This window comes from Variovorax paradoxus (genome assembly GCF_029919115.1).
Lineage (GTDB): Bacteria > Pseudomonadota > Gammaproteobacteria > Burkholderiales > Burkholderiaceae_C > Variovorax > Variovorax paradoxus_O.
This window is the reverse complement of sequence record NZ_CP123990.1, coordinates 3,849,035-3,957,020: the sequence shown is the minus strand read 5'-3', so window position 1 is coordinate 3,957,020 and position 107,986 is coordinate 3,849,035. Positions and strand designations below refer to the sequence as shown.

Genomic DNA, 107,986 nt, shown 5'->3' with positions numbered 1-107,986 from the left:
TTCGATGGCAACGCAGCCGTGTTGCTCAACGCCAAGCTGGAGCCGATCGGCACCCGCATCTTCGGACCGGTGACGCGCGAGCTGCGCACCGAAAAGTTCATGAAGATCGTGTCGCTGGCCCCCGAAGTTCTGTAAGGACAACAACGCCATGAACAAGATTCGCAAAGGCGACCAGGTCATCGTGTTGGCCGGGCGCGACAAAGGCAAGCGCGGCGTCGTCTCGCTGCGCAAGGACGATTCGCACCTCGTCGTCGAGGGCGTGAACATCGTCAAGAAGCACGCCAAGCCGAACCCCCTCAAGGGTACGACCGGCGGCATCGTCGAGAAGACCATGCCCATCCACCAATCCAACGTGGCGATCTTCAATGCCGCGACCGGCAAGGCCGATCGCGTGGGCATCAAGATCACCCAGGGTGCTGACGGCAAGCGCGTGGCTGTTCGCGTCTTCAAGTCCAGCGGCGACGAAATCAAGTTCGCCTAAGAGGTACTCACATGGCACGTCTCCAACAACACTATCGCGAAAAGATCGCGAAAGACCTGACGGAAAAGTTCGGCTACAAGTCGCCGATGCAGGTCCCCCGCCTCACCAAGATCACCCTGAACATGGGTGTGGGTGAAGCTGTCGCCGACAAGAAGGTTCTCGACAACGCTGTTGCCGACCTCACCAAGATCGCCGGCCAGAAGCCCGTGGTCACCAAGTCGAAGAAGGCTATCGCCGGTTTCAAGATCCGCGAAAACCAACCTATCGGCTGCATGGTCACGCTGCGTGGCGTGCAGATGTATGAGTTCCTGGACCGTTTCGTGACCATCGCGCTGCCGCGTGTTCGCGACTTCCGCGGCATCTCCGGCCGTGCGTTCGACGGCCGTGGCAACTACAACATCGGCGTCAAGGAACAGATCATTTTCCCCGAGATCGAATACGACAAGGTCGATGCCCTGCGCGGTCTCAATATCAGCATCACGACGACGGCCAAGACCGACGAAGAAGCCAAGGCGCTTCTCGCTGGTTTCCGTTTCCCGTTCAAGAACTGAGGTGATCTGTGGCTAAAGCATCTTTGATCCAGCGCGAACTCAAGCGCGACAAGCTGGTCGCCAAGTACGCTGCGAAGCACGCGGAACTGAAGGCAATTTCCAACGACGTGAAGAAGAGCGACGAAGAGCGCGCTGCTGCCCGCCTGGGCCTGCAAAAGCTCCCGCGCAACGCGAACCCCACGCGTCAGCGCAACCGCTGCGAAATCACCGGTCGCCCCCGTGGCACCTTCCGTCAATTCGGTCTGGCCCGCGCCAAGATCCGCGAACTGGCTTTCAATGGCGACATCCCCGGTGTCACCAAGGCCAGCTGGTAAGCCAGGCAGGAGCAAACAACATGAGCATGAGTGATCCCATTGCCGACCTGCTGACGCGTATCCGTAACGCGCAGATGGTGGCGAAGCCCACTGTGTCGGTCCCGTCTTCCAAGGTGAAGATCGCGATCTCGCAGGTCCTGAAGGACGAGGGCTATATCGACGGTTTCCAGGTCAAGACCGAAGACGGCAAGTCCGAACTCGTCATTACCCTGAAGTACTACGCTGGCCGTCCGGTCATCGAGCGCATCGAGCGCGTGAGCCGCCCCGGCCTGCGCGTCTACAAGGCCAGTGCTTCCATTCCGCAAGTCCAGAACGGCCTCGGTGTTGCGATCGTCACCACCCCCAAGGGCGTGATGACCGACCGCAAGGCGCGCGCTACCGGTGTCGGTGGCGAAGTGCTGTGCTACGTCGCCTAACCGAGACATCGAGGAGTAACTGAAATGTCCCGAGTAGGAAAAATGCCGATCACCATCCCCGCAGGCGTGGATGTGTCGATCAAGGAAGACCAGATCAGCGTCAAGGGTACGGGCGGCACGCTCAACCTCGCACGCAACGCACTGGTCAAGATCGTCAGCAATGACGGCAAGCTGAACTTCGAGCCCGCCAACGAATCGCGTGAAGCGAACGCAATGAGCGGCACGATCCGTCAGCTGGTGAACAACATGGTGGTTGGCGTGACCAAGGGCTTCGAGAAGAAGCTCAACCTGGTCGGCGTCGGCTACAAGGCCGCAGCGTCCAACAACAAGTTGAACCTGCAAGTCGGTTATTCGCACCCGGTCAACATCGACATGCCGCAAGGCATCACGGTGGCCACCGCGACCCCGACCGAAATCGTGATCAAGGGTGCTGACCGTCAGCGCGTTGGTCAAATCGCCGCTGAGATCCGCGCTGTTCGTCCGCCTGAGCCTTACAAGGGCAAGGGCATCCGTTATTCGGACGAGAAGATCGTGATCAAAGAGACCAAGAAGAAGTAAGGGGCAGCAAAATGATGTTGACCAAAAAAGCACAGCGTCTTCGCCGCTCGCGCCAGACCCGCATCCGCATCGCGACGCAGGGCGTGGCCCGTCTGACGGTGAATCGCACCAACCTGCACATCTATGCCACCGTCATCTCCGACGACGGCACCAAGGTGATTGCCACCGCATCGACGGCCGAAGCCGAAGTGCGCACGGCACTCGGCGGCTCGGGCAAGGGTGGCAATGCCGCCGCTGCAACGGCCATCGGCAAGCGCATCGCTGAAAAGGCGAAGGCTGCCGGCGTCGAGAAGGTCGCCTTCGACCGCGCAGGTTTTGCGTACCACGGCCGCGTCAAGGCGCTGGCCGAGGCGGCCCGCGAAGCCGGTCTGCAGTTCTAACCGGACACGAGATTCAAAATGGCAAAGATTCAAGCAAGAACGCAGAACGAAGGCCCTGAAGACGGTTTGCGCGAGAAGATGATCGCGATCAACCGCGTCACCAAGGTGGTGAAGGGTGGTCGTATCCTCGGTTTCGCAGCACTCACCGTCGTGGGCGACGGCGAAGGCCGCGTCGGCATGGGCAAGGGCAAGTCGAAGGAAGTGCCTGCTGCCGTACAAAAGGCGATGGAAGAAGCCCGTCGCAACCTGGCCAAGATCTCGATCAAGAACGGCACGCTGCATCACCGCGTGACGGGTCATCACGGCGCCGCTTCGGTCGTCATGATCCCCGCACCGAAGGGTACCGGCATCATCGCCGGCGGCCCGATGCGCGCCGTGTTCGAAGTCATGGGCATCACCGACATCGTGGCCAAGAGCCATGGTTCATCGAACCCCTACAACATGGTTCGCGCCACGCTCGACGGGTTGAAGAACTCGACGACCGCGTCCGAAGTGGCTGCCAAGCGCGGCCTGACCGTCGAAGAAATCTTCGCCTGAGCGCAAGCTCTCGCAAGGCTGAAGGAAGCATTCAAATGACGACGCAACAACAAACCCTCAAGGTGCAATTGGTCAAGAGCCCGATTGGCACCAAGGAATCGCATCGCGCGACCGTGCGTGGCCTCGGCCTGCGCAAGCTCAACAGCGTGAGCGAGCTGCAAGACACCCCCGCGGTGCGCGGCATGATCAACAAGATCAGTTATCTGGTCAAAGTTCTGTAAGAGAGACTGATATGGAACTCAATGGCATCAAGCCGGCAGCCGGCGCCAAGCACGCCAAGCGCCGTGTTGGCCGCGGTATCGGCTCCGGTATCGGCAAGACCGCAGGTCGCGGTCACAAGGGTCAGAAGTCGCGCGCAGGCGGTTTCCACAAGGTCGGCTTCGAAGGCGGTCAAATGCCGCTGCAGCGTCGCCTGCCGAAGCGTGGCTTCAAGTCGCACCTGCTGAAGTTCAACGCCGAAGTCACGCTGACTGCCCTCGAGCAGCTCGGCCTGGCCGAAGTGGACATCCTGGCGCTCAAGCAAGCCGGCCTCGTGGGCCAGCTCGCCAAGGTCGTCAAGATCGTCAAGACCGGTGAACTCACCAAGGCCGTCAAGCTGACGGGCGTGGGCGCAACCGCTGGTGCCAAGGCTGCGATCGAAGCAGCCGGCGGCAGCATCGCCTGATCACACTGGACTGAAAGAAGTTCTTCGTGGCAACTAACGCGGCAACGATCGCAAAAACAGGCAAGTTCGGCGACCTCCGCCGCCGGCTCGTCTTTTTGCTGCTCGCGCTCGTGGTCTATCGGATCGGCGCGCACATTCCTGTGCCGGGCATCAACCCGGACCAGCTGGCTGCGTTGTTCCAGGGCCAGCAGGGCGGCATTCTGAGCCTGTTCAACATGTTCTCGGGCGGGGCGCTGTCGCGCTTCACCGTGTTCGCGTTGGGGATCATGCCGTACATCTCGGCGTCGATCATCATGCAGTTGATGACCTACGTGGTTCCTACCTTCGAGCAATTGAAGAAGGAAGGCGAGGCTGGCCGTCGCAAGATCACGCAGTACACGCGCTATGGCGCACTCGGTCTGGCCTTGTTCCAGTCGTTCAGCATCGCAGTGGCGCTCGAGTCGTCTGCCGGCCTGGTCAACTCCCCCGGTTTCGGCTTCCGCCTGACCGCGATGGTGAGCCTGACGGCCGGTTCGATGTTCCTGATGTGGCTTGGCGAGCAGATCACCGAGCGTGGCCTGGGCAACGGCATCTCGATCCTGATCTTTGCAGGTATCGCGGCCGGTCTGCCAAGCGCCATCGGCGGTCTCGCTTCGCTGGTGACCACCGGTGCAATGAACCCGATCGTTGCGCTCTTCATCATCGCGATCGTGGTGCTGGTCACCTACTTCGTGGTGTTCGTCGAACGCGGCCAGCGCAAGATCCTCGTGAACTATGCGCGGCGCCAGGTTGGCAACAAGGTCTATGGCGGCCAGTCGTCGCACCTGCCCTTGAAGCTGAACATGGCCGGTGTGATTCCGCCGATCTTCGCCTCGTCGATCATCCTGCTGCCCGCAACGGTGGTTGGCTGGTTCAGCACCGGTGAAGGCGGTTTCCGCTGGATCAAGGACATTGCCAGCGCACTGCGCCCGGGCGAGCCGATCTACGTGCTGCTGTACGCTGCCGCGATCGTTTTCTTCTGCTTCTTCTACACGGCACTCGTGTTCAACAGCAAGGAAACGGCCGACAACCTGAAGAAGAGTGGTGCTTTCATTCCTGGCATTCGCCCGGGTGACCAGACCGCTCGCTATATCGACAAGATTCTGGTTCGCCTGACGTTGGCCGGCGCGGTGTATATCACCTTCGTCTGCCTGCTGCCCGAGTTCCTGATCCTGAAGTACAACGTACCGTTCTACTTCGGTGGTACCTCCCTGCTGATCATCGTGGTCGTCACGATGGACTTCATGGCCCAGGTGCAAAACTACATGATGTCCCAGCAGTACGAATCGCTGCTGAAGAAGGCCAACTTCAAGACATCGTAGGGCCGTGAGTTTCAGTATTGAGAATATTGGGTGTGGGCGGTGTACCGCCACGTTAAACAGTTTTAGGAGAATGAAATGAGAGTTTCGGCTTCGGTCAAAACCATCTGCCGTAATTGCAAGGTCATCCGCCGTAAAGGTGTGGTGCGTGTGATTTGCACCGACCCGCGCCACAAGCAGCGCCAGGGTTGATTGAAGAGTATTAGAGGACGCACATGGCACGTATTGCTGGCATCAACATTCCGCCGCACAAGCACGCTGAAATCGGCCTGACCGCCATCTTCGGCATCGGTCGCACGCGCGCCCGTCAAATCTGCGAAGCGAGCGGCATCGAATATTCGAAGAAGATCAAGGACCTGACTGACGCCGATCTCGAAAAGATCCGCGACCAGATTGCCTTGTTCACCATCGAAGGCGATCTGCGTCGCGAGACGACGATGAACATCAAGCGTTTGATGGACATCGGCTGCTATCGCGGCTTCCGTCACCGTCGCGGCCTGCCGATGCGCGGCCAGCGCACGCGCACCAATGCCCGCACCCGCAAGGGTCCGCGCAAGGCTGCGCAGTCCCTGAAGAAATAAGGATAGACCAGCATGGCTAAAGCACCTGCAAACAACGCCGCACAGCGCGTTCGCAAGAAGGTTCGCAAGAACGTTGCGGACGGCATCGCCCACGTGCATGCCTCGTTCAACAACACCATCATCACGATCACCGATCGCCAGGGCAACGCCCTGTCGTGGGCTTCGTCGGGTGGCCAGGGCTTCAAGGGCTCGCGCAAGTCGACGCCGTTCGCTGCGCAGGTTGCTTCCGAAGTTGCCGGCCGTGCTGCTGTCGAGCAAGGTATCAAGAACCTCGACGTCGAGATCAAGGGCCCCGGCCCCGGTCGCGAATCGTCGGTGCGCGCACTGGCTGCGCTCGGCATCCGGATCAATTCCATTGCCGACGTGACGCCCGTTCCGCACAACGGCTGCCGTCCCCAGAAGCGTCGCCGCATCTGATCGTCAGTCCGCAAGGCGCAGCCGGCTCTTGAGCGGCTGCGCATTTGTTTTTTAACTAAGCCCACCGCCATCCGCGTTTTCGCCGATGGCTCCCGCAGGCAACTGCGGCAGATGACACAAAGGAAACCACGTGGCACGCTACCTCGGCCCCAAGGCCAAACTTTCCCGCCGCGAAGGCACCGACCTGTTTCTGAAGAGCGCCCGCCGCTCCATTCAAGACAAGGCCAAGTTCGACTCCAAGCCCGGCCAGCACGGCCGCACTTCGGGTCAGCGCACGTCGGACTACGGTCTGCAACTGCGTGAAAAGCAGAAGGTCAAGCGCATGTACGGCGTGCTCGAAAAGCAATTCCGCCGTTACTTCGAGGAAGCCGACCGTCGCCGTGGCAACACCGGCGCCAACCTGCTGTTCATTCTCGAATCGCGCCTAGACAACGTGGTCTACCGCATGGGCTTCGGCTCGACGCGCGCTGAAGCACGCCAGCTCGTGTCGCACAAGGCGATCACGGTGAACGGCCAGTCGGTCAACATTCCGTCGTACCTGGTGAAGACCGGCGACGTGATCGCTGTGCGCGACAAGTCGAAGAAGCAGACCCGCATTGCCGAAGCGCTCCAACTCGCCCAACAAGTCGGTATTCCGGCCTGGGTCGAAGTGAATGCCGACAAGGCCGAAGGTACCTTCAAGAAGGTGCCCGATCGCGACGAATTCGCAGCCGACATCAACGAATCGCTGATCGTCGAACTGTACTCGCGCTAAACAGACGATAACGGGCCGCTCTTCGCGGCCCGAATTTGATTTTTTTGTTCCCATCGGGAGGCACTTCCGATGGGTGCTTCACCAGCCTTACCGGTGTAACGAGCCGGGGGTATTGAGAGGAAGTCTGCATGCAAACCACCCTGCTGAAACCCAAGACCATTCAGGTCGAGCAACTTGCCGCCAACAAGGCCAAGGTTACGCTCGAGCCTTTCGAGCGCGGCTACGGCCACACGCTCGGCAACGCGCTGCGTCGCGTTCTGCTGTCGTCGATGGTCGGTTATTCGGCCACTGAAGTCACGATCGCCGGCGTTCTGCATGAGTACTCGTCGATCGACGGCGTGCAGGAAGATGTCGTCAACATCCTGCTGAATCTCAAGGGCGTGGTGTTCAAGCTCCACAACCGCGACGAAGTCACGCTGAGCCTGCGCAAGGACGGCGAAGGCGCGGTGCTCGCGTCTGACATCCAGACCCCGCACGACGTCGAGATCATCAACCCCGACCACGTGATCGCGCACCTGTCGCAAGGCGGCAAGCTCGACATGCAGATCAAGGTTGAAAAGGGCCGCGGCTACGTGCCCGGCACGATGCGCCGCTACGCCGACGAGCCGACCAAGTCGATTGGCCGTATTGTTCTGGACGCTTCGTTCTCGCCCGTCAAGCGCGTGAGCTACACCGTCGAAAGCGCTCGTGTCGAACAGCGTACCGACCTGGACAAGCTGCTGGTCGAAATCGAAACCAACGGCGCGATCACCGCTGAAGACGCGGTTCGCGCCTCGGCTAAAATCCTGGTCGAGCAACTGGCTGTGTTCGCACAACTCGAAGGCGGCGAACTGGCTGCATTCGATGCGCCGGCACCGCGCAGCGCTCAGCAATTCGATCCGATCCTGCTGCGCCCTGTCGACGAGCTCGAACTCACCGTGCGTTCGGCCAACTGCCTGAAGGCCGAAAACATCTACTACATCGGTGACCTGATCCAGCGCACCGAGAACGAGCTGCTCAAGACCCCGAACCTGGGTCGCAAGTCGCTCAACGAAATCAAGGAAGTGCTTGCCTCCCGCGGCCTGACCTTGGGTATGAAGCTTGAAAGCTGGCCGCCGGCCGGCCTCGACAAGCGTTGATTTTTTGAATTGAGCCCATGAGGGCTCGTGCCCGGGCAGTACCTGATACGGCTGCCTGTTTAATAAAGTAAAGGAAAAGCACCATGCGTCACGGACACGGACTCCGCAAACTCAACCGCACCAGCTCGCACCGCCTTGCGATGCTGCAGAACATGATGAATTCGCTCATCGAGCACGAAGTCATCAAGACCACGGTCCCCAAGGCCAAGGAACTGCGCCGCGTCATCGAACCGATGATCACGCTCGCCAAGAAGCCCACGCTCGCCAACAAGCGCCTGGCTTTCGACCGCCTGCGCAGCCGCGACAGCGTCGTCAAGCTCTTCGGCGAACTCGGCCCGCGCTTCGCAGCGCGTCCGGGCGGCTACACCCGCATCCTGAAGATGGGTTTCCGCGTTGGCGACAATGCACCCATGGCTCTGGTCGAACTGGTCGACCGTCCTGAAATTAAAGAAGAAGCCGCCGAGCAAGGCGCTGCTGAATAAGGTATAATTCCATCTTGCCGCGCGATGGAGCAGCCTGGTAGCTCGTTGGGCTCATAACCCAAAGGTCGCAAGTTCAAATCTTGCTCGCGCAACCAATTTAAAAGGCCCTTTGAATTTCAAAGGGCCTTTTTTCTTTGGTCGATGGGTCCAGATAAAAAGCCCTCTTCGTGAGGGCTTTTTTGCTCTGCCGGTCAGTCGGGAATGACCGCCGTCACCTCGATCTCGACCTTGGCGCGGTGCTCGACCAGCGCCGCCACCTGCACGCAGGTCATGGCCGGAAAGTTGCGCCCCATTGCCTCGCGGTACACGGGGCCGAGCTCGGCCAGCCGCCGGCTGTATTCGTCGCGGTCCGTCACGTACCAGGTCATTCGCACCATGTGCTCGGGGCCGGCGCCGGCTTCGCGCAGCACTTCGGCGATATTGCGCAGCGCCAGGCCACATTGGTCGATGAAGTCGTCCGACTCGAACTGCTGCTGTGCATTCCAGCCGATCTGTCCGCCGACGAACACCATGGTGCCGCGTGCGGCCACGCCATTCGCATAGCCCTTGGGGGGCAACCAGCCCGGTGGCTGCAAGAGTTTGTTCATCATGTTGTGCTGTTGAGTTGTCTCAGTTTGAATCGCTGAAGCTTGCCGGTCTCGGTGCGCGGAAGCACCGTCACGAATTCGATCTCCCGCGGGTATTTGAACGGCGCGATGCTGGCCTTCACGTGGTCCTGCAGCGCCTTGACGAGTGCGTCGCCGCCTTCATGGCCGGGCTTCAGCACGCAGAAGGCCTTCACGATCATGCCGCGGTCCGGGTCGGGCTTGCCGATCACGCCGCACTCGGCCACGGCCGGGTGCCTGAGCAGCGCATCTTCCACCTCGGGCCCGCCGACGTTGTAGCCGGCCGTGATGATCATGTCGTCGGCGCGCGCCTGGTAGAAGAAGTAGCCGTCGTCGTCCTGCACGAACGAATCGCCGGGGTAATTCCAGCCGTTCTTCACGTAGTCTGCCTGGCGAGGATCCTCCAGGTAGCGGCAACCGACCGGCCCCTGCAGCGCCAGCTTGCCGACCGTACCGCGCGGTACTTCGTTGCCCTGGTCGTCCACCACCTTTGCCGTGAAACCCGGCACCACCTTGCCGACCGCACCGCGGCGCACCTGGTCGCCCGCGGCGGAAATGTAGATGTGGAACACCTCGGTGCCGCCGATGCCGTCGAGCATCTCGATGCCGGTGGCTTCCTTCCAGAGTTGTCGCGTCGCGTCGGGCAATGCCTCGCCGGCGCTCACGCAGATGCGCAGGCTCGGCGCGCCGTGCTGGCGAACAAAGGGTGCCATCTGTCGGTAGAACGTGGGTGCGGTGTAGCAGATGGTCGCGCCGACCTCATTGATGAGCTTCACGAGCCCTTCGGGCGTGAACGGCGCATCGGCAAAGTACACCGAGGCGCCGGCCCACATCGGGAACACCAGCAACCCGCCGAGCCCGAAAGTAAAGGCCAGCGGCGGCGAGCCGATCACGATGTCGTCGCTTCGAGCCTGCAGCACGTGGCGCGGCCATGTCTCGCACATCGCAAGCACATCGCGGTGCGTGGTGACCGGTGCCTTGGGCTTGCCCGTGGTGCCCGATGTGAATGCGAGCAATGCGATGTCGTCCGACGCCGTCGGGCACGCCGTGAACACGCCGCTTTTGGCCGCCGCGCGTGCCGACAGCGAATCGGGCGCATCGGGCTTGTTGAAGGCAATCACCGATGCAAGCACCGGATGCTCGCGCTGCGCCATCGAGAGCTCGTCGAGCAGGCGGCCGTCGCACAGCGCCGCCACCGGTTGCGCTTTCTCGATGATGTCGCCCAACTCCTTGGCGCGCAGCAGCGGCATGGTGGCCACCGCAATCAAGCCGGCCTTGACCACTGCGAGCCACGCCAATGCCATGGCCACCGAATTGCCGCCGCGAAGCAGCACACGGTTGCCCGGCACGAGCGCCAGATCTTCGGTGAGCACCTGCGCGATGCGGTTGACCTCGACGGCCGCCTGTGAGTAGGTCAGCGTGCCTGTCGGCGAACGCAGCATCGGCTTGTCGCCGAACCCCTTGGCGGGCGCCTTGTCCAGAAGCTCCTCGACCAGGTTCAGCTGGTCGGGCAGCTGCAACTCCGGAAGATCGTAGCGAAAGACCGGCAACTGCTCGGCGGGCGGCAGGCGGTCGTGAACGAAGCGGTCGACTTGGGCAGACACGGTATTTATCCCCGCAGAACGGATTTGCCAATGATCAGTTGTTGAACCTCCGTCGCGCCTTCATAGATGCGCAGCGAGCGGATGTCGCGGTAGAGGCTTTCAATCTTCGTGCCAACCTTCACGCCGAGGCCGCCGTGCATCTGCAGCGCCATGTCGATCACGCGGCTTGCGTTCTCGGTGGCGCACATCTTGGCCATGGCCGCGGCAGCGGACACATCGCCCACCGCGGCTGCACCGCGGTGCTCGGCGTCGTCGCGCATCCACGCGGCGCGGTAGGTGAGCAACGCCGCGCTGTCGATCAATGCGGCCATCTCGCCCAGCTTGGCCTGAGTGAGCTGGAAGTCGGCGAGCGTCTGGCCGAACATGCGCCGGGTCTTTGCATGAGCGATCGCCTCCGCGAGTGCGCGGCGTCCCATGCCGAGTGCCGCTGCTGCCACCGACGCGCGAAAGATGTCGAGCGTGCGCATCGCGAGCTTGAAGCCACCGTTGAGCTCACCCAGCTGCGCCGTGCGCGGCACAACGCAGTTGTCGAAGCGCAAAGTGGCCAGCGGGTGCGGCGCCATCACGTCGATGTGCTCGGAGGTATCGAGCCCGGGTGTCTTCGCATCGACGATGAACACCGTGATGCCGCGCGTACCGCCCGTGGGGTCGGTCTTTGCGAACACGCAATAGAAGTCGGCGATGCCGCCATTGCTGATCCAGGTCTTTGCGCCGTTCAGCCGCCAGCCTTCGGCCGTGGGTTCGGCGCGCATCGCCATCGCGGCCACGTCCGATCCCGCATCGGGTTCGCTCAGCGCAAAGGCCGCGATCTTCTCGCCCTTGCCCACGGCCGTGAGGTACTGCGACTGCTGCTCGGGCGTACCCGCAAGCGTGATCGCGCCGCTGCCCAGCCCCTGCATCGCAAACGCGAAGTCGGCCAGCGGCGAGTGGTAGCCCAGTGTTTCGCGCAGCAGCACGAGCGCGCGCGAATCGAGACGCTCGAGCGCGCCACCCGCGCTGCCGGGCACCGCATAGCGCAGCCATCCGCCGCCGCCAAGGCGCCGCACCCACTCGCGGCAGGCCGCGCGGTCGTCGCGCTCATCGATCTCTTGCGCTACGCACCATGGCAGCAGGTCGCGCGCGAGCGAGCGATGGGCTTCGTCGAAGAAGGGCAGCGCGAGGTGCGCCGTGGAAGGTGGTGCGGGGATCTTCGTCATCATGGCTCAGTCCCCACCGAACACCGGCTTGCGCTTGGCGGCGAAGGCTTCGTAGGCACGCTTGAAGTCTTCGGTCTGCATGCAGATCGCCTGCGCCTGCGCTTCAGCCTCGATGGCCTGGTCGATGGTCATCGACCATTCCTGCGAAAGCATTGTCTTGGTCATGCCGTGCGCAAAGCTCGGGCCTTCGGCCAGTTCGCGCGCCACTTTGGTGGCAGCCTCGAGCAGCGCATCGCTTTCGTGCAGCGCGTTGAAGAAGCCCCAGGCGTGGCCTTCGTGCGCCGTCATGGCGCGTCCAGTGAACAGCAGCTCCGATGCACGGCCCTGGCCGATCACGCGCGGCAGCAGTGCGCACGCACCCATGTCCGCACCGGCAAGGCCCACGCGCGTGAAAAGAAAGGCGGTGCGCGTGGCGGGCGAACCGTAGCGCAGGTCGCAGGCCAGCGCAATCATCGCGCCGGCGCCGGCGCACACGCCGTCGATGGCACCGACGATCGGCTGCGGGCATGCGCGAATCGCCTTCACCAGGTCGCCCGTCATGCGTGTGAACTCGAGCAGCTCGGGCATGCGCATGCCGGTGAGCGGGCCGATGATCTCGTGCACGTCGCCGCCCGAGCAGAAATTGCCGCCCGCACCGGTGATGACGATGGCCTTCACATCGGTGGCGTAGTTCAGCGCGCGGAACAGGTCGCGCAGTTCGGCGTACGAATCGAAAGTGAGCGGGTTCTTGCGCTCGGGCCGGTTCAGCGTGATGGTGCCGACGCCGGCTTCATAGCTCCACGCGAAGTGCCTGGCCTCGTAAGGCGCCTTGGCCTCGAACTGCGCGTGCATGGGATTGCCCGCTCCGATGTAGTGCTTCATTCGGCCTCCGCCATCTGGCTGTGTGAGTGTTGCTTGACCTTGCCGAGCAGCTTGTGAAGCTGCGCGATTTCCTTGGCGCTGAGGCCCGCGAAGGCGTCGACGATCCAGTCTTCGTGCTGCTGCGCCATTTCGTTGAAGAGCTTGCGACCGCGCGCGGTAAGACGCACGCGCCAGGCGCGCCGGTCGCCCTCGACGTCGACGCGCTCCACCAGCCCTTCGGTCACCAACTGGTCGGTGATGCCGGTCACGTTGCCGCCCGTCACCATCATGCGGCGCGAGAGCTCGTTCATCTTCAGGCCGTCGGGCGCACGCTCGAGCTGCGACATCAGATCGAAGCGCGGGAGCGTGGTCGAGAACTGCGAGCGCAGTTCGTTGCGCACCTGCTTCTCGATCAGCTGCGTGCAGGTGAGGAGCCGCAGCCAGAGGCGCAAGGCCTCGGGGTGCTCGCTGTGGGCGCGTGCTTCGAGGTCCATCTCAGTGTGTCTCCTCGTTGTTCTGCGCGGCCATTGCGGCGTTGGCCGCCGCGGCAATCTGCTGCTGCTTGGCGATCTCTCGGTACATCTGGTCGCGCCCGCTCAGGTATTGCTTCGGCCAGTCGACATCGCGGCTCTGCAGCTTCGCGGCTTCGTGCAGCGTCCAGGCGGGGTCGGCAAGGTGCGGGCGGGCGATGGCGCAGAGGTCGGCGCGCCCCGCGGCAATGATGCTGTTGGCTTGGTCTGCATCGGTGATGGCACCCACGGCAATGGTCGAGATGCCGACCTCGTTGCGGATGCGGTCCGAGAACGGCGTCTGGTACATGCGGCCGTAAACCGGCTTGGCGGCGCGCGTGGTCTGGCCGGAAGACACGTCGATGAAATCGGCGCCGGCTTCCTTGAAGAGCCGGGCGACGATGACCGCGTCCGCATCGGTGTTGCCGCCAGGCGCCCAGTCGTGCGCGGAGATGCGCACGCTCATCGGCTTGTCTTCAGGCCAGGCGGCGCGCATCGCGCGGAACACATCGAGCGGGTAGCGGCAGCGCGCTTCGATACTGCCGCCGTACTCATCGGTGCGCAGGTTGGTCAGCGGGCTGATGAAGGCCGACAGCAGGTAGCCGTGCGCGCAGTGCAGTTCGAGCCAGTCGAAGCCGCATTCGGCCGCGCGGCGGGTGGATTCGACGAACCGCTCGCGCATGTCGTCCATCTGCTCGCGCGTCATTGCGGCCGGCAACTGGTTCTGCTCGCCATAGGCCACCGCGCTAGCGGACAGCAACGGCCAGTTGCCGCTTTCCAGAGGCTCGTCGGTGCCTTCCCAGCCCACGCGCGTCGACCCCTTGGCTCCGCTGTGGCCAAGCTGCATGGCGATCTTCGCGCTCGACTGCGTGTGCACGAAATCGACGATGCGCTTGAACGCGGCCTGCTGCGCATCGTTATAGAGCCCGGTACAGCCGGGGGTGATGCGGCCTTCAGGGGTCGGGCTCGTCATCTCGACAAACACCATGGCGGCGCCGCCCAGCGCACGTGCACCCAGGTGCACCAGCAAGAAGTCTTGAGGCACGCCGTCGACCGCGCTGTAGGTGGCCATCGGGGACACCAGGATGCGGTTCTTCAGCGTGAGGCCGCGCACCGCAAGCGGCATCAGCATGGGCGCCACGGGCTTGCCGCCCGCGAGCCACCGCTCGTAGCCGCCGAGCCATTCGGTGTCGCGCACGCGCAGGTTCTCGTGGCTGATGCGCTGCGAGCGCGTGAGCAATGAATAGGCAAACTGCTCGATCTGCATGCCGGTGTAGCGCGGCACGTTTTCGAACCATTCCGTGGAGTTGCGCGCTGCGTTCTGGATCTTGAGCACTTCGACGCTGCGGCGTGCCTCATAGCCTTCGAGCACGTGGTCGACAGTGCCGCCCTGCTCGAATTCATTCGCCAGGTCGATCGCGTCTTCCAGCGCGAGCTTGGTGCCCGAGCCGATCGAAAAGTGCGCCGTGTGCGCCGCATCGCCCATCAGCACCACGGGCACCGAGCGGCCCTGCACGTCGATGCGGTGCGTCCAGCGTTCGCACACCACGCGCGGAAAGCGGATCCAGTTGGCCGACCCACGCAGGTGCGTGGCGTTACTGATGAGCGGATGGCCGCCCAGGTACTTGGCGAACAGCTTTTCGCAGAACGCGATGGCCTCGGGCTGTTCCATCTGGTCGAGGCCATGGGCCTTCCACACCGCCTCGGGCGTTTCCACGATGAACGTGGATGTCTTGTCGTCGAACTGGTAGGCATGCGCCTGGAACCAGCCGTGCTCGGTCTGCTCGAAGGCGAAGGTAAATGCGTCGAAAGTCTGGTGCGTGCCCAGCCACACGAAGCGGCAGTTGCGCAGGTCGATGTCGGGCTTGAACACATCGGCATAGCGCTGGCGAATGCGGCTGTTGAGGCCGTCACTGGCAATCACCAGGTCGGCGTTGTACTGGGCCGCAATGGCCTGGTCGTCGGTCGCGTCGGTTTCGAAGACCAGCTTCACGCCGAGCGCCAGGCAGCGCTCCTGCAGGATGTTCAGCAGCCGCTTTCGGCCGATGCCGCAGAAGCCGTGCCCGCCGGAGCGCACCTGCCGGCCCTTGAAGAACACCTGGATGTCGTCCCAATGATGGAACTCGTTACCGATGAGCGCCGCGGTCTCCGCGTCGGCCGCCGCCAGGTTGGCCAGCGTCTGGTCGCTGAGCACCACGCCCCAGCCGAAGGTGTCGAAGGGGCGGTTGCGCTCGACCACGGTGATGTCGAGCGCGGGGTTGCGCGCCTTCATGAGCAGCGCGAAATACAGCCCGGCGGGACCGCCGCCGATGCACAGGATGCGTTGAAGGTCCATGGCGGGTGCGGCTGAAGCGCCGGCGGTTAGGCTGTTCATGATTGAATAGTTTAAGCATAAACAATCTGATGTCAACGGTGCCACTACCAGCGGCCCGGTACTCTGCCTTGCGCGGTGTCATGCAAAAACTCCAGAAAATCAATACCATGGCGCCACCATGCAAAGCTTGATACCCAAAATCGAGTCGCAGCTTGCGTCGCTGCCCGTGCCCATCGCGCTGGAATTGCCCGATGGCCGAAGAGTCGCCAAGCCGGGGTCCCGCGTTACCCTGGCGTTCAGCGAGTGGTCGGCGCTGGCCAAGCTGGCGGCCAGGCAGGTGGGCGCCATTGGCGAGGCCTATGTGGAAGGCAAGGTCCAGATCGAAGGCGCAATGCGCGACCTGATCGACGCGACAGTGGGCATGCTGCCCGGCAACCCCGCCGAGACCAACACCACCTGGTGGACCCGCCTGCTGCGGCTGGCCAAGTCCCGCGGCTCCCATTCATTGAACAAGGATGCGGAGCAGATCCAGTTCCACTACGACGTTTCGGACGACTTCTATGCGCTGTGGCTCGACCCGCGCCGGGTCTATTCGTGCGCCTACTTCCGCACCCCCGACCTGACGCTTGCCCAGGCGCAGGAAGCCAAGCTCGACCACATCTGCCGCAAGCTGCTGCTGCAACCCGGCGAGCGTTTCCTGGACATCGGCTCCGGCTGGGGCGGGCTGCTCATGTGGGCTGCCGAGCACTACGGCGTGGACGCGACCGGCATCACGCTGTCGAAGAACCAGCATGCGCATGTACAGCGCCTCATCGAGGAAAAAGGCCTGCAAGGCCGGGTGCGCGTGGAATTGCGCGACTACCGCGAGCTTTCGGCCGACGCGCCTTTCGACAAGATCGCGTCGGTCGGCATGTTCGAGCACGTGGGGGCGGCCAACATGCCGACCTATTTCCGCAAGATCCATTCGCTGTTGAAGCCCGGCGGCTTGGTGCTGAACCACGGCATTACCTCGGGCCAGCTCGACTACCGCCAGCTCGGCGCGGGCATGGGCGACTTCATCGAGAAGTACATCTTTCCGGGTGGAGAGCTTCTGCACGTGACGCATGTGCTGCGCGAAACGGCCGCCGCGGGGCTGGAGATGGTCGATACCGAAAGCCTGCGGCCGCACTACGCGCGCACGCTCTGGGCCTGGTCGGACTCGCTCGAGGCGCAGCTTGGCACGGCGCGCGAGGTGCTCGAGCGCACCGGCGGGGCGCAAAGCCGCAACGCCGAGCGAATTCTGCGGGCCTATCGCCTCTATCTGGCGGGCTCCGCCATGAGCTTCGAGCAGGGTTGGATCTCACTTCACCAGATGCTTTCCACCAAGCCGGACGGCAGGGTGGAACACGGTGCGCTGCGCGGTTCGCAATCGGTGTACCCTTTTGCCCGTGACTACATCTACAAGTGAGTAAAAACAACCATGCTGTATAAATTCCAGTCGCGGGCAACGCCTGACTTCGTCATGCTGGAGGTGCATGCACGCCAGCTGCTCGACATCGTCGGCAAGCCGGCGGCACCCCAGGGCATCATCACCGTCGAGCAGATTCCCGCTGCCATTGCGGCGCTCGAATCGGCGCTGGCACGCGAGGCCAGCAATTCGCACAACCACGACGACCACGTTGTCGAAGGCCATGCCAATGACGCCGAAAAGCAGCATGTAAGCCTGCACCAGCGCGCCGCGCCGCTGCTTCACATGCTGCGGGATTCCCTGGCCGAGAAAAAGGACGTCACCTGGGGCACCTGACCAGTCCGGGGGGTTAGTCGACCTTTGCGCCGGAGTCCTTCACCACCTTGGCCCACTTCACATGCTCGCTGGCAATCAGCTTGGTGAAGTCGGCCGGTGAATTGCCGCTCGGGATCGCGCCCTGGGCCAGCATCTTTTCCTTGATGGCCGGCGTGCCGAGAGATTTGGCCACTTCCTGCTGGATGCGGTTCACGATGTCCGGCGAGGTACCCGCCGGCGCCAGCAAGCCGAACCACGAGCTGGCCTCGAAGCCCTTGAGCGCCGGGCCGCCTGCCTCCGCAACCGTCGGAATATCGGGCAGCGCAGGCGAACGTTGGGCGCTGGTCACGGCCAGCGCCGTGAGCTTGCCGCCCTTGATCTGCGCCATCGACGAAGGCAGGTTGTCGAACATCACGTCGGCATTGCCGCCCACCATGTCCAGCAGCGCCGGGCCCGAGCCCTTGTATGGAATGTGCGCCATGTAGGTGCCGGTCATGCTCTTGAAGAGCTCGCCCGCCAGATGGATGGACGTGCCGCTGCCGCTGGACGCCATGTTGAGCTTGCCGGGGTTGGCCTTGGCGTACTTGATGAAGTCCTGCACGTTGTGGATGTTCAGCGCCTTGGCCTTCTCTGCGTTCATTTCCATCACGTTGGGAACGGCCGCCACCAGCGTGATCGGCACAAAATCCTTGATCGGGTCGAAAGGCAGCTTGGGGTAGAGAGCGCGGTTGATGCCGTGCGTGCCCACCGTGCCCATCAGCAGCGTGTAGCCGTCGTTCGGCGCACGCGCCACGAGCTCGGCGCCCACGTTGCCGCCCGCACCCGCCCGGTTGTCCACGATGAACTGCTGCCCGAACGCCTTCGAGAGTTCGGGCGCTACGGCGCGCGCCAGGATGTCGGTGGTGCCGCCCGCAGCAAAGGGCACGACAATGCGCACCGGCTTGTTCGGCCAGGTGTTCTGGGCCCACGAAGGGATTGCCGAAAGGGCGATGGCTGCAGCCGAAGCGGCAAGCGCAGCCCGGCGGTTCGTTTTGAAAATTGAAGAAGTCATGCGCGCGTTTGTACAGGCGAACGGCGCCAGGCGTCGCGGGTAAAAACCCCGGTGGCGCGACGGTTAAGCCACCTGCATGCGCTGTGCAAAGCGCTCGCGGCGAAAGCGCTCCAGCACAAAGTCGATGAACACCCGCGTCTTCGCCGGCAGGAGCTTCTTGCTCGGGTAATAGAGCCACACGGCGCCCGCATCGAAATGCCACTCCGGCAGCAGGCGCACCAGTTCGCCGGTGCGCAGCCCGCGCTCGACGAAAGGCATCGGCAGCATGGCCACGCCCAGGCCCATCAGTGCGGCATGGGCAATGGCTTCCGGGTCGTTGAAGATGGCGCGCGGCCGGGGGAGCTCCACCGTGGTCTGGTCGCCCTTGGCATGCTGCAGCGTCCAGCTGCGCAGCCGTCCCGTGGGCGACGAGCGGCGCAGCAGCGCATCGAACTGCGCCAGCTCCGCCGGATGGCGGGGCAGCGTACGGCCGGCCATGTACCCCGGCGCCGCCACCGCCACCACATGGATGCGCGCTAGCTCCCGCGCCACCATGCCGGGCGACAGCTCGATGCCGCCTCCAATCGCTGCGTCGAAGCCCTCGCCCACCAGGTCCACCTGGTGGTTGTCGAAGTGCCAGTCGGGCAGGATGGCCGGGTAGCGTGCGAGAAAGTCGCCCATCAGGGGCAAGACGTGCTCGCGGCCGAACGCCTGGCCCATGCTCACCTTCAGCGTTCCGGCGGGCTGGCCGTCGTCCTTCGAGATGTCGGCGACGGCGTCTTTCAGGGTAGTGAGCGCCCCGCCGATCTGCCCCAGGAAGCGCTCGCCGCCCTCCGTCAATGTCAGGCGGCGCGTGCTGCGTTGGAACAGCCGAACGCCCAGCCGCGCTTCGAGCCGGGCAACGTTCTTGCTCACCGCCGCGGGTGTGAGCCCCAGCCTCCGGGCGGCGGCCGAGAAGCTGCCGCTCTCGGCGCTCTGTACAAAAGACTCGAGGTGGTTGAGCGGTTCCATCCGCGTATTTTCAACCAATGGTTGAATTTGATTGCACCAATTGATGGCTACCGGCAGGGTAATGAAATCCCGACACTGAAGGCCTTCCAGTCCACAACCCCCAGGAAACCACATGGCCTCCAACACTCCATCCACCCCTTCCCTCTCATTGGCCGGCAAGGTCGCTTTCGTCACCGGCGGTTCGCGCGGCATCGGCGCGGCCATCGTGCGGCGCTTGGTCCGCGACGGCGCCGCCGTGGCCTTCAGCTACGCCAGTTCAAGCACCCCGGCCGACGAGCTCGCGCGCAGCATCGAAGCCGAAGGCGGCCGCGCGCTGGCGTTGAAGATCGACAGCGCCGACGCAGCCGCGCTCACGGCCGGCATCGACGAAGCGGCCCGCACGCTCGGCAAGATCGACGTGCTGGTGAACAACGCCGGCGTGTTCCTCGGCGGAAGCCTCGACGACTTCTCGCTCGAAGATTTCGACAAGACGCTCGACATCAATGTGCGCGCCGTGTTTGTCGCGGCCAAGGCGGCCTCGCGCCACATGGGCGAAGGCGGCCGCATCATCAACATCGGCAGCACCAACGCCGAGCGCATGCCCTGGCCGGGCGGCAGTGCCTATGCCATGAGCAAGTCGGCGCTGAAGGGGCTGGTGCAGGGCCTCGCGCGAGACCTTGGTCCGCGCGGCATCACGGTCAACAACGTGCAGCCCGGTCCGGTCAACACCGACATGAACCCGGTCGACGGCCCGAACGCCGCCGCCATGCACGGGCTGATGGCGCTCGCCCGCCATGCGCATCCCGAAGAAATCGCAGGCATGGTGGCGTACCTGGCCAGCCCCGAGGCGGCCTTTGTGACAGGCGCGAGCCTGAACATCGACGGCGGCTTCGCGGCCTGAACGGCTGAACGGATGGGCCCCAGGGCCCGGCATCAGCCCATCAGCTTTTTCGCTGCGGCCACCACCGCCTCGGCGCCGACGCGCGATTGCGCCTCGAGCACCGGCGCATAGCCGACCGGAATGCGCGGGGCGCCGAGCCGCGCCACGCGGCATCCCGTGGCTTCGGCGGCGCTGGCCGCAATCTCGGCACCGAAGCCGGCCACCTGTACCGCCTCGTGCACCACCAGCAGCCGCTGCGTGCGCGCGCAAGAAGCGAGCACCGTCTCGCGGTCCCATGGCCAGAGCGTGCGCAGGTCGATCAGGTCGGCCTCGATGCCTTCGGCCGCGAGCGCATCGCAAGCGGCGGCGCATGCCTGCACCTGCTTGCTCCAGCTAACGATCGTGATCGCGTTGCCTTCGCGCACGCGCCGCGCCTTGCCAAGCGGCACGGCCATGTCTTCGTCCACATCGCCGCGCAGGCCCCACAGCGTCTTGTGCTCGATGTAGACCACCGGATCGCCGCACTGCAGCGCGGCGCGCAGCAGGCTGTAGTTGTCCTGCGGCGTCGAAGGGCTCACCACCACCACGCCCGGCAGGTGCGCAAACCACGCCTCGAGCGACTGCGAATGCTGCGCGGCCGAGGCGTCCCAGATGCCGCCCGGCAAGCGCGCCACCAGCGGCACCCGGCCCTGTCCGCCGAACATGAAGCGGTTCTTGGCAGCCTGGTTCACCAGCTCATCCATGCCGCACAGTGCAAAGTCGACCACGCGCATCTCGACCACCGGGCGCAGGCCTGCGAGCGCCATGCCCACGCCGGCACCCATGATCGCGGCCTCGCTGATCGGCGTGTCGATCACACGCTCGGCGCCGAAGGCCTGCTGCAGCCCCTTGTACTGGCCGAAGATGCCGCCGCGGCCCACGTCTTCGCCGAGCACCACCACGCGTGCATCGGCTTCCATCTCGCGCTGTACTGCGAGCACGGCGGCTTCGGAGTAGCTCAAATCCTTGTTCAGTGCCATTGGCCGGCTCCGATGGTCTGCACGTCGCTGAAAGCGGCGCTGGCGTCGGGCCAGGGTGCCGCATCGGCAATGGCCAGGGCGGTATCGACCTCGTCGCGGGCAGCGTTCTCGATGGCGTCGAGCGTGGCAGCGCTGACGCCGTGCGACAGCAGGTGCCCGCGTGCCCGTGCAATCGGATCGGTTTCGAGCGCAGCGGCGAGCTCGGCCGGATCGCGGTACGCCGCGAGATCCACCGAGACATGCCCTTTCACCCGGTAAGTCAGCGCATGCAGCAGGCGCGGCCCGCCGCCGTCGCGCACTTCGCGCACCAGCCGCCCGGCGGTTTCGTGCACCGAGAACACGTCGTTGCCATCGACCTGCGTGGCCGCAATGTCCATGGAGGCAGCACGCGCCGATGCACCCTCGCCCGCCGTCATCGGCCCGCTTGCGGTGGTCGCGCTCCAGCGGTTGTCCTCGCAGACGAAGAGCACCGGCAAGTCGTACACGCGTGCCCAGTTCAGCGCTTCGAGAAAGGGCCCGCGGTTGATTGCGCCGTCGCCAAAAAAGCAGACCGTGATGTCACCGTTTTTCTTGAGCACCTTTTGCGCATGTGCGGCGCCCACGGCAATCGGCAGGCCGGCCGCCACCACGCCGTTGGCGCCGAGCATGCCGACGGAAAAGTCCGCAATGTGCATCGAGCCGCCCTTGCCGCCGTTGAAGCCCGTGGCCTTGCCGAACAGCTCGCACATCATGCGGACCAGGTCAGCGCCCTTCGCCAGCGTGTGGCCGTGGCCACGGTGCGTGGAGGTGAGATAGTCGCTCACGCGCAGATGGGCGCACACGCCGGCCGGCACCGCCTCTTGGCCGGTTGAAAGATGCAGCGGCCCGCGCACCTTGGCGGAACCGGCGGCCTGCTGGCCATAGGCGCTCACGCCGCCCTGGCTGGCCGCTTCGGCGGCGTTCTCGAATGCCCGGATGCGCACCATGGTGCGGTACAGCGCCTTGCCGATGATTTCTGGCGTGGCGCCTGAATTGCTCGAATCCATTTTGTCTCCAGCGCCGGTGATGCGGGCGCATGGGAAAAAATGGTATCAAGCGTGACGAGCCTTCGGCACGGGGCTTACCCCCGACGCGTCTCGGTGGCCTCGGCCGCTTCTTGCAAGCAGTGCGCCAGCCGTCCCACGATGGGTGGACTGGCTCGCGGCTTTCGTTGGAGAAGGCCCACCTCCCTGTAGAACGTGAGCTCTCCGAGCGAGAGCACGCGAACGCTCGCAGGCAGCGGAAGGTGCGCCTCGACCAACGGCACCAGGGCAACGCCCAGCCCCTTGGATGTCATGTGGATGAGCCCGGGTATTTCGTCGAGCTCGATGGAATCGCTGACGACGATGCCTTCGCGGCGCAGGAACCGTTCCACCATGCGTCCGCCGAACGAAGCGCGGTCGTAGCGCAGGAACGGTTGCTCCTGGATGAGGGTGCGCCAGTCTTTGCCCGGCATTTTCTTGGGTGCAATGAGCACGTACGGCTCATGCACCAGCGATTGCCACGTCAGGTCCGGAAGAATGCCGAAGGGCGGCCTGATGATCACCGCCGCGTCGATGACACCGGCGTCCAGGTCGTCCATCAGCCGCATCGACACGCCGGGCGACACATGCACGCGAAGTTGCGGAAGCTCGCTGCGCAGGCTGGCAAGCGCACGCGCCAGCAGCGTCGACTGCGTCGAGGCAATGGCGCCGATCCGCAGCAGCCCGCCGTGGGCGGCGTCCTCTGGCAGCTCGCCGAGCTTTGCATAGAGCGCGCAGATTTCTTCCGCGCGTCCCAGCGTCGTCTCGCCCGCTGCATTCAACGTGGCCGACCGGCCGGTCCGGTCGAAGAGCTCGAAGCCCAGCGCCTCTTCGAGCCGCTTGATCTGGCTGCTGACGGCCGATTGCGTCAGGCCGATGCGCTCGCCCGCGGCGGCAAACGTGCCGTGCCGGCACACGGCAATGAAGGTTCTGAGCTCGTTGATCATGGCCCGAGCATCTCAAGAATCGATGCCCGGTTCAACGACTCATCGCTCGGAGCCATGCATCGGACCCGTCACCGCGCCTCGTACTCTTCCATCGGCTTGTCGGTCGGGTTCGCCCAGGCGGCCTTGGTCAATGCGCTCGCCGGCAGGCCAACCTTCGAGTTGTGGGGCGGAATAGGCTGCACAAACCACTTGTCGTAGATGCGCGCCGCCTCTCCGCTCCTGGCGAGCGACGTCACGCTCTGGTCGACGAGCTTCTTGAATGCCGCATCGCCCTTCGGAAGCATGATTGCAATCGGCTCCACGCTGAGCACCTGGTCGAGCAGCTTGTACTGCGCCGGCTCCCTGCTCTTGGAAATGAGCGTGGCAAGAATCTGGCCATCGGCCGCAAAGCCCTCCACGCGGCCCGATTCGAGCAGCAGGAAGCCCTCGCTGTTGTCCTTGGCCAGCACCTCCGCAATCTCGCCCGCACCCTCGCGCTTGAGCTTCCGCAGGATTTGCACAGACGTGGTGCCCGTTGTCGCGGCCACGGCCTTGCCGGTCAACTGGGCCGCAGAAGCAATGCCCGAGCTTGCCTTGACCGCTATGCGAACCCCTTCGACGTAGAGCGTGGGCGCAAACGCCACGTCTTTCTGCCGCGCCGTGTTGTTGGTGGTGGTGCCGCACTCGATGTCGACCGTTCCGTTCTGCACCAGGGCAATGCGGTTCTGCGGCGTGACCAGCTGGTACTTCACGCCGATCTTCTCGAGCTGCAGCGCCTTGCGGATGTCGGCGACGACACGCTCGCAGACTTCGACATGAAAGCCCGTGTAGCTGCCCGGACCGAGCGTGAAGGACATGGCGCCTGAAGCGTCCCGCACGCCCATGGTGATGGCGCCGGATTCCTTGATCTTCTTCAAGGTGTCGGTTTGCGCTGAAGCGTTCGCGGCCGAAAGCAGGAGAGCCGCAGCAACGGCGCTCGCGATGAGCAAAGGGGTTGTCACGGGCGCTTCCTTCTCACACGGCGAACAGCGAATCCAGATTCGCGAACGACTTCATCTCGATGGCGTTGCCCGAGGGGTCGAGAAAGAACATCGTCGCCTGTTCGCCCGGCTCGCCCTTGAAGCGGATGTAGGGCTCGATCACGAATTTCGTTTGCCGCGCGGCCAGCTTGTCGGCCATCGCCTGCCACTTGGCCATTGGAAGAATCGCGCCGAAATGGCGCACCGGCACGTCGTGCCCGTCTACCGCGCTGCTGGCCTTGTGGCCGCATTCGTCGGGTGCCAGGTGCGCCACGATCTGGTGGCCGTAGAAGTCGAAGTCGACCCATTCGGCCGCACTGCGGCCTTCGGGGCATCCGAGCAGGTCGCCATAGAACGCGCGCGCTTCGGCAATGTCGCGCACCGGAAAAGCCAGGTGAAAAGGAATTCTTTCGTGAGGAGCATTCATGACGGACATCGCGGCTGAAAGTTGATGGTGAGCAAACTTTAAGCAGCAAGCCTCATAACCGAAAACGATATATCTCGTTGCTGAGCATCGATTTCTTCAATGCTTTGCAGCTGTCCAGTGCCTTGCACTTTGAAACCAGGCTCATCGGGAATTCCCGGATGACCTTGGCCTAACACCAATGGGATAGTTAGTTCGCCCTTCAAACTAACTAATTTCTTACACGGCGTTTTCGCCGGGCACCACCACAGGAGAGACATCGATGCAACTCAAGCACACCCTGGCCGCCATGGCCTTCGGCCTCACCGCAGTGAGCGCACTGGCCCAGACCGTGGTCGGCGTGAGCTGGTCCAACTTCCAGGAAGAGCGCTGGAAGACGGACGAGGCCGCCATCAAGGCCCAGCTCGAGAAGCTCGGCGCCAAGTACATCAGCGCCGATGCAGGTGGTTCGCCTGAAAAGCAGCTGGGCGACATCGAGGGGCTGATGTCCAAGGGCGCCAAGGCGCTCATCGTGCTTGCAATGGACAAGGACGCGATCCTTCCCGCCATTACCAAGGCCACGCGCCAGAAGGTGCCCGTGGTGGCCTACGACCGGTTGATCGAAGCACCCGGCGTCTTCTACATCACCTTCGACAACGTCGAAGTGGGCCGCATGGAGGCGCGCGAGGTGTTCAAGGTCAAGCCCAAGGGCAACTACGTGATCATCAAGGGCTCTCCGAGCGACCCGAACGCCGACTTCCTGCGCGCGGGCCAGCAGGAGGTGCTGGACGCCGCCGTGAAGAAGGGCGACATCAAGATCGTGGGCGACGAATACACCGAAGGCTGGAAGCCCGAGGTCGCGCAAAAGAACATGGAGCAGATCCTCACCAAGAACGGCAACAAGGTCGATGCGGTGGTGGCGGCCAACGACGGCACGGCCGGCGGCGCGGTGGCCGCGCTCACGGCCAAGGGCCTGCGCGGCATTCCGGTGTCGGGCCAGGACGCCGACTTTGCGGCGCTCAACCGCATTGCGCTGGGCACTCAAACCGCCACCATCTTCAAGGACTCGCGCGAGCTTGGGCGCGAGGCTGCCAGCGCCGCCATTGCACTGTCGCAAGGCAAGCCGGTCGAAAAGGCCGCGCCATGGAATTCCGGGCCGAAGAAGATCTCGCTGTCGTCGCGCCTGCTCACGCCGGTGCCGGTCACGCGCGACAACCTCGACGTGGTCGTGAAGGCGGGCTGGATCAAGAAGGACGAGCTCTGCAAGGGCGTTCCGGCGGCCAGCGCGCCCGCGGCCTGCAAGTAGCAACGACAACAGCAACGGCAGCGAGCACAACCGCTCGCAATTGATCCGCGCCGCACTGCGCCGGCCGGCCCGCGGGCCCGGCCGGAGAGCTGGCGCGCATCCGTACCTTCGAGAGGGCAAAAAAAATGAGCAACCAAACACCAGGCTGGTGGCGGCGCACCGGCGTCGACCTGCGGCTGCTGTTGATGAGCGTGCTGCTGATCGCGATGGGCGTGGTCTTCAACGTGATGTCCGGCGGCGTGTTTCTTTCGCCCGAGAACCTCTACAACGTGGCGCAGCAGACGGCGGTGGTGGGCATCGTGTCGACGGTGATGGTGCTGGTCATCGTCGCGCGCCACATCGACCTCTCGGTGGGTTCGGTCATGGGCTTCGTCGGCGTGCTGATCGCCTACCTGCAATACACGTCCGGCTGGTCTTGGCCCACGGCCTGCCTCGCGGGGCTTGCGGTGGCGCTGCTGGTGTCCATCTACCAGGGCTGGCTCACGGCCATGCTGGGCGTACCCTCGTTCGTGGTCACGCTGGGCGGCCTGATGTCGTTTCGCGGCGCGGCCTTCCTGGTGGCCGACGGCAAGACACAGCCGGTGAACGACGAGTTCTTCCAGCGGCTCGGCGGCGGTTACGACGGCGGCATCGGCACCACGGCCACCTGGGCCATTGCGGCCTTCGTGGCACTGGTGCTGTTCGGCCGCATGCTGCAGAAGCGCCGCGCCCGCGCCCATCATGAAATGCCCAACGAGCCGCTGTGGATGGAGGTGCTGCTGACGGCAGTGCCCGCAGCCGTGGTGTTCGTCTTCGCGGCGGTCATGAACAACTATCAAATCGCCTCGAAGGACGCACCGCAGGGCCTGCCGATCCCGGTGCTGATCTGGGCCGTGGTGGCCATCGTGCTCTCGTTCATCGTTCACCGCACGCGTTTCGGCCGCTACGTTTTCGCGATGGGCGGCAACCCCGACGCGGCGGCGCTGGTGGGCATTCCGGTAAAGCGGGTCACGCTGATGCTGTTCGCGTTGCTTGCGGTGCTGGTCACGGTGGCGGCCATCGTGTCGATTGCACGCCTCAATGCCGGCACCAACTCGCTGGGCACCGGCATGGAGCTGTACGTGATCGCGGCGGCCGTCATCGGCGGCACCGCACTCGCGGGCGGCACCGGCTCCATCTTCGGCTCGGTGCTGGGCGCACTCATCATGCAGTCGCTCGACAGCGGCATGCTGCTGCTCGACGTGCCCATCGGCAAGCGCATGGTGATCATCGGGCAAGTGCTGATCGTGGCTGTTGTGTTCGACGTGCTGTATCGGCGCAAGTTCGGGGAGAACTAGATGAACGCGCGTTGTTCACGGTCTGGTTCGGGGCGCGCACCCGCCGACGGGGTACCTTTCTCCGCGAATGTCCTCCGGCCTGCGGCCTCCCCCTTTATTTCGCTGCGCAAGGCACCCCGCCAGCGGGTGCGTTGGGCAGAGCGGCGGTTGATCAGCGGTGCACCACGAGCGTGCCCCAGTGCACAGGGCATCGGGTACTCCCCGCAGCGAAATAAAGGAGGAGGGCGAAGCCCGGGGGACATTCGCGGAGGGGAGTACCCGGTGGCCTTTGCACACGCCCTGAACAACAACGTGCCCACAGCAACGGAAGCCAGATGACCACGCCAGACACCGCAAAACCTTTGGTCGAACTGCGCGAAATCCGCAAAGCCTTCGGCGGCGTAAAAGCCGTGGACGGTGTGAGCATCAACCTCCACCCCGGTGAAGTCGTCGCAGTGCTGGGCCACAACGGCGCAGGCAAGTCCACGCTCATGAAGATGCTCGCGGGCGCCTACCCCATCGATTCGGGCGACACGCTGATCGCGGGCGAGAAGGTCCACATCCGCACTCCCGCCGAGGCGCAGGCGCTGGGCATCGAAACCATCTACCAGACGCTGGCGCTGGCCGACAACCTCGACTCCGTGTCCAACCTCTTTCTCGGCCGGGAGAAGATGACGCGCTGGAACACGCTCGACGATCATTTCATGGAAGTGCAGGCGCGCAAGGTGTTCCAGCGCCTGAACAAGAACTTCACCAACATCCGCATTCCGGTGCGGCGCCTCTCCGGTGGACAGCGGCAGGTGGTGGCGATTTCGCGTGCGCTGTACTTCAACGCACGCATTCTCATCATGGACGAACCCTGTGCTGCCCTCGGCCCTGAAGAAACCGCCATGGTCGGCGGGCTCGTGAAGCAGCTCAAGGCCGACGGCGTCGGCATTTTCCTGATCACCCACGACATGCCCGATGTGTTCTCGCTCAGCGACCGCGTCGCCGTCATGAAGAACGGCAAGCTCGTGGGCACCTACCGCACCGCCGACGTTACCGAAGACGAAGTGCTCGGCATGATCATCGCCGGCAAGCGCCCCGAAGGAAAAGAGCAGGCGCACAGGTGAGCGCGGTGTCGGTTCTTGCGCCGGAGGCTGGTTCATGACCATCGGCGACCAGCAACTGCTCAAGCGAATGAACCGCAGCGCACTGCTGCGCCTGCTGCGCGCGCGGCCCGGCCTGTCGCGGGCGCGGCTGGCGGCGGAAAGCGGACTTACCAAATCGACCGTGAGCCTGCTCGTGCGCGAGCTGCTCGACGAGGGCTGGCTCAGCGAAGCGGGTGCCACCGTTGCCGACGGCTTGGGGCGGCCCTCCACGCCGCTGCAGATCAACGTCGGCGTGCGCGCATTGATGGGCGTGGAGATTGCCGTCGAAACGGTGCGCCTCGTCTGCGTCTCGCTGCAGGGCGAGGTGCTGCATGCCGACACGCAAGCGCTGGCCGACGGTACGCCCGCGGGCGTGTGCGCGCAGGTCGCGCGCATGGCCGCGGCGGCGCATGCGCAACTGAAGGGCCTGGGGCTGCGCCTGTCGAGCATTGGTGTCGGCGTGCCGGGCGCGGTGGACGATTGCACCGGCGTGGTCCGCTTCGCGCCCAACCTCGGCTGGCGCAATGTGAGCCTGCTGCCCGCGCTCGAAAAAGCCTTTGCCGCCGCGGGCCTGCCAGGCGTGACCGTGCAGCTGCAGAACGATGCCGATGCGGGCGCGCTCGGCGAGTATGAATTCTTCGGCAGCGAAGGCGGAGACCCGCTGATCTTCGTCAGCTGCGACGTGGGCGTGGGCGCCGGCGTGGTGCTGAACGACCGCCTGTTTACCGGCGCGCAAGGCATGGCCGGCGAGATCGGCCACACCATATTGCAGATCGACGGGCCGCTGTGCTCGTGCGGCAGAAGGGGCTGTGCCGAGGCCTTCTTCGGCTCGCATGCGCTGGAGCGCGAGGGGCCCGGCATGGCGCATGCGGCCGCTTTCCTGGGCGTGCTGCTGCAGAACCTGTGGGTGACTTTCGATCCGCGCGCCATCGTGCTCGGCGGCAAGTCGTGCACCAACCATCCCGGCCTGCTGCAGGCGGCCTTCGAGGTGGTCAAGCGCCAGGCCGATGCGGCCGGCATGCCCGCGCCCGACCTGCGCCTGGCGCGCTACGGCGAGCTTGCGGCCGCCGTGGGGGCTGCGGCGCTGGCGCTGCATGAATACCTGAGGCCGCTGCAGCCCGATGCGCGCACGCGCCGAGCCCGCGCCGCACGCGAAGACCGAGTACCTTCGAACTAAAAGACTCTCTTCAAAGCGGCAATGCCCCCGGCATTGCACGGCCACATGCGCAAACCGCCTACGCACGCCGCCGCGGCCTTGGCCTAGGTTCTGAGCTTCGCAGTCTCCAGGAACCGGGGAACAACAAGGAGCTTCGTGCCATGCCTGACGCCGCCGCGCGCCTACGCGCGCCTTCTTCCGCGCTGCTGACCGTTACCGCCATCGTCATCGGCCTTGCGGGCCTGGCGTTGGGTGCGGCGGGCGCATGGCTCGTCATGCTCGGAGGCTCGTGGTACTACGTGGCCGCGGGACTCGGACTCATCGTTGCCGCGGTGCTGATGACTCGCGGCGGCGGGGCGGGGCTGTGGGTCTATGCGCTTGTGGTGGCTTTCACGTTGGCTTGGGCCTTGTGGGAGGTGGGCTTCGACTGGTGGCCGCTGGCGGCGCGCGGCGATGTGTTCTTCGTGATCGGCGTGTTCCTGCTCACGCCATGGGTGGCGCGCGCGCTCGTGCGCCGCAATGCCGCCGGCGTGGCACCCGCGCGCGGTTTCCTGGGGGTGGTGCTGGTGGCCTTCCTGTTGGCCGCGGTGGTCTCGTGGACCCGCGACCCGACGCGTGTGGAAGGCACCATGCCCGCACCCACGGCACCTGTGGCCGCCGCCGCCACGCCCGCCAGCCCGCCGCCGCCCAAGCAAGACTGGACTGCCTACGGCGGCAACGGCATGGGTCAGCGCTATTCGGCACTCGACCAGATCACCCCGGCCAATGTCGGCCAGCTTCAGGAGGCTTGGCACTTTCGCACCGGCGACGTGCGCGGCCAGAGCGGCGATCCCGAGGAGACGACCTTCGAGGTCACGCCGTTGAAGATCGGCGAGCGGCTTTTTCTTTGCACGCCTCACCAATCGGTGGTGGCGCTGAACGCGACCACCGGCGAACAGCTGTGGCGCTACACGCCGGAGATTCGCCGCCCACTCGCATTGCAGCACCTGACCTGCCGCGGCCTTTCGTATGACCCGGGCAGTGCGGTGCGGCCCGCGGCTGCTTCCACCGCCACCCCGGCGCCCGCTGCGCCCGCACCCGCACCCGCACCCACCGGTGGCGATTGCGACGCCAAGCTCTTCATGCCCACTGCGGACGGCCGCATCCTCGCGCTCAACCCCGAAAGCGGCAAGCCGTGCATGCGCTTCGGCGGGGGCACCGGGCAGATCGATCTCTGGAAGAACATGCCCAACGTGAAGCCCGGCTCCTACTACTCCACCTCTCCGGTGGTCGTGACGCGCTCGCTCATCATCGTCGGCGGCACCGTGCTGGACAACGTCTCGACCAAGGAAACCTCGGGCGTGATCCGCGCCTTCGACATCGACACCGGCGCGCTGGTGTGGAACTGGGATTCGGGCAACCCCGACGACACCGCGCCCATTGCGGCCGACCGCACGTACACCGCAAACTCGCCGAACAGCTGGTCGATCTCCAGCGTCGACGAGGCGCTGGGCATGGTCTACGTGCCCATCGGCAACCAGCCGCCCGACCAGTGGGGCGGCAAGCGCACCGAAGGCGCCGAGCGCTACTCGTCTTCCGTGGTGGCGCTCGACCTTGCCAGCGGCCGCGTGCGCTGGAGCTTCCAGACCGTGCACCACGACCTGTGGGACTACGACGTTCCATCGCAGCCCAGCCTCATCGACTTGCGTGTGGGCAACGAGACGGTGCCCGCGCTGGTGCAGCCCACCAAGCAGGGCGAGCTGTTCGTGCTCGACCGGCGCGACGGCAAGCCGGTGGTGAACGTGCATGAGCGGCCCGCACCGCAGGGCGCGGCCGAAGGCGATCACACCTCGCTCACGCAGCCGGTGTCGGACCTGTCGTTCGATCCGCCCGCGCTCACGCCGGCCGACATGTGGGGCGGCACCGTGTTCGACCAGCTCGCGTGCCGCATCGCGTTCCACCGGCTGCGCTACGAGGGCCGCTACACGCCGCCATCGACCGAGGGCTCGCTCATCTACCCGGGCAATTTCGGCGTGTTCAACTGGGGCAGCGTCGCGGTCGATCCGCAGCGGCAAATGGCTTTCACCACGCCGGCCTCTCTGGCCTTCGTGTCCAAGCTCATTCCGCGCAAGGACGACACCTCGCTCTATGTGCAGGGCAAGGACCGGCCCAACGACAGCCTGCCCGCGCTCAACGAGAACTTCGGTGCGCCGTTTGCGGTTCAGCTCAGCGCCTTTACCTCGGTGCTGGGCCTGCCGTGCCAGGCGCCGCCCTGGGGCCATGTGGCGGGAGCCGACCTTCGCACCGGCAGGGTGGTGTGGAAGCACAAGAACGGCACCGTGCGCGACAGTTCGCCGTTGCCGCTGCCCTTTGCGATGGGCGTGCCCAGCCTCGGCGGGCCGGTCATGACGGCCGGTGGCGTAGCCTTCCTGTCGGGCACGCTCGACTACTACGTGCGCGGCTACGACGTTGCGAACGGCAAGGAACTCTGGCGCAGCCGCCTGCCTGCCGGCGGGCAGGCCACACCCATGACGTACACCGGCAGCGATGGGCGCCAGTACGTGGTGGTGGTTGCCGGCGGCCACGGCTCACTCGGCACGCGCACGGGCGACCATGTGATCGCCTACGCATTGCCCAAGCGCTGACTGACGAACTGCCTCAGCCCGCTGCCGGGAGCGGCGCGCCTTTGCCGTCTTCCTCGCGCCAGCCGCGCAGCCGCCGGTACAGCGTGCCGCGCGACACGCCAAGCTGGCGGGCTGCCTGCGACACATTGCCGCCCTGTGCCACAAGCGCCTCTTCGATCAGCTTGCGGCTGTACTCGCGCAGCGTTTCACCATGCGGCGCTTCAGCCTGCATGAGATTGGACGCGACGGGTTCAGAGACGCCTTCTGCTGCAGCCGCCTTCATGGCCGTGGCTGGCTCGATGGGCAGCACCTGCAGGGTTTCGCCGGGCATTGCCACTGCATGCCTGAAGTCCGCGCCGTCCGCTGCCTTCAGCCGCGCCTGCACCCACACGCCCAGGCCGCTCGCCAGGCGGATTGGCTGGGCCGCTTCGCGCCGCCCCAGCCGCAGCAGGCTTGCCAGGTCGTGGCCCAGCATCGACTCGACATCGCGTTCACCGGCATCTTCGGGCAGGCGGCCGATCAGCCGCGCGCCGGCCCCGTTGAGCCAGGCAATGGTGCCGTCCGGCGCCACGCCGGCCAGCGCTTCCATTGGCGTGCCCAGCAGCGTGAGGCTGGCCTGGAAGCGCAAGATCAGGTGGTCGCGCGATTGCGCCTGCAGCAGCCGGTTCTCGATGATGGTCGCGTACAGCCCGACCATCGATGCGGCGTCGAAGCCGAAGCGCCGCGCTTCCATCGTGATGTCGAGCACACCGGCCAGCCGGCCCGTCACGTCGCGGATCGGCGCCGCGGCGCATTGCATCTGCGACAGCACATCGAAGTAGTGCTCCGCGCCATCGACGGTGCAGGCCTGCCCGGTGGTCGCCACGATGCCCGGCGCCGTGGTGCCGACGATGCGCTCCGAAATGTTCACGCCCACGCGCGCCGTCTTGCGCAGCACCGGCTGGTGCGCGGCGGCGGGCTGCTGCGTGACATGCACCACCACGCCTTCGCCGTCGGTCAGGATCACGCGGCAATCGGTGCCCGCAAGGGCGCTTTCCATGCTCGCGAGTTCTTGCCGCGCCACTTCGAGCAGTTCGCGGTTGCGCGCCAGAGTGGCGTGCAGCCGGCTGGGCGTGACCGCATCGAAGGGCACGATGCGCTGCCTGTCGCTGTGCGTGCGGGTGCAGCGCAGCCACGACTGGATCACCGCTTCGCCCACCAGCCCCGAGGGGCGCACGCCTTCCTCGAAGAACTGCTGCCGCGCAAGCGCCACGCGCTGCGCCGGCGTGGTTGAAAAGAGTTGGCGCGGCGCATTGGCCTTGCCCAGCCTTTCGAAAGCCATGCTGCTCGCTGCTCCTCGAAGTCGGGAAATCGGGGGGGACGAAGGGGAATTGCTGACCCCTGCGAATGTGTTCCGCAATGGAACAGCGCCGGACTGGGGAAATCCCGAGGGTGAACGCGAGCGCCGTGCCAACGATCCTTGCGGCACAAAGGAGACTCACGATGAAAAAGATCCACTCCGGCTGGCTTCTGCTTGCCGGTGCATTGCTGGGCATGGGCGCGCCGACGGCCCTCGCGCAGGGTTCCGCAGCCCCGCAGGACCGCGCGGGCGCCGCCATCAAGCGGGTGAACGGCGATTTCATCCGTGCCAACGCGGCGCAAAGGAAAACGCCCGACTGGCCCAGCTACGGCCTCGACTACGCCGAGTCGCGCTTCAGCAAGCTCGACCAGGTGAACGCCGGCAACGTGAAGCAGCTCGGCCTGGTGTGGTCGTACAACCTGGAGTCCACGCGCGGCGTGGAAGCCACGCCGCTGGTGGTGGACGGCGTCATGTACGTCACGGCTTCGTGGAGCGTGGTGCACGCCATCGATACGCGCACCGGCCAGAAGCTCTGGACCTTCGATCCGCAGGTCGACAAGTCGAAAGGCTTCAGGGGCTGCTGCGACGTGGTGAACCGCGGCGTTGCGCTGTACGAGGGCAAGGTCTACGTGGCCGCCTACGACGGACGGCTCATCGCGCTCGATGCGGCCACGGGCCAGAAGGTCTGGGAAAAGAACACCATCGAAGGGCAGAAGGGCTCCTACACCATCACCGGTGCGCCGCGCGTCTTCAAGGGCAAGGTCATCATCGGCAACGGGGGCGCCGAGTACGGCGTGCGCGGCTATGTCACGGCCTACGATGCGGCAACGGGCGAGCAGAAGTGGCGCTGGTTCACCGTGCCGGGCGATCCGTCCAAGCCCTTCGAGGACGAGTCGATGGCGCGCGCGGCCAAGACCTGGGATCCCAGCGGCAAATACTGGGAGGCCGGCGGCGGCGGCACCGCGTGGGACACCTTCGCGTTCGATCCCGAGCTCAACCTGATGTATGTGGGCACCGGCAACGGCTCGCCCTGGGCGCACAGCAAGCGCAGCCCCAAGGGCGGAGACAACCTGTACCTCAGCTCGGTGGTGGCCCTCAACCCCGACACCGGCAAGTACGTGTGGCACTACCAGGAGACGCCCGGCGACAACTGGGACTACACCTCGACCCAGCCGATGATCCTGGCCAACATCCAGATCGGCGGCAAGCCGCGCAAGGTGATCCTGCATGCACCGAAGAACGGCTTCTTCTTTGTCATCGACCGCACCAACGGCAAGTTCATTTCGGCCAGGAATTTTGTCGAGGTGAACTGGGCCACGGGCTACGACACCAACGGCCGCCCGATCGAGATTGCCGCCGCGCGCCAGAACGAGAAGCCCGGCGACAGCATTCCAGGGCCGTTCGGCGCGCACAACTGGCACCCGATGTCGTTCAACCCGCAGACCGGCCTTGCCTACGTGCCCGCGCAGCACGTGCCGCTCAACCTGATGGACGACAAGGACTGGAAGTTCGACCAGAACGCCCCCGGCCGCCCGCACGCGGCGCTGGGCTGGAACACCGCCATGTTCGCCAATGCCGAGCCGCCCAAGAGCAAGCCCTTCGGCCGCTTGGTGGCGTGGGACCCGGTGGCGCAGAAGGAAGCCTGGGGCGTCGACTACGCCTCGCCCTGGAACGGCGGCACGCTCACCACCGCGGGCAACCTGGTGTTCCAGGGCACGGCGGACGGGCGCCTGTTGGCCTACAACGCCAGGACCGGCGAGAAGCTCTGGGAAACGCCCACTGGCACCGGCGTGGTCGCTGCGCCGTCGACGTACATGGTCGACGGCAAGCAGTACGTGTCGGTTGCGGTGGGCTGGGGCGGCGTGTACGGGCTTGCGCAGCGCGCCACCGAAAAGCAGGGCCCGGGCACGGTGTACACCTTTGCGGTGGGCGGCACCGCCAAGATGCCCGACTTCGTGCAGTACCGCATGAGCAAGCTGGTCGAAGGCGTGAAGTACGACCCCGCCAAGGTGCAGGCCGGCACCATGCTCTACGTGAGCAACTGCGTGTTCTGCCACGGCGTGCCGGGTGTGGACCGCGGCGGCAACATTCCGAACCTGGGCTACATGGACGCGGCGTACATCGAGAACCTCGACAAGTTCATCCTCAAGGGCCCGGCCATGGCGCGCGGCATGCCCGACTTCACGGGCAAGCTGTCGGGCGACGACATCGAGAGCATCAAGGCGTTCATCCAGGGCACGGCCGACGCAATCCGGCCCAAGTAGCGCAACAGCAGCAGCACTGCCTCAGCGGCCGCCGTACCAATAGAGGGTGCCGGCCGCCCAACTGGTTCTTGGATAGTTGGCGTGCAAGGCCTTCAGTCCTTTGCGCGACCAGTCGCCAACTGTCTTGTCCTGGCAGGTATAGCGCGCCATCTTCACCGAAACCGAGAGCGCCTGCGGCACCAGCGGATCGCTCCGGTTGCGCTGCATGAGCGCGAGGCTTTCCTGTGTGAAGTAGACCGAATCGGCCGGCATGGTGCGCAGCTTTTTCACCAGCCTGGCCTGCTGCTCGCGCTCGTCCTCCGGCAAGAACGCGGGCGGCTCCAGATCCGCGGCATTGGCGGCCTCGGCGCCGAGCGGGCGGCACCATTTGCCGTAGCTGTTGATGGCGGGGCTCAAGTCGTCGCCCGCCTCGCGCCCGGGCAACAGCGGTGCGGGCCGCACGCTCCAGCCGGCGCCGGGCCAGTGCGGAGAGGCGAGCACTTCGGTGGTGCTGGCCATGCGTTCGAGCAGCAGTCTTTTCCATGCGGCAGCGTCGGTGTCCGGCAGCGCGGCCGAGCGGCGCAGCCCGGCAATCGGGTCGGCGCCCTTGGCAGGCGGCCGCGGCGCCGATGCAACGCGCAGGCCAGCCGCGCTGCGCGCCAGTGCGTAGTCTTCGGCCAGCACTGCGCGCGTCCACGCGGTTTCCAGCAGCGTGTCTCGAAGCGCTGGCGAAAGGCCCGCGTCGGAGGCCAGGCGAAGCCACATCGGCAACGGTGCGCGCAGGTTGAGAAAGCGGATCACGTCGTCGTCGAACGCAGTGGCCAGCGGCGGGCGGCCTGTGTCCGGCGCCGCCGCCCGCGCCTCCATGGCTTCGGGGTCGCGGCGTGCGACCACAGGGCGGATGGCCAGGCGGCGCCACTCTTCTTCCGAAGCGGCCGTGGGCAGCAGCAGCGCCTTCACGAGGTTCTGCCCCGAGAGGCTGTGCGCGATGAGCGGTGAATCGGCCGCACCGGCGATGACGGAGCGGGCCTCCGGGTAGCGGCCCTGCGCGAACAGGCGCTGCGCGCGCAGCTGTGTGGCCGCGAAGCGCGCGGGATGGTTCTCGGGCACGGCGGCCAGCGCGGCTTGCAGTTCTATTTCCCGCGCGTCGCCCGGCGTGGCCGCAGGCGAAGAAGGCACCAGGCTTGCCGCGGCCATCAGCCAGGCCATGTCGCGGGTGCGCCGGTACTTGTCCCAGCTCACGGTTTCGCGCCATTTGCCCGACGGCGCGCTGCCGTCGCCGTGGCTTTCGAAATTGCGCACCGCGCTGAGCCACTGCACAAGATCGGAGCGGTGCGCCGGTCCGATGTATGAGCAGCCCATGAACGCGCAGTTGCGGAACTCGTGGTTCAGCAACAGCAGCCTTGCGGCTGCCACGTCGGGCGGGCCCATGGCTGCAAGTCCATCTGCCAGGCGCTGCACGCGCGTGCCGGGCGTGAGATAGCGAATGCGAAGCGCTTCGGCAAGCCGGTGCACCGACGGATGCAGCGCCTGCAGCCGCGGGTTCTTCAGCAGCGGCTGCGCAATGGCATCGACTTCACGCGTGAGCTCGGCCTGCTGCTTCAAGGCTTCGTGGCTCTCCGCTCCCGCGGCGTCGCGCTCCGATGCAGGGGGCTCACCGCCAGGGTGCCTTCGCGCCAGAACGCGCAGCCGCATGTAGGCCGAGAGGTCGCGCCACACGCTGGTCTTGTCGGCCGCAATGTCCGCGAATGCCGCGTCGGCGCCGTCGAGGTCGCCCGCATAGAAGCGCTGCGCGGCCATCTGGTAGGCGTTGTCGGCCTTGAGCCACGCGGGTGCGCTGGGGGGCAGCGCGGGCGCGGTGGCGGCCTTCTCGTCGCAAGTGCCGAACACCGCATCTTGCGTTTGCAGCCAATGCAGCACGTGGGGCACCGCGCTCTTGTCGGCGGCCGCGCGTTCCATGCGCTGGGCCAGCGTCCTGGCGGCATTGCGGAAGGCATCGCCGTAGAAGCAGTTGGGGCTGGCCTGCAGGCTTTCGGCGTTCCATTGCGGCTGCTGCTGCGATGGCGCGGTCGCTGCATCGGAGGCCGGGAGCGGATGCCCCAGCCTGGCGTAGGCATTGGTGCGTGCCTTCTGCCATTCGGCCCAGCCCTTGTCGGTCTCGTCCATGCCGCCGTCTTCGCGCGGCAGCTTTTCGAGCAGCTCCGAAAAAACGCGCACCGCCTCGGGTGAAAAGGCCTGGCCGTGCAGGCGCCAATACCAGAGCACCTGGTAGGGCATGAGGTAGCTGGTGTAGTAGCCCGCGGGACGCTCGACGAATTCGCGCACCGGTTGATCGGGCCGGTTCGTCGCGAAGAACAGGTCTTCGGGTTCGTAGCCGCCGCTGGCGTGCGCCGCAACGCCGCTGAGCAGGCCCGCCAAGGCGAGCAGCCCCACGCCGATGCGCATCGTGTTTATGGAGAAAGTCATCCTGGCGTGTTCCTCATTGCCTTGATTGGTCTTGTGGAGGTGTCGCTGATCCGTTCGAAGTCTTCGCGCTTCCACGTGCCGGCATGAAACACGTAGCGCCGGCGCAGGCCATTCAGCGTGGGCCAGCTTTCGCCAAGCAGCAGGCCCGCCGCGCCCCTGCAAGCCGGCACTGCGGCCGAGCCGCTTGCAGCAAGCCGCTGGTTGATTCGCGCGGATTCCGCGCCCATGCGAAAGTACATCGGCACCACTTCGTCGAGAAGTTCGGCCGGCAGCCACGGATCGCCCATGCACCACGAGGCAAGCGCCGTGGCCGAGAGCCGCACGCTGCCGCGCAGCGGTTGCAAGCGCCGCAGCAGTGCAACGTAGGCGCCGCGCTGGCTGCGGCGGGCCTCGAAGTCGAGCTGAACCCACCCTGAGCGGTTGTGCCTGGCGGCATGTTCAACGGCGGCGGCAATCGCGCCCTGCTGCGCCTCGTTGACCGGTGAGGGCGCGAGGTTGTCGAACGCGACGTGCACCACCGGAACCGCAGTGACGCCCGGTGCAAGGCGCAGCGGCCATTGGCGCCAAGTGGTGCGGCTGTGCTCGCCGCTCAGCTGCACGGTGGCGTGCAGGTAGGCCACGCCGAAGCCTTCGGGCAGCGAATCGAAGCGCTGCGGCCGGTCCCACATCCAGAGCAGCGTCTCGGGCTCTTGCGGCGCCTGCGAAAGCGCAGCGCCGCCATGCGTCAGGAGGGCAAGAAAAGCCAGCACCGGCAGCGTGCCGTGAAAACGCATGAAAGAGGTCGCGCGAGGCGGAAGAAAGTCCGGCGAGCATAACGAAAAAAGCCGCCTGGCCCTTGCGGGCTCAGGCGGCCTTTCGGCTGCTTTGTTGCGGATACGGATCAGTCGGCGTACACGCCGGCGGCCTTGATGATCGGGCCCCACTTGGCGATTTCAGCCGATACGAACTTCTTGTGCTCGGCCGGCTCCACGCGCTTGTCGGTGGTGATCACCGCGCCAAGGCCTTCCTGGCGCTTGATGAAGCCCGGGTCCTTCATGGCGGCCTTGATGGCTTCGTTGAGCTTCTTCAGCACCGGCGCAGGCGTGCCCTTGGGCGCGTACACGCCGTGCCAGATGGTCACTTCGAAGTCCTTCAGGCCCGATTCGGCGAGCGTGGGCAGGTCTTTCAGGGCCGCCGGCGTGGTCAGGCGCTTGGACGTGGTCACGGCGTAGGCCTTGACCTTCTTGGCTTCGATCTGCGACGTGGTGTTGGTGGTCTGGTCGCACAAGAGGTCGATCTGGCCACCCAGCAGGTCGGCAATGGCCGGTGCGGTGCCCTTGTAGGGAACCGGCGTCATCTCGGTCTTGAGGGCGCTCTGGAACAGCAGGCCGCACAGGTGCGAGGCTGCGCCCAGGCCGGCATTGCCGAGGTTGATCTTGCCCTTGTTGGCCGCGATCCAGCCCGTCAGTTCCTTGTAGTTGTTGGCCGGCAGGCCCGGCTTGCCGATGAGCGTCATCGGCACTTCATTGACCATGCCGAGGTATTCGAAGTCGTTTTCGACATTGAACGGCAGCTTGCGGTACAGCGCCGGCATCGTCGACATGGCGATGTGGTTCAGCAGCAGCGTGTAGCCGTCCGGTGCGGCGCGGGCCACCTTGGCGGTGCCGATGGAGCTGCCGGCGCCGGCGGTGTTGTCGACCACGATGGTCGCGCCAAGGGTCTTCTGCAGGGATTCGGCCAGGTCGCGGGCCACCCGGTCGGTGGGGCCGCCGGCCGTGAACGGCACCACGATGGTGACGGTCTTGCCTGCGGGGAAATCCTGGGCATGGACGCCGAGGGCGGCAGCGGCAAGCGCCGTGAGTGCAAGCAGTTTCTTCATGGTGTCTCCCGAGACGGTGAAATTGAAAATGGCCGCGATCATAAGGGCTGACCGCGACCTGACGACTAGCGAATAGCCCTTAGGGCGGGCCCGAAATAAATGGTTTCCTGGGGCATGATTCGGCCTCGCATATCGCGCCTGAGGGGGCGCGAAAAAACAAACCACAACACCGGCGGCCTCCGGAGGCCGCATCGAGGAGGAAATTCCAATGGATCCATGGGTTTATCCGCGCGAGCGCTGGCTCGGCAACATCACGCTCGGCCTGGGCCTGCTCGTCTGGGCGGCACTGGTGCTCGGCACCTTCGGCATTGCGCTCATCTACGTGCTGCTCGGTTTCATCGGCTATGTGTTCGCACAGTCGGCCGTCATTGCCTGGATCAAGGGCACCGCCGTCAAGCTTTCGCCCACCCAGCTGCCAGAACTGCATGCACGCTTCCAGGCCTGCTGCGGCTACCTCGGCATCGAAGAGCCGCCCGAGGCCTACCTGCTGCACGGCGACGGCATCTTCAATGCCTTTGCCACGCGCTTCTTCGGCCGCAACTTCGTCGTGCTGCTGTCCGACGTGGTCGACGCCATGGAAGCCCAGCCCGACGGCATCAACTTCTACATCGGCCACGAGCTCGGCCACATCCGGCGCGGCCACCTCACGGGCCACATCTGGCGCGCGCCGGTGCTCTGGATTCCGCTGCTCGGCGCAGCCTATTCACGGGCACAGGAATACACCTGCGACCTGCACGGCGCCGCCTGCTGCGAGCAGGCCGACTCCGCGCCTCGGGCGCTCGTGGCCCTGGCTGCCGGCGCGCAGCAATGGCGCAATGTCGACCTGCAGCGCTATGCCAACCAATCGGCTGGCAACAGCGGCTTCTGGGCTTCGTTCCATGAACTGATCGCCGGTTATCCGTGGCTCACCAAACGGGTGGCGCGCACCATCGATCCGGCCGCCAAGCTGCCGAGCCGCAATCCGCTGGCCTATGTGCTCGCGATCTTCGTGCCCTACACCGGCCGCGCCGGCGGCGGCGCGCTGGGCTTGCTGGTGGTGGTGGCCATCATTGGCGTGCTGGCCGCGGTGGCACTGCCGGCCTACAAGGAGTACGAGTCGCGCGCGGCCGTCTCGCAGGCCTGGTCCGAGGCGGCACCGGTGCGCGAAGCACTGGGCAACTACTACAAGGAGAAGCAGGAGATTCCCGAATCCCTTGAAGCCGCCGGCGCGCCAGCGGCCTTGCCCAATGGTTCGGCCCTCACGCTCGACACCGACACCATGGTGGTCGACGTGGAGCTCCCCAAGGCAAAGGGCACGCTGCGCATGGAGCCTTCGGCTACCGAAGACGGCATTGCCTGGAACTGCGTGGCCGGTGACGACCTCTCGCAAAAGGCCTTGCCGGTTTCTTGCCGCAAATAAGTCAACGCGATCAAAGCGTAAGAGAAGTTTTCCGCCTGTCGAACTGTCCGACAGGCGGACCCGACCGGTGCCGATGCACGCCGCGAGGGTGGGCTTTAGGGTGAACTCTTGTCTAAGGAGACTTCACCCATGCCCGTTATTTCATCTTCACTCGACGGAATGAAGGTTGCCATTCTCGTGTCGGACGGCTTCGAGCAGGCCGAGATGACCGAGCCGCGCAAGGCGCTCGACGCCGCCGGCGCGCAGACGCAAATCGTTTCGCCGCTCGACGGCAGCGTGCGCGGCTGGAAGCACCTCGACCCGGCCGACACCTTCGAAGTCGACGTGCCGCTGAAGAACGCCAACGCGGATGACTTCGATGCGCTGCTCTTGCCTGGCGGCGTCGTCAACCCCGATACGCTGCGCATCAACCAGAAGGCCGTGGCCTTCGTGCGCGCCTTCGTCGAAGCAGGCAAACCCATTGCCGCGATCTGCCACGGCCCCTGGACGCTCATCGACGCAGGCGGCGTCGAGGGCCGCAAGATGACGTCATGGCCTTCGCTGCGCGCCGACCTGCAGAACGCCGGCGCAAAGTGGATCGACCAGGAAGTGGTGGTCGACCAGAACCTGGTCACGAGCCGCAAGCCCGACGACCTGCCGGCATTCAACCGGGAGATGACGACGCTGTTCGAACTCGCGCATGAAGACGCCATTCATTGACGCGAGCAGCAACGGTGCCCTTCACCGCGTGAGCGCAGGCCCCGTGTAGCGCGCACGCGGCCGTATCAGTTGCCCCGTGGCCTGCTGCTCGAGCACGTGGGCCGTCCAGCCGACCGCGCGCGCGAGCGCGAAGAGCGTCAATGGTGCGTCGGGCGGCAGCTTGTGCACGGCGGCCAGCGCGGCCAGTGCGAAGTCGATGTTCACTGCTTCGCCCAGCAGTCTTTCGCCCGTGGCTCGTAAATCCGCGAACACGGGCGGTAGTTCGATGCCTGCGAGCAGCGCCGCGGAGCGTGCATCGCCTTGCGGATACAGCGGATGGCCGAAAGCCGCCAGCGCGCGATCGTGCGCAAGCCATTCGCGCACCGCGGCATCGCCGCCCGATGCGGCGGCGCTGCGCACGAGCGCTTGAACCGCCGCCGCGGCACCGCCATGCAAAGGGCCTGTCAGCGTCGACAGCCCTGAAAGCAGGCACGCGGCCATCGAAGCGCCGGTCGACGCCGTCACCCGCGCGGCGAAGGTCGATGCATTGAGCTCGTGGTCGGCCATGAGCACCAGTGCCCGGCGCAATGCATCGGCCGCCTTCGGACGGCGCCATGCTGCGGCGAGGCGTGCATGCAAGGGCAGGACGGCGGAAGGAGACGGGCCGAGCAATGCATCGGCAAGCGTGCCGATCACCTCTGCCGCTTCGGCCTGCAGCACTGCGCGCGAACGGCCTCGCGAGGGCGGATCGATTGCGGCGCGTCCTGCGAGTGCGAGCAAGCCGGCCTGCAGGGGGGTTGCCTGCTTTGTGCTGTGCACTCGGGTCGAAGCTGTGCACGCAAAGCGCGGCGGTGCGCTCTCCCACAGGAGCCCCGCCACCTCTTCGAGCGTTGCGTGTTCCGCCAGCAGGCAGGCGTCCTGCCCGCGATACCAGAGCCGCCCGTCAGCCACCGTGGACACGGCGGAGGTCAACACCGGTTCGCCCCATTGAATGGCTTCGCTCGCCACCGCCTCGCTACTGCGCCGCCCGCGCGTGCGAGCCGCGGTGCGCTGCACGTCGTCGCGGTGGTAAAGGCTGCGGCGCGGGTCTGCCGCGTCGGGCTTGGCGCGAATGCGGCCGCGGCTCACGCTGGCGTAGAGCGTTTGCGGCCGCACCTGCATCAGTTCGAGCGCCTGTGCGGCGGAAAGCCAGAGCGGAGGCTTGGTCATGTTGACGGAATAAATCAAGATTGACGTCAATATTAGCGCCGACAGAATGAAGCCATCTCATCAAGGAGCATGAAATGAACGACGAAGATGGCGGCCTCGAAGGCGTGGTGGCCGCGCGCACCGTGTTGTCCGAAGTGGATGGCGCCGCCGGCCGGCTGGTGATCCGCGGCCATGAGCTCGGCGAGATTGCGCAGCACTGGCGCTATGAAGACGCCGTCGCGCTGCTGTTCGAGGGCTTCTTCGACAAGCTCCCCGACGCGGCCGCTTTGCGCAGCGGCCTGGGCCGTGCGCGGCGCGAAGCCTTCGAGCGGCTGCAAGCCAACGACGACGCCATGCTGCGCAAGCTGCCGCCCATCGAAGCGGTTCGGGCGCTGATGGCGCGACTGCCCGACGGCGACGACCTGGACACCGCGCTTCGGCTGGTGGCGGCACCTGCGGTCTACACCGCAGCGGTGATGCGCTGGCGGCTGGGCGTGCAGGCGCTCGCGCCCGACGAAACACTGCCGCAGGCTGGCGACATGCTTCGCATGCTGCACGGCCGCGCACCCACCGCGGCGCAGGTTGCCGCCCTCGACACCTACCTGGTCACCGTTTGCGACCACGGCTTGAATGCGTCGACCTTTGCCGCACGCGTGGTGGCCTCGACCGGTGCAGGGCTTGCGTCGGCGGTGCTCGCCGGGATCAGCGCGCTCAAGGGTCCGTTGCATGGCGGTGCGCCCGGGCCGGTGCTCGATGCGCTCGATGCCATCGGAACCGCGGCCAACGCGCGCGCATGGCTCGAAGAGGCTGTGGCGGGTGGCCAGCGGTTGATGGGCTTTGGCCACCGCATCTACCGCGTGCGCGATCCGCGCGCCGATGCGCTCAAGGGGGCGCTGCGCCGGCTGGGCGCCGAGGGCAGCGTCAATGCCGCGCGCTTCGAACTGGCAGAGGCCGCCGAGAAAGCCGCGCTGGCCATCCTGCGCGAGAAGAAACCCGATCGCGCACTGGAAACCAATGTGGAGTTCTATACCGCGCTGCTGCTCGAAGCCCTGGGTTTTGGCCGCGAGAGCTTCACTTGCGTGTTCGCAGCCGGGCGCGTGAGTGGATGGATCGCGCATGCGCGCGAGCAGGTGAAGAAGGGGCGGCTGATACGGCCGCAATCGGTGTACGTGGGCCCCACGCCCGAAGACGCCGAGGCCGCACTCGCGCACTGAGCACGCCTGTGCTGCTTTGCACGGGCTTGGGAGTGCTGCCATCGCGATCCGGTACGCTCGCCGCTTTCACCTCGCCTGGCCCTCTGCGCGCCGGCGGTGGGCTCATCAAGGCGAAAGTATTCCTATCGTATGGCGGCATCTCCATCTTTCGAGCGCGCACAGCGCCTGCCCAGAGACTTTGCATGGACTGTCGTGGCCATCGATGCGGCCCTGTTCATCGTGAGCATGACAGTGCAGCTGCTGCCTTCGTCGCCGCACAGCGAGCAGATGCGCAGCGTGTACGCGCAGCCCGGCGTGTGGGTTCCGCTGCTGTCGCGTGTTGCAACGGCCTGGCTGCTGGCCGCCACGCTGGCGTGGTGCCATGCGCGCAAGGCGCTCGACGAGCGCGGTGCCGCCCGCGTTGCGCAGCTTCGCAGCCCGGGAAGTCGCTTTGCCGCCGTGTTCCTGCCGGCGATGGTGGTCAACGCCCTTGCATTGACGCCGCTGTTCTACCAGGCACAGGTGCTCTTCATGCCGGGCGGGCCGATGCACGAGGCGGTCGACGCGTACGGCTTGCGCTCGATCATGGCCATGTCGATGCTGCTCCAGTCGGTTCTCCAGGTGCTCGTCGTCATCGCGAGCGTGTGGCTTGCCGCACGTTTTGCATTGCGCGAGCGCGGGATCGCAGTCGAGGATGAACGCTACGGCGCGGAGCCTGGCGGTGCCGCTTCGAAGCGCGGCGCGGTGGCGCTGGTGATTGCCGCAATATTCGTCTCGCTGCAGATGTGGATCGGCAACGCCGCGAGCGGCTGGGTCGATATGTCGAGGGACACCGAAGTGCTGCCGCTTCTTCTGGCCTGGTTTGCGCTGCCGCTGCTGGTCTATGGGCTGGCGTTCTGGGCCGGGTGGCTTGGCGCCGAACCTGCGCCTGCGCAGACGCGTCCCTTCCGGGCCGTGGCGGCGGCGGTCTCGGCCTTTGCCCTGTTGCAGGCGGTGTGCATTGCACTCGCGGTCGGCGGCCTGTTGTGGATTGCGAGCGTGAGCTTTTCGGGCCAAAGCAGCAGCGGCAGCCTCGTGATGCTCGCGGTTGCAATGGCGGTGGTCTACCTTGTGCTGCTGGTGTTTGTGGTGCGTGCAGTCACGCGCCGTTTCTACCGCCGTTACTTGTAGCTGCGCGCGTCCTCGATCACCTTGCCGTCGTTCGGCAGCGTGCCCGGCGCCACCAGCTCGATGGTGCCGCGCAGCTTGGTCACTTCGCGCACCGCATCGGCAATGCGCGCATCGAGCCCGGCCGGCGCGCCGGCGCACTCGAGCCTGAGGGTCATCTGGTCGTCGCCCATTTCGCCTGACACCACGAGGCGCGCACGCACGATCTCCGGAAAGCGCCGAACGATTTCAGCGACCTGCGAAGGATGCACGAACATGCCGCGGACCTTGGTGGTCTGGTCGGCGCGGCCGAGCCAGCCCTTGATGCGCTTGTTGGTGCGGCCCGTGGGGCAGGTGCCCGCAAGCACAGCGGAGAGGTCTCCGGTGCCGAAGCGCACCAACGGGTAGTCGGGGTTGAAGGTGGTCACCACAATTTCGCCCACCTCGCCATCGGGCACGGGGTCTCCGGTGCCGGGGCGCACGATCTCGACCAGCACGCCTTCGTCGATCACCAGGCCTTCGCGCGCGCTGGTTTCGTAGGCGATGAGGCCCAGGTCGGCGGTGGCGTAGCACTGGGTGCCCTTCACGCCGTGCGCTGCAATCCAGTCATGCAGGCTGGGCGGAAAAGCTTCGCCGGAAACAAGGGCCTTGGTGAGCGAGGGCAACTTCAGGCCTTTCTCTTCGGCCTTCTCCAGCAAGATCTTCAGGAAGCTCGGCGTGCCCGCGTAGCCTTCGGGCTTCAGGTCGACCATGGCTTCGAGCTGCTGCTCGGTCTGGCCGGTGCCGCCCGCAAACACGGTGCAACCCATGGCACGCGCGCCGCTCTCCATGATGGAGCCGGCCGGTGTCATGTGGTAGCTGAAGCTGTTGTGAATAAGCTCGCCGCTGCGAAAGCCGGCTGCATGCAGTGCGCGCGCGGTACGCCAGTAGTCGCGCGCTTCGCCTTCGGGCTCATAGATGGTGCCGGGGCTTGCGAACACGCGCGGCATGCGGGTGCCGCGGCCGATGGCAGAAAACCCACCAAAAGGGTCGTCGGCACGGCGCTGCTTCTGCAGTTCGAGCAGTTCCGTCTTGCGCGTGACGGGCAGCCTGGCGAGCGCTTCGCGTGTGGTGATGTCGGCGGGCTTTACGCCGTCGAGAATTTTTGCGAAAGCGGGCGCTGCGGTCTGGGCCTGCGCAATCTGCTTCGGCAGCGCGGCCAGGAGGTCGCGCTCTCGTTCGGCGGGGTCACGGATTTCTAGCTTGTCGTAGTGGTCGGTCATGTCCGTACCTTCATGTCTTGATTTGCAACGCGTGGAAGTCCAATGCGGACGCGTTCGGGGCGTGTGCACAGGCCACCGGGTACTCCCCTCCGCGAATGTCCCCCGGCCTGCGGCCTCCTCCTTTATTTCGCTGCGCAAGGCACCCCCGCGAATGTCCCCCGGCCTGCGGCCTCCTCCTTTATTTCGCTGCGGGGAGCACCCGATGCCCTGTGCGCTGGTACACGCTGCTGGTGTACCGGCGATCAACGACCATTGCGCATGACGAGCACGCCGATGGGGTGCCTTGCGCAGCGAAATAAATGAGGAGCCGAAGGCGGGGGACATTCGCGGAGCAAGGTACCCCGTCGGCGGGATCGCGCCCTGAACAGCAGCGCACGGGTGTTTCACGCCAGCCACCTCTTGCGCCGCTTGTAGCTCTTCACGTCGCGAAAACTCTTTCGGTCCGCACCGCCGACGCCAAGGTAGAACTCCTTCACGTCCTCGTTCTCGCGCAGGCTCCTGGCCTCGCCGTCCATCACGATGCGGCCGTTCTCCAGGATGTAGCCGTAGTCCGCGTAGCGCAGCGCCATGTTGGTGTTCTGCTCGGCCAGAAGAAAGGTCACGCGCTCCTTGGTGTTCAGGTCTTTCACGATCTCGAACACCTCCTCCACGATTTGCGGCGCCAGCCCCATCGAGGGCTCGTCGAGCAGCACCATCGTCGGGTTGGCCATCAGCGCGCGGCCAATGGCGCACATCTGCTGCTCGCCGCCCGACGTGTAGGCCGCCTGCGATGTGCGCCGCGTCTTCAGGCGCGGAAAGTATGCATACACCTTCTCCAGCGTCTGCTGCACCGCGGCCTTGCCGTCGGTGCGCGTGTAGGCGCCGGTCATCAGGTTTTCTTCGATCGTCAGGTGCGCGAAGCAGTGGCGGCCTTCCATCACCTGGATCAGCCCGCGCTTCACCAGCTCGGAGGGCGAAAGCGCCTCGATGCGCTCGCCGCGCAACTCGATGGTGCCCTTGGTCACCGCACCGCGTTCGCCCGCGAGCAGGTTGCTCACGGCGCGCAGCGTGGTTGTCTTGCCCGCGCCGTTGCCGCCCAGCAGCGCCACGATGCCGCCCTCGGGCACCGTGAGCGACACGCCCTTCAGCACCAGGATCACGTGGTTGTAGATGACCTCGATGCCGTTGACATCGAGAAGGATTTTGGATTCGCTCATGGTGTGGTCCGAAGCATTCGAAAGAACAACGACAACAGGCAGCTGTTCTTTCGAATGGCGGCTCTTGCGAGCCGCCACGGTGGGTCAAGCCGTCACATGCTGCAGTCCGCTGCGTCGCGGCGCGTGAGCTTCTTCTCGCCTGCGTACTTCTCGGCCGCAACCTTCACCATCGGCTTGATGATCTGCTCGTCGGCCTGGTACCAGTCGGACATGCCGCCCCACTTGGCGCCGTCCCAGGTGTGCACGCGCGCCCAGGTCGAGCCCATGTGGTCCTGGCACGATGTGCTCACCGGACGCAGCACACCGGAGAAGCCCAGCGAGTCGAGCTTCTTCTGGTCGAGCGCCAGGTTTTCCATGCCCCAGCGCACTTGCTCGCCGGTCATGACCTTGCCCTTGCCGAAGCGCTCCTGCGCGCGCTTCACCGCTTCGACGCCGAGCATCTGGATGATCACGCCGCGCGTGTAGAGCACCGAGCCCACTTCTTCCTTCGGCCCCGTGCCTTGGCCCTTGTCGTGCACCTGCTTGAGGATTTCCTGGATCACCTTCGGCTCGGTGCCCGAGGTGTTGAGCGCCAGCGCGTTGTAGCCCTTGGCATTGGCGCCCACGTCCTTCACGTCGGGCTCGGCGCCGGCCCACCACACGCCATACATCTTCTCGCGCGGGTAGCCCGTGGCCACCGCTTCCTTCAGCGCGGTGGAGTTCATCACGCCCCAGCCCCACAGCATCACGTAGTCGGGCCGCGACTGGCGCACCTGCAGCCAGGCGGACTTCTGCTCGACGCCGGGCGCGGTGACCGGAATGAGCGACAGCTCGAAGCCGTTCTGCTTGGCACGCTCCTGCAGCAGCGGAATCGGCTCCTTGCCGAAAGGCGAGTCGTGATAGACAAGGGCGATCTTCTTGCCCTTGAGCTTGTCCATGCCGCCTTCCTTCTTGCCGATGTGCTGCACCAGGATGTCGGCCGCCGTCCAGTAGCTGCCCATCAGCGGGAAGTTCCACTTGAACACGCTGCCGTCCTGCGAGGCCGAGAGGCCGTAGCCCAGCGTGATGAGCGGGATCTTGTCGGTGGGCACCTTGTCGGTCAGCGCAAAGGTGATGCCGGTGGCCTGCGGGTCGAACAGCGTCACGCCGGGGCGGCCCTTCAGGCGCTCGTAGCACTCCACGCCCTTGTCGGTCGCGTAGCCCGTTTCGCATTCTTCGTACGTGATCTTCACGCCGTTGATGCCGCCGGTGGCGTTGACGTACTTGATGTAGTCCTGCTTGCCGTTGGCCCATGGCGTGCCGTTGGGCGCGTAAGGCCCTGTGCGGTACACCAGCAGCGGGAAGAACTGTTCCTTGGCCTGGGCTTGCGCGAGCGATGGCGCGAGCAGGGTGCCGACGGTGCCGGCCACCAGGGCGGCGGTCAGAGCGAGCGATTTCAGTTTCATGCCTGTCTCCTTATGTGGGCACCTCTGTGCCGGTTTCTACGAACGAATCAAAAAAGTCAGTGGGGGAACGGCCAGAGCCGCAATTTCTCCTTGCCCGTGGACCACAGCCTTGCAAGGCCGTGCGGCTCCACGATCAGGAAGAACACGATCAGCGCGCCGAAGATCATGGTCTCCAGGTGCGAGGCCAGCGCGGTCGAGATCGAAAAGCCCAGCCACCCCGGCAGCTGGTTCAGAAAGAGCGGCAGCAGCACGATGAAGGCGGCGCCGAAGAAGCTGCCCATGATCGAGCCGAGCCCGCCGATGATCACCATGAACAGCAGCTGGAAAGAGCGGTCGATGCTGAACGCCGCCGGCTCCCACGCACCCAGGTGAATGAAGCCCCACAGCGCGCCGGCCACGCCGACGATGAAGCTGCTCACTGCAAAGGCCGTGAGCTTGGCGTACACCGGGCGAATGCCAATCACCGCGGCGGCAACGTCCATGTCGCGCATGGCCATCCACTCGCGGCCGATGGCGCTGCGCACCAGGTTCTTGGCGAGCAGCGCGAACACCACCACGAAGACGAGGCAGAACAGGTACTTCTGCACCGGCGATTCGATCGGCACACCGAACACGTTGAGCCCCGCCACGCTCACCGAACCCGACGACGAGTTGTTGGTGAACCACTGGATGCGAAGAAACGCCCAGTCGGTAAAGAACTGCGCCGCGAGCGTGGCCACCGCGAGGTACAGCCCCTTGATGCGCAGGCTCGGAATACCGAACAGCACGCCGATGAACGTGGCGCAGAGGCCGCCGAGCAGCAGCGATGCAATCAGCGGCATGCCGTCGATGCGCACCTGGAAGTTGTAGGCCGCATACGCGCCCACCGCCATGAACGCACCGGTGCCCAGCGAGATCTGCCCGCAGTAGCCGACCAGGATGTTGAGGCCCAGCGCGGCGAGCGAAAGAATCAGGAAGGGCGTGAGGATGGCGCGCATCCAGTAGTCGGACACGCCCAGCGGCACCACGATGAAAGCCACGAGCAGCAGCACCAGGATGGCAATGCGGTCCTGCGCGATCGGAAAGATCTGCTGGTCGGCCCTGTAGCTCGACTTGAACTGGCCGTTTTCTCTATAGAACATCTCAAACCCGATCGATGATCTTCTCGCCGAACAGGCCTTGCGGGCGAACCAGCAAGAACACCAGGGCAAGAACGTAGGCAAACCAGATCTCGATGCCGCCACCGAGCATGGGGCCGAGATAAATTTCAGAAAGCTTCTCGCCCACGCCGATCAGCAGGCCGCCAATGATGGCGCCCGGAATCGAGGTGAGGCCGCCCAAGATCACCACCGGCAGCGCCTTCAGCGCCACCAGCGACAGCGAGAACTGCACGCCCAGCTTCGAACCCCAGATGATCCCGGCCACCAGCGCCGAGAAGCCGGCCACCGACCACACGATCACCCAGATGCGCTTGAGCGGAATGCCGATGGACTGCGCGGCCTGATGGTCGTCGGCCACCGCACGCAGCGCACGGCCCGTGGCGGTCTTCTGGAAGAAGATGGCCAGCACCACCACAAGGCCTGCCGCCACGAGCGCGGCAACCAGGTCTTCCTGGCTCAGCAGCAGCCCGCCCTGGAAGGTGCCCTGCAGCATCATCAGCGGTTCCTTGGGCATGCCCACGTCGATCTTGTAGATGTCGTTGCCGAAGATCGTCTGGCCCACGCCATCGAGAAAGTAGGCGATGCCGAGCGTGGCCATCAGGAGCGTGATGCCTTCCTGGTTCACCAGCTTGCTGAGCGCGAGCCGTTCGATGAGCCAGGCCACGATCACCATCACGCCCATGGCCGCCACAAAAGCCAGGATGTTCGCGAGGATCTGGCTTTCGAAGCCGAACCACAGCGGAAACCATTCGGCAAAGCGCGCCATGGCCAGCGCCGCGAACAGCACCATTGCACCCTGCGCAAAGTTGAACACGCCCGAGGCCTTGTAGATCAGCACAAAGCCGATGGCGATCAGCGAATAGAGCATGCCGACCATCAGGCCGCCGAAAAGGGTTTCGAGGAAAAAGCCCATGGTCAATGTCTCTCTTGTTCTTCTCCCTCCCCTTCCGGGGGAGGGTTGGGGTGGGGGCAGGCGGCGCTCGATGAAGCGCGGCCGTGTAGCGAGGGCTGTCGTGCCCCCATCCCAGCCTTCCCCCGGAGGGGAAAGGAGCAATGCATCGGCGTCAGGTGTGGCATGGCGTCAGTGCTCCACACCCAGGTAAGCCCGGATCACGTCTTCGTTGTTGCGCACCTCATGGGGCGTGCCGTCGCCGATCTTCTTGCCGTAGTCGAGCACCACCACGCGGTCGGAGATGTCCATCACCACGCCCATGTCGTGTTCGATGAGAACGATGGTTGCACCGAACTCGTCGTTCACGTCGAGGATGAAGCGGCTCATGTCCTGCTTCTCTTCCACGTTCATGCCCGCCATGGGTTCGTCGAGCAGCAGCACCTGCGGCTCCATGGCAAGCGCGCGGCCCAGGTCGACGCGCTTTTGCAGGCCGTAGGGCAGGCGGCCCACCGGCGTCTTGCGGTGCGCCTGAATCTCGAGAAAGTCGATGATGTGCTCGACGAACTCGCGGTGCTTCAGCTCCTCGCGCTCGGCCGGGCCCCAGCGCAGCGCCTGCGCGAACAGGCCGCTCTTCATCTTGAGGTTGCGGCCCGTCATGATGTTGTCGAGCACGCTCATGCCCTTGAAGAGCGCAAGGTTCTGGAAGGTGCGCGCCACGCCCATCTCGGCCACCTGGCGCGAGTTCATGTGCTTGAAGGTCTGGCCGCGGAAGGTGATGGAGCCCTGCTGCGGCCAGTACACGCCGTTGATGCAGTTCAGCATCGAGCTCTTGCCCGCGCCGTTGGGGCCGATGATGGCCCGCACCTCATGCTCGCGCACGTTGAAGCTGATGTCGGTGAGCGCCTTCACGCCGCCGAAGCTCAGCGAGATGTTCTGCACGTCCAGAATGACGTCGCCGATTTTTCTGCTGCTGCTCATGCCGCCGCCTTCACGATGGGGAAGGTCTTGGCCTCGACGATCTTCAGCGTGGCGCTGACGACGCCGGTGCGTCCGTCCTCGAACTTGACCTGGGTCTCGATGAACTGCTCGGTCTTGCGGCCGTAGAGCGCATCGACAAGCACCGCGTATTTCTCGGCGATGAAGCCGCGGCGCACCTTGCGCGTGCGGGTGAGTTCGTCGTCGTCGGGGTCGAGCTCCTTGTGCAGCACCAGGAAGCGCGCGATCTGCGTCTCGCCCATGCCGGCTTCGCTCGCAAGGTCGGCATTCACCTTCGCGATGCATTCGCCCACCAGCGTCAGCACCTCGGGCTTGCCGGCCAGGTCGACATAGCCGCCGTAGGCCAGCCCGCGCCGCTCGGCCCAGTTGCCCACGGCCTCGAAGTCGATGTTGATGGCCGCGCAGACCTCATTGCGTCCGTTGCCGAAGCACACGGCTTCCTTGATCTGCGGAAAGAACTTGAGCTTGTTCTCGATGTAGTTGGGCGCAAAGATCGCACCGCTCACGAGTCGGCCCACGTCCTTCGCACGGTCGATGATGCGCAGGTGGCCTTCGCTGTCGAGCACGCCGGCGTCACCGGTGTGGAAGTAGCCGTTCGCATCGAGCACTTCGGCAGTGGCGTCGGGGCGCTTGTAGTATTCCTTCAGCACCGACACGCCGCGCACCAGCACCTCGCCGTCGTCGGCAATCTTGAGTTCGATGCCCGGTGCGGCGGTGCCCACCGTCTGCAGCTTGACCTTGCCGTCCTGCTGCAGGCACACGTAGGCGCAGGTTTCGGTCTGGCCATAGAACTGCTTCAGGTTGACGCCAATGGAGCGGTAGAAGCGGAACAGGTCGGGCCCGATGGCCGCGCCGGCGGTGTACGCCACGCGAATGCGGCTCATGCCCAGCACATTGCGCAGCGGGCCGTACACCAGCAGGTTGCCCAGGCCGTACATCAGCCGGTCGCCCGTGCCAACGTGGGCGCCGTTGAGAATGTCCGCCCCCACGCGCTGCGCCAGCGCCATGAACTTTGCATACAGCCAGCGCTTGGGCGCCGCCGCGTCTTCCATGCGGATCGACACGGCCGTGAGCAGGCCTTCGAAGGTGCGCGGCGGGCCGAAGTAATAGCTCGGCCCGATCTCGCGCATGTCGTTCATCACCGTCTCGCTCGACTCGGGGCAGTTGAGCGTGAAGCCGCCCACCAGCCACTGCGCCACCGAGAACAGGTGGTCACCCACCCACGCCATCGGCAGGTAGCTCATGATGTTGTCGCCGGGGCCGAGCTTGTCGGTTTCCACGCCGCCGCGGCCCGCCGCAATGAAGCTCGCATGCGTCTGGCACACGCCCTTGGGCCGGCCCGTGGTGCCCGAGGTGTAGAGAATCACGCCGACATCGCTTGCCTCGCCGCTGGCCACCGCACGGTCGTAGTAGCCGGGGTTCGCTGCGTCGAAGGTGCGGCCCAGTTCGCGCAGCTGGTCGTAGCTCATGAGCCCGGGCTGGTCGTAGTGGCGCAGGCCCTTGGGGTCGTCGTAGATGATGTGGCGGATGCCGTGCTGCTCGTCCTTCTGCAGCTCGCGGCATTCGAGCAGCTTGTCGACCTGCTCCTGGTCTTCGACGATCACGAAGTCGATGGCCGCGTCCTGCAGCATGAAGACCATCTCGCTGGCCACCGCGTCCTGGTAGAGCGGCACCGGCACCCCGCGCAGGCTCTGAGCCGCAAGCACCGCCATGTACAGGTGCGGGCGGTTGGCGCCGACGATGGACAGGTTGTCGAAGGGCTTGAAGCCGAGGCTCGCGAGGCCGCAGGCCATCTCGCGCACCTCCTGGGCCACGGCGCTCCAGCTCCAGGTCTGCCAGATGCCCAGGTCCTTCTCGCGAACGGCGGGCGCATCGGGCTGGGCCTGGGCGTGGGCGAGCAGCAGGCGGGGAAAGGTGGGGTCGGTGGTTTGCACAGTGGGCGGATCGTAGGCCTCACTTTGACGCTGGGTTGTCGTTCCAACGACAATCCTAGGGACACTACTCCCCGGAGTTTCCCGATGCTTCACGGCAGTTCAAACCACAGCCTGCACGGCGCTTCGATCAAGGACCGCGCGCGTTCTCCCAATGCGGCAGAGCTCGACGGCATTCCGTGGCTGCCCGCGCTCACGCCCGCCGAGCGCCGCCGCGCCGAAGCCGCGCTGGTGGTGGGAGAGGCCGAGGTCGGCGACCTGGTCTGCCGCGTCGGCCGCTCACCCACCTACTGGTTCGGCGTGGTCGAGGGCCTGCTCAAGATGAGCAACGACAACGCCGACGGTGGCTCCGTCACCTATGCCGGCATACCGCCGGGCGGCTGGTTCGGCGAAGGCACGGTCATGAAGCGCGAGCCCTACCGCTACAACATACAGGCGCTGCGGCGCAGCGTGGTGGCGGGCCTGCCGATCGACAGCTTTCACTGGCTGCTGGACCACTCCATCGGCTTCAACCGCTTTGTGATGAACCAGCTCAACGAGCGGCTCGGCCAGTTCATTGCGGCGCTGGAGATCGACCGCCTCAACAATCCCGACGCGCGCGTGGCGCGCAACCTGGTGTCGCTGTTCAACCCGGTGCTGTACCCGGGCGTGGGCGAAGTGCTGCGCATCACGCAGCAAGAGCTCGCCTACCTGGTCGGCCTTTCGCGCCAACGCGTGAACGAGGCGCTCAACGGCCTTTCGGCGCAGGGGTTGATCCGGGTGGAGTACGGTGGGCTGCGCGTGCTCGACCTGACTGGCCTGCGAGCCACCGCAATATCGAACAAGAAGAACACCTCACCGGAAACCGAAACCTCATGACCCTCGAAGACCAGCTCCAGATCGTTTCCGCCAATGCCCAAGCGGCCCTTGTTCCGCCGCCCGACACTCGGAAACCAGACACCGGCGAGAGCGGCCCCACGCTCGAAGAAGCCATGGCGCGCAACGAGGCACTCACCGAGAAGCTCGATGCGCTCGATGCGGTGCTCGCCAAGCCGCTGGCAGAAATTCTTGCCGAACGAGAGAAGGCCGACGAGGCCGCTCTTGCATGGGACCGCTTCGGCGCCATGTGGATGCTCTCGCAGCGCGCCATGCGGCGCGTGGCACTCGACCTTGCAGCGCAACTCGGCGTGAACGAGGAAGAAGTGGTGGCGCGCGCCATGACGCATGCCAATGCGGTGCTCAACGGCGCGGACGAGGTCGATCTTGGCGGCACCATCGCACCGGCACAGCTGCAGCACATCGCGCGGCACCGCAACTTTCTGCGCAAGCAGTTCCGCACCGGCTGAGCCGCCGGGGCATTGCTTGCATACCGCTTAACCTTCCGCCTTCGTTCAAGAAAGTTCTTTTGATGACCACCTCCCAACTCACCCTGATCACCGGCGCGTCGCGCGGCCTGGGCCGTGCCATGGCCGCACAGCTGCTGCAGGCGGGCCACATGGTGCTCGGCATCTCGCGCCGGCAAGACCCGCAGCTGGCCGAGCTGGCCGCCAAGGCCGGTGCCGAACTCATCCAGTGGGAGCAAGACCTGTCCGACGCCGTTGCCGCAGCGGCGCGCCTCTCCGCCTGGCTCAAGACACTCGACGGCCAGCGCTTCGACGGTGTGACCCTGATCAACAATGCGGGCACGGTCGGCAACCCGGCGCCGCTCGCGAGCGCGGTGCCGGCCGAACTGGCGCAGGCCCTGCGCATCGGCCTCGAAGCGCCGATGCTGCTGACCGCCGCCTTCCTGGGCGCCACCCGCGAATGGCGCGGCGCACGCAAGGTGCTGAACATTTCGTCGGGCCTGGGCCGCAATGCCATGGGCAGCCAGGCGCCTTACTGCGCCGCCAAGGCGGGTATGGACCACTACTCGCGCGCCGTGGCGCTCGAAGAGGCTCATTCGCCGAACGGCGCGCGCATCGTGTCGCTGGCGCCGGGCGTGATCGACACCGACATGCAGGTGCAATTGCGCGGCGCATCGGCCGAGAAGTTTCCGGACCGCGGACGCTTCGAAAAGCTGAAGAACGAAGGCATGCTCGACAGCCCCGAGACCGCGGCGGCCAAGGTGCTCAAGTACCTGGCGCGCGCCGATTTCGGCAGCAACCCCGTGGCCGACGTGCGCGACCCGGCCTGAACGCCGGGCACTGAGAACCGGGAACGAACATGGCCACCGCAAAGTCGATCGACACCCACGACTACAAGCTCTTTCCTTCGCCGAGGAACGTGCACCGCATCGTCTTCGAGCACCAGGTCTTCGTGCCGTACCCGTACGCGCTGATCGTGATGGACGAGTTCTATTTCAAGGGCCGCTACAGCCTGTTCTCCGCCTGCCGCCTGAGTGACGGAAAGATGGGGCAGGTGGCAACGTTCGAGCTGGCATCGGACGTGGACATCTTCAACAAGAAATTCACGCCCGACTGACCCAGTCTTTTCTCCCTCCCCTTTCGGGGGAGGGCAGGGGTGGGGGCACGACGGCTTTCATTGCCGCGCAGCTTCCAATGCGGGAGCCGCCCCCATCCCAGCCTTCCCCCAGAGGGGGAAGGAGCAAGGCAACATCACTGCATCAGGAACCTGTCGCGCTGCGCCTGCGCGCATCCGCCCATCACCGCCAGCGCCCGCTCGACCGTGGGCGTGCCGAGCACGAAGGGGTTTGCCGCCGGAGCGGGCTGCTGCCGCAGGGCGGCGAGCTTGGCCTGCGACTCGTCGATGTTCGAGTGGTTCGACAGCAGCACGTCGATGCGCTGGCTCTGCACGATGGCGCCCATGCGCTGCGTGGCGCCGATGTAGCTGTCGAGCCGAGGCACGTCCTTGCCGAAGTTGAAGCCCGTGCCGCCCCACAGCATGGCGCGGTGCTTCTGGCCGTTTGAAGTGACGTCGAACACCGGAGAGATCGTGCCCATCGTGTGGCCGGGCGTCAGGTACAGCGTCACGCTGGTGTCGCCCAGCGTGACGCGATCGCCGTCTTTCGCCGAAATGTCGCCAGGGCCGCGCTTGGGCGGTGCGCCCCAGATCGGCGTTGCGAACTCGAGGCGCGTTTCGGTCATGGTCCAGTCGGCCTCGCTCATCACCACGCGTGCGCGGTACTTCTCGGCAAGGTAGGGCGCGCCGCCGTAGTGGTCGCCGTGGCCGTGGGTGACGATCACGTATTTGATCTGCGCCGGGTCGAGGCCGAGCTTGCGCATGCCGCCCTCGATGAGCGCTGCGGCCTCGGCCTGGGTGTTGAGCGCATCGATGAGGATGATGCCGTCCGAGGTCTTGATGGCCCAGGCGCTGACCCAGTCGGCGCCCACGAAATAAAGATTGTCGAAGGCTTGGCCCGGCGGCGGCGCAGGCTTGGCGATGAATGCGGCCAGGCCCTTGTCCAGCTCGGCTTGCGCCGGGCGGGTGGCCGGAGCCGGCTTGCAAAGGGTCAGCAGAGGCTTCAGGTCGGAGCCGGCGGCGCGCGTGGCGGCTGCGACATGCGAAGCAACGCTGGCCTCCGACGGAACCAGCTGTTGTGGCTGCTGCGTTCGCATTTGCGCGCAGCCCTGCAACAGGGCAACCGCAACTGCCGCCAGCGCGGTTGTGTTCAGCAGAAGGGCGGTCTTCGGTTTCTTGCGCTGTGCCATTGCTGTCTCCGTGCCGTCGATGCGGCCTGTTGTGGAGACAACATTCTGCGATGCCCCGCGCTTATTCGATAGTCGCGCCGGAGGCTTGCACGATGCCCTTCCACTTGTCGTAGTCGGTCTTCAGCAATGTCTCGAATTGTTCAGGCGTCATGCTCTGCGGCTCTGCGCCCTGGGCAATGATGGCGGCCTTCATTTCAGGCGTGGCCAGCAGCTTGTTCACTTCCGTGTTCAGCGTGGCGATCACGTCCTTCGGCGTCTTGGCCGGCACGAAGAGGCCGTACCAGGTGGACACGTCGAAGCCCTTGTAGCCGAGCTCGGCCACGGTGGGCGTGTCGGGCAGCGAGGTGCTGCGCTTGGCCGAAGTCACGGCCAGCGGGCGCAGCTTGCCCGCCTTGATCTGAGCCAGCGCCGAAGGCACCGACGACACCATCAGGTCGACGTTGCCCGCCAGCACGTCCATCATGGCCGCGTTGGAGCCCTTGTAGGGCACGTGGCGCATCTTGATCTGGGCGGCGCCATTGAAGATTTCGCCGGCCAGGTGAATGGTGGTGCCGTTGCCGGGCGAGCCGTAGGTGACGGTGTCTGGCGCAGCGCGCGCGGCGGTGACCACGTCGTTGAGCGTCTTGAATTTGGAGTTGGCCTGCGTGACGATCACCACCGGCGTATAGGCCACGTGGGCCACGGCGGTGAGGTCTTTCACCGGGTTGTAGCTCAGGTTCTTGTAGAGCCAGGGCGCAACGACCATGTTGTCCTTCTGGCCCATGACGATGTCGTAGCCGCCGGGCGCGGCGCGCGCAGCCTCGGCAATGCCGATGGTGCCGCCGGCACCGCCGCGGTTGTCGGGCACCACGGTCCAGTGGTTGGTTTCGGTGAGCTTCTGGGCCACCAGGCGCGCCAGGATGTCGGTGCCGCCGCCGGGCGGGAAGGGCACGATCATGCGAATGGGCTTGGCGGGATAGGCCTGGGCCTGCGCGGCAGGGGCGGCGAACGTGAGCGAAACGGCGGCCAGGGGAAGGGCCAGCGCAAGAGCCAGCGGGCGGGTGAGTTTGCGGATCATGGGTTTGTCTCTGTATCGGGGGGGCGAATCGGGTGCGGATCGGAGTCAGATTTTCAGGCCTCGCCGGGCACTGCACCAAGGGTGCAGTGTGCCGGAAGCCCCGCCGTGCGGTTTTCTTCGTTCGAGATGGGTCCCGTATCGGGTAGCGGCGGCTTGACATGGCCGCTGCGGGGCAGAAGATGGGTGCCCATCCACACAGGAGACAGCCATGCTCGGAAACATCAATGCGGTGGCCAACCTCGCGGTGAAAGACCTTGCCGTGGCCCGCCGCTTCTACGAAGACACGCTCGGCCTGGCGCCGGCCGACACGGATTGCGAGGACATGATTGCCTATCGCAGCGGTAACACCCGTATCAATGTCTACTGCTCTTCGTTCGCCGGCACCAACCAGGCCACGGCCGTGACCTGGGCGGTCGGCGGCGACATCGAAGGGCTGGTGGCGGCGCTCAAGGCCAAGGGCGTGCGCTTCGAGCACTACGACATGCCGAACACGACGCTCGCGGGCGACATCCACGTCATGGACAAGATGAAGGTCGCCTGGTTCAAGGACCCGGACGGCAACATCCTCAACCTGGTCAACGAGTGAGGATGCCGCCGGCGGGAGCCTCGGCTGGCGTCAGCCGAAGTTCTTGGCCGCGAAGTCCCAGTTGACCAGCTTGGCCAGGAAGGTCTCGACGAACTTCGGGCGCAGGTTGCGGTAGTCGATGTAATAGGCGTGTTCCCACACGTCCACCGTCAGCACCGGGGTGTCGCCGGTGGTCAGCGGCGTGCCTGCGGCGCCCATGTTCACGATATCCACCGAACCGTCGGCCTTCTTCACCAGCCACGTCCAGCCCGAGCCGAAGTTGCCCACGGCCGACTTCACGAAGGCTTCCTTGAACGCGTCGTAGCTGCCCCACTTGGCATCGATGGCCTTGGCCAGCGCGCCGGTAGGGGTGCCCCCGCCCTGGGGCTTCATGCAGTTCCAGAAGAAGGTGTGGTTCCAGATTTGCGCGGCGTTGTTGTAGATGCCGCCGCTGGCCTTCTTGACGATCTCCTCGAGCGTCATCGATTCGAACTCGGTGCCCTTTTGCAGGTTGTTCAGGTTCACCACGTAGGCGTTGTGGTGCTTGCCGTAGTGGTACTCGAGGGTTTCCTTCGAGTACTCGGGTGCCAGCGCGTCGAGGGCGTAGGGCAGGGGCGGGAGGGTGTGTTCCATGGTGGGTCTTTCCTTTCGGGTTTTGAAAACAGTCTGAATCAAGGCGCGTTTCTGGGGCTCACCTGGTAGGCGCAGCGCCGCGCGCCCGCAAGCACATGCTCGACGCGGCTCACGCTTGCGTCGGTTCCCAGCACTTCTTCGAAGAGCTGCAGTTCGCTGCGGCAAAAGCCCGTGCAGGCCCGCGCCGCGGTGCAGATGGGGCAATGGTTTTCTATGAACAGAAAGCCCTCGCCCTCGGGCCGGAACTCGGCCATGTAGCCTTCGCGGCTGCGGATCTCGGCGAGCCGTTCGAGCTTCGTCTTCAGGCTGCGCGCGCCCAGCATCGCCTCGCGGTAGTTGGCGCGCATGGCTTCCTCGCGCGCGCCGATGAGCTGGTCCATGCCCTTCTCGCCGAACACGGTGATCACGGCGCTGATCATCTGCACCGTCATCTCGGCATGCGTATCGGGAAAGCGTGCGTGCCCGGCGCCGGTCAGCCGCCATATCTGCGTCGGCCTGCCGCGGCCCGCCGGCCGGCTCTCGGCGTCGACCAGCCCATCGGACTGCAGCTTGACCATCTGCTGGCGCACCGCTTCCACCGTCACGTCGAGCACCTTGGCAATGTCGGGAATGCCGAGCGCGCCGCGGGTCTTGAGCGTGGACAGGATGCGGTCCGCCGGCTGGTGCGGCGTCCAGGCGGGCTTCAGGTCGAGGGGGCGGGTGGTCATCCTTTTATTTCACAGGTCTGGCTTTGATTATTGAATGACTGTGCATCCGCTGTCGAGGGCCTTGCGAAAGACGGGACGTCTTTACGGTTTCTTTATGCGGCTCCGCCGACTCTGTTCCCCGTTTTTACGGGTGCCTGCCGAGACTCGATGCCTTGGTTTCGCTGCAGGAGCAATGAATGGATTTCGTCTGGATGGGCGCCTTGCTGGCGCTGTGGGCCGCGCTGGCGGCCATGGCCTTCGGGCTGAACCGGCTCGAAGGGCCGGGCGCAACCAGTGCGCCGAATGAGCTGAACACGGGCGAAGGAGAGCGGCCATGATCAGCCTCGAAGCGCTCTACGGCTTCGGCGCGTTGATTGCCGTCGTCCTCTTCGCGTACCTGGTGTTCGCGCTGATCTGCGCGGAGGAGTTCTGAAATGACCGCCTCCGCCTGGACTTTGCTGGCCTTCTTTCTCGCGGCGCTTGTGCTGCTGGCATGGCCGGTCGGCAAGTTTCTTGCCGCGCTGTGCGACGGACGCGTGCCGCGCTGGATGCAGCGCATCGAGGCGCCGCTCTACAAGCTCGCGGGCACAAAGCCCGAGCAATCGATGCACTGGCTGCGATATGCATTCGCGCTGCTGGCCTTCAATGCCGTTGGCGCGATCTTTCTGTACGCGCTGCAGCGCCTGCAGGGCTGGCTGCCGCTCAACCCGGCCGGCATGGGCGCCGTATCGCCCGACTCGGCCTTCAACACCGCGGTGAGCTTCGTCTCCAACACCAACTGGCAGGGCTACGGCGGTGAATCGACGATGAGCTATCTCACGCAGATGCTCGGGCTCACGGTGCAGAATTTCTTCTCGGCCGCCACGGGCATTGCGGTGGCCTTTGCGCTGGTGCGCGGCTTCGCGCGCCGGGGCGATGGCAAGAGCCGCGGCCTGGTCGGCAACTTCTGGGTCGACGTCACGCGCATCACCTTGTGGCTGCTGGTGCCGCTGTCGTTCGTGCTGGCGGTGGCCTTCGCCGGGCAGGGCGTGATCCAGAACTTCGACGCTTACAAGACCGTGCAAACGGTCGAGGCGGTTGCAGGAACGCAAACACAGACGCTCGCCATGGGCCCTGTCGCGTCGCAGGAGGCCATCAAGATGATCGGCACCAACGGCGGCGGCTTCTTCAACGCCAACTCGGCGCACCCCTATGAGAACCCGACCGCCTTCAGCAACCTGCTGCAGATGATCGCGATCTTTTTGATTCCGGCGGCGCTGTGCTTCGCATTCGGCCGCGTGGCCGGCGACATGCGGCAAGGGTGGGCCGTGCTTGCGGCAATGACGGTGATGTTCGTCATTGCCGTGGTGGCCATCATTCCCGCCGAGCATGCCGGCAATCCGCTGCTCGCCTCGCTGGGGGTCGACCAGGCGGCGAGCGCGCTGCAAAGCGGCGGCAACATGGAAGGCAAGGAGGTGCGCTTCGGCATCGACGCATCGGCGCTCTTCGCGGCCGTGACCACTGCGGCATCTTGCGGCGCGGTCAATGCCATGCACGACTCGTTCACGCCGCTCGGCGGCATGGTGCCGCTGGTGCTCATGCAACTGGGCGAGGTGGTGTTCGGCGGCGTCGGCAGCGGCCTGTACGGCATGCTGATCTTCGCGATGCTCGCGGTGTTCATTGCGGGCCTGATGATCGGCCGCACGCCGGAGTACCTCGGCAAGAAGATCGAGGTGCGCGAGATGAAGCTGATCTCCATCGCCATTCTGGTCACGCCCATCGTGGTGCTGGCCGGCACCGCGGTGGCGGTGATCGCGGGCGCCGGCAAGGCCGGCATTGCCAACCCGGGTGCGCATGGCTTCTCTGAAATTCTGTACGCGCTGAGTTCGGCCGCCAACAACAACGGCAGCGCCTTCGCGGGCCTTTCTGCCAACACGCCGTTCTACAACGGCCTGCTCGGGCTGGCCATGTGGCTGGGCCGCTTCGCGATGATCGTTCCGGTGCTGGCCATTGCCGGCTCGCTGGCCGCGAAGAAGCGCCTGCCGGTCACCGGCGGCACGCTGCCCACGCACGGGCCGCTGTTCGTCTCGCTGCTGATCGGCACCGTGCTGCTGGTCGGCCTGCTCAACTATGTGCCGGCATTGGCTCTCGGGCCCGTTGTCGAACACCTGGTGCTCTGGAAGTAAGGGGCGCGCACCATGACTGCCAATACAAAAACCTCTCTCTCGCTGCTCGACGCGGCGCTGGTCAAGCCTGCGCTGTGGGGCGCCTTCGCCAAGCTCAGCCCGCGCACACAGTGGCGCAACCCGGTGATGTTCATCGTGTACATCGGGAGCATCCTCACCACGCTGCTCTGGGTGCACTCGCTGAGCTTTCCGGGCGACACCGGCATGAAGCCGGCGTTTGTGCTGGCCATTACCGTCTGGCTGTGGTTCACCGTGCTGTTCGCCAACTTTGCCGAAGCCTTGGCCGAGGGCCGCAGCAAGGCGCAGGCCGCATCGCTGCGCGGTCTTCGCAAGGACACCTGGGCCAAGAAGCTGCAGGAGCCGCGCCACGGCGCGACGTTTCTGCCGGAGCAGGCGCCTAATCTGCGCAAGGGCGACGTGGTGCTGGTCGAGACCGGCGACGTGATCCCGCTCGACGGCGAAGTCATCGAAGGCGTGGCCTCGGTCGACGAGAGCGCGATCACCGGCGAATCGGCACCCGTGGTGCGTGAGTCGGGCGGCGACTTTTCTGCGGTGACCGGCGGCACGCGGGTGCTGTCCGACTGGCTGGTGGTGCGCATCTCGGTGAACCCGGGCGAGTCGTTCCTCGACCGGATGATCGGCATGGTCGAGGCGGCCAAGCGCCACAAGACGCCCAACGAAATTGCGCTCACCATCCTGCTGGTAGCGCTCACGCTCGTGTTCCTGATGGTCACCGTCACGCTGCTGCCGTTCTCGGTGTTCAGCGTGGAGGCGGCGGGCGCGGGCACCGTGGTGTCGCTCACCGCGCTGGTGGCGCTGCTGGTGTGCCTGATTCCCACCACCATCGGCGGCCTGCTCTCGGCCGTGGGCGTGGCGGGCATGAGCCGCATGATGCAGGCCAACGTGATTGCCACATCGGGCCGCGCCGTGGAAGCGGCCGGCGACGTCGATGTGCTGCTGCTCGACAAGACCGGCACCATCACGCATGGCAACCGCCAGGCGAGTGCCTTCCTGCCTGCGCCTGGCGTGACCAAGGCCCGCCTCGCCCGCGCCGCGATGGTCGCCTCGCTGGCCGACGAAACGCCCGAAGGCCGCAGCATCGTCGAATTGGCACGCCGCGACGGACTCGACGCCACGGCGGTCGAAGGTGCACGCTTCGTGCAGTTCACCGCGCAGACCCGCATGAGCGGTGCTGACCTGCCGGCCGCTCCCAACAGCCTGGATACTGAAGTCGTGCTGCTGCGCAAGGGCGCGGTCGACGCGATCCGCCGGCACGTCGAGTCGCTCGGCGGCAACGTGCCCGCGGAGGTGCTGCGCGCCGCCGAGGAAACCGCGCGCCGCGGCAGCACGCCGCTGGCCGTGGCCGAGGGCAACCGCGTGCTCGGCGTGGTCGAGCTCAAGGACATCGTGAAGACCGGCATCAAGGAGCGCTTTGCCGAGCTGCGCCGCATGGGCATCAAGACGGTGATGATCACCGGCGACAACAAGCTCACGGCCGCGGCCATTGCGGCCGAGGCGGGCGTGGACGACTTTCTGGCCGAAGCCACGCCGGAGGACAAGCTGGCGCTGATCCGCAAGTACCAGTCCGAAGGCCGGCTGGTCGCGATGACCGGCGACGGTACCAACGACGCCCCCGCGCTGGCGCAGGCCGATGTGGCGGTGGCCATGGGCAGCGGCACGCAGGCGGCAAAGGAGGCCGGCAACATGGTCGACCTGGATTCGAACCCGACCAAGCTGCTCGAAGTGGTGGAGACCGGCAAGGCGCTGCTCATGACGCGCGGCTCGCTCACCACCTTCTCCATCGCCAACGACGTGGCGAAGTACTTCGCGATCATTCCGGCGATTTTTGTCTCGACCTATCCGCAGCTGGGTGGGCTCAACGTGATGCGGCTCGCGAGCCCATCTTCGGCCATCTTGTCGGCGGTGGTCTTCAATGCGCTGGTCATCGTGTTCCTGATCCCGCTGGCGCTCAAGGGCGTGCGCTACCGGCCGGTGGGCGCGGCCGCGCTGCTGCGGCGCAACCTGGCCATCTACGGCCTGGGCGGCCTGCTCGTTCCCTTCATCGGCATCAAGTTGATCGACTGGCTGCTCGTGGCCGTCCATCTCGTCTGAGGAGTTCTTCACCATGAACAACAACATCTTTCGCCCCGCGCTCGTGCTCTTCGCACTGCTGGGCGTGCTCACCGGCCTGATCTATCCGATGGCCGTCACGGGGGCCGCCAAGGCAGTTTTTCCGTCGCAGGCGGCCGGCAGCCTGGTCGTGCAGGGCGGAACCACCGTGGGCTCCAGCCTCATCGGCCAGAACTTCAGCGACCCGAAGCATTTCTGGGGCCGGCCCTCGGCCACGGCGCCGCAGCCCTACAACGCGAGCGCTTCGGGCGGCTCGAACCTGGGCCCGCTCAATCCGGCGCTGGCCGATGCGGTCAAGGCCCGTGTCGAAGCGCTTCGCGCCGCGGACCCGGGCAACACCGCACCGGTGCCGGTCGACCTGGTCACGGCCTCGGCCAGCGGGCTCGATCCGGACATCAGCCCCGCCGCAGCGCAGTACCAGGCCGCACGAGTCGCGCGGGTGCGTGGCGTGCCCGTCGAACAAGTGAACGCGTTGATTGCCGGCAACACACAGGCGCCGCTCTGGGGCTTTCTGGGCGAAGCACGCGTCAACGTACTGGCGCTGAATCTTGCGCTCGATGGGCGCGGCCCAATGCGCTAACCTGCGCTGCTCTTCCATGCTCGACACCCGCCCCGACCCCGACGCCCTGCTTGCGCAACTGCGCAACGACGAGGCGCGTGCGCAACGGGGCAAGCTGCGCATCTATTTCGGCGCCAGCGCAGGCGTGGGAAAGACCTGGGCCATGCTCAGCGCCGCGCAACGCGAGCGCACCGCGGGGCGCGACGTGCTCATCGGCGTGGTCGAAACGCATGGCCGCAGCGAAACCGCCGCGCTGCTCGCGGGGCTCGACACCCTGCCGCAGCGCGAACTGGACTACCGCGGCCGCACGCTGGCCGAGTTCGACCTGGACGCGGCCCTCGCGCGCAAGCCGGCGGTGCTGCTGGTCGACGAGCTGGCCCACACCAATGCGCCGGGATCGCGCCACGCCAAGCGCTGGCAGGACGTGCAGGAGTTGCTGGCCGCGGGCATCGAGGTGTGGTCTGCGCTCAACGTGCAGCACCTGGAGAGCCTCAACGGCACCGTCGGCGCGATCACCGGTGGTGTGGTCTGCGCTCAACGTGCAGCACCTGGAGAGCCTCAACGGCACCGTCGGCGCGATCACCGGTGTGCGCGTGCACGAGACGGTGCCCGACACCGTGCTCGACGAGGCGGACGAGGTGGTGCTGGTCGATGTCACGCCCGACGAACTCACGGCGCGGCTCGCGGCCGGCAAGGTGTACCTGCCGCAGCAAGCGGAGCGCGCCGCGCAGAATTTCTTTCGCAAGGGCAACCTGATCGCTCTGCGCGAGATTGCGCTGCGCCGCACGGCGGAGCACGTGGAAGACGATGTGCGCGGCTGGCGGGTCGAGCAGTCCGGCGCGGCCGGCCGCAACGGAAAAGATGGAAATGGCGGCGCGCTGCAGGCCTGGAACACTTCGGGCGCGATCCTCGCGTGCGTCGGTCCGCATGAAGGCGCGGCACAGACGGTGCGCACCGCGGCACGGCTCGCGGGCCAGCTCAACGTGCGCTGGCATGCGGCCTATGTCGAGACGCCGCGGCTGCAGCGCCTGGCCGCCGAAGAGCGCGACCGCATCCTTGCGGTGCTCAAGCTCGCCGAGGAACTGGGCGCGGCCACCGCGGTGCTCACGGGCTCCGATGTGGCCGAGCAACTCTCCGAGCAGGCCCGCAGGCTGAACTGCGCCACGCTGGTGCACGGGCTCCGATGTGGCCGAGCAACTCTCCGAGCAGGCCCGCAGGCTGAACTGCGCCACGCTGGTGATGGGGCGCTCGGAGCCCGCGAGCGGATGGCGCCGCTGGTGGCCCGCCGCGGCGGTGCCGCTGCCGCGCGCACTGGCGCAGCATGCACCCGCTCTCGACATCCTGGAGGTCGGCCGCGTCGACAGCGCGCGCCGCCTCGCACGCACGCCGCTCAACACGCCGCGTGCCGACGAAGGAGATCACGAAAAAGCGCCCATCCACTGGCCCGGTTACGCCTGGGCCACGGCCACCAGCGTGGCGCTCACGCTGGCCTGCACGCCGCTGGCCGGCGTGCTCGAACTCGCGAACATCGTGATGCTGTTCCTGCTGGGCGTGGTCGGCGTCGCAATGCGCTTCGGGCGAGGGCCTTCGGCGCTGGCAGCGCTGCTCAACGTCGCGGCCTTCGACTATTTCTTCGTGCCGCCGCAGCTTTCTTTTGCGGTGAGCGACGTGCAGTACGTGCTGACCTTCGCGATCATGCTGGGCGTCGGCCTGCTGGTGGGGCAGCTCACGGCCGGCCTGCGCTTTGCGGCCGGTATATCGACCAGCCGCGAACGGCGCGCGCGCTCGCTGTTCGAGCTCACGCGCGAACTCTCTGCGGCGCTGGAGAGCACGCAGGTCGTCACGCTCGGTGCCGCCGCCGTGCAGGGCCACTTCGGGGGCCATGCGCTGGTGCTGGTGACGGACTCGGCCGACCAGCTTGTGCTGCCGAAGGAGCCGCCCGGGGGCTTCGATGCGCAGGTGGCCGACTGGGCCTTTCGCCACGGCCAGCCTGCAGGCCTTGCGACCGCCACGCTGGCGGCACAGCCGTGGCACTACGTGCCGCTGCAGGCGCCGATGCGCGTGCGCGGCGTGCTGGCGCTGTCGCCCGCGCAGCCGCGCTGGCTGCTCATTCCGGAGCAGGCGCAGCAGCTCGACACGCTGGCGCGGCAGATCGCGATTGCACTGGAGCGCGTGCACTATGTAGAGGTGGCGCAGCAGGCCGTGGTCGAGATGGAGTCGGAGCGTTTGCGCAATGCCTTGCTCGGCGCGATCTCGCACGACGTGCGCACGCCGCTCACCGCGTTGATCGCGCTGGCCGAATCGCTGCAGACGCTGCCGCCTGAAGAACACGGCAGCGCGGCGCGCGCCATCGTCGCGCAGGCGCACGAGTTGCATGCGCTGGTCAACAACCTGCTGGACATGGCGCGGCTCGAAAGCGGCATTGCGGGCGGTGCGGTGAACCTGCGGCGCGACTGGCAATCGGTCGAGGAAGTCGTGGGCTCCTCGATCCGCGCGGCGCGCACGTCGCTGGGCGACACCGTCGTGCAGACCGCGCTCGCTGCGGACCTGCCGCTGGTCGAATTCGATGCGGTGCTGATCGAGCGCGTGCTCGTCAACCTGCTGGAGAACGCCACCAAATACGGCGCGCCGCCCATCGTCGTGGGCGCGCGTGCCGAGCCCGGCACGCTGGTGCTCACGGTGCGCGACCACGGCCCCGGCCTGCCCGCCGCGCTGCTGGGCCGCGAGCAGAAGCTGTTCGACAAGTTCACGCGCGGCGAGGCCGAATCGGCCACGCCCGGCGTCGGGCTGGGCCTTGCGATCTGCCGCGCGGTGGTGAGCGCGCACGGCGGTGAGATCACGGCGGCCAATGCGCTGGGCGGCGGTGCAGAATTCACTGTTACCCTGCCGCGCCGCGAGCCGCCCGAATCGGCGGAAGCGCAACTCTGAAGCCATGCCATCCCCCACCGCCATCGTGATCGAAGACGAGCCGCAGATCCGCCGCTTTGTGCGCGGCGCGCTGGAGGCCGAAGGCTGGGTGGTGCACGAGGCCGGCACGCTGCGCGATGGGCTGGCTGCGGCCGGCACGCGTCAGCCCGACCTGCTGGTGCTCGACCTCGGCCTGCCTGATGGCGACGGCGTTTCGTTGATTCGCGATGTGCGGGGCTGGTCTGCCGTGCCGATCATCGTGCTGTCTGCCCGCTCCGACGAGGCCGACAAGATCGCCGCGCTCGATGCGGGCGCCGACGACTACCTGACCAAGCCCTTCGGCACCGGTGAGCTTCTGGCGCGCGTGCGCGCCAATCTGCGCCGCCCGCGCGCGGCGGGCGGTAGCGACGAACCGGCCGAAGCGGTCTTCCGCTTCGGCGAGATCGAGCTGGACCGCGCCGCGCGTATCGTGCGCCGCGCCGGCGCCGAGGTGCACCTGACGCCAACCGAGTACCGATTGCTTTCAGTGCTCGTCGCGAACGCCGGCCGCGTGCTCACGCAGCGCCAGCTGCTGCGCGAAGTGTGGGGCCCGTCGCACACGGACCAGAGCCATTACCTGCGCATCTACATGGGGCATCTGCGGCAGAAGCTGGAGGTGGACCCGGCGCAGCCGCGGCATTTGCTGACGGAGACTGCGGTGGGGTATCGGTTGGTGGTTGGCTGAGCAAGAAGAGATCAGGCCACCACACCCTTGTTCGGATTCAACAAGAACTTCTCCCCCGTCGCCTGCTTGCCATACACCCCGATGGCATCCAATTGCAGCGCCTCGAGCAAAGAGACTTCGCGCGTGTAGCGGCTCGCAAACGTCGTCTTCAATTCGGCAACCACCCGCGCCTTCAAACGCTGCACACCTTCATCACCCAGCTTCTGCAAGAACGGAAACAGCAGCCACCCGCCCATGCCCCACGCCATGCCGAAGTTGCGCACAAACTCCGTCGGCGAGCGGTCGAGGCCGCCATAGATGTAGACCTGCTTGTGCGTGGTCGAGCCGTAGCGGCTGTATTCCTTCGCGGTGCGGTTCAGCGCCGCTTCCATGCAACCGAGGATCTGCCCCGCGAGCTTGCCGCCGCCGGTGGCGTCGAAGGCGAGCGTGGCGCCTGTTTCGACCAGGGCTTGCGTCAGGTCTTCAAGAAAGCTGGGCGAGCTCGCGTTGCACACATACTTCGCGCCGATGCTGCGCAGCAGCGCCTCCTGCTCGGGCTTGCGCACGATGTTGACCAGGTCGATGCCGTCCTTCTGGCAGATCTTGTTGAGCATCTGGCCCAGGTTGGAAGCCGCGGCCGTGTGCACCAGCGCCTTGTGGCCTTCGCGGCGCATCGTCTCGACCATGCCGAGCGACGTGAGCGGGTTCACGAAGCACGATGCGCCTTCGGCCGGCGCGGTGCCCGCGGGCAGTTCGAGGCACTGGGCCGCCGCCACGGCGCGGTACTGCGAATACATGGCGCCGCCGATTGCGGCCACCGTCTTGCCGAGCAGCGCCTGCGCCGCGGCCGACGAGCCGGCCTTCACCACCACGCCGGCGCCTTCGTTGCCTACGGGCATCGACTGGTCCAGCCGCCCGGCCATCATGGGCATGCCGCGCTCTGGCACGGTGGCCGTCACGACGGGCCGCTCCGGCGTGCCGGAGACCTTGGCGGTGCTCATGTCGGCCGCGCCGAACAGCAGGCCCAGGTCCGAGGGGTTCATGGGCGACGCCTCGACGCGGATCACCACTTCGTGCGCCTGCGGTTCGGGCACCGGTTCGTCGTGCAGCGAGAGTTCGAGTTCGCCGTTCGCGCGGATGAGAGAGCGCAGTTGCAGTGCCATGAAGAGCCCCTTGCGACCCTGGAGAAGGGTCTGTTCGAAGGTGGCCCCAGGGCCACGGGGCGGCCAGTATAGGAGCGGCCCGCGAAGTCTGCAGGCGCCTTCAGGACACCACGGGAATCAGCGGCGCGTGGTCCAGCGCATGGCGCATCTTCTCCGGATCGAGCCGGTCGATGTAGCGCGGAATGTTGCGCCACAGCGTGTGATAGCCGTAGCCGCCGCGCAGCATCTCGAGGCGCGCGCTCTCCTTGTCCCAGCCCTGCACCGCCATGCGATAGACCGCCGCCACCACGCCGGTGCGGTCTGCGCCGTGCATGCAGTGGATCAGCACCGGGCCCTGCTTTTCGGCCTCTCGTATGGCCACCAGCGCGCGCAGCACCTTGGTGTCGTCGATGGACCAGGTGTTGATCGGCACGCGCACCAGCCGGATGCCGCTGCCCGCGAACACCTTCCGGTCGTCGTTGAACGAGCGCAGGCTCACGATGGTGCGAATGCCCAGGGCCTTCAGCGCCGCCACATTGGCGATGCGCGGCTGCGCGCTGCGGTACAGCGTGGGCGTGATGCGGTGCAGGTTTTCGACCTGGAGCGTGTCGAGCGGATCGGCCCAGTGCCCGGGGCGCGGCACGGCGTGCGCTGCGGCGTCGTCGCGGTCTTTGCGTTTTGCCCGCTTCATGCTCATTTCGCGCGCCGCCAGTGCCGGGTCACCAGGATCAGCAAGGCCACCGCCAGACCGCCCCAGTAGTCGACCGGCGCGCCCCAGACCCAGTGCTTGTGCCAGAACGCATCGACCGGATTGAAGCGCGCCCAGCCGAAGGCCGGGTTGATGATGAACCACAGGAAGTCTTCGCAGACCCAGAAGACGATCAAGCCCGCAACGGCCAGGCCCACGTCGCGCCACGTCCAGCGGCCGTTGAAGGCCAAGGGCGCAAAGAACACCAGCGCCATGAAGGTGAAGACCCAGGCGTGATAGCCCGTCATCGCGCGGCCGCCCCAGAAAATGTCGAGCCAGATGTTGTTCTCGATGCGCCAGGTGGGCAGCGACGTGGCCCAGCCCGCACCGCCTTCGATCTGGATCTCGGCATTCGCAAAGAAGAAGGCCATCACCACCACCCAGGCCAGGTAGCCGATGGTGCGGGACACGCCCGTTTTTTCGGTGGCGCCGGTCATGCGGCTTCACCCAATACGCGCTGCAGCACCGCGGCCGCCGCACGCGGCTTGCCGAGCGCGCGGCTGCGGCGGGCCATGTCGGCCAGCTTGGCGGGGTCGGCCATCAGGCGCGCCACCTTGTAGTCGAGGCCGATCGCGTCGTAGGCGAGCCAGGCCGCGCCTTCTTCCATCAGAAAGCCGGCGTTGTGCTCTTCCTGCCCCGGAATCGGCGATATCAGCAGCATCGGCTTGCCGAGCGCGAGGCATTCCGACACCGTGAGTCCGCCGGGCTTGGTCACCACCAGGTCGGCTGCGGCCATGAGCTTGTGCATTTCGTTCGTGAAGCCGATGGCCACCACGCGGCCGGGGTGGCGCGCGGCCACCGCCTGCAGCCTGGTGTACGCCTCGGCGTTGCGGCCCGCCACGGCAATGACCTGGAAGCCGCTGTCCCCGCCCAGCGAAAGCACGCGTTCCACCATGCTCGGCAGGTCGCCGACACCCGCACCGCCCGAGGCCATCAGCAGCACAGGCCGCGCGGGGTCGAGGCCGAGCGCCGCGGCGCAGGCATCGCGCGCGAGGGCCGGTGCATCGGGCTCGGAGAAAGCCGGCATCACCGGAATGCCCGTCACATGGATGCGTTCGGCCGGAATGCCGCGCGCCCGCAGCCTGAAGGCCACTTCTTCCGTCGCGGCCAGGTAGCCCGCCATGCCCGGCACCAGCCACATGTTGTGCAGGTCGTAGTCGGTGATCTGCAGCCACACCGGAAAGTCGATGCGTCGGCGGTTGCGCTCGCGCATCAGCAGCTCGGCCGGCAGAAAGTGGGTGCAGATCACGGCATTGGGCTTCTCGCGGCGTATCTCGCGCACCAGGGCGCCGGTGCTCAGCCGCTCGATGCCGCGGCGCAGCCGCTGCGAGGGCGCGTGGTGCGGCGTGGCGTCGGCGCGCTGGTGCAGGTAAGACCAAAGCTCCGGTGCGCGGTTCACGAGCTGGATGTACCAGTCGGTGTACACCTTCCGAAAACCGCCGGCCACATGGGCCATGGCATCGATGTGGACCGCCGTGTGCGGCGGGGCCGATTGCATGGCGGCTTCGAGGGCTTGCGCTGCGCGCACATGGCCGTTGCCGGCGCTCACACTGAGGATCAGGATTTTTGTCATTCGGGTCCGGGGCCGTCGGCTGGCCATTGGCGCGCATTATCCCCATGCAATGCGACACATCCCGCCGACACCGACCATGGGCGAAAATGCGGGCATGACTGACGCTCCCGCCGCACCTGTACGCCTCAACAAACGCATGGCCGAGCTGGGCCTCTGCTCGCGCCGCGAGGCCGACGAGTGGATCGCCAACGGCTGGGTGAAGGTGAACGGCAAGCCGGCCGAAATGGGCGTGAAGGTCACGCCGTCCGACCGCATCGAGGTGGACAAGGCCGCCAAGGGCCAGCAGGCGAACCAGGTCACCATCCTGATCAACAAGCCCATCGGCTACGTGAGCGGCCAGGCCGAGGACGGCCACGAGCCGGCGGTGACGCTCTTCACGCCGCAGAACCGCTGGGCCGAAGACAACGCGCGCTTCTTCTTCAGCCCGCAGCAGCTGCGCGGCCTTGCGCCGTGCGGCCGGCTCGACATCGATTCGATCGGCCTCCTGGTCATGACGCAGGACGGGCGCGTCGCGCGCCAGCTGATCGGCGAAGACTCGGTGATGGAGAAGGAATACCTGGTGCGCGTGGCCTACCACGGCCTGGGCCAGCCCGCGCCCACCGGGCAGCTGGTGCGCATGGACGACGACGATCCCGTCACGACCAACGTGCAGGCGGTTTTTCCGCCCGCCATGCTCGCCAAGCTGCGCCACGGCCTGAGCCTGGACGGCCAGCCGCTCAAGCCGGCGCGCGTCGAATGGCAGAACCCCGAGCAACTGCGCTTTGTGCTCACCGAGGGCAAGAAACGCCAGATCCGCCGCATGTGCGAGCTGGTCGGCCTGAAGGTGGTGGGCCTGAAGCGCGTGCGGATCGGCAAGGTGATGCTCGGCAACCTGCCCGTGGGGCAGTGGCGCTACCTCGGCCCGCACGAGAAGTTCTGAGCCTTCGCCGATGGCCGCGGTCTTGAGCCGGCGCGCATTGAACCGGGCCACCTTGGCGCGGCAGATGCTGCTGGAGCGGCGCAAGGCGACCGTCACGCAGGCCATCGAAAGACTGGCGGGCCTGCAGGCGCAGGCGCCCAACCCGCCTTACATCGGCTTGTGGAGCCGCCTCGAAGGCTTTCGGCGCGAACAGCTGACCGAGGCGCTGAAGAAGCGGCGCATCGTGCGCATGTCGACGATGCGCGCGACCTTGCACCTGATGGCCGCAACGGACGCGCTGGCCTGGCGGCCGCCGCTCGAGCCAGTGCATCAGCGCGGATTGCGGGGCAGCAGCCACGCGCGGGCCCTCGAAGGCATCGACCACCCGGCCGTGGTGAAGGCCGGGTTGGCGTTGCTGCGCGAAGGCCCGCTTGCCAGTGCCGAGCTCGGGCAGGCGCTGGCGCTGCAATGGAAAGACCGCGAGCCCGCTTCGCTCGCAGCACTCATCCGCAACAGCGTGCCGCTGGTGCACCTGCCACCCGCGGGCAGCTGGAACTCGCACCAGAGCGCACAGCTGCAACCCATTGCAGAGTGGCTCGGCGAATCCGCCGCCGACGTGGCGCCCGCCACGCAGGACGACCTGCTGCTGCGCTACCTGGCGGCCTTCGGCCCCGCCACGCTCGCCGATGCGGGTGCATGGTCGGGCCTCACGGGCTGGAAGGCCGTGGCCGAGCGCCTGCGGCCGCAACTGCGCGTGTTCACCGGCGAACAGGGCCAGGAGCTGTTCGACCTGCCCCGCGCGCCCCGGCCCGAACCCGACACGCCTGCGCCGCCGCGCCTGGTCGCCGAATGGGACAACCTGCTGCTCTCGCATGCCGACCGCAGCCGCGTGATGAGCGACGAGCACCGCGCCCGGGTGTTCACCGTGAATGGCATCGTGCGCGGCACGGTGCTGCTCGACGGATTCGTCGCGGGCACCTGGAAGATCGAGCGTGCGAAGAACACCGCCACGGTGGTGCTGGAGCCCTTCACGCGCTGGTCGAAGGCCGACCGGCTCGGCGCGCAGGAAGAGGCCATGCGGCTGCTTGCGTTTGCAGCAGACGGGGAAGGCGAACGGCACGACGTCCGCGTGCTGTGAGCTTTTTACCCGCGCGGCGTTGACAGGTCCTAAGCCTCGCCTAAGACTCCGCCCCTAGGCTGCGCCACGGCGCAGGGCACTGCCGGTCGTCCCGATCGCGTGCTACTGCCGCCCAAGGAGTCGACGCGATGCGTGTACTGCTGGTGGAAGACGACGAGATGATCGGGCGCAGCCTGAAGCAGGCGCTCGAGGGCGCGGGCTGGTCGGCCGACTGGGTGCGCGACGGCGAACTGGCGCAAAGCGCGCTCGGCGACGGCGGCTACACCTGCGTGCTGCTCGACCTGGGCCTGCCCCGCCAGGACGGCACCGAGGTGCTGCGGCGCGCACGCGAACGCGGCGACGCCACGCCGGTGCTGGTGCTCACCGCGCGCGACGGGCTGGACGACCGCATCCACAGCCTCGACCTTGGCGCGGACGACTACCTGCGCAAGCCCTTCGAATTCCGCGAGCTGCTCGCGCGCATGCGGGCGGTGGTGCGAAGGCGCGACGGCGCTGCGCATTCGCTGATCGGCGGCAATGCGATGCAGCTGGACCTGACCACGCGCGAGGTGGTGATCCACGGCGAGCGCGAGGCGTTGACGGCCAGGGAATTTGCGCTGCTGCATGCATTGCTCGAGCGGCCCGGCGCCATCCTCTCGCGCGAGCAGCTCGAGAACCGCATCTACGGCTGGGGCGAAGAAGTGACCAGCAACGCCATCGACGTGCTGATCCACGGCATGCGCCGCAAGCTCGGTGCGGAGTCGATCCGCAACGTGCGCGGGCTGGGGTGGCGCGTCGTCGCATGAGCGCAATGCCGGGCCGCTTGTGGCGTCCGCGCTCGCTGCGCTCGCAGCTGCTGTTCTGGCTCATCACGCTGCACGTGGCGGCTGCGGCGCTCACGGCATGGTTCACCTTCGTCGCGTATGGCGACCTGGTGCACAACGCACTCGACGAGCAGATGCGGCTCGTGGCCGACTCCCATGCGGGCACCGATCCGCCCCGCACGCCGCGCCCGCTCGACGGCGAAGCTGCGTTGGCACGCGGCGCCTTCGTGGTGCAGATATGGAGTGCCGACGGCCGCACGCTGCTTGCGAGTTCGTGGCCGCCGCTGGCCGCGGTGCCTCTGCAATCGCGACCGGGCTTCAGCGATGCGAGCACCGGCGCGCACACGCATTCGCGCTGGCGCGTGTTCACCGCCGACCCCGGACCGCGCGCCGACCAGCCGCGCGTGCAGGTGCTGCAGAACGAGGACTACCGCCGGCGCCGTGCGCTGCGCCGCGCGCTGCTCGAAGGCCTGCCCATCGCGCTGCTGCTGCCGCTGGCCTTGCTGATCCTGTGGCTCATTGTGTCGGCGGCCTCGCGGTCGCTCCGGGCGGTGGCGCGCGACGTGGCCTCGCAGGACGAGCGCAGCCTCACCGATCTTTCGCTGGCGCGTGTGCCGGACGAGATCGCGCCGCTGGTACAGGCTTTCAATCACCTGCTCTCGCGCGTGCGCAATGCCTTTGCCACGCAGCGCCGCTTCGTGCAGGACGCAGCCCACGAGCTGCGCACGCCCATGGCCGCCATCGGCCTGCAGATCGAGAACTTGCGCGCGCACGTTCCCGACGGGGAGGCGGCCGAGCGCTTCAACCAGCTCGAAGCCGGCGTCACGCGCGCGCAGCACCTGATCGAACAGCTGCTGAGCCTCTCGCGGCAAGACGCGCCGGGCCGCCCCGTTCCGGGCGAGCCGGTCGACATCGAAGCCCTGTTGCGTGAAAGCGTGAGCCAGCTGATGGTGTTGGCCGACGCGCGGCGTGTGGACATCGGCTTCGAAGGATCGGTTGCGCCCGTGGTGCACGCACCGGCCGCCGAGTTGCGCAGCGTGTTCGACAACCTGATCGACAACGCGCTGCGTTATGCGCCCGAAGGCGGCGTGGTCGATGTGCGGCTGCACGAAGCCGATGATCATGCGGTGGTCGATGTGCTGGACAACGGGCCGGGCATTCCCGGTCCGTCGATCGGCCGTGTGTTCGACCGCTTCTTTCGCGTGCCGGGCGCCCCGGCGGGCGGCAGCGGGCTCGGGCTGGCCATTGCGCGCACGGCGGCCGAGCGGCACGGCTTGCGCATCGAACTGTGCAACCGCGCTGAAACGGAAGGGGGTGGTTCAGGACTGATGGCGCGGGTTCATCTTCCGCCGCCAAAGTCGCTCATCCAGGGCTAATTCACCGCTCACGGCCAGCTCAGTCCGGCTGCCTAGAGTGCGTTCAGGCCCTGCCACGCGCAGTTCGCGCGCTGGCGGGTGGCCGGAGACAACGCCATCAGGAGCACACACCATGCGCACTTCCTTCAAGCTTCTTGCCCTTGGTTCCTTTGCCGCGTTTGCGGCGCTGGGTGCCGTTCATGCGTCAGCCGAGACGACCGACGGCTCGGACTACCATCCGTTGCAGATGAATTCGCCCGAAAACCCCGAGGTGCAGGCGGGTGCGATGGCTGCCGCGCGGCCCAGCGGCACCGAGTCCATCGGCCAGTCGACCAGCGCACCGGCCATGAACTCGACCATTTCGGTATCCGATGTGGAGGCCGGCGCCTACGCGGCCTCGCATGCGAGCGGGACCGAATCGATCGGCCAGTCGACCTCGTTGCCGCTGGTGCAGTCGGCCAGCGGCAGCTGAGTCGAGGCTCAGTCGTCGTTGTTGCCGAGGAGCGCGCGGTAGATCACCGCGCCGATGATCGCGCCCACGATGGGTGCGAGCCAGAACAGCCACAGTTCCGACACCGCGTAGGACGGGCCGAACAGCGCCGGGCCCGTGCTGCGCGCCGGATTGACCGAGGTGTTGGTCACCGGAATGGAGATCAGGTGAATCAGCGTGAGGCACAGGCCGATGGCCAGGCCCGCAAAGCCGCCGGCTGCGCGCTTGGCGGTGGAGCCGAGGATCACGATCAGGAACACGGCGGTCAGCACCACTTCGCACACCAGCGCGGCGGTCATGCCGTACTTGCCGGGCGAGTGCTCGCCGAAGCCATTGGTCGCAAAGCCGCCGATGTCGGCACCGGGCTTGCCGGTGGCAATCAGGTAGAGCACGCCGGCCGCCGCAATGGCGCCCAGCACTTGCGCAACGATGTAGCCCGCGAGCTGCGAAGCCTTGAAGCGGCCCGCGGCCGCGAGGCCGATCGAGACGGCGGGGTTGAAGTGGCCGCCCGAGATGGGGCCGAGTGCATAGGCGCCGGTCACCACCGTGAGGCCGAACGCCAGCGAGACGCCCAGAAAGCCGATGCCAAGGCCCGGAAAGGCTGCAGCAAGAACAGCGCTACCGCAGCCGCCGAGCGTGAGCCAAAAAGTACCTATGAACTCGGCCGACCACTTTTTGTAGGTGCTATGTTCCATGTCGTTCCATCCTGAAGTTGAGAAAAAAGTGCGTGGCCCAGCCAAGACGCGGCCGGATTCTAGGAATGGAAATCACATGGGCGCAGCAGGTTGTTTGCGCCTAACGGAACCTGTTCACAAATCGGCGATCTTTCGTTCCTCACAGGCGCGATGCGCGTGAAATATTGAAGCCCGTCAGAGCGTGACAACGATCTTTCCGAAGGCGCCGCGCGCCAGGTGGCCGAGGGCATCCGGCACTGCATCGAAGTCGTAGCGCGCGGCAATCACGGGCTTGAGCGCGTTCACATCGACGGCACGCACCAGGTCTTCGAGCGCACGCCGATGGCCCACGCCAATGCCCTGCACCGTGATGCGGCCGAGCACCATGGCGTAGAACGAAGCGCTCAGCGTTTCGCCGCCGAGCATGCCGATGATCGACACGCGCGCGCCTTGCGCAGCCGCCTGCAGCGAGTGGTCGAGGTTCGGCCCGCTCGAGAGTTCGAGCACATGATCGGCACCGCGGCCTTGGGTGAGGCGGCGCACTTCGGCGGGCCAGTCGCTGTCGCGCATCAGCACGTGGGTGGCGCCGAGTGCAAGCGTCTGTGCGCGCTTGTCTTCGCTGCCCGAGACCACGATGGTGCGCGCGCCATGCAGCCGCGCAATCTGCAAACCGAACAGCGCCACGCCGCCTGTGCCGTGGATCAGTACCGTTTGCCCCGGGCGCAACGCACCTGTCTCGGCCAGCGCGAACCATGCGGTGAGGCCGGCACAGGGGAGCGTGCTCGCTTCGGCGAAGTCCAGCGTGGCCGGCGCGGGCACGGCCCAGGCGGCGTCGAGGAGAACGTGCGAAGCCAGCATGCCCGGTCCGGGCCCGCCGGCCAGCACCGCATCGGCGTGCCACCGGCCGTCGATCCATCCGCCCCAGAAGGTGTTGACGACGTGGTCGCCAACGGCAAACCGTCGCACATCGGTGCCCGCGGCCACCACGGTGCCGGCCATGTCGGAGCCGGGCGTGAAAGGCATGTCGAACTTCATGCCCATGCCGTCACGAACCATCAACAGGTCGCGGTAGTTGAGCGACACCGCGCCCACCCGCACGAGGATCTGGCCAGGACCCGGCATGGGGAGCGGCTGCTCGACCTGTTCGAGGTGCTCAGTGCCAAAAGAAGAGAGTTGCCAGCGGCGAAGCGCTTGAGGTTCCTGCATGAAAAAACTCCACGTAAACAAGAGAGCTGTTCATGCTATTGGTGAGTTGATCTATCCAGTGGTGGATAATTTTCCACTTCATGGCGCCTAAAAATCTCCAATGAGCCAACGTCTGCAAGGCATCGAAGAATTTGTCGCCGCGGCAGAGGCGGGCAGCTTTGCGCTCGCGGCGCAGCGGCTGCATGTCACGCGGTCGGCAGTTGCCAAGAGCATCGCGCGGCTCGAGGCGCGGCTGGGTACGCGGCTTTTTCTGCGCACCACGCGCAGCCAGAGCCTCACCGAAGAAGGCCACGCCTATTACGAACGCTGCCGCCGCGCACTGGCGGAGCTCGACGAGGCGCAAGCCGTGGCCGAAGCTGCGCGCAGCACCGCAACGGGTCTGGTGCGCCTCAGCATGCCCGCGATGCTCGGGCGGCTGAAGGTCGGGCCTCTGCTGCTCGCACTCGCGCGCCGGCACCCGGGGCTTTCGCTGGAGCTTTCATTCAACGACCGGCGCGTCGACTTGGTCGAAGAGGGCCTCGACCTCGCGATTCGCAGCGGCGAGTTGCCCGACACCGCCGACCTGGTCGCACGGCCGGTCGGCGTGCAGTGGATGGCCCTGTGCGCGGCGCCGGCGTACCTGGCCGCACGCGGGCGCCCGGCGAACGTGGCCGAACTCGGTGCTTCGTCGTCGCACGAGGCGGTGTTCTATGCCCGCGACGGGCAGATCTCGCCGTGGCGCTTTCACGATGCCGAAGGCCGCCTCGTCGAAGTGACCCTGCCTTCGCGGCTGCGCTGCGACAGTGCCGAGGTGCTGCTCGAAGCCGCCATTGGCGGCATGGGACTGGCGCGGCTGCCGGCCTGGCTCGCCGCCGAAGCGCTGGCGGCAGGAACACTGGTGCGCGTGTTCGAGGAGCCGCGGCCTTTCGGCTTCGAGCTCAACGTCATCCGTTCGAGCAGCCGCTATCTGCCGTACAAGACGCGGGTGGTGATCGACTGGCTTGCGGAGCATCTGCCGGCCCTGCTGGCACCCCGCTGAGTGGCTTTGCCCGCTATCCTGCGGCCTTGTCGTTGCCCATATTCCAATTACTTGCCGGAGAACGCATGCGCCCCTTTGCCATCAGAAACATCGCGGCCCCTGCCGCCGTTGCGGGCGTGCTGGCCTTGTTCTCGGCAGGCGCCTCCGCGCAGGGCGCGGTGAACGCGCTCTGCAGCACCGACGCGAGCTGGTGCGAAGCGGCCGCCGCCGCTTTCACGCGGGAGACAGGCATCAAGGTGCAGCAGGCGCACAAGGGCACCGGCGAAATCGGCGCCCAGCTGCGCGCCGAGGCAGCCAACCCCAAGACCGACATCTGGTGGGGCGGCACGGGCGATCCGTTCTTGCAGGCAGCCGAGCAGGGCCTGCTGGAGCCCTACCGCCCGGCCTACATCAACGACCTGCACGATTGGGCGGTGCGCCAGTACGCGATGTCGCAGAACATGGTGGGCGGCTTCTACACCAGCGCCATCGGCTTCGGCTTCAACACCGACCTGCTCAAGAAAAAGAAGCTGGGCGAGCCCAAGTGCTGGGCCGACCTCATCAAGCCCGAGTACAGGGGCGAGATCGAAATTTCGCACCCCGCCTCCAGCGGCACGGCCTACACCATCATTGCCGGCCTGGTGCAGCAGATGGGCGAGGACGCGGCCTTCGAGTACCTGAAAAAGCTGCACCGCAACGTGACCAGCTACACCCGCAGCGGCCAGGCGCAGGCGCCCAACGTGGCCAAGGGCGAGGTGGCCATCGGCGTGAGCTTCATCTTCGGGTTCGAGCGCTGGCGGTACGACAAATTTCCGGTCAAGACCGCCGCGCCCTGCGAAGGCACGGGCTACGAGGTGGGCGGCATTGCGCTGGTCAAGGGCGCGCGCAACAAGGAGAATGCAAAGCGCTATTACGACTGGCTCATGAGCCCGGCCGGCCAGGCGATCGGCGGGCAGGCCGGAAGCCTGCAGTCACCGGCCAACAAGACCTTCAAGCCCGACGCTCGCATTCCGTCGATGAACGACGTGAAACTCATCAAGTACGACTTCGAGAAATACGGCAAGGCCGCCGAGCGAAAGCGGCTGATCGACCGCTGGACCCGCGAAGTGGAATCCCAGGCCCGGTAGTAAGCCCGGCCGGGGCTCCGCGCCGCCGCAATTGCTGCAGGAAATGCGGCCTATTGTTTTTTGGGGCACCAGCCCCAACTCGCAGAGTTGGCGAGTCGGACGTGCGGTCAACGCACCCGGCTTAGAATTTTTTGGTTTCGATATTTCTTCTTTCCCATGGCTGATTCTTCCAATACGAAACTACCGTTCCAGGCTGAAGTCGCGCAATTGCTGCATCTCGTCACGCATGCGCTGTACTCCAACAAGGAAATCTTCCTGCGCGAGCTGATCTCGAACGCATCGGACGCCTGCGACAAGCTGCGCTTCGAGGCCATCGACCACCCCGAGCTGTACGAAGACCAGCCCAACCTGGACGTGCGCCTTTCGTTCGACAAGGCCGCGCGCACCATCACCATCACCGACAAGGGCATCGGCCTGTCGCGCCAGGAAGCCATCGACAACCTCGGCACCATCGCAAAAAGTGGTACCAAGGATTTCATGAGCAAGCTCAGCGGCGACCAGAAGGCCGATGCGCAACTCATCGGCCAGTTTGGCGTGGGCTTCTACTCGGGCTTCATCGTGGCCGACAAGATCACGGTCGAATCGCGCCGGGCCGGCCTGCCGCCCGAACAGGGCGTGCGCTGGGTGAGCGGCGGCGCGGGCGACTTCGAGGTGGCGGACATCACGCGCGCCGAGCGCGGCACCAGCATCACGCTGCACCTGCGCGAAGACGCCGACGAATATCTCAACGCCTGGAAGCTCAAGCAGATCGTCGGCAAGTATTCCGACCACATCTCGCTGCCCATCCTCATGGAAAAAGAGGAGTGGAAAGACGGCGAGAACGACCAGCCCGGCGACATGGTCAAGACCGGCGAGTGGGAAACGGTCAACAAGGCCAACGCCCTGTGGAGCCGCAACAAGAAGGACATCACGCCCGACCAGTACGAAGAGTTCTACAAGACCATCAGCCACGACTACGAGGCGCCGCTCGCCTGGAGCCACAACCGCGTGGAGGGCAGCACCGAATACACGCAGCTGCTCTACATCCCTTCCAAGGCGCCGTTCGACCTGTGGAACCGCGACAAGAGCGCGGGCGTCAAGCTGTATGTGAAGCGCGTCTTCATCATGGACGACGCCGAGGCGCTGCTGCCGAGCTACCTGCGCTTCGTGAAGGGCGTGATCGACTCGTCCGACCTGCCGCTCAACGTGAGCCGCGAACTGCTGCAGGAAAGCCGCGACGTGAAGGCCATTCGCGAGGGCAGCACCAAGCGCGTGCTGGGCATGCTCGAAGACTTGGCCAAGAAGCAGAAGACCGGGCCGGAAAGCGGCGAGGGCAAGATCGACGTGGGCTCCGGCGAATCGGTGCCCGCACCCGAGCCGACCGAGGCGGTAACCGACGTGGTCGACAAGAACGCGCCCACGGCCGCCGAAACCGCCGCTGCCGCGGCAGACGAATCGGGCAAGTACGCCAAGTTCTATGCCGAGTTTGGCGCCGTGCTGAAAGAAGGCCTGGGCGAAGACTTCGGCAACCGGGACCGCATTGCCAAGCTGCTGCGCTTTGCCTCGACCACGAGCGACACCGTGAGCGTGAGCTTTGCCGACTACAAGGCGCGCATGAAGGAAGGGCAGGACGCGATCTACTACATCACGGCCGACACGCTCGCCGCCGCCAGGAACAGCCCGCAGCTCGAGGTCTTCAAGAAGAAGGGCATCGAGGTGCTGCTCATGACCGACCGCGTGGACGAGTGGGCGCTCAACTACCTGACCGAGTTCGACGGCACCCCGCTGCAGAGCGTGGCCAAGGGCGCGGTCGATCTTGGCAAGCTGCAGGACGAGGCCGAGAAGAAGGCCGCCGAAGAGGCCGCCGAATCGTTCAAGCCGCTGCTCGAGAAGCTCAAGGAAGCACTCAAGGACAAGGCCGGCGATGTGCGCGTGACCACGCGCCTGGTCGATTCGCCCGCCTGCCTGGTGGTGCAGGACGGCGGCATGAGCACGCAGCTTGCGCGCATGCTCAAGCAGGCCGGCCAGCCCGCACCCGACCTGAAGCCCGTGCTCGAAGTCAACGCCGAGCACGCGCTGGTGAAGAAGCTCGACGGCTCGGAGCACTTCGACGATCTGGCAAACATTCTTTTCGACCAGGCGCTGCTGGCCGAAGGCGGCCTGCCGGCCGATCCCGCGGCCTACGTGAGGCGCGTGAACGCGCTGCTGGTGTGAACGCCCGGCCGCGCATCGCTCGGGCAGGGGCCGCCGCTGCTGCGGCGGCGTCGCTGGTCTTGATGAGCGGCTGTTCTCACTACCACATCGGTATTCCGCTGGTGCCCGGGCTCTCGCTCGGCCTGGGTGCCACGAAGGATGGCAATTTCTCCGTCGGTCTCAACACCGGCTGGGGCCCGCTCGGTGCAGGCGTGGCCGTCAACAATTCGGGCGTGGTGGCCGGCTCTGCCGGCGTGGGTGTGGGTGTTGGCGTGGGGCCTGTCGGCACCGGCGTGGGCGTCAGCAAGAGCGTGGTGCTGCACGACCCCAATGCGGCAAAAACCGCGTTCGTGCCTGCCGGCGGGGCCGCACCGGTGACCTCGGCGGCTGTCGCATCCGCCGCGCCGGTCACCGTTACCAAGGATGGCGTGACAAAACCCATGCTTGCGCCGGTGCCGCTTCAGCCTGCTGCCGCCGCGCGCGTTTCTTACCGGCCGGCCGCGGTGGCGCAGGCCGGCGAGCTCGGCACGCCTGCCAACCCCGTCGCGCCCTGATCGCCGCGAGTCGAGGTGCGGCGCTGGCCGCCCTCAACGATGCGCTGCCAGGCTCAGGAGCAGCGCGGTCCAGTGCTGCAGGCGGGCAAGCGCGTACTTGCGGCCCTCCATCGCATGGTGGCCGTCAGCGCTTTTGCCGATGGCGAGCAACTCATTCGCAGCCGCGGTCACGTCGTGCGCAAAATCTTCCGCATTGCCGCGCCACACCACGGTGCGGTGCTGCAGCCCCAACTGAGCTGCGCGTTCCGCATTGATCGCCTGCTCGGGCTGGTCGGTCAGCACCAGCAGGATCGGCTTGCGGTACACCGCCGCCACAGACAGCGCCGCCATGCCCGGCGCCGAGACGATGAAGGCGCTGCGCGCGGCCGTGTCGATCCAGTGCTCGTCCTGTGCATGCCAGCCCCTGCTGTGCGCGTAGCCCTCGCCGACAAGATGCGTGGGCACGCCGGTATCGGTTAGCCCGTGTTCCAGGCCGTCGGCCAGCGCGATTTCTTCGAAGTGCGGATTCAGGTAAACCGCGGCTGGCGGCTCGACGTGTGGATATGCCCCGGCATGCGCTTCGGCATCGGCGCGCGCCACAGCCACGGGAGTGGCCAGCCGGTGGCCGCCGTGCCCGTCGTGCTCCGGCTCGCCGTAGCCGAAGCCATGTGCGATGCGGGCACGGGCGCGGTCGATCTGCCACGCGACGATGCGGCCGAACAGCCGGGCCGTCCACCCCGGCATGCGTCCGCTGAAATTGGTTTCGAGCGCACGCCGAAGGCTGTCGCCGTAGACGTGCACCACCTTGTGCCGCCAGCCCGGCATCCAGCCCATGAAGAGCAGCGCGGGGTGGAAGGAATCGTTCACCACCAGGTCGGCATTGCGGAAACACCTGCTCAGCCGCACGATGTCGCGCAGCATGCGCCCGGGCCTGAACACGTAGTGGGCCACGTTGCGGTCGGTCTCGCGGCGCAGCATGTTCTGCCGGCTGTCGAACTGCACCGCATAGTGGCGCGAGAGCACCGGCGCATGAATGCCGAAGCCCGCAAGAAAGCGCGCGCCTTCATCCGACGTGGTGAGCACCTGCACGCTGGCGCCCGCATCGCGCAATGCATGCGCGAGCAGCTGCGAGCGCATCAGATGGCCGCGCGCGTCCGCAGTCGCAAGATAGACGATGCGTGGCGGCATCGGCGCTCAGGCGTGCATTGGCCGTGCGGCACCGGGCCGAAGGCGCAGCGCCAGGCCGGCAAGGTACATGCCCAGTGCGCCGGTAATGCCAAAGCCGCGTTCGGTATGGCGCACCTCGCGCAATAGCAGCGCGAGCCGCGCCTCTTCGTGCGGTGCCACGCAGCGCTGCAGCGTATGGCTGCACAGGCGGATGTGGCGGTCCTCGTCGGCCAGCACGCGCGTGAGCAGCGGGTGCAGTGCATGCCCGGTGCCTATCAGCGCGCAATGGCGCTGCAGGATGCGCGAAGCCATCTGTTCTGCGGCCAGGCCAATGGCGTAGGCGGGCACCAGGGCGCCGTGCGAAAAGTGCGGCGCATGGCGGCGGATGAGCCGCTGCCACCGCGCGAGCTTGCGCCGGCTCAGCCAGTCGGGCCGCGGCGCTTCTTCAGGCGACGCCGCGGCCTGCGCGTGGCCGCCGCGCTCGGCGATGGCGTCGGCAAAAAGCCGCGCATGCAATTGCTCGTCGGCCAGGTGCTGGTCGAGCTGCCGCGTGAGCCAGTCGGGTGCGCTCGCGCGCAGTTCGCGCTGCAGGGCCTGCTCTGAAGATTCCTCGCCCACCAGGTACAGGCGCAGCAGCAGGATTTCGCCGTCGCGGCTTGCATGCAACTGCCTCAAGGCGCCGCGCTTGACGTGGTGCACCAGGCGGGCCTGCAACGCGGGCCAGCCGCGCAGCTGCGGCGGCGCAAGGCAGTCGAAGCCGGTGGCCGTCAAAGGCACGTCAGCGCGCATCGGCCACTGCCCTGGACAGCGGGGCTTGTTGCTGCTGCCAGCCGAGCACAAGCCCGATGAAGCTGTCTTGCAGGAAGGCGCGCGCCGAGGCATCGGCCTCGGCAAAATCGTGCTGCCGCCCGTCGTAGCGCAGATAACCCTTGCCCTTGGCGGCGCCGAGCACGAGCTTCTCGTTCTTCCTGAAGCCGTTCTGCAGCAGCGGCTGCAATTGCGGGTGCGATTCGAGCCCGTAGAGGAACAGGTCGCGCTGCACCACCTGGCGCGGAATCTGCCCGCTCAGCGCCTGCAGTTCGAGCGACCAGTTGCCTTGCCGCATGGCTTCGGCAAGCTCCCGGCCCTTGGCGGAAGGCGCGCGAAACTGCGCGCGCGCCACCGACTTGGACGCTTTGCGCAGGCCCAGCCCCACGGTAATGTCCGCGTCCCTGGCAACGCCTGTGCGGTTGTCGCGCACCTGCACCACCTCGTTCGCGAGCCGTGCGGCAAGCGAAGGCTTGGAAAGCGCCTCGCTGATCTGCGTGGGCGTGAGCAGCACGCGCTCGCCGCTGCCTTCGATCACCACGACCTGGTAGGGGTCGATGCGGATGTCGCTGAACTCCCCGCCGATGGGTGAGTGCGCATGGCTGCTCACCGACCATTCGTTGCCCGAGCGGCTCAGCAGCGCATGAAAGGTGAGCGGCACGCGCTGGCCGCCAGCCGATTGGCCCGAGCCGTGCAACAGCACGTCGCCCACGATGGCCTTGTCGGCGTAGTTGCGCGGGTTGGCAAAGCGGATGGTATGCGCGGCGCTGTCGAGTGCGGCGCGCGTGTCGGCGTCGTCCAGCGCAAGGCGGTTGCACTCGTTCGCGGAGCCTGCCAGTGCGGCAAAGGGGCAGCCGCTGTCGGACTTGAAGTTGAAGACGCCGCGGCCGGTGAAATCGGCGGCGCTGGCCGTGACGGTGGTGATGGCGCAGGCACCGGCGAGCACCAGCGTAGCGATGCGAAGTGCCTGGGCGCTGAAAGTTGTTTTCATGTAGGGCGATGGTAGGAGAGTGCCTGGGCGTCTGCGTTGGTGCGGCCTGTGGTGTGCCAGCCGATGCCGCGCGCAAACGCGCCCAGCATGTCGATGGCCGAGAAGCCCAGGATCAATGCCACGCCGGCAAGCCAGCGCATGCCGGAGAGGCGTGGCAGATCTTGGTGGTTGAGCGCGCGCAGGCTGAAGCCGAGCCGCGTGAACAGCACGCACAGCGGGCCGATGGGACCGCTCTTCGCGAGCCACTGCCATTTGGCGGGCACGTAGCTGCGCAAGAGGTGCGGCGTGAGCGAATACGTGTCTTGCCCGCGCATCCAGCGCAGCTTGAGCGCCTCGGCGCGGGTGTCGGGCAGGCGGTGCTCGGTATGGGCCGCGGCCGCGTAGTGAATGGGCACGCCGGCCGCCTTCAGGCGCATGCCCAGCACCTGGCAATGCGCGCGGTACACGCCTTTTAGCGCCTGGTAGCTGTGCTGTTCGAACACATCGCGGCGGAAAGCCACGTTGTTCGCGTAGAAGTTGCTCGTGGCTCCCGCGTGGTCGGCGTTGGGAAAGTACATGAAGTCGATGGTGGTGAGCGCGGTGCCGACCACGTTGGCCGCATAGCTTGTGCGGCCGGCCACCACCGCGGGCGCATCGGCTCGGGTGAACGGCGCGAGCATCTGCAGCAGCCAGTCGTCGTCGGGCAGGCAATCGGCGTCGGCGAACACCACGTGCTCGCAGCGCGCGGCATCGGTGGCGCCGAAGCCGGCGTTCTTGGCGTCGTAGTAGCCGGTGGCAGCGTCGATGCGCACGAAGTCGACGGGGCGGCCCGCGAGCGCCGTGACGGCATCGCACGATGCGGCGCTGAGCCCGTCGTGCGTGATGACCACTTGCGCGAGTGCCGTGAGCGGCAATTGCTGCTTTGCCAGCAGTCCGACGAGGCGCTGCAGGCTCGTGCTCGCGGCCGCCTCGGCGTCCGCGCCGCCGCGCAGGTTGTTGGTCTCCAGGACCAGCGCGGTGCGCGCGGCAACGTCATGGGGCATCATCGAATTTTTTCTCCGGGCATTGTTTTGAAGGCTTGCATCCTGCTTTTATCTCACAACCGCCGAGGCTGCCAGTGTCTCGAGAGCCGGGCACACGAATGAAGGTGAGCCTTTTCGGCGCCGGCTACGTCGGCCTTGCCTTTGCCGCATGCCTTGCCGAAGCCGGGCACGAGGTGCTCTGCGCCGATGCGGACGCCACCCGCATCGAAGGATTGCGACAGGGCCGCATGCCCCTGCACGAGCCCGGACTGGAGGCGCTGGTGGCAGCGGGCCAGGCTGCGGGCACCCTGCGCTTCACCACCGACGAACGCGCGGCAAGCCTGCATGGAGAGATTCTCTTCATCGTGGTCAACACGCCGGCCGATGCCGCAGGCGAGATCGACCTGCGGCATGTGATGGCCGTGGCGCGCAGCATCGGTCGGCACCGCGATCGACCGGGGCTTGTGGTCTGCAAGTCCACCGCGCCGGTCGGCACGGCGGAACAGGTCGAGGCCGTGCTGGCCGATGAGCTTTCGCAGCGCGGCGCGGCCCATCGCATTGCCGTGGCCGTGAACCCCGAGTTCTTGCGCGAAGGTTCGGCCGTGCGCGATTGCCGCCAGCCCGACCGCGTGGTGATCGGTGCGGAAGACCCGGACGCCGTCGATTTGCTGACCAGGCTCTACCGGCCTTTCGTGCAAGACCCGAAGCAGGTGCTGGTGATGGACCGCCGCTCCGCGGAACTCACCAAGTACGCCGCCAACGCCATGCTTGCAACGCGCATCAGCTTCATGAACGAGATGGCGCGCGTGGCGGAGCATGCGGGGGCCGACATCGAGATGGTGCGCCGCGGCATCGGCGCCGACCGGCGCATCGGTCCCGGCTTTCTGCAAGCCGGTGCCGGCTACGGCGGCTCATGCCTTGCCAAGGACGTGCGGGCATTGCGGCATGCGGCAGACCGCGACGGGTACGGGCTTCGCATCCTGTCGGCCGTGGAAGCCATCAACCATGAGCAGAAGGGCCGGCTTTTCGACCTGATGACGCACCACTTCGAAGGCCGCATCGCCAACAAGACCATTGCGCTGTGGGGCCTTGCCTTCAAGCCCGACACCGACGACATGCGCGATGCGCCCAGCCTTGTGCTGCTGGAGCGCCTGCGGGCGGCCGGGGCGCGTGTGCAGGTGCACGACCCGGCGGCCATGCCGAACGCGCGCGCGATGGTGGGCGAGCACGGCGACGTGCGCTGGTGCGACACGCCGGAACAAGCGCTCGAGGGTGCCCACGTGCTGGCATTGTCGACCGAGTGGCCGGTGTTCCTGTGCCCGGATTTCTCGCACATTGCGGCGACGCTCGAAACCCCGGCGATCTTCGACGGCCGCAACATCTACGACGCGGCCGAGGTCGAGGCCGCGGGCATCGCGTACTACGGTATCGGCCGCGGCCGCTCAGTGCTGCGCTGAGTCGTTATCGACAGGCAGGAAAGCGCTGCCCGGCGTGAGCGGCGCATACCGGTAGCTCGCCGGCGTGCGGCCCAGCTTTACGGGCGCACCGATGCCGCGGTAGCCGCCGGGCATCTCCACCACCATCTCGCGGTGCAGCGTGTGCGGGTGCTGCAGCGCATCGGCCACGGGCAGCACCGGCGCGGCGGGCACGCCGGCGGCCATCAGCTGGTCGACCAGCGCGCGTCCGTCGAAGGCCGCCATGGCCGCCTCGAGCCGCTGCTTGAGCCCGTCGCGGTGAACCGAGCGCGCACCCGCGGTGCGGTAGAGCGGATCGTCCGCCAACCGGGGCAGGCCGATGCACCGGCACAGGCTGGCAAACTGCCGGTCGTTGCCCACCGCCACGAACACCGGATCGGTGCCGGTGGCCAGCGCGTCGTAGGGATAGATGTTGGGATGCGCGTTGCCCGTACGCCGCGGTGCAGGCCATGACCGGCATCATGAGCATCAATGGCGAGGCCGATGGCGGCCCGCTGCGGATCGGTGCCGGTGGCCAGCGCGTCGTAGGGATAGATGTTGGGATGCGCGTTGCCCGTACGCCGCGGCGCGGTGCCGTCCATGAACCAGTTGGCCGCATGCGGATGCAAGAGCGAAAGGCCGCTGTCGTACAGCGCCGCTTCCACAAACTGCCCGCGCCCGCTGCGCTGGCGCTCTTGCAGCGCGAGCAGCACGCCGATCACCGCATTGAGCCCTGTCACCATGTCGACCACCGGCAAGCCCACGCGCAGCGGGCCGCCATCGGCCTCGCCATTGATGCTCATGATGCCGGTCATGGCCTGCACCGCGGCGTCGTAGCCGGGCAGCGCGCCGAGCGGGCCGTCCGCGCCAAAACCCGAGACGCGGCACCACACCAGGCGCGGAAAGCGCTGCGAAAGCGCCTCGTAGCCGATGCCCCAGCGCTCCATCGTGCCGGTCTTGAAATTCTCGATCAGCACGTCGGCTTCGGCCACGAGTGCAAGCAGAGCCTCGCGGCCTTCTTCGGTCGAGAAGTCCAGATGCTGCACACGCTTGTTGCGGTTGAGCCCGTGGTAGTAAGAGGCCACGCCCTCCTTGAAGGGCGGGCCCCAGGTGCGCGTGTCGTCGCCCTGCGGCGGCTCCACCTTCAGCACGTCGGCGCCGTGGTCGCCGAGGATCTGGCCGCAATAGGGGCCGCCGAGAATGCGCGAGATGTCCAGAACGCGGATGCCCGCGAGGGCGCCTTGGGTCGATGTCATGGGCTGTGTCCGGTGCCGTGCAATCAATCGAGCTGCGCGCCGGACTTCTTCACCACCTCGCTCCACTTGGCCGATTCAGCCGCGATGAACTGGCCGAGTTTCCGTGGCGAGGTGTCCGCGGAAGCCTCGAGCCCTTGGGCGGCGAACATCTGCTTGACCTTGGGCGAATTCAGCACATCGGCAAATGCATGGTTGAGCTTGGCCACGCGGTCCGCCGGGGTGCCGGCCGGCGCCACGATGCCGAAGAACACGCTCACGTCGTAGCCCTTGTAGCCTTGCTCCGAGATGGTCGGCACCTCGGGCAGCGCCTGCGAGCGCGCCACCGTTGCCACGCCCAGCGCGCGCAGCTTGCCCGCTTTCACGTAGGGCAGCGCCGTAAGAATGTCGGTGAAGGTCATGCTCACCTGATTGCCCAGCAGATCGTTGAGCGCGGGGCCCGTTCCCTTGTAGGGAATGTGCTGCAGGTCGGTGCCCGCCACCGAGTTGAACAGCACGCCCGCCAGGTGCGAAGAGGCACCGTTGCCCGACGACGCATAGCTCAGCTTGCCCGGGTTGGCCTTGGCATACGCCACCAGTTCAGGCACGCTCTTTACCGGCAGGGCAGGGTTCACCACGAGGATGTTGGGCAGGTAGCCGACCTGGATCACAGGAGCAAAACTCTTCACCGGGTCGTAGCTGATCTTGCGGTAGAGGCTTGCGTTGATGGCAAGCGGGCCCGAGGTGCCGAACAGCAGCGTGTGGCCGTCGGCCTCGGCGCGCGCAACGTATTCCGCGCCGATGTTGCCGCCCGCGCCTGCGCGGTTCTCCACGATCATCGGCTGGCCGAGGCGGTCTTTCATCTCCGCCGCCAGCGTGCGGGCCATTGCGTCTGTGGGTCCACCGGGCGGGAAGGGCACGACCAGCATCAACGGCTTGGAAGGGAAGGAGCCCAGGGCTTGTGCGGCGGGTGCCGCGGCCAGCAGTGCGGTGCAGGCGGCTGCGGCAGCAAAGAAGTGGGTGAGGTGTCGCAAGGTGATGTCTCCGTTCTTTTGTGAATCAGGCAATGGTTTCGGTGCTGCGCGCCGTGGCGCTGTTCCAGTCCGCGGGCGTTGCGTCGGGCGCGAGCGGGTCGCGCGGCAGCACGCGGTGCAGCAGCACGAGTTGCGCCCACCGCAGGCGCGGTGCGGAACCGCTGTGCGCGGCTTCCCATGCCATTGCGATGGCGCTGGTGCAGTGGTAAAGCGCCGATGCCGCCTGGCGCGCGAGCACATCGCCGCCTTCGCGCGCGGCCGTTTCGGCCAACGCTGCGGCGCGTGCCAGTGCATCGCCCAGCGCCTGCGCAAAAGCCGGCGCGAGCGCTGCGTCGCCCAGCAGCTTCTCGCAGTGCGAGCGCAGCACCGGCAGCGAGCCTTCGCGCTTCACCGCGCGGATCACGTCCAGGGCCACGATGTTGCTGGTGCCTTCCCAGATCGAGCCCAGGTGGGCATCGCGCACCAGGCGCGGATCGCTCCACTCCTCGATGTAGCCGCAACCGCCGCGCACTTCCATCGCATCGCCCGTAACCTTGCGCGCATCGCGGCAGGCGCGGAACTTGATGAGCGGCGTGAGGATGCGCAGCAGTGCATACGCGTCGGGCTCGCCGGCGTCGGAGCGCGCGAGCGCAAGCGCCGTCTGGCACACCATGGTGCGTGCCTGCTCGGCCGGCACGCGCAGCTTGTCCAGCTGGCGTTGCATCAGCGGCATCCGGTCGAGCGTGCGGCGGAAGGCACGGCGCTGCGACGCGATGTATTCCGCTTCGGCCACCGCGCGGCGCATGAGGCCCGCTGCGCGCACGCCGTTCGACAGGCGCGAGTTGTTCACCATGTCGGCCATCTGCACGAAACCCCGGCCTTCCTCGCCCACAAGGTAGGCGACCGCGCCTTCGAGCCGGATCTCGCCGCTCGCCATCGAGCGGGTACCCAGCTTGTCCTTCAGGCGGATGATGCGGTAGTGGTTGAGGCTGCCGTCATCGAGACGGCGCGGCAGCAGAAAGAGCGACACGCCCTTCATGCCCGCCGCGCCGTCTTCGGCGCGCGCGAGAACCATTGCAAAGTCGGCATCGGGGTTCGAGCAGAACCACTTGTCGCCGGTGATGCGCCAGCTGCCGTCGGCCTCTCGCCGCGCCATCGTCGCGGTGGCGGCAATGTCCGAGCCCGCGGCCTGCTCGGTCATGAACATGGCGCCCTGCGCAAGCTCGTCGAAGTCCAGCGAAGTGAGGCGCGGCAGGAAGCGCGCGACCAGCCCTGCGTCGCCGAATTTCTTGAGCGTGCGCGTGAGCGAATCGGTCATCGAGACCGGGCAGCACAGGCCGAACTCGGCCTGCACGAAAAGATAGGTCAGCACGTACTTGACCAGCGGCGGCATCTTGCCTTTCCAGCCCAGCGTTTCGTCGCGGTGCGACATGGCGGCCAGGCCGAACTCGCTGAGCGCAAGGCGTTCCATCTCCACATAGGCCGGGTGCTTGACGACCTTCTGCTCGTCCAGGCCGGTGCGGGTGCGCTGCTTCAGCGTGGGCGGATTGCGGTCGGCTGTTCCGGCCAGATCGTCGAGCAGGCCACCCGCGAGGCCGCCCAGGCGCTCGAAGTGCGGCTGCATGTGGGCACGCAGGTCGTCGGGAAGGTACAGCACGAGCAGCCGGTGCAGCTCGGCATCGGCGGTGAACAGGTTCTGGCCGTGGCGGTCGGGAATGGGATGGGCGTGCGCGGCTTGCGGCGCGGCGTGTGCGGCGTTTTCAGGCATGCGTTTGTCTCCTGGTTCGCCGCATTGTTGAAGCAAGCGACGATCCGTGTCTAATATCGAATTGGTCTTGTTCGATTCGATCTGCCTATCCATGGAACTGCGACACCTGCGCTATTTTTCTGTGCTAGCCGAAGAGCTTCACTTCGGGCGCGCGGCGCGGCGCCTGTCGATTTCGCAGCCGCCGCTCTCGGTCGCCATTCGCCAGCTCGAAGACTCCGTGGGCGCGCGGCTTTTCGAGCGCAACAGCAAGGAGGTGCGGCTCACGCATGCGGGCGAAGCGCTGCGTATTTCGGCGCGGCGCCTGTTGCAGCAGGCCGAAGAGGCGGCCACCGAAGCGCGCGACGTGGCAAGCGGTTCTGCGGGGCGGCTGCGCATCGGCTTTGTGGGCGCCATGCTCTACCGCGGATTGCCGCCGGCGCTGCGGGCATTCCAGGCCAAGCATCCGGCGGTGCGCATCACGCTCAGCGAACTCAATTCCGGCGTGCAGATTGCCGAGCTGCTGCACGACCGGCTCGATCTTGGGTTTGTTCATACGAGCCGCATGCCGCCCGAGCTGCATCACCGCTTGCTGCTGTCCGAGCCCTTTGTGTGCTGCCTGCCCGCGGGGCATTCGCTCGCGCGCAAGAGGGTGCTGGCGCCGGCCGACCTGCGCAGCCAGCCCTTTGTGCTGTTCTCGCGCGAAGCCTCACCCGACTATCACGAGCGCATTCTTTCGATCTGCGCCGATGCGGGTTTCCTGCCCGAGGTGCGGCACGAGGTGCGCCACTGGCTGGCCGTGGTGTCGCTGGTGTCGCAGGGCATGGGCGTGGCGCTGGTGCCGCAGGCCATGCGGCACTCGGCGCTGCGCGGCGCCGTGTTCCGCCCGCTCGACCGTACGGTGGCGCAGTCTGAAGCCTATGGCGTGTGGCGCGCGGGGCCGTCCAACGTGCTGGTGGAGCGGCTCCTGCAAGGCGTGGCGGAAGCCGCCGCTCAGGCGTAGAGCGGCTCTTCGGCCATTTGTTCGCACTGCTCCTGCAGCACGAGGATCTGGCCCTTCCAGTAGTCGCTGGAGCCGAACCACGGAAAGTTGATCGGGAAGATCGGGTCTTCCCAGCGGCGCGCGAGCCAGGCGCTGTAGTGAATGAGGCGCAGCGTGCGCAGCGGTTCGATCAGCGCGAGCTCCCGCCGGTCGAATTCGCGGAACTGCTCGTAGCCGTCGAGCAGGCCCGACAGCTGCGAGGTGCGCTGTGCGCGGTCGCCCGAAAGCAGCATCCACAAGTCTTGCACCGCAAAGCCGGTGCGCGCGTCGTCCAGGTCGACGAAGTGCGGGCCGCCGCCGGGCCGGTCCGTGGGGGTCCACAAGATATTGCCGGGATGCACGTCGCCGTGCAGGCGCAGCTTGCGCGGCTGGAAGTCGGAGGCCGGCGCATTCACCGCGAGTGCGGTGGCGCCGATCATGTCCAGCGCCTCGTTGCAGGCGGCTTCCCATTCGCGCTGCACATCGAGCGGCACCTTGTTGTTGGCCAGCAGCCAGTCTCGAGAGGCAATGCCGAAGGTCTGCAGGTCGAGCGCCGGGCGCGCCTCGAAGGGCTTGGCGCTGCCCACGGTGTGGATGCGCGCAAGAAACCGGCCGACCCATTCGAGCACTTCGAAGTCGTCGAGCTCGGGCGCGCGCCCGCCGCGGTAGGGGCTCACGCTGAAGGCAAAGCCGGCGTGGTGGTGCAGCGTGGTGCCGTCGAAGGCCAGCGGCGGCACGGCGGGCACTTCGCCCGCGGCCAGTTCGAGCGAGAAGGCGTGTTCTTCCAGAATCTCGGCTTCGCTCCAGCGCTCGGGCCGGTAGAACTTGACGACGACCGCCGGATACGGATTCGGGTCTTCCAGGTACACCTGGTAGACACGGTTTTCATAGGAGTTGAGGCCGGTGAGCCGGCCGTCGCCGTGCAGGCCGAGCGTTGCGAGCGCGTCGAGCACCACGTCGGGCGTGAGGCTCTCGTAAGGATGGGTGTTGGCAGGCGCTGCGGGGGAAGGGGTCATGCAGCGATTGTCGCTACCCCCGCGCCGGCGCCGTCAAAGCCCGCCGGGTTGTTTGTAAAGCGAAAGGATATGGCCGGTGCGCGGGTCGCCCTTGCCGGCCAGCACCTGCGCGTAGGCCGCCTGCACGGCCTCGCCGCCGTGGTGGTGCTCGGCGCGCAGCCACGGCTTTTTTGTATCGGTCACGGTCGCCAGAAAGCTGCGCCAGGCGGACACCATGCGCCGGCCGAACTCGTCGGCGCCCCATTCGGCGGTGCGCTTCTTGATTTGTGCAGGCGCAAAGAACAAGGTGGCGCGCGGGCCCGGCAGGTCTTTGCCGGCGCCCTTGGACGAGAGCTGCTCCACATGCGTGCCGCCGATCGAGCAGCTGTATTTGAGATTGGCGAAGCGCGTGTGAAGGGCGCTGCGAAGGCCACCGTTGCCGGCAAAGTCGACGTACACGCTGGGCGTGTCGGCTGCAATGCTGTCAAGCGCGTCGTACGTCACCACGCGGTCGTAGCAGCCCAGGCTTTCGCAGAAGGCCACGTTGGCGGGCGAGGTGAGCCCGATGACCTCGATGCCTTCGCGCTGGTGCAGCTGAAAGGCGGTGCCGTACGCCGTCTTGCTCGATGCACTCGACAGCAGCATGGTCTTGGCGCCGAAGAAGTCGTTGTCCGCCATGAAGTCGTCGATCAGCCAAGAGGTGATGAAGAGCGGGCGCAGCAGCGCCTGCGCGTCTTCCGTCTCGGCGGTGTAGAGCGGGTCGGCGTTGCAGCGGAAATACTGGTTGTAGACCGCGGGCAGCGCCGCGCGGTGCGGCGCGCCGTCGGCAAAGCGCTCCGGCGACAGCCGCTCGGGGCTCAGCACCGCGCTGGACGCCATCGGCCAGTAGCCATAGAGCCGCTCGCCCACCGCCACGCCCGGGTGCAGCGACTGCACCACGCTTGCAAAGCCCCATACCGGAATGCCGCCCCAGCCTTCGTCGCCCGAGGGGAAGAACTGCCAGTAGCTCATTGCATCGCCGAACGCGGCGTAGGTGATGTTGTTGGACGTGAGCGCAAAGCTGTCGATGCGAACGCGAACCTGGCCGTCGGCCAAAGGCTGGTCGGTGGCGGTGTGCAGGCGCGAGACGGCGAGCTCGTCCTTGCGGATCAGGAGGTTGGTGGTGCTCATGGTGTCGATCGATCTCCACGGTGCGTTGAAGGGCGTGCGGCCACATTAGCCAAGCTTGATGAATGGCGCTATCGCGTTTGCATTTTCCGGGTCGCCCGTGAGACAACGACGGCCATGAAAAAAGCGCCCCGGCTTGTGGCCGGAGCGCTCTTTTTTTGGTGCACTCAGCGCGGAATCAGGCGATCGTCAGTTCAACGTCGATGTTGCCGCGGGTGGCGTTCGAGTACGGGCAGACCTGGTGGGCCGTGTCGACCAGCTTCTGCTTTTGTTCTGCGTCCAGGCCGGGCAGCGTGATGGCGAGCTGCACCGAAATGCCGTAGGCCGCGCCGCCGTTCGTCGGGCCGAGGGAAACCTTGGAATCGATGGCCACGTCTTCAGGCACCTTCACGCCGATCTTCGGGCCAACCGCCTTCATCGCGCCGATGAAGCAGGCGGCGTAGCCGACCGCGAACAGCTGCTCGGGGTTGGTGCCGGGCTTGCCCGAACCCGGCGAGCTCAGCTTGACGTCGATGGCGCCGTCGCTGGACTTGCCTGCGCCGTCGCGGCCGCCGACGGTGTGGGCTTCAGCGGTGTAGAGAACCTTGTCGAGTTTGGTGGTCATGGTGATTCCTTTGTGGATGAGGGTGAAGGGAACGGTGAAAAGAGCTTCTTTGTATCGAAGCGGGAAGAAACTTGAAGCGTGCGGTGCCTTTTGGTTTCAGGCGGCTTTCTTGATGCGGTCGCGCAGGGCCTGGATCTGCTGGGTCAGCGAAATCAGCTCGGGCACCGAGCACTGCGCGGCGGCCATCAGGCATTCGGGCACGTTGGCTGCACGGGCCTTGAGCTTGCGGCCGGCGGCGGTGAGCGTGATGTGCACGCGCCGCTCGTCGGCCACGTCGCGCACCCTGGCTACGTAGCCGTTGGCTTCCAGCCGCTTGAGGAGGGGCGTGAGGGTGCCGGAGTCGAGCGAAAGGCGCTCGCCGAGTGCGGAGACGGTGGGGCCGTCTTGCTCCCAGAGGGCGAGCATGACGAGGTATTGGGGGTAGGTGAGCTGCAGCTTTTCCAGGACCGGCTTGTAGAGGCGGGTCATGGCCAAGGAGGCTGAGTAGACGGCGAAGCAGAGCTGGTTATCCAGCTTGAGCATTTCGTCTTTGGATTGGGGGGAGGGCATGGGGGGAATTGTAGCTCGCAATTAAATTGTGTGCAATGTAGTTGTTTTGGGTTCAGTTTTTGGGTTCAGTTTGGGTTTTGCGTTCCGGGGCCGGGATTCCGCCCGGCGGCGGACTTACTTTCTTTTGCTTCGCCAAAAGAAAGTAAGCAAAGAAAAGGCGACCCCACTGTCTGCGACCCCTGCTTCTTTTGCTTCGCCAAAAGAAAGTAAGCAAAGAAAAGGCGACCCCACTGTCTGCGACCCCTGCGCTTCGCTACGGGGCAACCTGCGGTGCTCGCCTGCGGTGCTCAGGTTTCGCGGGGTCCGCAGAACTCGCTTCGCTCAAACAGCTGCGGCCCTGATCCGCGAAACCCTCCGCTCCTCGGAACAGCTGCGGCCCTGATCCGCGAAACCCTCCGCTCCTCGGCGCATACAGAGGGGCTTGGAAACCGACGGGCCTTTGCTTCGCTCGGCCCCCGGCCCCGGGAAGCAAACAAGCCAAAGGGCACAATATCCCTTCCCCGTGGAGAGCAACACATGAAAGCAACCTGGAACGGCGTCACCATCGCCGAAAGCGACGACACAGTGCTCGTCGAAGGTAACCACTATTTCCCGATGAGCTCGCTCAACCGCGATCACGTCACCTTCAGCAACCACAAGACCACCTGCCCCTGGAAGGGCACCGCCAGCTACTACTCCCTGCTGGTCAACGGCGAACTCCACACGGACGCCGCCTGGTACTACGCAGACCCCAAGCCTGAGGCCGAAGAGATCCGTGACCGCGTCGCGTTCTGGAAGGACGTGAAGGTCACCGCATCGTGACCAACGCTGCATTCGCACCGCCGTTCATCCAGCCGGCAGAACTGCTGCCCGCGCTGCGCGAACAGGGCTATGCGGTGCTCAGCCCGCTAGGCGTGAGCGACTGGCTCGGCGTGCCGCTCGAACAACTCGAAGCTCTGCACGCCGACTGGAACGACCTTCCACCGGATGAATACCTGAAGGACGGCGGCCGCTACCGCACGCGGCGCCATGCGTGCTTTACCGTCGAAGGCGAGGCCATTGCGCAGGTGCCGCATCGTGCGCACTGGCAGCCGGTCGAATACAACGCGCTGCACGGCGGCATGCAGCGCTGGTTTGCGCCCATGCACGAGACCACGGTGGCGCAGCCGGTGTGGCAGCGCCTGCTGCAGCGGCTGGGCGAAGCGGCAAGCGGCATGCGCGGTACCGCGGCGCAACCGTGGTTTGTCGAGGCGCACCAGTTCCGCATCGACACCGCAGGCGGCATCGGCCGGCCCACGCCCGAAGGCGCGCACCGCGATGGTGTCGACCTGGTGGCGGTGGCGCTGGTCGGGCGCAGCGGCATCAAGGGCGGCGAAACGCGTGTGTTCGAAGCCAACGGGAGGCGCGGCGAGCGGTTCACCATGACCGAGCCGTGGACGCTGCTGCTGCTCGACGACGCGCGTGTGATCCACGAATCCACACCCATCCAGCCGCTCGAAGACGGGGCAGCCGGCTGGCGCGACACCCTGGTCGTCACCTGCCGCGCTCAGGGTTTCCAGGGGGATTGACCCCGCTGGCTTGAGTCCTACAGTCACGCCCCGGCCGAGGGGTTAAATTGGAGGCCCGGCTCGGTTGCGAGCCGCGCCTGTCTGCGAACGAAAAAAGTGAGGTCCGCCATGTTCAATCACATCCTGGTTCCGATCGACGGCTCCGAAACTTCCATGCTCGCGGTCAGCAAGGCCAGCGGCCTTGCGCTGGCGTTCGGAAGCCGCATCACGTTGATTCACGTGATCGACAACTATCCCTTCATCGGGGTCGGCGCGGACTACGCGCTGGGCCAGAACGAATACCTGGCCGCGGCCACCGCAAGCGCGAATGCGGCGCTCGCACGGGGCGTGGCTGCGCTGGCAGCCGAAGGCCTGCACAGCGACCAGCGCGTGATCGACGGCCATGTGGTGCACGAAGGCATCGTCGATACGGCCATTGCCATTGCGGCCGACCTGATCGTGATGGGCTCCCATGGCCGCAGCGGCATCGAAAAGCTGCTGCTCGGCAGCGTCACGCAGCGGGTGCTGCAAGACGCGACCATGCCCGTGCTGGTGGTCAAGGGCGGGCTGTAGAAAGAGAAAAAGCCGGCGCACTCTCAAAGTTGAGCATTTGCTGTGTGGCGGGGTGCACAAAGCCCAGTTCGCTTGCGTGCAGCAGCAGGCGCGGCGCACGCGCCTGCACGTGGGCATTGCCATAAAGCGCATCGCCCAGGATCGGATGCCCGATCGACAGCAGATGCACGCGCAGCTGATGCGAGCGGCCCGTGAGCGGTTCCAGCAACACGTGCGTGGCCGCACCACTTCCCCTATTCGACACCGATGAAGAAAGCGCCCGCCAGCGCGTGAGGCTCGGCTTGCCCGCGGGGTCCACCTTCTGGAGCGGCCGCCTGGGCCAGTCGGCGATCAGCGGCGCGTCGATGACCGACCATTCATCGCGCACCGGCATGGCGCCGTCGACGATGGCTTCATAGCGCTTGTGCACCGTGCGGTTGGCAAACGCATCGCCGAGCGCACGCTGCATGGCGGCGCCGCGCGCCATCAGCACGAGCCCGCTGGTTGCCATGTCGAGCCGGTGGACGATCAGCGCGTCAGGCCACCGCTGCGTGGCGCGCGCGCTCAGGCAGTCCTGCTTGTCTTCACCGCGCCCGGGCACACAAAGCAGCCCGGCGGGCTTGTTCAACACCAGCAGGTGGGCGTCTTCGTGGACGAGGTCGATAAGGGGAGCGGTGTCGGGCATGGATGCGGCCGAGTGTAGAGAGGAGGGGGAAGGCAAGGAGCGAGAGCCCGCGCTCATGCGAGGCTCATGGAGCCTCGGCTATCCTCGAACGAATGTCCTCCGGCCCCGCCTCTCCTGTTTCTCCTGCCCCGGTTTCCGCCTCTGTTCCCGCGCCTCCGAGCTTCTCCCAACTCCGGCGCGAGCGCCCGTTCATGCAGCTGTGGGTGGCGCGGCTTTTCGGCACCGCGGCGTCGCAGATGCTGCTGGTGGCCATCGGCTGGCACATGTACGAGCTCACCAGCAGTGCCTGGGATCTCGGCCTGGTCGGCCTCTACCAGTTCGTTCCTGCGCTGCTGCTGGCGCTGCTGGCCGGCCACATGGTCGATCGCCACCATCGCGGCCGCATCGTGGCGGCCTGCTTTGCGGTGCAGGGGGTGGTGGCGCTCGTGTTGCTTCTTGCGGTGGCGCAGCGCTTCGATACGCGCGGCCTGCTGCTGGGGCTGTCGCTGGTGCTCGGCGCCGTGCGCGCCTTCCAGATGCCGGCGCAGCAGGCGCTGACGCCGCTCCTGGTGCCGCCCACCATGCTGCCGCGGGCCATGGCGTTCAGCTCGGCGGGCATGCAGGGCGCGATCATCGGAGGCCCGGCGCTCGGTGGCCTGCTGTTCGTGGCGGGCATGGCGGTGGTGTACGGCGCAAGCGTATTGTGCTTTGCCATCGCCTGCGTGCTGGTGCTGCGCCTGCGCTATGCCCATACGCCGGCTGCGCGCGAGCCGGTCACGCTGGCCACGGTGTTTGCCGGGGTCAATTTCATCTGGAAGCGCAAGCCCGTGCTCGGCGCCGTGTCGCTCGATCTTTTCGCGGTGCTGCTGGGCGGCGCCGTGGCGCTGCTGCCCATCTACGCCAAGGACATCCTGCACACCGGGCCATGGGGCCTTGGGCTGCTGCGCAGCGCGCCGGCGGCGGGTGCGCTGATCATGTCGATTGCGCTCACGCGCCGGCCAATCGAGCGGCACATCGGCCGCACCCTGCTGATTGCGGTGGGGCTCTTCGGCATGTGCATGGTGGTGTTCGGCATTTCGCGCAGCTTTGCCGTCTCGCTGATCGCGCTGGCCGTGTCCGGCGGTGCCGACATGGTCAACGTGGTGATCCGCCAGACGCTCGTGCAGCTCGAAACGCCCGACGCCATGCGCGGCCGGGTGAGCGCGGTCAATTCGATCTTCATCGGCGCCAGCAACCAGCTGGGCGAGTTCGAATCGGGCGCCACGGCGGCGCTGCTCGGCCCGGTGGGTTCGGTGGTGCTGGGAGGGCTTGGCACCATGATGGTTGCGCTGGGTTGGTTCAGGCTGTTTCCATCGCTCGCGCAGCGGGACCGGCTGGTGGTCGCAGCGCCGGCTCAGGCCATCAAGCAGGGCTGAGCAGGGCTCGACAACGCCGGTCGTCAGAAGACCGAGAACGCCTTCGGCGCGTCGATTGCAAGATCGCCTTGCGCCTCGGCCACGCAGGGCAGTATCCAACCCTCGGCTTTTTCCTCGGCGCTCAGGCCGGGCCATTCGATGGTGTGGCGTATCCGGCCCGACAGCAGCTGGCAGATGCAGGTGCGGCAGGTGCCGTTGCGGCAGGAGCTCGGCATTTCGATGCCGGCCGCCTCGGCTGCCTTCAGGATCGTGGTGCCCGCCTCGGCCTCGAAACCAAGGCCCGACGGCTCGAGCCGAACCTTCATCGCTGCGGAGGCTGTTGTTGCTGCTGCTCGCGGCGCTGTTCGCGCAGCATGAAGAGATAAAGGCTTTCGACCTTCTCGCGCGCCCATGGCGTCTTGCGCAGGAACTTGAGGCTGGAGCCCACGCTCGGCTCGAAGGTGAAGCAGCGGATGGGAACGAGATGGCCGAGTTGTTCCCAGCCGTAGTAGTCGGCCAGCGCCGTGACGATGGCTTCCAGCGTGAGCCCGTGCAGCGGGTTGCGGGGCTGGGCCGGCTTGGCGGGCGCTGGCTTTTCGTCTGTCACTTGTTCTTGAGCTTGCCGCGCGGAATGACCGCCGTGGTAATGGTGCGGACCGGCTCGATGCCGCCAGTGCCGGCGGGCTTGGGCGGCGAGGTGTCCTTCTTCGGTTTCTTGGCTTCCTTGTTTGCGCGTTGTTGACCCTTGGCCATATCTACCTCCTGTTGATGTGTGTCTGCTGCGAATGCAACAAGCAGTTTAGCGGTGCGGCGACAATACGCGGTTCCATTTGATTTTCCGCATTCATGTCAGATTACGAAGTTCGCCCCGCCACGATGCGCGACGCCAAGGCCGTCGCCGAAGTCCATACCCTGGCCGCCCAGGCCGCCTACCAGGGCATCCTGCCCGAGGAAGAGCTGCGCACGCTGGCCCCGGCCACCCGCGAAGCCAAATGGCGCGAAGCCATCGAGTTCAGCGAACCGCAGGTGCAGGTGGCGGTACTGGGCGGCGAAATCGTCGGCTTCGTCGGCTTCGACCGCTCGCGCGACCCCAAGACGCCTTCCACCGCGGGCGAGATCTGGGCGCTCTATGTCAAGCCCGAGCACTGGGGCAAGGGCCTCGGCGTGGCGCTGTGGGATGCCGCTCGAGAAGGCCTGGAAGAAGAAGGCTGCACCACCGTGACCGCATGGGTGCCCATTCGCAACGACCGTGCCATGCGCTTTTTTGAACTGGCCGGTTTCAAGCGCGAAATGAAGACCGCCAAGACCACCGCGCTGGGTACCGTGCGCGTCGAAGAAATCCGCCTCAAGCGCAACGTCACCTGACGCGCCTGCCGCGTACGGGTATTGCCGGCGCGGGCTGCTGTTGCGGCTAAGCTCGCCGATTCTTTTTTTCACACCGACCCTTGCCATGGCCACCAGCCTGCTTTTGCTGCTCGACGACATCGCAACTGTTCTGGACGACGTCTCGGTCCTCACCAAGGTAGCCGCCAAGAAAACAGCCGGCGTGCTGGGCGACGACCTCGCGCTGAATGCGCAGCAGGTCTCGGGCGTCAAGGCCGACCGCGAACTGCCGGTGGTCTGGGCGGTGTGCAAGGGCTCGTTCGTCAACAAGCTCATCCTGGTGCCCGCGGCGCTGGCCATCGGCACCTGGCTGCCTTGGCTGGTCACGCCGCTGCTGATGGTGGGCGGTGCGTTTCTTTGCTTCGAAGGCTTCGAGAAGCTGGCCCACAAATTCCTGCACAAGAAAGAACACGAGGCCGACACCGCGCGGCACGAGCGGGCGGTGGCCGACGAGGCCGTCGACGTGGTCGCGGTTGAAAAGGACAAGATCAAGGGCGCGGTGCGCACCGACTTCATTCTTTCGGCCGAGATCATCGCCATCACGCTGGGCACCGTTCAGGGCCAACCCTTTCTCACGCAGCTCACCGTGCTTGCCGGCATTGCGCTTGTCATGACCATCGGTGTCTACGGGCTGGTGGCCGGCATCGTGAAGCTCGACGACGCAGGCCTTTACCTGAGCCAGCAGGCCAGCAAGGCGGCGCAGGCGCTCGGCCGCGGCATTCTTGCTGCCGCGCCCTGGCTCATGAAGGGGCTGTCGATTGCCGGCACCGCCGCCATGTTTCTGGTGGGCGGCGGCATCCTGGTGCACGGCGTGCCTGCGTTCGGCCACGCGGTCGAAGATTGGGCCAAGGCCACGGGCGGCGTGTTCGGCGCGCTGGGCTCGATGGGGGTGAATGCCGGCGTCGGCATCGTCGCCGGCGCCATCGTGCTGGCAGGCGTGGAGCTTTTCGGCAAGCTCCGCGGCAAGAAGGGCTGATTCGCCTCTACGAGGCGCGGCTTGGCTATTCGCGCGGTTTGCCGCGCTGGAACAGCCCGACCGCCACCAGCGCCGCGCCCAACACCAGCGCGAACCAGCCGACCAGGTAGGCCCCCGCCACCATGTCGAACCATCGCGTTCCCTGCAGGAAACGCGGGCCCAGCAGAACAGCGGCACCAATGGCCAGGCAGAGAATGCCGCGTTCGACTGTGCGGAGTTGTCGTTTGGGTTGGGCCATGTTTTTTCGGTCAGCTCGCTTGCGTTGTCAGTGCGACATTGTCCCGCGCATTGCGGCCGGGTGCCCCTGCAGCGGGAATGACTTGCCCGTTGGCACCAGCGTGTCGCCGTCCAGGCGCAGGATCGTGATGTCCTGGTCGATGAAGTTACCCACGTAGAGGTACTTTCCGTCCGCGCTCCACACAGCACCTTCGGGCAGGCCACGCACCACCACCTCGTTCGCGCGCGTTACCTTCTTGCCGTCTATCTTCAGCAGCACCACCGAGCCGTTGCGGTTGTAGAAGTAGGCATTCTTTGCCGAGTTGCTGCCGCGCAGGAGCACGGCCACCGCATGCCGGCCGGTCGGGCTCACCGCCAGGCCTTCGGGGCCGTCGCCCACCACCACCTTGTCGACCACGCGTGGCGGCGCGGCTTCCAGGTCGATCACGCTCACGGTGTCTATCTGCCCGTCGGATGCGCCCGAGTTGCCGTTGTCGGCCGTGAGCGCGAGCTTGCCGTCGGGTGTGACGTCGACGTTGTAGGGCCAGAGGCCGGCCGCAAGGTCGACCTTGTTGTAGCTGACCTTCTCGCCGTTCACTTCGAGCAGCGCGATCTTGTGGGTTGGGAACTTGGCCGCCAGCGCGCGCTTGCCGTCCGGCGTAAAGCGCACGTGCGCGACCGAATCGTTCATGGCCACGGTATCGATCAGCGTCACCTGCTTGCCCGCGATGCGCAGCACGCTCACAGAGTTGTCCGCACGGTTGGCCACCAGCGCAAGGTTGCCCGCGCGGTTGATCGACAGGCCCGAAGGCTGCTTGCCCACGGTGAGCGTGTCGATCAGCCTGGGCGGCGTGGCGGTCAGGTCGATCACGAAAAGGCGGTTGTCGGGCACCTGCTTGCGCACGCCGTTTTCTTCCACCACGTTGAGCGAGTTGGCGACCAGCGCCAGCGTTTCGCCGGGCGTGATTGCAAGGTTGACCGGCGGGCCGGCAATGGTGTTGTCCAGCTGCAGCGTACCCACGAGCTTCGGCGCGAGCGGATCGGTGCCGATGTCGAGCACCTGCACCGTGTCGCGCCCCATCGGCCCGAGGATCACGGCGCCGGCCTCGCTCCACGACTGCTTTTCGTCGTTGGCAACCAGCATCAGCTGGCGCTGCGGCACGGTGGGTGTAAGGCTGGTGCAGCCGGCAAGCGCAGCCAGGGCCAGGGCGGCCAGCAAGGCGGGGTGAAGTTTCATGAAGCGGTCTCCGTGTTGTAGGTCTTTGTGCTGCGGCCTGCGTGCGCCTGCCGCAGCGCATGGTAGCGGCACAATCGTATGACCCAACCCCCCAGAGCATCCGCATGACCATCGAGATTTCCAAGGAAGCGCGCCAGCAGGCCATCATGTCGATAGAGCGCTACTTCAACGAGAACATGGAAGAGAAGATCGGCAATGTCGCCGCCGGTGCGCTGCTCGGCTTCTTCCTTGAAGAGGTGGGCCCGCTGGTCTACAACAAGGCCGTGGCCGATGTGCAGGAGCGGCTGCAATCGCGCATTTCCGAGGTCGACCTGGAGGTGCACGAAGACGAGTTCCAGTACTGGCGCAAGTTCGACCGGCAGAAAAAAGGCAAGTAGGCACTTCGACTGCCCTGCAAAGATGCTTCCAAACGTTGCAAAATCCCAGGCCATGCACCAACACCGCACGCCCCTTCGTCTTGCGCCTTCTTTTCCGCGCCTGCGTATTCTTCTTGCCGCCCCGCTCGCGCTGGCCGCTTCCATTGCAAGCGCCCAGCTGGATCCGTCGGCTTTTCCGCTGGATTCTGTCGGCTACCTGAACGAGGAGCTGCCCCGCATGGAAGCCGCCATTGCCGCGCGCGACCGCAGCTTTTTCCAGGGGGCGATGGCACGCACGGTGCAGTTCTCTGAACGCTGGGGCTTCAAGGCGCAAGCCAATCCGGACTTGGCCAAGTACCCGATGTGCACCGACGCCGTGATGGACTACGTGGTCGTCGGCATGTGCAGGCTCAACCCCTCGGGCGATGTATGCGAGCCCGGACTGGCGCCGCGTTTCGAAGCCAACGTGCAGCGCTGCCGCGAGGTCGCGGCACGAAAATAACCGTCCCGTCCTGGGCCGAAAAAAAATCCTCGCAGGCAATGCGGGGTGGAGACACCATGGACTACACCCGCTACCAGACTCTTTCCATCACGCGCCGCGGCACCAACGATGCGGTGCTCGACATCCAGATGCGTGCGCTCAACGGCAAGCTGCCGACGGCGGGGCACGAAGGCCACCGCGAGCTCGCGGAGATCTGGCGCGACGTGGCGGCTGACGACACGGTGCGCTGCGCGGTGCTGCGGGGCGAAGGGCTGGGCTTTTCGGGCGGCGGCGACCTGGCAATGGTGCAGGACATGACCACCGACGACGCGGTGCGCCAGCGTGTCTGGAAGGAAGCGCGCGACCTCGTCTACAACATCATCAACTGCGACAAGCCCATCGTGAGCGCCATGCACGGCCCGGCCGTGGGCGCCGGCCTGGTGGCGGGGCTTCTCGCCGATATTTCCATTGCGAGCAAGGGCGCGAAGATCGTCGACGGCCACACACGGCTTGGCGTGGCGGCGGGCGATCATGCGGCCATTGTGTGGCCGCTCCTGTGCGGCATGGCCAAGGCCAAGTACCACCTGCTGCTGTGCGAGCCGGTGAGCGGCGAAGAGGCCGAGCGCATCGGCCTGGTGTCGCTTGCGGTGGAAGAGGCCGATCTGCTGCCGCGCGCCTATGAGCTGGCCGACCGGCTGGCCGCGGGCAGCCAGAGCGCGATTCGCCTGACCAAGTACGCGCTCAACAACTGGCTGCGCCAGGCCGGGCCCACGTTCGATGCATCGCTGGCGCTCGAATTCATGGGCTTTGCCGGTGCCGATGTGCGCGAAGGCGTGGCCTCGCTGCGTGAACGGCGGGCGCCGAACTTCGGCTGATCAGGCCGGCGGGTAGGCGACGCCGGCCGCGCCCGGTGCCCACGGCGCGTACTTCTGCATCGCGCGCTCGAACAGCGCAGAGCCAGTCCAGCCCGCGAGCCACGCGAGCAACTTCGGCCAGGGCCGG

113 protein-coding genes, 1 tRNA gene and 2 pseudogenes (2 of these 116 cut by a window edge) are annotated in these 107,986 nt (G+C 66.3%); 63 read left to right on the top strand and 53 right to left on the bottom strand.

Annotated features, from left to right (window positions below; translation table 11 throughout):
• From rplN to QHG62_RS19010, 18 genes are all read left to right on the top strand, one after another.
• Nucleotides 1-135, top strand: the end of a protein-coding gene (rplN, locus tag QHG62_RS19095; RefSeq protein WP_009124801.1) for a 50S ribosomal protein L14. It extends 234 nt beyond the left edge of the window; only the last 135 of its 369 coding nucleotides appear in the window; its start codon lies off the left edge, out of view; the stop codon is at nucleotides 133-135.
• A 13-nt stretch (nucleotides 136-148) separates the two neighbouring features.
• Complete coding sequence (gene rplX / locus QHG62_RS19090) at nucleotides 149-481, top strand: 50S ribosomal protein L24 (RefSeq protein ID WP_126748524.1); 333 nt, start codon at nucleotides 149-151, stop codon at nucleotides 479-481.
• An 11-nt stretch (nucleotides 482-492) separates the two neighbouring features.
• Nucleotides 493-1,032 carry a 50S ribosomal protein L5 gene (gene rplE / locus QHG62_RS19085; protein WP_013544114.1) on the top strand — a complete coding sequence of 180 codons (540 nt, stop codon included), beginning with the start codon at nucleotides 493-495 and terminating at the stop codon, nucleotides 1,030-1,032.
• Nucleotides 1,033-1,040: 8 nt separating this feature from the next.
• Complete coding sequence (gene rpsN, locus QHG62_RS19080) at nucleotides 1,041-1,346, top strand: 30S ribosomal protein S14 (protein WP_258502860.1); 306 nt, start codon at nucleotides 1,041-1,043, stop codon at nucleotides 1,344-1,346.
• Between the two features lie 20 nt (nucleotides 1,347-1,366).
• The gene (rpsH, locus tag QHG62_RS19075; protein WP_021012928.1) at nucleotides 1,367-1,762 is read left to right on the top strand and encodes a 30S ribosomal protein S8; all 396 of its coding nucleotides are present in this window, start codon (nucleotides 1,367-1,369) and stop codon (nucleotides 1,760-1,762) included.
• 24 nt (nucleotides 1,763-1,786) lie between these two features.
• The gene (rplF, locus tag QHG62_RS19070; protein ID WP_009124809.1) at nucleotides 1,787-2,320 is read left to right on the top strand and encodes a 50S ribosomal protein L6; all 534 of its coding nucleotides are present in this window, start codon (nucleotides 1,787-1,789) and stop codon (nucleotides 2,318-2,320) included.
• Between the two features lie 14 nt (nucleotides 2,321-2,334).
• Entirely contained in the window at nucleotides 2,335-2,700 is a 366-nt protein-coding gene (gene rplR, locus QHG62_RS19065; protein WP_262073592.1) for a 50S ribosomal protein L18, read from the top strand.
• Between the two features lie 18 nt (nucleotides 2,701-2,718).
• Nucleotides 2,719-3,237: a 30S ribosomal protein S5 gene (gene rpsE / locus QHG62_RS19060; protein WP_042577478.1), complete on the top strand. Its 519-nt coding sequence runs from the start codon at nucleotides 2,719-2,721 to the stop codon at nucleotides 3,235-3,237.
• 35 nt (nucleotides 3,238-3,272) lie between these two features.
• Entirely contained in the window at nucleotides 3,273-3,458 is a 186-nt protein-coding gene (gene rpmD / locus QHG62_RS19055) for a 50S ribosomal protein L30 (protein ID WP_009124818.1), read from the top strand.
• 11 nt (nucleotides 3,459-3,469) lie between these two features.
• The gene (gene rplO / locus QHG62_RS19050; RefSeq protein ID WP_062364115.1) at nucleotides 3,470-3,901 is read left to right on the top strand and encodes a 50S ribosomal protein L15; all 432 of its coding nucleotides are present in this window, start codon (nucleotides 3,470-3,472) and stop codon (nucleotides 3,899-3,901) included.
• A 26-nt stretch (nucleotides 3,902-3,927) separates the two neighbouring features.
• Nucleotides 3,928-5,241, top strand: coding sequence for a preprotein translocase subunit SecY (gene secY / locus QHG62_RS19045; protein ID WP_281147159.1), 1,314 nt, complete (start codon nucleotides 3,928-3,930; stop codon nucleotides 5,239-5,241).
• A 75-nt stretch (nucleotides 5,242-5,316) separates the two neighbouring features.
• Complete coding sequence (gene rpmJ, locus QHG62_RS19040) at nucleotides 5,317-5,430, top strand: 50S ribosomal protein L36 (RefSeq protein WP_013544106.1); 114 nt, start codon at nucleotides 5,317-5,319, stop codon at nucleotides 5,428-5,430.
• 23 nt (nucleotides 5,431-5,453) lie between these two features.
• Nucleotides 5,454-5,819 carry a 30S ribosomal protein S13 gene (rpsM, locus tag QHG62_RS19035; protein WP_013544105.1) on the top strand — a complete coding sequence of 122 codons (366 nt, stop codon included), beginning with the start codon at nucleotides 5,454-5,456 and terminating at the stop codon, nucleotides 5,817-5,819.
• A gap of 12 nt (nucleotides 5,820-5,831) precedes the next feature.
• Nucleotides 5,832-6,236: a 30S ribosomal protein S11 gene (gene rpsK, locus QHG62_RS19030; RefSeq protein WP_009124825.1), complete on the top strand. Its 405-nt coding sequence runs from the start codon at nucleotides 5,832-5,834 to the stop codon at nucleotides 6,234-6,236.
• Between the two features lie 130 nt (nucleotides 6,237-6,366).
• Nucleotides 6,367-6,990, top strand: a complete 624-nt coding sequence (rpsD, locus tag QHG62_RS19025; RefSeq protein ID WP_013544104.1) for a 30S ribosomal protein S4 — start codon at nucleotides 6,367-6,369, stop codon at nucleotides 6,988-6,990.
• Nucleotides 6,991-7,118: 128 nt separating this feature from the next.
• Nucleotides 7,119-8,108 (top strand): DNA-directed RNA polymerase subunit alpha, encoded by a 990-nt coding sequence (locus tag QHG62_RS19020; protein WP_057593154.1) that lies wholly within the window; start codon nucleotides 7,119-7,121, stop codon nucleotides 8,106-8,108.
• Nucleotides 8,109-8,191: 83 nt separating this feature from the next.
• Nucleotides 8,192-8,590 (top strand): 50S ribosomal protein L17, encoded by a 399-nt coding sequence (rplQ, locus tag QHG62_RS19015; protein WP_028258418.1) that lies wholly within the window; start codon nucleotides 8,192-8,194, stop codon nucleotides 8,588-8,590.
• An 18-nt stretch (nucleotides 8,591-8,608) separates the two neighbouring features.
• A tRNA-Met gene (locus tag QHG62_RS19010) sits at nucleotides 8,609-8,685 on the top strand.
• Between the two features lie 96 nt (nucleotides 8,686-8,781).
• Here QHG62_RS19010 and QHG62_RS19005 read toward each other — a convergent pair.
• The 6 genes from QHG62_RS19005 to QHG62_RS18980 are packed head-to-tail and all read right to left on the bottom strand — an operon-like array spanning nucleotide 8,782 to nucleotide 15,679.
• Nucleotides 8,782-9,180 carry a RidA family protein gene (locus tag QHG62_RS19005; protein WP_126748520.1) on the bottom strand — a complete coding sequence of 133 codons (399 nt, stop codon included), beginning with the start codon at nucleotides 9,178-9,180 and terminating at the stop codon, nucleotides 8,782-8,784.
• Nucleotides 9,177-10,799, bottom strand: coding sequence for an AMP-binding protein (locus QHG62_RS19000; protein WP_281147098.1), 1,623 nt, complete (start codon nucleotides 10,797-10,799; stop codon nucleotides 9,177-9,179). The genes QHG62_RS19005 and QHG62_RS19000 overlap by 4 nt, the downstream gene beginning before the upstream one ends.
• A 5-nt stretch (nucleotides 10,800-10,804) precedes the next feature.
• Nucleotides 10,805-11,998: an acyl-CoA dehydrogenase family protein gene (locus QHG62_RS18995; protein WP_281147095.1), complete on the bottom strand. Its 1,194-nt coding sequence runs from the start codon at nucleotides 11,996-11,998 to the stop codon at nucleotides 10,805-10,807.
• 3 nt (nucleotides 11,999-12,001) lie between these two features.
• Complete coding sequence (locus QHG62_RS18990; RefSeq protein WP_281147093.1) at nucleotides 12,002-12,856, bottom strand: enoyl-CoA hydratase family protein; 855 nt, start codon at nucleotides 12,854-12,856, stop codon at nucleotides 12,002-12,004.
• Nucleotides 12,853-13,329 (bottom strand): MarR family winged helix-turn-helix transcriptional regulator, encoded by a 477-nt coding sequence (locus tag QHG62_RS18985; protein WP_126748516.1) that lies wholly within the window; start codon nucleotides 13,327-13,329, stop codon nucleotides 12,853-12,855. Before QHG62_RS18985 ends, QHG62_RS18990 begins: the two co-directional genes overlap by 4 nt.
• A 1-nt stretch (nucleotide 13,330) precedes the next feature.
• A complete protein-coding gene (locus tag QHG62_RS18980; protein ID WP_432445622.1) occupies nucleotides 13,331-15,679 on the bottom strand; it encodes a bifunctional salicylyl-CoA 5-hydroxylase/oxidoreductase in 2,349 nt (782 codons plus the stop codon).
• Nucleotides 15,680-15,836: 157 nt separating this feature from the next.
• Here QHG62_RS18980 and QHG62_RS18975 point away from each other — a divergent pair, with 157 nt between their 5' ends.
• Both QHG62_RS18975 and QHG62_RS18970 read left to right on the top strand, forming a co-directional pair.
• Nucleotides 15,837-17,105, top strand: a complete 1,269-nt coding sequence (locus QHG62_RS18975; RefSeq protein ID WP_281147088.1) for a class I SAM-dependent methyltransferase — start codon at nucleotides 15,837-15,839, stop codon at nucleotides 17,103-17,105.
• A 12-nt stretch (nucleotides 17,106-17,117) separates the two neighbouring features.
• Nucleotides 17,118-17,441 (top strand): DUF1840 domain-containing protein, encoded by a 324-nt coding sequence (locus QHG62_RS18970; RefSeq protein WP_281147086.1) that lies wholly within the window; start codon nucleotides 17,118-17,120, stop codon nucleotides 17,439-17,441.
• 13 nt (nucleotides 17,442-17,454) lie between these two features.
• On the opposite strand, the gene QHG62_RS18965 is transcribed toward QHG62_RS18970, so the two are convergent.
• Together QHG62_RS18965 and QHG62_RS18960 are read right to left on the bottom strand one after the other, a co-directional pair.
• A complete protein-coding gene (locus QHG62_RS18965) occupies nucleotides 17,455-18,471 on the bottom strand; it encodes a Bug family tripartite tricarboxylate transporter substrate binding protein (protein ID WP_281147084.1) in 1,017 nt (338 codons plus the stop codon).
• A 63-nt stretch (nucleotides 18,472-18,534) separates the two neighbouring features.
• Entirely contained in the window at nucleotides 18,535-19,461 is a 927-nt protein-coding gene (locus QHG62_RS18960) for a LysR family transcriptional regulator (RefSeq protein ID WP_281147082.1), read from the bottom strand.
• Between the two features lie 112 nt (nucleotides 19,462-19,573).
• On the opposite strand from QHG62_RS18960, the gene QHG62_RS18955 reads away from it, so the two are divergent.
• Nucleotides 19,574-20,341: an SDR family oxidoreductase gene (locus QHG62_RS18955; RefSeq protein WP_281147080.1), complete on the top strand. Its 768-nt coding sequence runs from the start codon at nucleotides 19,574-19,576 to the stop codon at nucleotides 20,339-20,341.
• Nucleotides 20,342-20,373: 32 nt separating this feature from the next.
• On the opposite strand, the gene QHG62_RS18950 is transcribed toward QHG62_RS18955, so the two are convergent.
• From QHG62_RS18950 to QHG62_RS18930, 5 genes are all read right to left on the bottom strand, one after another.
• Complete coding sequence (locus tag QHG62_RS18950) at nucleotides 20,374-21,339, bottom strand: alpha-ketoacid dehydrogenase subunit beta (RefSeq protein ID WP_281147078.1); 966 nt, start codon at nucleotides 21,337-21,339, stop codon at nucleotides 20,374-20,376.
• The gene (locus tag QHG62_RS18945; RefSeq protein ID WP_281147076.1) at nucleotides 21,330-22,364 is read right to left on the bottom strand and encodes a thiamine pyrophosphate-dependent dehydrogenase E1 component subunit alpha; all 1,035 of its coding nucleotides are present in this window, start codon (nucleotides 22,362-22,364) and stop codon (nucleotides 21,330-21,332) included. The genes QHG62_RS18950 and QHG62_RS18945 overlap by 10 nt, the downstream gene beginning before the upstream one ends.
• 74 nt (nucleotides 22,365-22,438) lie before the next feature.
• Nucleotides 22,439-23,326: a LysR family transcriptional regulator gene (locus tag QHG62_RS18940; RefSeq protein WP_281147075.1), complete on the bottom strand. Its 888-nt coding sequence runs from the start codon at nucleotides 23,324-23,326 to the stop codon at nucleotides 22,439-22,441.
• Between the two features lie 68 nt (nucleotides 23,327-23,394).
• Nucleotides 23,395-24,306, bottom strand: coding sequence for an amino acid ABC transporter substrate-binding protein (locus tag QHG62_RS18935; protein ID WP_281147074.1), 912 nt, complete (start codon nucleotides 24,304-24,306; stop codon nucleotides 23,395-23,397).
• Nucleotides 24,307-24,319: 13 nt separating this feature from the next.
• Complete coding sequence (locus QHG62_RS18930) at nucleotides 24,320-24,760, bottom strand: VOC family protein (RefSeq protein WP_281147072.1); 441 nt, start codon at nucleotides 24,758-24,760, stop codon at nucleotides 24,320-24,322.
• 250 nt (nucleotides 24,761-25,010) lie between these two features.
• On the opposite strand from QHG62_RS18930, the gene xylF reads away from it, so the two are divergent.
• From xylF to QHG62_RS18905, 5 genes are all read left to right on the top strand, one after another.
• The gene (gene xylF / locus QHG62_RS18925) at nucleotides 25,011-26,033 is read left to right on the top strand and encodes a D-xylose ABC transporter substrate-binding protein (RefSeq protein WP_281147070.1); all 1,023 of its coding nucleotides are present in this window, start codon (nucleotides 25,011-25,013) and stop codon (nucleotides 26,031-26,033) included.
• 125 nt (nucleotides 26,034-26,158) lie between these two features.
• The gene (locus tag QHG62_RS18920; protein WP_157616300.1) at nucleotides 26,159-27,349 is read left to right on the top strand and encodes a sugar ABC transporter permease; all 1,191 of its coding nucleotides are present in this window, start codon (nucleotides 26,159-26,161) and stop codon (nucleotides 27,347-27,349) included.
• 314 nt (nucleotides 27,350-27,663) lie between these two features.
• Entirely contained in the window at nucleotides 27,664-28,440 is a 777-nt protein-coding gene (locus QHG62_RS18915; RefSeq protein ID WP_126748502.1) for an ATP-binding cassette domain-containing protein, read from the top strand.
• A 34-nt stretch (nucleotides 28,441-28,474) separates the two neighbouring features.
• On the top strand, nucleotides 28,475-29,635 hold the full coding sequence (locus tag QHG62_RS18910; protein WP_281147066.1) for an ROK family transcriptional regulator: 1,161 nt from the start codon (nucleotides 28,475-28,477) through the stop codon (nucleotides 29,633-29,635).
• 140 nt (nucleotides 29,636-29,775) lie between these two features.
• Nucleotides 29,776-32,238, top strand: coding sequence for a membrane-bound PQQ-dependent dehydrogenase, glucose/quinate/shikimate family (locus QHG62_RS18905; protein WP_281147065.1), 2,463 nt, complete (start codon nucleotides 29,776-29,778; stop codon nucleotides 32,236-32,238).
• 13 nt (nucleotides 32,239-32,251) lie between these two features.
• Here the strand turns inward: QHG62_RS18905 and QHG62_RS18900 are convergent, their stop codons facing one another.
• Nucleotides 32,252-33,538: a helix-turn-helix domain-containing protein gene (locus QHG62_RS18900; RefSeq protein ID WP_281147064.1), complete on the bottom strand. Its 1,287-nt coding sequence runs from the start codon at nucleotides 33,536-33,538 to the stop codon at nucleotides 32,252-32,254.
• 161 nt (nucleotides 33,539-33,699) lie between these two features.
• Here QHG62_RS18900 and QHG62_RS18895 point away from each other — a divergent pair, with 161 nt between their 5' ends.
• Nucleotides 33,700-35,820, top strand: a complete 2,121-nt coding sequence (locus QHG62_RS18895; RefSeq protein ID WP_281147063.1) for a PQQ-dependent dehydrogenase, methanol/ethanol family — start codon at nucleotides 33,700-33,702, stop codon at nucleotides 35,818-35,820.
• 21 nt (nucleotides 35,821-35,841) lie between these two features.
• Here QHG62_RS18895 and QHG62_RS18890 read toward each other — a convergent pair whose 3' ends face one another.
• From QHG62_RS18890 to QHG62_RS18880, 3 genes are all read right to left on the bottom strand, one after another.
• Nucleotides 35,842-38,265 carry a hypothetical protein gene (locus QHG62_RS18890; RefSeq protein WP_281147062.1) on the bottom strand — a complete coding sequence of 808 codons (2,424 nt, stop codon included), beginning with the start codon at nucleotides 38,263-38,265 and terminating at the stop codon, nucleotides 35,842-35,844.
• Nucleotides 38,262-39,038 carry a hypothetical protein gene (locus QHG62_RS18885; RefSeq protein ID WP_281147061.1) on the bottom strand — a complete coding sequence of 259 codons (777 nt, stop codon included), beginning with the start codon at nucleotides 39,036-39,038 and terminating at the stop codon, nucleotides 38,262-38,264. The genes QHG62_RS18890 and QHG62_RS18885 overlap by 4 nt, the downstream gene beginning before the upstream one ends.
• Nucleotides 39,039-39,145: 107 nt before the next feature.
• Nucleotides 39,146-40,123 carry a tripartite tricarboxylate transporter substrate-binding protein gene (locus tag QHG62_RS18880; RefSeq protein WP_281147060.1) on the bottom strand — a complete coding sequence of 326 codons (978 nt, stop codon included), beginning with the start codon at nucleotides 40,121-40,123 and terminating at the stop codon, nucleotides 39,146-39,148.
• A gap of 208 nt (nucleotides 40,124-40,331) precedes the next feature.
• Between QHG62_RS18880 and QHG62_RS18875 the strand changes: the two genes are divergently transcribed.
• Both QHG62_RS18875 and QHG62_RS18870 read left to right on the top strand, forming a co-directional pair.
• On the top strand, nucleotides 40,332-41,522 hold the full coding sequence (locus QHG62_RS18875) for a M48 family metalloprotease (protein ID WP_281147059.1): 1,191 nt from the start codon (nucleotides 40,332-40,334) through the stop codon (nucleotides 41,520-41,522).
• A 129-nt stretch (nucleotides 41,523-41,651) separates the two neighbouring features.
• Nucleotides 41,652-42,221, top strand: a complete 570-nt coding sequence (locus tag QHG62_RS18870; RefSeq protein WP_281147058.1) for a type 1 glutamine amidotransferase domain-containing protein — start codon at nucleotides 41,652-41,654, stop codon at nucleotides 42,219-42,221.
• A 21-nt stretch (nucleotides 42,222-42,242) separates the two neighbouring features.
• On the opposite strand, the gene QHG62_RS18865 is transcribed toward QHG62_RS18870, so the two are convergent.
• The gene (locus QHG62_RS18865; RefSeq protein WP_281147057.1) at nucleotides 42,243-43,409 is read right to left on the bottom strand and encodes a citrate synthase; all 1,167 of its coding nucleotides are present in this window, start codon (nucleotides 43,407-43,409) and stop codon (nucleotides 42,243-42,245) included.
• Between the two features lie 74 nt (nucleotides 43,410-43,483).
• Here QHG62_RS18865 and QHG62_RS18860 point away from each other — a divergent pair, with 74 nt between their 5' ends.
• Nucleotides 43,484-44,602 carry a citrate synthase/methylcitrate synthase gene (locus tag QHG62_RS18860; RefSeq protein WP_281147056.1) on the top strand — a complete coding sequence of 373 codons (1,119 nt, stop codon included), beginning with the start codon at nucleotides 43,484-43,486 and terminating at the stop codon, nucleotides 44,600-44,602.
• Between the two features lie 129 nt (nucleotides 44,603-44,731).
• Nucleotides 44,732-45,751 (top strand): hypothetical protein, encoded by a 1,020-nt coding sequence (locus tag QHG62_RS18855; RefSeq protein ID WP_281147055.1) that lies wholly within the window; start codon nucleotides 44,732-44,734, stop codon nucleotides 45,749-45,751.
• On the opposite strand, the gene QHG62_RS18850 is transcribed toward QHG62_RS18855, so the two are convergent.
• The 7 genes from QHG62_RS18850 to QHG62_RS18820 form a co-directional block, all read right to left on the bottom strand.
• The gene (locus QHG62_RS18850) at nucleotides 45,742-46,989 is read right to left on the bottom strand and encodes a phenylacetate--CoA ligase family protein (protein ID WP_281147054.1); all 1,248 of its coding nucleotides are present in this window, start codon (nucleotides 46,987-46,989) and stop codon (nucleotides 45,742-45,744) included. The two genes, QHG62_RS18855 and QHG62_RS18850, sit on opposite strands and share 10 nt — an antisense overlap.
• Nucleotides 46,990-47,372: 383 nt before the next feature.
• Complete coding sequence (locus tag QHG62_RS18845; RefSeq protein WP_281147053.1) at nucleotides 47,373-48,185, bottom strand: ABC transporter ATP-binding protein; 813 nt, start codon at nucleotides 48,183-48,185, stop codon at nucleotides 47,373-47,375.
• 92 nt (nucleotides 48,186-48,277) lie between these two features.
• Nucleotides 48,278-49,609 carry an ABC transporter substrate-binding protein gene (locus tag QHG62_RS18840; RefSeq protein ID WP_281147052.1) on the bottom strand — a complete coding sequence of 444 codons (1,332 nt, stop codon included), beginning with the start codon at nucleotides 49,607-49,609 and terminating at the stop codon, nucleotides 48,278-48,280.
• A gap of 56 nt (nucleotides 49,610-49,665) precedes the next feature.
• On the bottom strand, nucleotides 49,666-50,730 hold the full coding sequence (locus tag QHG62_RS18835) for a branched-chain amino acid ABC transporter permease (protein WP_281147051.1): 1,065 nt from the start codon (nucleotides 50,728-50,730) through the stop codon (nucleotides 49,666-49,668).
• A 1-nt stretch (nucleotide 50,731) separates the two neighbouring features.
• Nucleotides 50,732-51,661, bottom strand: coding sequence for a branched-chain amino acid ABC transporter permease (locus tag QHG62_RS18830; RefSeq protein WP_281147050.1), 930 nt, complete (start codon nucleotides 51,659-51,661; stop codon nucleotides 50,732-50,734).
• A 168-nt stretch (nucleotides 51,662-51,829) separates the two neighbouring features.
• Entirely contained in the window at nucleotides 51,830-52,618 is a 789-nt protein-coding gene (locus QHG62_RS18825) for an ABC transporter ATP-binding protein (RefSeq protein WP_281147049.1), read from the bottom strand.
• Complete coding sequence (locus QHG62_RS18820; RefSeq protein ID WP_281147048.1) at nucleotides 52,615-54,570, bottom strand: AMP-dependent synthetase/ligase; 1,956 nt, start codon at nucleotides 54,568-54,570, stop codon at nucleotides 52,615-52,617. Before QHG62_RS18820 ends, QHG62_RS18825 begins: the two co-directional genes overlap by 4 nt.
• 84 nt (nucleotides 54,571-54,654) lie before the next feature.
• On the opposite strand from QHG62_RS18820, the gene QHG62_RS18815 reads away from it, so the two are divergent.
• From QHG62_RS18815 to QHG62_RS18800, 4 genes are all read left to right on the top strand, one after another.
• A complete protein-coding gene (locus tag QHG62_RS18815) occupies nucleotides 54,655-55,425 on the top strand; it encodes a Crp/Fnr family transcriptional regulator (RefSeq protein ID WP_281147047.1) in 771 nt (256 codons plus the stop codon).
• Nucleotides 55,422-55,892: a hypothetical protein gene (locus tag QHG62_RS18810; RefSeq protein WP_281147046.1), complete on the top strand. Its 471-nt coding sequence runs from the start codon at nucleotides 55,422-55,424 to the stop codon at nucleotides 55,890-55,892. Before QHG62_RS18815 ends, QHG62_RS18810 begins: the two co-directional genes overlap by 4 nt.
• A gap of 62 nt (nucleotides 55,893-55,954) precedes the next feature.
• Nucleotides 55,955-56,719 (top strand): SDR family NAD(P)-dependent oxidoreductase, encoded by a 765-nt coding sequence (locus QHG62_RS18805; protein WP_281147045.1) that lies wholly within the window; start codon nucleotides 55,955-55,957, stop codon nucleotides 56,717-56,719.
• A gap of 29 nt (nucleotides 56,720-56,748) precedes the next feature.
• Nucleotides 56,749-57,006 (top strand): hypothetical protein, encoded by a 258-nt coding sequence (locus QHG62_RS18800; protein WP_281147044.1) that lies wholly within the window; start codon nucleotides 56,749-56,751, stop codon nucleotides 57,004-57,006.
• A 134-nt stretch (nucleotides 57,007-57,140) separates the two neighbouring features.
• Here QHG62_RS18800 and QHG62_RS18795 read toward each other — a convergent pair whose 3' ends face one another.
• Nucleotides 57,141-58,193, bottom strand: a complete 1,053-nt coding sequence (locus QHG62_RS18795) for an MBL fold metallo-hydrolase (RefSeq protein WP_281147043.1) — start codon at nucleotides 58,191-58,193, stop codon at nucleotides 57,141-57,143.
• A gap of 61 nt (nucleotides 58,194-58,254) precedes the next feature.
• Nucleotides 58,255-59,250, bottom strand: a complete 996-nt coding sequence (locus QHG62_RS18790; protein ID WP_281147042.1) for a Bug family tripartite tricarboxylate transporter substrate binding protein — start codon at nucleotides 59,248-59,250, stop codon at nucleotides 58,255-58,257.
• A gap of 208 nt (nucleotides 59,251-59,458) precedes the next feature.
• Here QHG62_RS18790 and QHG62_RS18785 point away from each other — a divergent pair, with 208 nt between their 5' ends.
• A complete protein-coding gene (locus QHG62_RS18785) occupies nucleotides 59,459-59,836 on the top strand; it encodes a VOC family protein (RefSeq protein WP_281147041.1) in 378 nt (125 codons plus the stop codon).
• A 30-nt stretch (nucleotides 59,837-59,866) separates the two neighbouring features.
• On the opposite strand, the gene QHG62_RS18780 is transcribed toward QHG62_RS18785, so the two are convergent.
• Nucleotides 59,867-60,448: a superoxide dismutase gene (locus tag QHG62_RS18780; RefSeq protein ID WP_281147040.1), complete on the bottom strand. Its 582-nt coding sequence runs from the start codon at nucleotides 60,446-60,448 to the stop codon at nucleotides 59,867-59,869.
• Between the two features lie 38 nt (nucleotides 60,449-60,486).
• Nucleotides 60,487-61,155, bottom strand: a complete 669-nt coding sequence (locus tag QHG62_RS18775) for a helix-turn-helix transcriptional regulator (protein ID WP_126750021.1) — start codon at nucleotides 61,153-61,155, stop codon at nucleotides 60,487-60,489.
• Nucleotides 61,156-61,331: 176 nt separating this feature from the next.
• On the opposite strand from QHG62_RS18775, the gene QHG62_RS18770 reads away from it, so the two are divergent.
• The 7 genes and pseudogenes from QHG62_RS18770 (at nucleotide 61,332) to kdpE (ending at nucleotide 69,619) form a co-directional block, all read left to right on the top strand.
• Nucleotides 61,332-61,472 carry a hypothetical protein gene (locus tag QHG62_RS18770; protein WP_281147039.1) on the top strand — a complete coding sequence of 47 codons (141 nt, stop codon included), beginning with the start codon at nucleotides 61,332-61,334 and terminating at the stop codon, nucleotides 61,470-61,472.
• Entirely contained in the window at nucleotides 61,469-61,567 is a 99-nt protein-coding gene (gene kdpF / locus QHG62_RS18765) for a K(+)-transporting ATPase subunit F (protein ID WP_041943086.1), read from the top strand. The genes QHG62_RS18770 and kdpF overlap by 4 nt, the downstream gene beginning before the upstream one ends.
• Nucleotide 61,568: 1 nt before the next feature.
• A complete protein-coding gene (gene kdpA / locus QHG62_RS18760) occupies nucleotides 61,569-63,299 on the top strand; it encodes a potassium-transporting ATPase subunit KdpA (protein WP_281147038.1) in 1,731 nt (576 codons plus the stop codon).
• A 12-nt stretch (nucleotides 63,300-63,311) separates the two neighbouring features.
• A complete protein-coding gene (gene kdpB / locus QHG62_RS18755) occupies nucleotides 63,312-65,411 on the top strand; it encodes a potassium-transporting ATPase subunit KdpB (protein ID WP_281147037.1) in 2,100 nt (699 codons plus the stop codon).
• Nucleotides 65,412-65,424: 13 nt separating this feature from the next.
• The gene (gene kdpC, locus QHG62_RS18750) at nucleotides 65,425-66,009 is read left to right on the top strand and encodes a potassium-transporting ATPase subunit KdpC (protein ID WP_281147036.1); all 585 of its coding nucleotides are present in this window, start codon (nucleotides 65,425-65,427) and stop codon (nucleotides 66,007-66,009) included.
• A gap of 16 nt (nucleotides 66,010-66,025) precedes the next feature.
• A pseudogene (locus QHG62_RS18745) lies at nucleotides 66,026-68,916 on the top strand (DUF4118 domain-containing protein).
• A 4-nt stretch (nucleotides 68,917-68,920) separates the two neighbouring features.
• A complete protein-coding gene (gene kdpE, locus QHG62_RS18740; RefSeq protein ID WP_281147035.1) occupies nucleotides 68,921-69,619 on the top strand; it encodes a two-component system response regulator KdpE in 699 nt (232 codons plus the stop codon).
• A gap of 11 nt (nucleotides 69,620-69,630) precedes the next feature.
• Here kdpE and QHG62_RS18735 read toward each other — a convergent pair whose 3' ends face one another.
• From QHG62_RS18735 to QHG62_RS18720, 4 genes are all read right to left on the bottom strand, one after another.
• Nucleotides 69,631-70,761, bottom strand: a complete 1,131-nt coding sequence (locus QHG62_RS18735; RefSeq protein WP_281147034.1) for a zinc-binding dehydrogenase — start codon at nucleotides 70,759-70,761, stop codon at nucleotides 69,631-69,633.
• A 100-nt stretch (nucleotides 70,762-70,861) separates the two neighbouring features.
• Entirely contained in the window at nucleotides 70,862-71,431 is a 570-nt protein-coding gene (locus QHG62_RS18730; RefSeq protein ID WP_432445543.1) for a dual specificity protein phosphatase family protein, read from the bottom strand.
• A gap of 2 nt (nucleotides 71,432-71,433) precedes the next feature.
• On the bottom strand, nucleotides 71,434-71,925 hold the full coding sequence (locus QHG62_RS18725) for a hypothetical protein (protein WP_281147032.1): 492 nt from the start codon (nucleotides 71,923-71,925) through the stop codon (nucleotides 71,434-71,436).
• Nucleotides 71,922-73,061, bottom strand: coding sequence for an MGDG synthase family glycosyltransferase (locus tag QHG62_RS18720; RefSeq protein WP_281147031.1), 1,140 nt, complete (start codon nucleotides 73,059-73,061; stop codon nucleotides 71,922-71,924). Before QHG62_RS18720 ends, QHG62_RS18725 begins: the two co-directional genes overlap by 4 nt.
• 94 nt (nucleotides 73,062-73,155) lie before the next feature.
• Here QHG62_RS18720 and QHG62_RS18715 point away from each other — a divergent pair, with 94 nt between their 5' ends.
• From QHG62_RS18715 to QHG62_RS18695, 5 genes are all read left to right on the top strand, one after another.
• Nucleotides 73,156-73,980 carry a pseudouridine synthase gene (locus QHG62_RS18715; RefSeq protein WP_281147030.1) on the top strand — a complete coding sequence of 275 codons (825 nt, stop codon included), beginning with the start codon at nucleotides 73,156-73,158 and terminating at the stop codon, nucleotides 73,978-73,980.
• A gap of 10 nt (nucleotides 73,981-73,990) precedes the next feature.
• Nucleotides 73,991-75,097 (top strand): winged helix DNA-binding domain-containing protein, encoded by a 1,107-nt coding sequence (locus QHG62_RS18710; RefSeq protein WP_281147029.1) that lies wholly within the window; start codon nucleotides 73,991-73,993, stop codon nucleotides 75,095-75,097.
• A gap of 128 nt (nucleotides 75,098-75,225) precedes the next feature.
• The gene (locus tag QHG62_RS18705) at nucleotides 75,226-75,882 is read left to right on the top strand and encodes a response regulator (RefSeq protein WP_281147028.1); all 657 of its coding nucleotides are present in this window, start codon (nucleotides 75,226-75,228) and stop codon (nucleotides 75,880-75,882) included.
• Complete coding sequence (locus QHG62_RS18700; RefSeq protein ID WP_281147027.1) at nucleotides 75,879-77,276, top strand: sensor histidine kinase; 1,398 nt, start codon at nucleotides 75,879-75,881, stop codon at nucleotides 77,274-77,276. The genes QHG62_RS18705 and QHG62_RS18700 overlap by 4 nt, the downstream gene beginning before the upstream one ends.
• A 112-nt stretch (nucleotides 77,277-77,388) precedes the next feature.
• Nucleotides 77,389-77,727: a hypothetical protein gene (locus QHG62_RS18695; protein ID WP_281147026.1), complete on the top strand. Its 339-nt coding sequence runs from the start codon at nucleotides 77,389-77,391 to the stop codon at nucleotides 77,725-77,727.
• An 8-nt stretch (nucleotides 77,728-77,735) separates the two neighbouring features.
• Here the strand turns inward: QHG62_RS18695 and aqpZ are convergent, their stop codons facing one another.
• Nucleotides 77,736-78,440: an aquaporin Z gene (aqpZ, locus tag QHG62_RS18690; protein ID WP_281147025.1), complete on the bottom strand. Its 705-nt coding sequence runs from the start codon at nucleotides 78,438-78,440 to the stop codon at nucleotides 77,736-77,738.
• Between the two features lie 174 nt (nucleotides 78,441-78,614).
• On the bottom strand, nucleotides 78,615-79,625 hold the full coding sequence (locus QHG62_RS18685) for a zinc-dependent alcohol dehydrogenase family protein (protein WP_281147024.1): 1,011 nt from the start codon (nucleotides 79,623-79,625) through the stop codon (nucleotides 78,615-78,617).
• A 100-nt stretch (nucleotides 79,626-79,725) separates the two neighbouring features.
• Between QHG62_RS18685 and QHG62_RS18680 the strand changes: the two genes are divergently transcribed.
• From QHG62_RS18680 to QHG62_RS18665, 4 genes are all read left to right on the top strand, one after another.
• On the top strand, nucleotides 79,726-80,643 hold the full coding sequence (locus QHG62_RS18680) for a LysR family transcriptional regulator (RefSeq protein WP_281147023.1): 918 nt from the start codon (nucleotides 79,726-79,728) through the stop codon (nucleotides 80,641-80,643).
• A 65-nt stretch (nucleotides 80,644-80,708) separates the two neighbouring features.
• On the top strand, nucleotides 80,709-81,749 hold the full coding sequence (locus tag QHG62_RS18675; RefSeq protein ID WP_281147022.1) for an ABC transporter substrate-binding protein: 1,041 nt from the start codon (nucleotides 80,709-80,711) through the stop codon (nucleotides 81,747-81,749).
• 156 nt (nucleotides 81,750-81,905) lie between these two features.
• Nucleotides 81,906-83,942, top strand: a complete 2,037-nt coding sequence (gene htpG, locus QHG62_RS18670; protein WP_281147021.1) for a molecular chaperone HtpG — start codon at nucleotides 81,906-81,908, stop codon at nucleotides 83,940-83,942.
• Between the two features lie 62 nt (nucleotides 83,943-84,004).
• Complete coding sequence (locus tag QHG62_RS18665; protein ID WP_281147020.1) at nucleotides 84,005-84,475, top strand: hypothetical protein; 471 nt, start codon at nucleotides 84,005-84,007, stop codon at nucleotides 84,473-84,475.
• A 33-nt stretch (nucleotides 84,476-84,508) separates the two neighbouring features.
• Here the strand turns inward: QHG62_RS18665 and QHG62_RS18660 are convergent, their stop codons facing one another.
• The 4 genes from QHG62_RS18660 to QHG62_RS18645 are packed head-to-tail and all read right to left on the bottom strand — an operon-like array spanning nucleotide 84,509 to nucleotide 88,444.
• Nucleotides 84,509-85,642 (bottom strand): hypothetical protein, encoded by a 1,134-nt coding sequence (locus QHG62_RS18660; RefSeq protein WP_281147019.1) that lies wholly within the window; start codon nucleotides 85,640-85,642, stop codon nucleotides 84,509-84,511.
• 6 nt (nucleotides 85,643-85,648) lie between these two features.
• Complete coding sequence (locus tag QHG62_RS18655) at nucleotides 85,649-86,410, bottom strand: hypothetical protein (RefSeq protein WP_281147018.1); 762 nt, start codon at nucleotides 86,408-86,410, stop codon at nucleotides 85,649-85,651.
• The gene (locus QHG62_RS18650; RefSeq protein ID WP_281147017.1) at nucleotides 86,400-87,419 is read right to left on the bottom strand and encodes a hypothetical protein; all 1,020 of its coding nucleotides are present in this window, start codon (nucleotides 87,417-87,419) and stop codon (nucleotides 86,400-86,402) included. Before QHG62_RS18650 ends, QHG62_RS18655 begins: the two co-directional genes overlap by 11 nt.
• Complete coding sequence (locus tag QHG62_RS18645; RefSeq protein ID WP_281147016.1) at nucleotides 87,416-88,444, bottom strand: glycosyltransferase; 1,029 nt, start codon at nucleotides 88,442-88,444, stop codon at nucleotides 87,416-87,418. Before QHG62_RS18645 ends, QHG62_RS18650 begins: the two co-directional genes overlap by 4 nt.
• 95 nt (nucleotides 88,445-88,539) lie before the next feature.
• Here QHG62_RS18645 and QHG62_RS18640 point away from each other — a divergent pair, with 95 nt between their 5' ends.
• The gene (locus QHG62_RS18640) at nucleotides 88,540-89,877 is read left to right on the top strand and encodes a UDP-glucose dehydrogenase family protein (protein ID WP_281147015.1); all 1,338 of its coding nucleotides are present in this window, start codon (nucleotides 88,540-88,542) and stop codon (nucleotides 89,875-89,877) included.
• On the opposite strand, the pseudogene QHG62_RS27815 reads toward QHG62_RS18640, so the two are convergent.
• The 3 genes and pseudogenes from QHG62_RS27815 to QHG62_RS18620 form a co-directional block, all read right to left on the bottom strand.
• Nucleotides 89,863-91,130, bottom strand: a pseudogene (locus QHG62_RS27815) (CaiB/BaiF CoA transferase family protein). The gene QHG62_RS18640 and the pseudogene QHG62_RS27815 overlap by 15 nt on opposite strands.
• Nucleotides 91,131-91,153: 23 nt before the next feature.
• Nucleotides 91,154-92,140: a Bug family tripartite tricarboxylate transporter substrate binding protein gene (locus tag QHG62_RS18625; protein WP_432445542.1), complete on the bottom strand. Its 987-nt coding sequence runs from the start codon at nucleotides 92,138-92,140 to the stop codon at nucleotides 91,154-91,156.
• A gap of 25 nt (nucleotides 92,141-92,165) precedes the next feature.
• A complete protein-coding gene (locus QHG62_RS18620; RefSeq protein WP_281147014.1) occupies nucleotides 92,166-93,887 on the bottom strand; it encodes an acyl-CoA dehydrogenase family protein in 1,722 nt (573 codons plus the stop codon).
• A 91-nt stretch (nucleotides 93,888-93,978) separates the two neighbouring features.
• Here QHG62_RS18620 and QHG62_RS18615 point away from each other — a divergent pair, with 91 nt between their 5' ends.
• Complete coding sequence (locus QHG62_RS18615) at nucleotides 93,979-94,866, top strand: LysR family transcriptional regulator (protein WP_281147013.1); 888 nt, start codon at nucleotides 93,979-93,981, stop codon at nucleotides 94,864-94,866.
• On the opposite strand, the gene QHG62_RS18610 is transcribed toward QHG62_RS18615, so the two are convergent.
• From QHG62_RS18610 to QHG62_RS18595, 4 genes are all read right to left on the bottom strand, one after another.
• Nucleotides 94,857-95,900, bottom strand: coding sequence for a serine/threonine protein kinase (locus QHG62_RS18610; protein WP_281147012.1), 1,044 nt, complete (start codon nucleotides 95,898-95,900; stop codon nucleotides 94,857-94,859). The genes QHG62_RS18615 and QHG62_RS18610 overlap by 10 nt on opposite strands.
• A 33-nt stretch (nucleotides 95,901-95,933) precedes the next feature.
• Nucleotides 95,934-97,049 carry a DUF2855 family protein gene (locus tag QHG62_RS18605; RefSeq protein ID WP_281147011.1) on the bottom strand — a complete coding sequence of 372 codons (1,116 nt, stop codon included), beginning with the start codon at nucleotides 97,047-97,049 and terminating at the stop codon, nucleotides 95,934-95,936.
• 175 nt (nucleotides 97,050-97,224) lie between these two features.
• The gene (locus QHG62_RS18600; RefSeq protein ID WP_126750043.1) at nucleotides 97,225-97,650 is read right to left on the bottom strand and encodes an organic hydroperoxide resistance protein; all 426 of its coding nucleotides are present in this window, start codon (nucleotides 97,648-97,650) and stop codon (nucleotides 97,225-97,227) included.
• Between the two features lie 96 nt (nucleotides 97,651-97,746).
• Nucleotides 97,747-98,199: a MarR family winged helix-turn-helix transcriptional regulator gene (locus QHG62_RS18595; protein ID WP_281147010.1), complete on the bottom strand. Its 453-nt coding sequence runs from the start codon at nucleotides 98,197-98,199 to the stop codon at nucleotides 97,747-97,749.
• A gap of 516 nt (nucleotides 98,200-98,715) precedes the next feature.
• Between QHG62_RS18595 and QHG62_RS18590 the strand changes: the two genes are divergently transcribed.
• The 3 genes from QHG62_RS18590 (at nucleotide 98,716) to QHG62_RS18580 (ending at nucleotide 100,298) form a co-directional block, all read left to right on the top strand.
• Nucleotides 98,716-99,000 carry a DUF427 domain-containing protein gene (locus tag QHG62_RS18590; protein WP_015866436.1) on the top strand — a complete coding sequence of 95 codons (285 nt, stop codon included), beginning with the start codon at nucleotides 98,716-98,718 and terminating at the stop codon, nucleotides 98,998-99,000.
• Nucleotides 98,997-99,746, top strand: a complete 750-nt coding sequence (locus tag QHG62_RS18585; protein ID WP_281147009.1) for a 2OG-Fe dioxygenase family protein — start codon at nucleotides 98,997-98,999, stop codon at nucleotides 99,744-99,746. Before QHG62_RS18590 ends, QHG62_RS18585 begins: the two co-directional genes overlap by 4 nt.
• 108 nt (nucleotides 99,747-99,854) lie before the next feature.
• Nucleotides 99,855-100,298 (top strand): universal stress protein, encoded by a 444-nt coding sequence (locus QHG62_RS18580; RefSeq protein WP_281147008.1) that lies wholly within the window; start codon nucleotides 99,855-99,857, stop codon nucleotides 100,296-100,298.
• Here the strand turns inward: QHG62_RS18580 and QHG62_RS18575 are convergent.
• Nucleotides 100,282-100,962: an RluA family pseudouridine synthase gene (locus QHG62_RS18575; protein ID WP_281147007.1), complete on the bottom strand. Its 681-nt coding sequence runs from the start codon at nucleotides 100,960-100,962 to the stop codon at nucleotides 100,282-100,284. The genes QHG62_RS18580 and QHG62_RS18575 overlap by 17 nt on opposite strands.
• A 191-nt stretch (nucleotides 100,963-101,153) precedes the next feature.
• On the opposite strand from QHG62_RS18575, the gene QHG62_RS18570 reads away from it, so the two are divergent.
• Complete coding sequence (locus QHG62_RS18570; RefSeq protein WP_432445541.1) at nucleotides 101,154-102,356, top strand: MFS transporter; 1,203 nt, start codon at nucleotides 101,154-101,156, stop codon at nucleotides 102,354-102,356.
• Nucleotides 102,357-102,379: 23 nt separating this feature from the next.
• On the opposite strand, the gene QHG62_RS18565 is transcribed toward QHG62_RS18570, so the two are convergent.
• The 3 genes from QHG62_RS18565 to QHG62_RS18555 are packed head-to-tail and all read right to left on the bottom strand — an operon-like array spanning nucleotide 102,380 to nucleotide 103,088.
• Complete coding sequence (locus QHG62_RS18565) at nucleotides 102,380-102,661, bottom strand: 2Fe-2S iron-sulfur cluster-binding protein (RefSeq protein ID WP_281147005.1); 282 nt, start codon at nucleotides 102,659-102,661, stop codon at nucleotides 102,380-102,382.
• Complete coding sequence (locus tag QHG62_RS18560) at nucleotides 102,658-102,942, bottom strand: VF530 family DNA-binding protein (protein WP_126746169.1); 285 nt, start codon at nucleotides 102,940-102,942, stop codon at nucleotides 102,658-102,660. Before QHG62_RS18560 ends, QHG62_RS18565 begins: the two co-directional genes overlap by 4 nt.
• The gene (locus QHG62_RS18555) at nucleotides 102,939-103,088 is read right to left on the bottom strand and encodes a hypothetical protein (protein WP_164547877.1); all 150 of its coding nucleotides are present in this window, start codon (nucleotides 103,086-103,088) and stop codon (nucleotides 102,939-102,941) included. Before QHG62_RS18555 ends, QHG62_RS18560 begins: the two co-directional genes overlap by 4 nt.
• A 93-nt stretch (nucleotides 103,089-103,181) precedes the next feature.
• Here QHG62_RS18555 and QHG62_RS18550 point away from each other — a divergent pair, with 93 nt between their 5' ends.
• Complete coding sequence (locus QHG62_RS18550; RefSeq protein WP_281147004.1) at nucleotides 103,182-103,700, top strand: GNAT family N-acetyltransferase; 519 nt, start codon at nucleotides 103,182-103,184, stop codon at nucleotides 103,698-103,700.
• 85 nt (nucleotides 103,701-103,785) lie between these two features.
• Nucleotides 103,786-104,694, top strand: a complete 909-nt coding sequence (locus tag QHG62_RS18545; protein ID WP_281147003.1) for a DUF808 domain-containing protein — start codon at nucleotides 103,786-103,788, stop codon at nucleotides 104,692-104,694.
• A gap of 25 nt (nucleotides 104,695-104,719) precedes the next feature.
• Here the strand turns inward: QHG62_RS18545 and QHG62_RS18540 are convergent, their stop codons facing one another.
• Together QHG62_RS18540 and QHG62_RS18535 are read right to left on the bottom strand one after the other, a co-directional pair.
• Nucleotides 104,720-104,932, bottom strand: a complete 213-nt coding sequence (locus QHG62_RS18540; protein ID WP_281147002.1) for a hypothetical protein — start codon at nucleotides 104,930-104,932, stop codon at nucleotides 104,720-104,722.
• 27 nt (nucleotides 104,933-104,959) lie between these two features.
• Nucleotides 104,960-106,147, bottom strand: a complete 1,188-nt coding sequence (locus QHG62_RS18535) for a lactonase family protein (RefSeq protein ID WP_281147001.1) — start codon at nucleotides 106,145-106,147, stop codon at nucleotides 104,960-104,962.
• A gap of 104 nt (nucleotides 106,148-106,251) precedes the next feature.
• On the opposite strand from QHG62_RS18535, the gene QHG62_RS18530 reads away from it, so the two are divergent.
• From QHG62_RS18530 to QHG62_RS18520, 3 genes are read left to right on the top strand one after another with little or no spacing between them, the layout of a single operon-like run.
• The gene (locus QHG62_RS18530) at nucleotides 106,252-106,524 is read left to right on the top strand and encodes a DUF2164 domain-containing protein (protein WP_281147000.1); all 273 of its coding nucleotides are present in this window, start codon (nucleotides 106,252-106,254) and stop codon (nucleotides 106,522-106,524) included.
• A 52-nt stretch (nucleotides 106,525-106,576) separates the two neighbouring features.
• Nucleotides 106,577-107,005: a hypothetical protein gene (locus QHG62_RS18525; RefSeq protein ID WP_281146999.1), complete on the top strand. Its 429-nt coding sequence runs from the start codon at nucleotides 106,577-106,579 to the stop codon at nucleotides 107,003-107,005.
• Between the two features lie 56 nt (nucleotides 107,006-107,061).
• A complete protein-coding gene (locus QHG62_RS18520) occupies nucleotides 107,062-107,859 on the top strand; it encodes an enoyl-CoA hydratase/isomerase family protein (RefSeq protein WP_281146998.1) in 798 nt (265 codons plus the stop codon).
• On the opposite strand, the gene QHG62_RS18515 is transcribed toward QHG62_RS18520, so the two are convergent.
• A protein-coding gene (locus tag QHG62_RS18515; protein ID WP_281146997.1) for a glutathione S-transferase crosses the window boundary here: on the bottom strand, nucleotides 107,860-107,986 show its 3' end. The gene runs 530 nt beyond the window's last position; only the last 127 of its 657 coding nucleotides appear in the window; its start codon lies off the right edge, out of view; its stop codon occupies nucleotides 107,860-107,862.

Excerpts from the sequence above, each read along its gene's own strand:
- rplX (WP_126748524.1), top strand. The coding sequence starts at position 149 with ATGAACAAGATTCGCAAAGGCGACCAGGTCATCGTGTTGGCCGGGCGC.
- rplE (WP_013544114.1), top strand. The coding sequence starts at position 493 with ATGGCACGTCTCCAACAACACTATCGCGAAAAGATCGCGAAAGACCTG.
- rpsH (WP_021012928.1), top strand. The coding sequence starts at position 1,367 with ATGAGCATGAGTGATCCCATTGCCGACCTGCTGACGCGTATCCGTAAC.
- rplF (WP_009124809.1), top strand. The coding sequence starts at position 1,787 with ATGTCCCGAGTAGGAAAAATGCCGATCACCATCCCCGCAGGCGTGGAT.
- rplR (WP_262073592.1), top strand. The coding sequence starts at position 2,335 with ATGTTGACCAAAAAAGCACAGCGTCTTCGCCGCTCGCGCCAGACCCGC.
- rpsE (WP_042577478.1), top strand. The coding sequence starts at position 2,719 with ATGGCAAAGATTCAAGCAAGAACGCAGAACGAAGGCCCTGAAGACGGT.
- rpmD (WP_009124818.1), top strand. The coding sequence starts at position 3,273 with ATGACGACGCAACAACAAACCCTCAAGGTGCAATTGGTCAAGAGCCCG.
- rplO (WP_062364115.1), top strand. The coding sequence starts at position 3,470 with ATGGAACTCAATGGCATCAAGCCGGCAGCCGGCGCCAAGCACGCCAAG.
- rpmJ (WP_013544106.1), top strand. The coding sequence starts at position 5,317 with ATGAGAGTTTCGGCTTCGGTCAAAACCATCTGCCGTAATTGCAAGGTC.
- rpsM (WP_013544105.1), top strand. The coding sequence starts at position 5,454 with ATGGCACGTATTGCTGGCATCAACATTCCGCCGCACAAGCACGCTGAA.
- rpsK (WP_009124825.1), top strand. The coding sequence starts at position 5,832 with ATGGCTAAAGCACCTGCAAACAACGCCGCACAGCGCGTTCGCAAGAAG.
- QHG62_RS19020 (WP_057593154.1), top strand. The coding sequence starts at position 7,119 with ATGCAAACCACCCTGCTGAAACCCAAGACCATTCAGGTCGAGCAACTT.
- rplQ (WP_028258418.1), top strand. The coding sequence starts at position 8,192 with ATGCGTCACGGACACGGACTCCGCAAACTCAACCGCACCAGCTCGCAC.
- QHG62_RS19005 (WP_126748520.1), bottom strand. The coding sequence starts at position 9,180 with ATGATGAACAAACTCTTGCAGCCACCGGGCTGGTTGCCCCCCAAGGGC.
- QHG62_RS18995 (WP_281147095.1), bottom strand. The coding sequence starts at position 11,998 with ATGATGACGAAGATCCCCGCACCACCTTCCACGGCGCACCTCGCGCTG.
- QHG62_RS18990 (WP_281147093.1), bottom strand. The coding sequence starts at position 12,856 with ATGAAGCACTACATCGGAGCGGGCAATCCCATGCACGCGCAGTTCGAG.
- QHG62_RS18985 (WP_126748516.1), bottom strand. The coding sequence starts at position 13,329 with ATGGACCTCGAAGCACGCGCCCACAGCGAGCACCCCGAGGCCTTGCGC.
- QHG62_RS18980 (WP_432445622.1), bottom strand. The coding sequence starts at position 15,679 with ATGGACCTTCAACGCATCCTGTGCATCGGCGGCGGTCCCGCCGGGCTG.
- QHG62_RS18975 (WP_281147088.1), top strand. The coding sequence starts at position 15,837 with ATGCAAAGCTTGATACCCAAAATCGAGTCGCAGCTTGCGTCGCTGCCC.
- QHG62_RS18970 (WP_281147086.1), top strand. The coding sequence starts at position 17,118 with ATGCTGTATAAATTCCAGTCGCGGGCAACGCCTGACTTCGTCATGCTG.
- QHG62_RS18965 (WP_281147084.1), bottom strand. The coding sequence starts at position 18,471 with ATGACTTCTTCAATTTTCAAAACGAACCGCCGGGCTGCGCTTGCCGCT.
- QHG62_RS18960 (WP_281147082.1), bottom strand. The coding sequence starts at position 19,461 with ATGGAACCGCTCAACCACCTCGAGTCTTTTGTACAGAGCGCCGAGAGC.
- QHG62_RS18955 (WP_281147080.1), top strand. The coding sequence starts at position 19,574 with ATGGCCTCCAACACTCCATCCACCCCTTCCCTCTCATTGGCCGGCAAG.
- QHG62_RS18950 (WP_281147078.1), bottom strand. The coding sequence starts at position 21,339 with ATGGCACTGAACAAGGATTTGAGCTACTCCGAAGCCGCCGTGCTCGCA.
- QHG62_RS18945 (WP_281147076.1), bottom strand. The coding sequence starts at position 22,364 with ATGGATTCGAGCAATTCAGGCGCCACGCCAGAAATCATCGGCAAGGCG.
- QHG62_RS18940 (WP_281147075.1), bottom strand. The coding sequence starts at position 23,326 with ATGATCAACGAGCTCAGAACCTTCATTGCCGTGTGCCGGCACGGCACG.
- QHG62_RS18930 (WP_281147072.1), bottom strand. The coding sequence starts at position 24,760 with ATGTCCGTCATGAATGCTCCTCACGAAAGAATTCCTTTTCACCTGGCT.
- xylF (WP_281147070.1), top strand. The coding sequence starts at position 25,011 with ATGCAACTCAAGCACACCCTGGCCGCCATGGCCTTCGGCCTCACCGCA.
- QHG62_RS18920 (WP_157616300.1), top strand. The coding sequence starts at position 26,159 with ATGAGCAACCAAACACCAGGCTGGTGGCGGCGCACCGGCGTCGACCTG.
- QHG62_RS18915 (WP_126748502.1), top strand. The coding sequence starts at position 27,664 with ATGACCACGCCAGACACCGCAAAACCTTTGGTCGAACTGCGCGAAATC.
- QHG62_RS18910 (WP_281147066.1), top strand. The coding sequence starts at position 28,475 with ATGACCATCGGCGACCAGCAACTGCTCAAGCGAATGAACCGCAGCGCA.
- QHG62_RS18905 (WP_281147065.1), top strand. The coding sequence starts at position 29,776 with ATGCCTGACGCCGCCGCGCGCCTACGCGCGCCTTCTTCCGCGCTGCTG.
- QHG62_RS18900 (WP_281147064.1), bottom strand. The coding sequence starts at position 33,538 with ATGGCTTTCGAAAGGCTGGGCAAGGCCAATGCGCCGCGCCAACTCTTT.
- QHG62_RS18895 (WP_281147063.1), top strand. The coding sequence starts at position 33,700 with ATGAAAAAGATCCACTCCGGCTGGCTTCTGCTTGCCGGTGCATTGCTG.
- QHG62_RS18890 (WP_281147062.1), bottom strand. The coding sequence starts at position 38,265 with ATGACTTTCTCCATAAACACGATGCGCATCGGCGTGGGGCTGCTCGCC.
- QHG62_RS18885 (WP_281147061.1), bottom strand. The coding sequence starts at position 39,038 with ATGCGTTTTCACGGCACGCTGCCGGTGCTGGCTTTTCTTGCCCTCCTG.
- QHG62_RS18880 (WP_281147060.1), bottom strand. The coding sequence starts at position 40,123 with ATGAAGAAACTGCTTGCACTCACGGCGCTTGCCGCTGCCGCCCTCGGC.
- QHG62_RS18875 (WP_281147059.1), top strand. The coding sequence starts at position 40,332 with ATGGATCCATGGGTTTATCCGCGCGAGCGCTGGCTCGGCAACATCACG.
- QHG62_RS18870 (WP_281147058.1), top strand. The coding sequence starts at position 41,652 with ATGCCCGTTATTTCATCTTCACTCGACGGAATGAAGGTTGCCATTCTC.
- QHG62_RS18865 (WP_281147057.1), bottom strand. The coding sequence starts at position 43,409 with ATGACCAAGCCTCCGCTCTGGCTTTCCGCCGCACAGGCGCTCGAACTG.
- QHG62_RS18860 (WP_281147056.1), top strand. The coding sequence starts at position 43,484 with ATGAACGACGAAGATGGCGGCCTCGAAGGCGTGGTGGCCGCGCGCACC.
- QHG62_RS18855 (WP_281147055.1), top strand. The coding sequence starts at position 44,732 with ATGGCGGCATCTCCATCTTTCGAGCGCGCACAGCGCCTGCCCAGAGAC.
- QHG62_RS18850 (WP_281147054.1), bottom strand. The coding sequence starts at position 46,989 with ATGACCGACCACTACGACAAGCTAGAAATCCGTGACCCCGCCGAACGA.
- QHG62_RS18845 (WP_281147053.1), bottom strand. The coding sequence starts at position 48,185 with ATGAGCGAATCCAAAATCCTTCTCGATGTCAACGGCATCGAGGTCATC.
- QHG62_RS18840 (WP_281147052.1), bottom strand. The coding sequence starts at position 49,609 with ATGAAACTGAAATCGCTCGCTCTGACCGCCGCCCTGGTGGCCGGCACC.
- QHG62_RS18835 (WP_281147051.1), bottom strand. The coding sequence starts at position 50,730 with ATGTTCTATAGAGAAAACGGCCAGTTCAAGTCGAGCTACAGGGCCGAC.
- QHG62_RS18830 (WP_281147050.1), bottom strand. The coding sequence starts at position 51,661 with ATGGGCTTTTTCCTCGAAACCCTTTTCGGCGGCCTGATGGTCGGCATG.
- QHG62_RS18825 (WP_281147049.1), bottom strand. The coding sequence starts at position 52,618 with ATGAGCAGCAGCAGAAAAATCGGCGACGTCATTCTGGACGTGCAGAAC.
- QHG62_RS18815 (WP_281147047.1), top strand. The coding sequence starts at position 54,655 with ATGCTTCACGGCAGTTCAAACCACAGCCTGCACGGCGCTTCGATCAAG.
- QHG62_RS18810 (WP_281147046.1), top strand. The coding sequence starts at position 55,422 with ATGACCCTCGAAGACCAGCTCCAGATCGTTTCCGCCAATGCCCAAGCG.
- QHG62_RS18805 (WP_281147045.1), top strand. The coding sequence starts at position 55,955 with ATGACCACCTCCCAACTCACCCTGATCACCGGCGCGTCGCGCGGCCTG.
- QHG62_RS18800 (WP_281147044.1), top strand. The coding sequence starts at position 56,749 with ATGGCCACCGCAAAGTCGATCGACACCCACGACTACAAGCTCTTTCCT.
- QHG62_RS18795 (WP_281147043.1), bottom strand. The coding sequence starts at position 58,193 with ATGGCACAGCGCAAGAAACCGAAGACCGCCCTTCTGCTGAACACAACC.
- QHG62_RS18790 (WP_281147042.1), bottom strand. The coding sequence starts at position 59,250 with ATGATCCGCAAACTCACCCGCCCGCTGGCTCTTGCGCTGGCCCTTCCC.
- QHG62_RS18785 (WP_281147041.1), top strand. The coding sequence starts at position 59,459 with ATGCTCGGAAACATCAATGCGGTGGCCAACCTCGCGGTGAAAGACCTT.
- QHG62_RS18780 (WP_281147040.1), bottom strand. The coding sequence starts at position 60,448 with ATGGAACACACCCTCCCGCCCCTGCCCTACGCCCTCGACGCGCTGGCA.
- QHG62_RS18775 (WP_126750021.1), bottom strand. The coding sequence starts at position 61,155 with ATGACCACCCGCCCCCTCGACCTGAAGCCCGCCTGGACGCCGCACCAG.
- QHG62_RS18770 (WP_281147039.1), top strand. The coding sequence starts at position 61,332 with ATGGATTTCGTCTGGATGGGCGCCTTGCTGGCGCTGTGGGCCGCGCTG.
- kdpF (WP_041943086.1), top strand. The coding sequence starts at position 61,469 with ATGATCAGCCTCGAAGCGCTCTACGGCTTCGGCGCGTTGATTGCCGTC.
- kdpA (WP_281147038.1), top strand. The coding sequence starts at position 61,569 with ATGACCGCCTCCGCCTGGACTTTGCTGGCCTTCTTTCTCGCGGCGCTT.
- kdpB (WP_281147037.1), top strand. The coding sequence starts at position 63,312 with ATGACTGCCAATACAAAAACCTCTCTCTCGCTGCTCGACGCGGCGCTG.
- kdpC (WP_281147036.1), top strand. The coding sequence starts at position 65,425 with ATGAACAACAACATCTTTCGCCCCGCGCTCGTGCTCTTCGCACTGCTG.
- kdpE (WP_281147035.1), top strand. The coding sequence starts at position 68,921 with ATGCCATCCCCCACCGCCATCGTGATCGAAGACGAGCCGCAGATCCGC.
- QHG62_RS18735 (WP_281147034.1), bottom strand. The coding sequence starts at position 70,761 with ATGGCACTGCAACTGCGCTCTCTCATCCGCGCGAACGGCGAACTCGAA.
- QHG62_RS18730 (WP_432445543.1), bottom strand. The coding sequence starts at position 71,431 with ATGAAGCGGGCAAAACGCAAAGACCGCGACGACGCCGCAGCGCACGCC.
- QHG62_RS18725 (WP_281147032.1), bottom strand. The coding sequence starts at position 71,925 with ATGACCGGCGCCACCGAAAAAACGGGCGTGTCCCGCACCATCGGCTAC.
- QHG62_RS18720 (WP_281147031.1), bottom strand. The coding sequence starts at position 73,061 with ATGACAAAAATCCTGATCCTCAGTGTGAGCGCCGGCAACGGCCATGTG.
- QHG62_RS18715 (WP_281147030.1), top strand. The coding sequence starts at position 73,156 with ATGACTGACGCTCCCGCCGCACCTGTACGCCTCAACAAACGCATGGCC.
- QHG62_RS18710 (WP_281147029.1), top strand. The coding sequence starts at position 73,991 with ATGGCCGCGGTCTTGAGCCGGCGCGCATTGAACCGGGCCACCTTGGCG.
- QHG62_RS18705 (WP_281147028.1), top strand. The coding sequence starts at position 75,226 with ATGCGTGTACTGCTGGTGGAAGACGACGAGATGATCGGGCGCAGCCTG.
- QHG62_RS18700 (WP_281147027.1), top strand. The coding sequence starts at position 75,879 with ATGAGCGCAATGCCGGGCCGCTTGTGGCGTCCGCGCTCGCTGCGCTCG.
- QHG62_RS18695 (WP_281147026.1), top strand. The coding sequence starts at position 77,389 with ATGCGCACTTCCTTCAAGCTTCTTGCCCTTGGTTCCTTTGCCGCGTTT.
- aqpZ (WP_281147025.1), bottom strand. The coding sequence starts at position 78,440 with ATGGAACATAGCACCTACAAAAAGTGGTCGGCCGAGTTCATAGGTACT.
- QHG62_RS18685 (WP_281147024.1), bottom strand. The coding sequence starts at position 79,625 with ATGCAGGAACCTCAAGCGCTTCGCCGCTGGCAACTCTCTTCTTTTGGC.
- QHG62_RS18680 (WP_281147023.1), top strand. The coding sequence starts at position 79,726 with ATGAGCCAACGTCTGCAAGGCATCGAAGAATTTGTCGCCGCGGCAGAG.
- QHG62_RS18675 (WP_281147022.1), top strand. The coding sequence starts at position 80,709 with ATGCGCCCCTTTGCCATCAGAAACATCGCGGCCCCTGCCGCCGTTGCG.
- htpG (WP_281147021.1), top strand. The coding sequence starts at position 81,906 with ATGGCTGATTCTTCCAATACGAAACTACCGTTCCAGGCTGAAGTCGCG.
- QHG62_RS18665 (WP_281147020.1), top strand. The coding sequence starts at position 84,005 with ATGAGCGGCTGTTCTCACTACCACATCGGTATTCCGCTGGTGCCCGGG.
- QHG62_RS18660 (WP_281147019.1), bottom strand. The coding sequence starts at position 85,642 with ATGCCGCCACGCATCGTCTATCTTGCGACTGCGGACGCGCGCGGCCAT.
- QHG62_RS18655 (WP_281147018.1), bottom strand. The coding sequence starts at position 86,410 with ATGCGCGCTGACGTGCCTTTGACGGCCACCGGCTTCGACTGCCTTGCG.
- QHG62_RS18650 (WP_281147017.1), bottom strand. The coding sequence starts at position 87,419 with ATGAAAACAACTTTCAGCGCCCAGGCACTTCGCATCGCTACGCTGGTG.
- QHG62_RS18645 (WP_281147016.1), bottom strand. The coding sequence starts at position 88,444 with ATGATGCCCCATGACGTTGCCGCGCGCACCGCGCTGGTCCTGGAGACC.
- QHG62_RS18640 (WP_281147015.1), top strand. The coding sequence starts at position 88,540 with ATGAAGGTGAGCCTTTTCGGCGCCGGCTACGTCGGCCTTGCCTTTGCC.
- QHG62_RS18620 (WP_281147014.1), bottom strand. The coding sequence starts at position 93,887 with ATGCCTGAAAACGCCGCACACGCCGCGCCGCAAGCCGCGCACGCCCAT.
- QHG62_RS18615 (WP_281147013.1), top strand. The coding sequence starts at position 93,979 with ATGGAACTGCGACACCTGCGCTATTTTTCTGTGCTAGCCGAAGAGCTT.
- QHG62_RS18610 (WP_281147012.1), bottom strand. The coding sequence starts at position 95,900 with ATGACCCCTTCCCCCGCAGCGCCTGCCAACACCCATCCTTACGAGAGC.
- QHG62_RS18605 (WP_281147011.1), bottom strand. The coding sequence starts at position 97,049 with ATGAGCACCACCAACCTCCTGATCCGCAAGGACGAGCTCGCCGTCTCG.
- QHG62_RS18600 (WP_126750043.1), bottom strand. The coding sequence starts at position 97,650 with ATGACCACCAAACTCGACAAGGTTCTCTACACCGCTGAAGCCCACACC.
- QHG62_RS18595 (WP_281147010.1), bottom strand. The coding sequence starts at position 98,199 with ATGCCCTCCCCCCAATCCAAAGACGAAATGCTCAAGCTGGATAACCAG.
- QHG62_RS18590 (WP_015866436.1), top strand. The coding sequence starts at position 98,716 with ATGAAAGCAACCTGGAACGGCGTCACCATCGCCGAAAGCGACGACACA.
- QHG62_RS18580 (WP_281147008.1), top strand. The coding sequence starts at position 99,855 with ATGTTCAATCACATCCTGGTTCCGATCGACGGCTCCGAAACTTCCATG.
- QHG62_RS18575 (WP_281147007.1), bottom strand. The coding sequence starts at position 100,962 with ATGCCCGACACCGCTCCCCTTATCGACCTCGTCCACGAAGACGCCCAC.
- QHG62_RS18570 (WP_432445541.1), top strand. The coding sequence starts at position 101,154 with ATGCAGCTGTGGGTGGCGCGGCTTTTCGGCACCGCGGCGTCGCAGATG.
- QHG62_RS18565 (WP_281147005.1), bottom strand. The coding sequence starts at position 102,661 with ATGAAGGTTCGGCTCGAGCCGTCGGGCCTTGGTTTCGAGGCCGAGGCG.
- QHG62_RS18555 (WP_164547877.1), bottom strand. The coding sequence starts at position 103,088 with ATGGCCAAGGGTCAACAACGCGCAAACAAGGAAGCCAAGAAACCGAAG.
- QHG62_RS18550 (WP_281147004.1), top strand. The coding sequence starts at position 103,182 with ATGTCAGATTACGAAGTTCGCCCCGCCACGATGCGCGACGCCAAGGCC.
- QHG62_RS18545 (WP_281147003.1), top strand. The coding sequence starts at position 103,786 with ATGGCCACCAGCCTGCTTTTGCTGCTCGACGACATCGCAACTGTTCTG.
- QHG62_RS18540 (WP_281147002.1), bottom strand. The coding sequence starts at position 104,932 with ATGGCCCAACCCAAACGACAACTCCGCACAGTCGAACGCGGCATTCTC.
- QHG62_RS18535 (WP_281147001.1), bottom strand. The coding sequence starts at position 106,147 with ATGAAACTTCACCCCGCCTTGCTGGCCGCCCTGGCCCTGGCTGCGCTT.
- QHG62_RS18530 (WP_281147000.1), top strand. The coding sequence starts at position 106,252 with ATGACCATCGAGATTTCCAAGGAAGCGCGCCAGCAGGCCATCATGTCG.
- QHG62_RS18525 (WP_281146999.1), top strand. The coding sequence starts at position 106,577 with ATGCACCAACACCGCACGCCCCTTCGTCTTGCGCCTTCTTTTCCGCGC.
- QHG62_RS18520 (WP_281146998.1), top strand. The coding sequence starts at position 107,062 with ATGGACTACACCCGCTACCAGACTCTTTCCATCACGCGCCGCGGCACC.